A 115,343-nucleotide genomic window follows, 5' to 3' on the forward strand; every position below is an offset into this window, starting at 1 on the left:
ATCGACCCGATGACCTACATCGCCAAAGGCGCCGGCGCCGGCCTCTCCAAGATCGGCGACATCACCAAGGGCCTCAAAGGCATCGGCAACATCGACATCCCCACGCTCCCCGATGGCTCCGTGCAGTTGCCCGACGGGCGCCTCCTGGAGCCCAACGGCAATCTGGTCGCGCCGAACGGCGTGGTCGAGACGACCCCGATCCCGCAGGACATGGTCCCGCACACGTCGGGCCTTCCGTCGTCCTGGCAGATACAGCAGCCGGTGGCCCCCGGAGTCCACACGGCCGGGGGCTTCCCCGACCTGGCACCCCCCACGGCCGGGGGCTTCGACTCCGTCCCGGGCGGAGCGCCCGGCCACACACCGAGCGGGTCGTTCGGCCCCGCCCCGGCCGCCTTCGACACCGCAAGCCACGTGCCCGGAGGAACGCCCGGCCACACACCGAGCGGAACCTTCGGCCCCGCCCCGGCCGCCTTCGACACCGCAAGCCACGTACCCGGCGGCCACGTACCCAACGGAACCTTCGGCCCCGCCCCGGCCGCCTTCGACGCCGCAAGCCACGTGCCCGGAGGAACCCCTAACGGAACCTTCGGCCCCGCTCCAGCCGCATTCGACACCGCAAGCCACGTACCCGGAGGAACGCCCGGCCACACACCGAGCGGAACCTTCGGCCCCGCCCCAGCCGCCTTCGACGCCGCAAGCCACGTACCCGGCGGCCACATACCCAACGGAACCTTCGGCCCCGCTCCAGCCGCCTTCGACCAGGCAGGCCACGTACCCGGACATGTCCCGGGCGGCGTCGGTGGTCATGTTCCCGCCGATCACTTCCCGACCGGCGCGGGGCACGACGTGCCGCCCGGGGGCCAGTACGGTCCCGGCCACGACGTGCCCGGCAGCGGCACGCACCCGGCGGACGCCCCGCACGCCCCGGGCCACGACGTACCGGGCGGGCACGCGGACGACGCGGCCGCGTACGGCGACGACGCGGCGCACGCCGGTGACCACGGCGGGCACGCGGCCCCGCACGGCGCCGCCGGTGACGCCCTGCACGGCGTCGACGACGCGTCGACGGCCGGTCACGGGACGGGCGGGCCGGATCTCGGCGGCGCCGGTGACGGCTTCAAGTACACCCCGCACGTCTCCGCGGACGACTTCGATGACCTCTCGACCGCCGAGAAGCACAGGGTCGCCGCAGCCGAACTGACCGACGGCACCGTTCCGTTCGCCGACAACCAGGCCGCGATCGCGTACGGGCGGGAGTACTGGAACGACTATGTGGACAACCTGGACCCGTCCGCGAAGCAAGCCCTTCGGGACTACACAGGTGAGACGTTCCCCTCCTACCACGACATGAACGGCTATCTGCGAGAAAGCGGGGGCTACGGGCCCAGCCCCGAGGTGCTGCACGACATCGCCGAGATGGACAGGGTCATGTCGACCCGTGCCGTGCCGGACGACATCATGGTCGTCCGGGGTACCGGCCTCGGTCACCTCAAGCTGGACTCGCCGTTCGACATGCTGGGCGAGACGTACCCGGACAAGGGGTACACCTCGACTTCCCTCGGCAACCATCCGGTGTCCAGCTTCAAGGACAAGGAAGCGATCCTGCACCTCCGGGTGCCGAAGGGGACGCCTGCCCTGTGGTTGGAGAAGGTCAGCAAGTTCGACGTGTCGGAGCGGGAGCTGCTCCTGGCCCGCGGCTCCGAGTTCAAGGTGACCCGTGTCTTTATGGAGAATGGCCAGGTCCAGGTCTACGGGGAAATCCTGCCGTCACACAAGGGAGCGGTGCACTGATGAGCGACGAAGAGCGGCTCAATCCGCGACTGAACGAGGATCTGCTGTTCAACAAGGCGCCTGGCGGACCACCGCGCTACAACCGCCTCTCGGACAAGCCTGTCCAGTACCTGACGGTGGCGAGCAGGGACGGTGAGGTGATCGGTTACGTATGGGCGAACGACGAGGACGACGCCGCCGGATGGCTGGTCCGCAAGGCGGGGGGTGACGAGGCGTTCAACAAGGGCTCCAGGTGGGCCAGGAAGCTCCATGACGCAAAGGCCCGCGGAATCACGCCGACCGCCGCTCTGGCAGAGATGGTCCAGGAATCCGACACCGCCAAGAGCAGCCATGTGGTGCCTGGTTCCCTCACCGAAGCGCCGAACGTCGAGGTGGTCAGGAGCCTGGCCGACGCGGGCTGAGACCTCGACTCGCACGGCAGGAGCGGACCATGGCGTACCGACCCGATGCACCGCGTTACCGCAACCGGACCGGGAGGCCGGTCCTCCATCTCACCGTCGCCGACACCCACGGCGAGGCGCTGGGCTACCTGTGGGCCAACGACGAGGACGACGCGGCCGGGTGGTGCCTGCGGCCCGCGGGTGATGCGGCCGGGTTCAGCGAAGGGCTCGCGTGGTCCGCGGAGCTCGACGGGGCCAAGGCTCGCGGGCTCGTGCCCACAGCAGCGCTTGCCGAGTTGGCGAGCGGTGGCGACCCGCGACGCCTCAGTCACATCGTGCCGGGTTCGTCGGCCACGGCTTCCTCGCTCACCGCGCTCGACGCACTGGCCCATGTCGTGACCGAGGCCGACGACCGGCGTCTGCTCGCCCGACTCGACCGCGAGAACACCGACGCATGGCGCCGGCTGCGGGAGGGGCTCGCCGCTCTCACGGACGAGGACCGTGACGTCCGGTGGTCCAAAGGCGGGAGGCAGCCGGACGGCACCTGGAGGATGAGTTATCCGCTCCACAGCGAGCGGCTCGAACGCGTGGTGCAGGCGCTGTCCGCTGTCGGTGCGGTGACCCCCGCATACCTCTGGCAGGACAACTCGCCTCCCGTTGTGCCGCTCGTCGGCCGGATGAGCCCGGCGGATGCGGTGCGCGCGGCCACGGCCGTCGTGCGCGGGGAGCGGTTCTCCGACGGGACGATCGCGCGGGCGGCCGGGGAAGGACTCATCGACGCCGTGGCCGAGTCGCTGTGTTCGTGGTACGAGACCGGGAACGGCGACATCTGTGACGCCCCCTGAAGAATGCGGCACCGCAGCGGCTGTTCCCGTTCACTATCCGCCTGTGTTCACTCCACGGTCCGGGCTGTACTGGCCGCTCGCCCATGCCTTATGTTGCAGGAGTTAATCAGGGGGATTCCCGTACGGTGCATGTCGGCTGAGCGACCATGACCCGACGTGACGTACGACCGAGACAACGGACGACGAGACGAATGGCACGGGATTACGACAGCCAGCTTCTGGAGTCGGTGGCCGTACGCCGGCGCAGGATGCGGGACGCGCTGCTGTTCGGCGCGCAGCGGGCGCGGCGCACGACGGACGAGCGGCTCGGGAAGGTGTTCGCAGGGATCGCCATCGCGGCCGTGTTGTGTGCGGGTTGTATCGGATGGTCCTTTATCCAGAACATGCTGGAGAAACAGAAGGCCGAGCAGCAGAAGCAGCAACAGCAGGAGCAGCAGTACGAGCAGCCGGCGAAATCGGCACAACCGGAGAAAAGCGGAGAGTCTACGAAGAATCCGTAGTGGCTCACCAACTCCGGCTAATTCAGGAAAAGTTCCCCGCAAAGGGGATGGAGAAGGCGCTAGTAGCATGGGCACGCCAAACTGCCCGACTCCTCAAACGTCGCGATGATAGGTTCCCGTAAAGTGGTGAGCACAGCAACGACTTCCCGAGCGCAGCTCAGCCGGGTGACGCTGGTCGGTGAGCGACGCCGGGCCGATATCGTCCTGCCGTCCGATACGCCTATCGGGCAACTGCTGCCGGACATTCTGCAGTTGCTGGACGACCGGGCAGCCGCCCGTCCGATGACACGGCAGTTGATCACGTCGGACGGCTCCGCGCTGCCGCACGACAGCACACTCTCCTCGGTCGGGATCGAGGACGGCGCCGTGCTCCGGCTCGTCCGGACCCACTCCGCGCCGCCCGCCCCCGTGGTGCACGACGTCACCGATCTGGTGGCCGACGACCTCGATCTGCAGGCCTGGCGCTGGCGCCCCGCCGCGCGGCGGGCCAGTGCGGGTGTGGCGTCGGTGGCCTTCGCGGTGGTCGCCGCGGTGCTGGCCCGTCACGAGTTCGCCCTCGAAGGCCTGACCGGTGCCCTCGTGGCCGTCACGCTCGTCCTGCTGGCGGCCGGTGCGCTCATCGCCAGGATCGGGCAGGGCAACCGGGGCCTGGCGACGGCGCTCCTGCTCGCCTCCGGCAGCCTCGGCATCGTCACCGCGTGGACTGCCGCGGATGCCTACGCCTGGTCGGGGAGTCTGCGGCTGGCCGGCGTCGCGGGCGCGCTCGTCCTGATGCTGGCGCTTCTCGGCTACTTCTCGCCGCTCGGCCGGGGCGGGCTCATCGGTGCGGTGGCGACCACCGCGATCCTCCTGGTCTGGGAGGCCGTTGCCGCCGTCCAGGACGATCTGGCCAGGCTCGGCGCGGTCATGGCCGTCTTCTCGGTGGTGCTGCTCGGTCTGCTTCCCCGGCTCGCGCTGGCGGCGTCCGGTCTCACCGCGCTCGACGACCGCCGCTCGGGCGGCGTCTCCGTCAGCCGTCACCAGGTGGGCAACGCTCTGGCGGCCACCCACCGCGGTCTGGCTCTCGCGACGGTGGTCACCGCGGTCTCCGCGGCGGCGGGCGGCTGGCTGCTCACCCTGGCCGACAAGCCGTCCGTGTGGACCGTGGCGCTCCCTTCGCTCGTCGCCCTCGTGCTGCTCTCCCGGGCCCGGGCCTTCCCTCTCGTCGCCGAGGTCGTGGCGCTGTTCTCCGCCGCCGCGGTCCTGGTCGTGCGCCTCGTCGTGCTGTGGATGCAGCACGCCGGGGGTGCCGGGCCGCTCGCCCTGCTGTGCGTGGCCGCGGTGCTGCCGCTGCTGCTCCTCGCGGTGCAGCCGCCGGAGCACGTGCAGGTCCGGCTGCGACGCATGGCCGATCTGGTCGAATCCATCGGCGTGGTGGGGCTCTTCCCGCTCGCCGTCGGTGTGTTCGGCGTGTACGGACAGCTGCTCAACAAGTTCTGAGTCGACACGCAGGTGCTCCGGGCGGGGCAGCAGGGCGAAAGAGAAGGGCAGACATGCCGAACGAAGAGAACTGGCAGGGCGACGTGCTGCGCGCCATGAGGGGCGGTGCCCCCCAGGAGAACGCGCAGGGCCCTGACGGGCAGGCGTACGGTGCCCCCGCGCAGGGGCAGGGCGGTCAGCCGTACGCCGCTCCCGCGCCGCCCCCCGGCGTTCCCCCGCAAGGCGCCCCCGCGTACGAGACTCCCCCACAGCAGGTCGGCCAGCAGGAACAGCAGGCAGCCCAGTACGCCGCCTACCAGGAACAGCAACAGGCGGCTCAGTACGCCGCCTACCAGGAACAGCAGCAGGCAGCTCAATACGCAGCGGCCCCCCAGGAACAGCAGCAGGCAGCCCAGTACACCGCCTACCAGGAACAGCAGCAGGCGGCTCAGTACGCAGCAGCTCCCCAGGAACAGCAGCAGGCAGCCCAGTACACCGCCCCGCAGGACCAGTACGCGGCCCAGTACACCGCCCCGCAGGAGCAGCAGCCGGCGGCTGCCCACCCCGGCGGGCAGCCGCAGCAGGCCCGGGCCCGGGCCGCGTACGCCCCGGGTACCCGCCCGCACCGCACGCCCGACTCCCGGCCCGTGGTGGACCAGGGGCTGTCCGGGGTGGGGCGCAAGGCGCGGCGTGGTGAGCCGTTCGCCGCGCGGGTCGCGCGCGCCCTGCGCGTGAGCGTGTCCTCGTCGGCCGCGCGCGAGGTGGCCAGGACCACCGCCACCGCCGAGACGCTTCAGCAGCCCGTGACGACCGGTCGGCAGATCGCCGTCACCTCCATCCGGGGCGGTGCCGGCAAGTCGACCGTCGCCGCGCTGCTCGGCACCACGTACGCGCACTACCGGCAGGACCCGGTGCTCTTCGTCGAGGCCGATCCGGCGCTCGGTTCGCTGCCGTTGCGGCTCGGCGCGGAATCACTGCGCTGGACCACCGGCGACCTGGCGGGCATCATCGAGCCGCAGATGTCGCTGCTGGACGTCACCGGCTATCTCGTCCAGCTCCCGGGCAACGCCTGGTTGCTGCCCGGCAGTCAGGGCCAGATCGGCGCGATGCTGGACAGCAGGTCGTACGAGCGGGTCATGGTGTCGCTGCGCCGCTACTTCGGCGTCACCGTCGTCGACTGCGAGACGCTGCCCGCGGAGGTCGCGCGGGTCGCGTTGTCCGCCGCCCAGGCCCGCGTGCTGGCCGCTCCCGCCACGTTGGAGGGCGTCACCAGTACGTACGCGGTGCTGCAGTGGATGCAGTCGCTGCCCCGTCAGGTGATCGCCGGCACGATCGTCGTGCTCAGCGAGCTCGTGCCGCACCCGGGACTCGACCTCGGCGAGGCCGTCGAGAAGCTCAAGGCCACCGGAGCGGGCGTTCAGGTCCTGCCGTACGACCGGCATCTGGCGGCCGGTGGCGCGATCCGCACCGAACTCCTGGCACACGCGACCAGGGAGACCGCCACCCGTCTCGCCGCCGACGTGTTCCGGCTCTCCCAGCAGTACCACTGATCACCGACCGCCGAACCGCCAGTACCGCGCACCACTGACCAGCCGCACCACCGACCACCGCCCAGCAGCACCGCGCACCACCGATCAGCAGCAGCACCACCTGGCGGCTGATCAGCGGTACCGCTGATCTCCGATGCCGAGCCCGACCCCGAGTGACGGACGACGATGAGTACCCGACTGATCCACCGCCCGGCCAGGACCACCCGGCCGCCGGCCGCCTCCGAGGCGCGCACCATCGAGGCCCCGCCGAACCTGCCCGAGGGCAAGTCGGGCAACATCGCGATGTCGCTGTTGCCCGTCGCCGGTGTGATGTCGTCCGTCGTGATGATGACGGTCGTGCGCAACAGTCAGTTCGCCGGGCTCGGCGCGATCATCCTCGTCGTCACCGTCATCGGCTCCGTCGCGCTGGTCTTCTCGCAGCGCGGCAAGGCCCAGCGCACCCGCCGCACCCAGCGTGAGGCGTATCTCGCCTATCTGGAGGACCTGCGCGAGGAGCTCTCCGTCGAGGAGCGCAGGCGGGGCGAGCGGGCCGATGTCCTCAACCCGCCGCCGCACGCCCTGTACGACATCGTGCGCGACCCGGCCAGGCTGTGGGAGCGCCGACGGCTCGACGGCGACTTCCTGCGGGTGCGTGTCGGCACGGGTGAGATGCCGGTACGCGATCTGAAGGTGGCCCAGCAGGGCTCGTCGGTCCTCTCGCCGCCCGACCTCTTCATGCTCAACGAGGCTTCGGCGCTGATGGACCGCTTCCGTACCGGTACCGAACTGCCGCTCACCGTCCCGCTCGACCGGGTCGGCAACGTCAGCGTCATCGGTCCCCGCGAGGACTGCCTGCGGGTGGCGCGTGCCCTGCTCGTCCAGACCGCGGCCACGCACGCTCCCGACGACGTGGCGATGGCACTCGCCGTGCCCGGTGACCGGCTGGCCGACTGGGAATGGGCCAAGTGGATGCCGCATCTGCTCGACCCGGAGCAGTTCGACGGACCGGTGGCCGCGCGCCGGATCGCCGCCTCCGCGCCCCAGCTCGCCCGCCAGATCGGCGCCGAGCTGCGCCGCCGCGCCTCGTACGCGGCCGAGGTGCGGCGCGGGCTGTCCGGCAAGGACGCGCTGTCCATGACGTCCCGGCTGCTCGTCGTCACCGACGGGCACGGCGAGGACGCCGTCGACCTGCCGCGCCCCGACGACGCGGTCGGCCTGCGCGAGATGGGTGTCAGCGTGCTGCACCTGCTCGAACACCGGGTCCAGGAGCCGGGGCACGTCAGCGTACGGATCACCGTCGACGGTGACGGTGTGCTGATCGAGGACCTGCGGGAGCAGGAGCCGATCAGCGCCCACGGCACGGTGGACGAGGTCGGTATCCCGTTCGCCGAGGGCCTGGCCCGGATGCTGGCGCCGATGCGGCTGTCCGCCGAATCGCTCGTGGACGCCCCGCTGTCCGGGCCCGTCGACTTCGCCGACCTGCTCGGCATCGAGGACGTGGCGCGGCTCGACCTGTCGCACCTGTGGGCGCCGCGCGGCGAACGCGCGTTCCTGCGTGTGCCGATCGGTGTCAGTGACTCCCACCAGCCGGTGCTCCTCGACCTGAAGGAGTCCTCGGAGCTGGGTATGGGCCCGCACGGGCTGTGTGTCGGTGCGACCGGTTCCGGTAAGTCGGAGCTGCTGCGGACCCTGGTCCTCGCCCTGGTGGCCACGCACCCGCCGGAGGACCTCGCCCTGGTTCTCGTCGACTACAAGGGCGGTGCGACCTTCGCCCCGTTCGCGGAGCTGCCGCATGTGGCCGGTGTCATCACCAACCTGGAGAACCAGGCCGGTCTCGTCGAGCGTGTCCACGCCTCGCTCGCCGGTGAGGTCAAGCGCCGCCAGCAGGTCCTGAAGGACGCGGGCAATGTCGCCGACATCGGTGACTACGCGGCGCTGCGGGCGGAGCGGCGGCCCGATCTGGATCCGCTGCCGCATCTGTTCGTCGTCATCGACGAGTTCGGTGAACTCCTCACCGCGAAGCCGGACTTCATCGATCTGTTCCTGTCCATCGGCCGCATCGGCCGCTCCATCGGTGTGCACCTGCTGCTGTCCAGCCAGCGCATCGAGGGCGGCAAGCTCAAGGGTCTGGACACCTATCTCTCGTACCGGCTCGGTCTGCGTACCTTCTCCGCCGACGAGTCCCGTACGGTCCTGGACACCACGGACGCCTTCCATCTGCCGCCGCTGCCCGGGTTCGGCTATCTCAAGGTCGACACCAGTCACTACGAGCGGTTCAAAGCGAGCTATGTCTCGGGCGGGTACCGGGGTCCGGTGGAGCGGACGCAGGAGGAGGACACCGGTCCGCTCGCCCTTGAGTACGAGGCCTTCAACACCCTGGCCGAACCGGAGAGCAGGGGCGAGGAGCCGAAGTCGCGGCGGCGGGAGACCGGGCCGACGGAGATGGGTGTCATCGTCGACCAGTTGCGCAGCGCGGCCGGTCCGGTGCGCCGGATCTGGCTGCCTCCGCTGCCGGGCGCCATCGCGCTGGACAAGGTCGCGGGTCCGCTGGACGTCGGTCCGCGCGGCATGCAGCTGGCCAAGCGGAAGGGGCCGCTCCAGGTGCCGCTCGGTCTGCTGGACGACCCGACCAAGCAGTGGCAGGGCCAGTGGTATCTGGACCTGACGGTGGCGGGCGGCCACGCCGCGATCATCGGTGGTCCGCAGTCCGGCAAGACCACGCTCCTGCGCACGCTGGCCCTCGCCCTGTCGCTGACGCACACGCCGCAGGAGGTCGGCGTGTACGGCCTCGACCTGGTCGGTGGCGGTCTCCAGGCCGTGTCGGGCCTGCCGCACGTCGGCGGAGTGGCCGGCCGTGCCGACCGGGAGCGCGCGGGGCGCACCGTCGAGGAGGTACGGGGCATGCTCGCGATCCGTGAGGAGCTGTTCCGCGAGCACAGCATCGACTCCGTGGAGCAGTTGCGTTCCCTGCACGCGGCGGGCCGGCTGCCGCAATTGGCCTCGGCCGAGATCGTGCTGATCATCGACGGCTTCGGCGCGCTGCGCGACGACTTCGACGAGCTGGACGACGCCGTCGTCGACATCCTCAAGCGCGGTGGCGGCTACGGCATCCACGTCGTCGCGGGCATGCTCCGCTGGAACGACGTGCGCATCGCCACCCAGTCGAACTTCGGCACCCGTGTCGAGCTGCGGCTGAACGATCCCAGCGAGTCCAGCGTCGACCGGAAGCTCGCCCAGACCCTGTCGCCGGACGAGCCGGGCCGCATCCTCACCGACAGCAAGCTCTTCGCGCAGGTGGCGCTGCCGCGTACGGACGGGCTGGCCGATGTCACGGACCTGGGTGCCGTCCTGGAGCACACCGCCCGTACCGTCCGCGCCACCTGGAGCGGCGAGGTCGCCCAGCCGGTGCGGATCCTGCCGCACATCCTGGAGCCGCGTCTGCTGCCCGGCCCGGTCGCCGAGCCGCAGCGGGTGCCGATCGGCCTGGACCAGACGGCACTCGCGCCCGCGATGCTCGACCTGTTCCGCCACGACCAGCATCTGCTGATCATGGGTGACAGCGAGTGCGGCAAGACGAACCTGCTGAAGACGGTCGCCGGTGGCCTCATCGAGCGCTACGGCGAGGACGAGCTGGTCTTCGCCGTCATGGACCCGCGGCGCGGTCTGCGCGGTGCCATCCCCGAGGAGTTCCGGGGCGGTTACGCGTACAACCCCAAGATGTGCGCCGGTCTCGCCGCGGGCATCGCCACCGAGCTGGAGAAGCGGCTGCCCGACGACCGGACGGACACCGAGGACCTGGAGCCCGGCAGCTGGGGCAGCGGTCCGCGGATCGTGATCCTCGTCGACGACTACGACGTGCTGACCACCGCGGGACAGTCGCCGCTCGACCCGTTCCTGCCGTACATCCCGTCCGCGGTGGACATCGGGCTCCACTTCGTCCTGACGCGCCGCGTCGCGGGCGCCTCGCGCGGTATGTACGACCCGCTGGTGCTGGGTCTGCGCGAGTCGGGTGCCTCGGCGCTCCTCATGGCGGGCGACCGCAGCGAGGGGCAGCTCTTCCCCGGTGTGTACGCCTCGCAGCAGCCGGCGGGCCGAGGGGTGTTCATCCGCAGGGGCCAGCCCAACCGCCTGATCCAGACCGTGTACACCGCCGGGTGACGCCCCGGGGAGCCGCCCCGTACCCGCGTGGCGCGCCCCGGAGCACATCCGCACCCCGGACGAAGAAGGAACGGCCGACCACATGACCAAGGACGTCATCGCCCTCACCACACGCATGCCCGACCCGTTGACCGTGCTCGCGGGGCTGCTCGCGGGCGGTCCCGACAAGCTGGTCGGGGCGACGGGCGAGGATGCCGTCGTGCAGCTCTGCGACGAGCAGGGCCGGCCGCTCGTCTCCGTCGAGGCGCCGCTGCTGGTACAGGTCGCGGGCGAGGCCGAGCGGCTGCTCGGGGCCACCGCGCCACCGGTTCCGTTCTGGTGGACGGAGGCCCGCGCCACCACCGGGGTCGAGGAGGCCGAACTGCTCGCGGGCACCTTCGCGGCGCGGCTGGCCACGCTGGCCGGGGGTTCCGCGTGGCCGCCGGAGGCGGCGCGTTCCCTCGCCGTGGTGAAGACCGAGGGGGTGAGTGTCGCGCCCACGCCGGCGGCGGCGCAGCCCGCTGTCGACGCCCTCACCGACAAGGTCGCCGTCGTCATCCAGGACCGGCCGGTGGTCGCCATGACGGCCTGGCTCTCGGACGCGTTCCGGGCAGCCGCCAACGCCGAGCTGGGGCTCCAGATCGTCACCTCGCCGGGGGCCACGCTCTCCCCCGCCGTGCGCAACAGTCTGAGCGGCTGGCCGTCCCGCTGGGTGGTCCAGGACGAGAAGGACGGCTACTACGACGGCCTGTCAGGCGCCGTGCTGCGGTGGCAGAACGGTCTGTTCGCCCCGGTCGCGGCCACCGCCCCGGTCCCCGGAGACCCGCGCACGCCGGTGGCCGCCTCCTACAAGGAGGTCGCGAACACCGGCGAGCGTCAGCTGGCCCTCTCGTTCCGCACCGTGCACCCGGCGGACGACCGGCTGGTGCTCGGCGGGGCCCTGGAGTCGGTGTGGACCGAGCTGACCGGTGCGGAACCGGCCGGCTGGGGCACCGCGGAGCCCGCCAGTCTTCCCTGGTCGCTGCGGCGGCTGACCGATGTCGCCTTCGAGCGGGCGCCCGAGCCGACCTGGATCGTGGTGGTCGGCAACCCGGACCGGCCGGGTCTGGCGACGGTCCGCATCAGCCGGACGAAGGCGGGCGTGGAGGAGGACGTCACGCTGGCCTTCGGCTACGGCCCGGACGAGGAGCCGCCGCTGGACGCTCTGCCCCGGGTCGCCGAGGTGCTCGCCACGCGCCATCACCTCCAGTCGATGCTCGTCCAGCTCCGCAAGGCCCGGCGCGACCTGGCCGTTCCGCCGCGCTTCGAGGGGCCCGGCGTCCCGCTGGCCTTCGTGCTCGGCGCGGAGGAGGTCCGCGAGATGCCCGGCGACCGTGCCCGGCGCACCCCCCTGTCCGAACCGCCGGTCCAGCTGGGCCCGAAGACGCGTCCGGCGCTGTACTACCCGCTGCCCGGCGACCCGTCGGACCTGTCGGGGTGGCAGGACTTCGAACGACTGATGCGGCATCTGAAGGGCGCCTGAGCGAGGGCCGCTCCGAACCGTCGGCAGCGGACGGACCCCGCCCGGGTTCCCTCGGGCGGGGCGCTGGATTCGGCCTGAATGCGACGAGCCGCGCGGGTGCCCGCGCCGTCGCCACCGTGCCGAGCCGAGAGGTCATCAACCGCTCACAGACGTTCACTCGTCACCGGTGATCACACAATTTCAGTCACGCACGCCTTCCCTCGCCCGCCCACAGGGGGTTGACTGTGGGTCACGCATGGTGATGTCGCCGTCCTGAGTCGAGGGCGTGTGCCACGCCGGGGCCCGCGGGCCCGGTACCGATGCCCCGGCCCCCGGCAGAGGAGTGTGAGCGGGAATGACCAGCCCCTCTCGCATGGTCACCCTCTGGCCACGACTGGGCGGGCGCGGGCGACTCACCCCCGATGCGTACTGGCACCGACGTGTGCATTCGATCAGATCCCCGTTCGTATCGTTCATCCGCATCGTCTCGACGAGGGGCACCAATGAGCCAGATCGCGCTGCCGGAGTTTCATATGCCGTTCCAGAGCGCGGGATGCAATCCCGGGATCGAGGAGACCAGAAAGGCCGCTTGGGAATGGGCCGATTCCCATGGTCTCGCCCTCACCCCGACGGCCCGGAAGAAGATGATCCGGACCAGGCCCGAACTCTGGATATCCCTGATATTCCCGACTGCTCCGCAGCATCATCTCGATCTCTTCTGCCAGTGGCTCTTCTGGGCCTTCCTCGTCGACGACGAGTTCGACGACGGCCCCGCAGGCCGCGACCCCCGGATGTGCGAGGCGGCGATCGACCGGTTGGTGGCCGTACTCGACGGCGAACAGCCGCGCGGCGCGATGGAGCACGCGCTCACCGCCCTGCGGGACCGGACCTACCACGACCGCTCGCCGCGCTGGATCCGGCAGTTCCGGCGCGACACGGTCTCCTGGCTGTGGACGTACTACGCCGAGGCCGTGGAGCGAGCCGCCGGGCAGGTGCCGACCAGGAACGAATTCGTGAAGCACCGGCGGGATTCGGTGGCCATGCAGCCCTTCCTGGATCTGCATGAGATCATCGCCGGAATCGACCTTCCGGAATCGTCCCGGAGCCTTCCCGCATATATCGCCCTGCGCAATGCGGTCACCGATCACTCGGGGCTCTGCAACGACATCTGCTCCTTCGAGAAGGAAGCGAAGCTCGGGTACGAGCACAATGCGGTACTCCTCATTCAGCGCGATCTCGGACTCACCCTCCAGGAAGCCGTCGACGAGGCCGGGGCGCAGCTCGCGGAGATAGCGGAACGGGTGCGCCGCGCGGAGAAGGAACTGATCGACCAAATCGAGGCGGCCGGCATCCACGGCCACACCCGGGCCGCGCTGGAACGGTGCGTGCAGGACTACCGCGGGCTGGTCCGGGCCGACTTCGACTACCACGCCCGCGCGGAGCGCTACACCCGTCCCGATCTGGTGGAGATCGACGAACGGGATTCACTGTCGCAGTACTTCGCCGCCTGAACAGCGGACGGAGCACGGAACCCCGCCTCTCATTCAGCCCGAACGGCCGACGGAGCACGGCACCCCGCGGCTCATTCGGCCCGAACGGCCGACGGAGCACGGCACCCCGCCCCTCGCTCAGCCCGAACGGCCGTCCCCGGCCGCCGGTTCGCCGTCGGTGTCCCTCAGCGGCAGCGCCCTGAGGGCCAGTGCCCACCCCAGCCGGGCCTCGCCCGACTCGGCGCTGCGGCCGGTGAGTTCGGCGATCCGGCCGATCCGGTTCAGGACGGTGTTGCGGTGACAGTAGAGCTGCTCGGCGGCGCGCGCCGCCGAGCAGCCGTTGTCGAGCCAGACCCGGAGGGTGCTGAGGAGCGCGTCTGCTTCGGCGGACGCGTCCAGGACGGCGCCCAGTTGCGTGGCGACGATACGCTCGGCGATCTCCGGCCGGCCGACGAGGAGGACCTCCGCCAGCCGGTCGTCGAACGCCGCCACCTCGCCGCTTCCGGCGGGGAGCGTGCGCAGGGCCTGCTCGGCCAGCCGCAGGGCCCGGCCCGCCCGGGCGAGCCGGTCGAACTCCGGTGACACGCCCGCGGTGGCGCCGGTGCGGTCGCGCAGCAGGTCGAGCAGCACGCCGGACTCCCCCGCCGCCAGCCGCACGATTCCCGCGTACCGGCCCGATCTCGGCCGCCAGAAGGACCAGATCCCGTGGTCGTCGAGGACGGGCGCCGGGTTGGGCGGTGCCGCCGGGTCCTGGGCGGCGGCGACGACGACATACCGGTCCACGACCGGTACACCGAGCGCGGCGGATGCCGCCGCGGCGACCGCCGGATCGTCCCCGCGCCCGTCGAGGAGCGCCTCGAAGAGAGCGACGCGGCGCGTGTCCTGGCGCCCCTGCATCTCCACCTGGGTCAGCCGGTACGACTCCGCCATCACGAGCGAGTAGCGGTCGATGGTCTCCCACACCGCGCCCGCCATGTCGAGCTCGCTGTCCCGGTCGCCCGCGACCGCGCCCACGAGGCCCTGTCCCCGCCCGGCCCCGCCCGCCCGTGCCGCCCGCAGGTGCTCCGCCATCACCTGCCACATCACCCGGCCGCCGCGCCGGTAGGCCTGGAGCACGGTGTCCAGCGGTACGTTCTGCTCCGCGCGCCGCCGCCCCGTCTCGCGCGCCGCGTACTCGAAGTCGCCCCTGCTGGACGGCAGTCCGCCGAAGTCCTCCAGTGCCCGCAGCAGGTTGTCGCGGCAGATCTCCCACAGATCCTCCCGGCTGACGGGCGCGCCCGAGGCATACGTGCCGCTGTGGGCGTGGATGTCGGCGACGACCCGCCGCGTCAGGTCGTCGATCCCCGGCAGCAGGGCGACGGCCAGGGCGCGGCGCAGCTCGCCGTCGGCACCACTGCCGCTGCCGCTTCCCCCGCCTCCACTGCCGCTGCCGCTGCCGGGATCGTCGGTGCGAGGGGGCCGGGCTCCGGGATTGTCCGCCATGCCGGAAGGTTAACGCCGCCCCTCCTGTTGGGCGGATGCCTTGCCGTGCACCCCCGTGAGGGGCCGCTGCCCAGGTGGCCGACGCACATGGTGGGCGTCTGCACATTGCCCGGCGACGGGGCGGCGGCTGATTCTGAGCAGCAGCAGCCGTGTAAACGCCATGTTTCCTGGAGCGTGTCATGTTTCTCAGCGTCGCCTCTGTCCTCGGTGAATCCGCCCGTACGTGCCCCGACCGGGTCGCCGTGGTCGACTCGGGCACCCGGATCACCTACCGGGAGCTGTGGTCCCGCGCGCTGAGCTGTGCGGGCGCGCTGCGGGCGTCCGGGGTGCGGCCGGGGGACCGGGTGGCGGTGCTGCTGCCCAATACGGCGGACTTCCTGTACACGTACTACGGGGCGCTCGCCGCCGGAGCGACGGTCGTGCCCGTGCACGGGCTGCTGGTGGCCGACGAGGTGGCGTACGTCCTGCGGCACAGCGGTTCCGTCACGCTGATCAGCGGGGGGCCGCTGTGGCCGGTGGCGGAGGAAGGGGCGCGTGCGGCGGGGGTACGGGCGCTGCGCGGTGTTCCGGCGGGTGGCGAGCCGCTGCCCGCGCCGGAGCCCGCGGCGCCGGACGCCACCGCGGTGATCCTGTACACGAGCGGCACGACCGGGCGGCCGAAGGGGGCGCTGCTCACCCACCTCAACATCGTGATGAACGCCTCCGTGGTCGCCCACGACCTGCTGGACCTGGACGGCGACGACGTGGTCCTGGGCTGTCTGCCGCTGTTCCACAGCTACGGGCAGACCTGCGCGATGAACGCGACGCTGCGGGCCGGGGCCACGCTCGTCCTCATGCCGCGCTTCAGCGGCGCGGGCGCCCTGGAGCTGCTGGCCGCCGAGGGCGTGAGCGTCTTCATGGGCGTACCGACGATGTATCACGCGCTCGTCGAGGCGGCGAAGGACGTCGCGGCGCGGGACACCACGGAGCGGGACACCACGGAGCGGGACACCGCGGAGCGTCGTCCCACCCTCCGCGCGGCCGTCTCGGGCGGCGCCGCGCTCCCCGTCGCCGTGCTCGAACGCTTCGAGGAGACCTTCGCGACGCAGGTCCTGGAGGGTTACGGACTGACCGAGACCTCCCCCGTCGCCACCTTCAACCAGCCGCGGCTCGGCCGGCGCCCCGGCACGGTCGGCCACCCGGTGTGGGGCGTGGAGATCGCGGTCGCGGACGCGGCGGTCGAGGACGCCGTGGTGCGGCTGCCGGACGGGGAGGTCGGCGAGGTCGTGGTGCGCGGCCACAACATCTTCGCGGGGTACCTCGACGACCCGGAGGCGACCGCCGCCGCGGTGGTCGACGGCTGGTTCCGCACCGGGGATCTCGGGGTGCGGGACGAGGACGGCTTCCTGAGCATCGTCGACCGGAAGAAGGACCTGGTCATCCGGGGCGGCTTCAACATCTATCCGCGTGAGGTCGAGGAGGTGCTGGTGCGTCATCCGGCGATCTCCGAGGCTGCGGTGATCGGTGTGCCGGACGAGGCGCGCGGCGAGGAGGTCTGCGCGGTCGTCGTGCTGCGCGCGGACGCGGGTGCGGTGACGGAGGAGGACGTGATCGCCTGGTCCCGGGACCGGCTCGGGCGGCACAAGTACCCGCGGATCGTGCGGTTCACCGAGACGCTGCCGCTCGGCCCGACCGGCAAGGTCCTCAAGCGGGCGCTGACGGCCTCCTCCTGATCCATCGAGCCGCGACGCACGAAGACCGGAGCCACGTCCGCCATGACCGCCCCCGCACGCCCGCTCGCCGCCGTCGCCACCGAAGACGGTCCCTCCGGCCGGCGCCTGCCCCTCACCGAGAAGCTCAGCTTCTTCGCGGGCAACCTCGGCAACATCCTGCTGTCCACCACCATCAGCTCGTTCCTGCTGCTCTACCTCACCGATGTCCTGGGACTGGCCGCGGCCGCCGTCGGCACGTTGCTCCTGGTCGTACGGATCGTCGACAGTCTCGTGGACCCGTTCGTCGGGTACACCGTCGATCATCTGCCCGTGACCCGCCGCGGCCGCTTCCGTACGTATCTGCTCATCGGCGGAGTGCTCGGCGGCATCGGCTTCGTCGCGCTCTTCCTCGGCCCGGCGCTGCTGCCGGCGCCGCTGGCCGTCGCATGGGCCGTCTACCTGTTCTGGGGCTTCGCCTTCCCGGCCATGGACATCCCGCTCAACTCCCTGCTTCCGGCCATGACGTCGGATCGGACGGAGCGCGGGACGCTCGCCTCCGTCAAGGGGTTCACCTACCTCCTGGGCAGCATGCTCGTCGTCGCCGCGGCCCTGCCGGCCGTCGGCCTGTTCGACTCGGAACGCACCGGCTGGCTGGTCTGCGCGACGGTTCTCGCCGTCGTGTCCGTGGCGCTGACGGCGACTGCCGCACTCGGCGTACGGGAGCGGGTGCGGCCCACCCGCGCCGACCGCTACGGGGTCCGCGACCTGCTGCGGATCTTCACCGGGGGCCGGTCGGTGGCCGTGCTGCTTACGGCGAAGGTGGCGACCTCGGCGGCCGGCGCGGCGACGCTCGCCGGCCTGCCCTTCTACTTCCTCTACAACGTGGGCGACAAGGGGCTGGTGTCCGTGGCCGCCCTGGTGATGACGGTCCCGATGGCCGGGGGAAGTGTCGTCGCGCCCGTGCTGGCACGCCGTCTCGGCGGGAAGTCCGTCTATCTGGGCGCGCTGGCCGTCGCCGCGTGCGGCAACGGGGTGCTGCTGCTCGTCCCGTACGACAGGGTGCCGGCGATCATGGCCTGTCTGGCCGTCGCGGGGCTCGGCACGGGGGCCGCGGTCACACTCAACTACGTGCTGCTCGCCGAGCTGACCGACCACGTCGAATGGCGCCACGGCCATCGTGCCGAGGGTGCGCTGGCCTCCCTGGCCTCGTTCGCCGCCAAGGCGGGTGGCGGGCTCGGCGGCGCCGCCACCGCGTACTGCCTGGGCCTGTTCGGCTATGTGGCGCACGCCGACCAGTCGGAACGGGCGATGGACGGAATCCGCTACGCCCAGGCCGGGGTGCCGCTGGCGCTCACCGTGCTCGGCGGGCTGGTGTTCCTGACCTATCCGATCACCCGCCGCGTCTCGGCACGGATCACGGAGGACCTGACCGCCCGCCGGTCGGCCTCCCCCGCACAGCAAGAGGACTGACGATGAGTGAGCACACCTGGGGCGCCTGGCGCGGACAGTGGATCTGGGGCGGGGAGAGCGGCGTCACCCCGCCGGGGCCGGATTCGATGCTGGGGGCGCCCGATCCGGAGGTGTACGACCGGCGCGTGCTGCTGCGTCGCGCCTTCGAGCTGACGGACGTCCCCGGTTCGGCACCGTTCCGCATCACGTCGGACTCCCGGCATGTGCTGTACGTGAACGGCACGGAGGTGGCACGCGGACCGGTCCGGCACGGTCCGCGGATGCTCCACTACGACACCGGGGACGCCGCGCCGCTGCTGCGTCCGGGGCGCAACACCGTCGCCGTGCTCGCGCGGTACTACGGGCACGCGGTGCCGTGGTGGGAGCCGTCGCCGTGGACGTATGAGCTCGGTGGGGGTTCGGTGGTCGCCGAGCTGAGGCTCGCCGCCGACCGGTGGATCGTCACGGACGCCTCCTGGACGTACCGTACGGGCGACGCCTGGACGCCGTGCCGCCCGCACTCGCAACTGGTCACCCAGACACCCGAGTTGCTCGACGGGCGTCTCCTCGACCCGGACTGGACCGTGGCGGCCGGCGACGAAGGCGGCGGCTGGCTCCCCGCGCGGGTGCTGTCCACCCGTGCCGTGGTGGGTCCGAAGACCGGTACCCGGCCGGATTCGGAGCCCTTCGGGGCCCTGCTCCCCCGCCCGGTCCCCCAGCTCGCCGAGACCGTGCGGGACGCCGTGTCCACGCGGACGGCGCCGCTCCGCCGGGAGATCCCGGGCGATCCCCGCCACGCCCTCGTCGCGGCCGTCACCGAGGCCGCGACCGGCACGACCGCCACCTCGCCGGACACCCGGTACGACCTCGACGCGGGCCCGGTGCTCCTGGTCGTCGACTTCGGCCGGATCGTCGCCGGTCATCTGCGCCTCACGGCCGAGGCGGCGCCCGGCACCGAGATCTGCGGCGCCCTCGCCGAACTCCCCACGCACGCGGCCCTCGACGCCGCCAACACCTTCCGGTACACGACACGCGGCCACGACGACGTCTTCGAGACGGGCGATCCGGCCGGCGGACGGTACGCCCTGCTCACCGTGCGGGGCACCGGGAGCGTGCGGCTCGGGCCGGTCCAGGTGCGCGAGCGGCTGCGGCCCCGCCCGGAAGGACCGTACTTCGACTGCGACGACCCGGAGCTGAACGAGATCCACCGGGTGGGGCTGCGCACGGTCGACCTCACCGCACAGGACGCCTATCTCGACTGCCCCACCCGTGAACAGCGCGCCTGGACCGGCGACTCGGTCGTCCACCAGTCGGTCGACCTGGTCACCAACCCGGACTGGAGCCTGGCCCGCTGGCATCCCCAGTTGGCCGCGCAGCCCCGGCCGGACGGCATGCTGCGGATGGTGGCCGCCGGCGACTTCGCCCGCGATCCGATCCCCACGATTCCCGACTGGGCGCTGCACTGGGTGCGGTCCGTGCACCAGCTGTACCGCTGCACCGGTGACCGCGAGCTGGTGGCCGGGCTGATGTCGGCCGCGGAGCCGGTGCTGCGCTGGTTCCTGCCGTTCTGGCGCCCGGACGGTCTGCTGCACGAGGTGCCCGGCTGGGTGCTGATCGACTGGTCGCCCGTACAGGTGACGGGCGCCTGCGCGGCGCTGAACGCGCTGTGGGCGCGGGCGCTCCTCGATTTCGCGGAGATGGCCGAGTGGCTCGGGGACCTGGGCCGGGCGCGCTGGGCACGCGCGCTGCACCAGGGGGTGGCGGCCGGCTTCGAGGTGTTCTGGGACGAGGCGCGGGGCGCCTACCGCGACCATCTGCACGACGGGCGCCTCGGTACGTCGGTCAGCGAGCACACCCACGCGGCGGCCGTCTGCGCGGATCTGGTGCCGCCCGGACGGAGGTCCGTCGTACGGGAGCTGCTGCTGGACCGGGCGTCGATGTTCACCCGGTCGCCGATGGGCCACCGGGGCAGCGACACCGGTGGCCCCACCGCCTCGGCGCCCGTGACGGACCGGGACGGGCCCGACTGGGACACCGAGCGGCTCGTCGTGGGGGCGCAGCCGTTCTTCCGCTACGTCGTGCACGACGCGCTGGCCCTGCTGGGCGCCGCCGACCGGATCGAGGGGCTGTGCCGCGACTGGACGGCGCTGCTGAGGACCGGCGGTTCCGCGTTCCGTGAGTGCTGGGAGGGCGGTTCGTACTGCCACGGATGGTCGGCCACGCCCAGCCGTGATCTGCTGGTGTACACGCTCGGCGTGACCCCGGCCGAGCCCGGCTACACCCGGGTGCGTGTCGCCCCGCGGCTCGGCACGCTGTCCGGTGCGCGGGGCGCGGTGCCGACTCCACAGGGTCTCGTCCGGGTCGACGCGACCGGGCAACGGGTACATATCGAGTCACCGGTGCCGGTGGAGGTGCTGCACCCGGACGGCTCGCTCACCCGCCATCCGTCCGGCTCGTCCACCGTCGCACTCGCCACGACCGCACCGTCAGCACCGCCAGCACCGTCAGCACGAGCACCACAGAAGGGCTGAAGCCACCTCATGACTGCCGCACCCACTCCCATATCCGAAACATCACCGCAGGTCAGCACAGTCCACGGGGTGGTGCGTGGCACGCTGGAACAGGGCGTCGCCGTCTTCCGCGGCATCCCGTACGCGGCCGCACCGGTCGGCGAGCACCGTTTCCGCGCCCCTCAGCCGCCCGAGTCCTGGGAGGGGGTGCGGGACGCGGTGTCGTTCGGGCCGACCGCGCCCAAGCGGCCGTACTCCCCGCCGCTGGACCGGCTGCTGCCCGATCCCGACGTGCCGGGCGACGACTGCCTCAACCTCAATGTGTGGACACCGTTCCCGGCCCGTACCGGGCTGCCCGTCCTCGTCTGGATCCACGGCGGTTCGCTGCTGCACGGCTCGTCGGCGGTGCCGCTGTACGACGGGGCGGCGTTCGCCCGTGACGGTGTGGTCCTCGTGTCGGTCAACTACCGGCTGGGCATCGAGGGGTTCGGGGTGTTCCCGGACGCGCCCGCCAACCGCGGGCTGCTCGACCAGCTCGCGGCGCTGGCCTGGGTGCGGGACAACATCGCGGCGTTCGGCGGCGATCCGGACCGGGTCACGCTGTGCGGCGAGTCGGCGGGTGCCATCAGCATCGGCGCCCTGCTGACCGCCCCGCGCGCCAAGGGCCTGTTCCGGCGCGCGGTGCTGCAGAGCGGCGCGCCGACCGCGCTGCCGCTGGACGCCGCCGCCCGCCGTACGACGGAGCTGGTCGCCAAGCGGCTGGGGGTCGCCGCGACGGCCGGGGCGCTGGCCGGGGTGGACCCGGAACGGCTCCTGACGGCGCAGACCGAGGTGACGTCCGGCGGCTCACCGCTGACCGGCGGGAACTCGTTCCAGATCGTGGTGGACGGCGACCTGGTGCCCCGCGATCCGCTCGAAGCGCTGCTGGACGGCGCCGCGGACGACGTCGATCTGCTGATGGGCGCGAACAGTGAGGAGTACCGGCTCTGGTTCGTGCCGAGCGGTCTGACGGAGGGGCTGTCCGCGACGAAACTGCGGCTGGCGCTGCTGAAGTTCAGGGTGCCCGGCGCCACCGCGCGCACCTATCGCGCGAACCGGCCCGGTGCCACACCGGGTGAGCTGCTCGGCGCGCTGGCCACCGATCTGCTGCTGCGCGTCCCGTTGAACCGGATGGCCGACGCCCGGTCCGGCGCCCCGGGAAGCACCCACCTCTACGAGTTCGGCTGGCCGTCGCCCGTGCTGAGGCTGGGCGCCTGTCACGCGCTGGAGATCGGCTTCGTCTTCGACACGCTGGACCGGCCCGACGCGGTGGCACTGGCAGGCGAGGACGCCCCGCAGGAGCTGGCCGACGCGATGCACACGGCGTGGGTACGGTTCGCCGCCTCCGGCGATCCCGGCTGGCCCGCCTGGGACACGACCCGCCCGGTGATGGGTTTCGGCCCCGGAGCGCCCGCCGTGGTGCGCGCCCCGCGTGACGAGGAGCTGCGCGGCTGGGCGCCGTACCGGAGGAAGTGACGGGGGCCCTGACTGCGGCGCGGCTTTCGGCCCCCGACCCGCAGGCCGAGGGCCGGGGATCCAGGAGCCGGGGCCGGGGATCCCAGAGGCCGGGGGCCGGGGGGTCTCCCGGCCGTCAGCCCTTGTTCTGCGCCGCCCAGAACTCCTCGAACGTGAGGAGCCCGTCGCCGTTGGCGTCGTGCGCGTTGATGACGGCCTGGGCCACCGGCTCGGTGACGTAGGGGTCACCGAGCTGAGCCATCACGCTCTTGTACTCGACGGCCGATATCAGCCCGTCGCCGTTCAGATCGAACCGCTTGAATGCCGTGCGCGCCGACTCGATGTCCGCCATGGTTCCGCCCCTTCGTCATGCCTGACCAGTACCTGACCAGTGCCTGACCCGTGTTCGATTGACGGGGGTCAGATTAACGGGCGCGGCGGATGGCGGTCCCGGCGGCCGGTGGTCCGTCCACGGACGGCTGTCTGCCGCCCGGGATCGCGCCTCCTGCTCCGGTCCGTGTCCGGCGACGGGCCGTCAGCGGAAGACGCCGGTGTGCCCCAGCGAGTAGCGGCCCGGCTGCGGGTAGACCGCGAGTCCGTGCGGGCCGCTGCCCACCGGGATCCGGGCGAGCTGTCTGCCGTCGGCCGTGTCGATCGCGTACACCTCGGAGTCGTAACGACCGCTCAGCCAGAGGGTCCTGCCGTCCGCCGAGACGCCGCCCATGTCGGGGCTGCCGCCGCCGGGCAGACGCCACTTCTTCACCGGCTTGCGCTGTGCGAAGTCGAAGACGGAGATGGTGCCCTCACCCCGGTTGGAGATGTACATCTCCTTGGAGTCGCGGCTGACGTAGAGGCCGTGGGCGCCCTTGCCGGTGGGCATCAGCTTCGGAGTGGTGAACTTCTTCCCGTCCAGCACCCACACCCCGTTCGCGACCATGTCCGCGATGTAGAACGTGGAGCCGTCGGGTGACAGTTTCACGTCCTGCGGCATCGCGCCCTTGAACGGGAGCTTCTGCCGGCCGACGACCTTCATCCGCGCCGTGTCGACCTTGAGGAGTTCGCCGGAGAACTCGCAGGAGACGATGAAGTACCGGCCGTCCGTGGTGAAGTCGGCGTGGTTGACGCCCGAGCAGTCGACCGGGACGGTCTTGGCCGTCTTCATGGTGTGGGCGTCGCGGAAGACCAGTTCGCGGTCCATCGAGGCCATGACCACGGCGTACTTGCCGTCGGGAGTGAAGTAGAGGTTGTACGGGTCGGAGACGGGCACGGCGCGGCCCACCCGGCCGGTGGCGGGGTCGATGGGCGTGAGGCTGTCACCGAGGTCGTTGTTGACCCAGAGGGTCTTCAGGTCCCAGGACGGGACGACGTGCTGCGGCTGGCGCCCGACCTTGATGGTCTTGATGACCTTGTACGTCGCGGGGTCGATCACCGACACCGTGTCGGAGTTGGTGTTGGGGACGTAGATCCGGGACGGGAAGTCCTTGACGACCGGGGAGAGCTTTCCGGGCCGGTCGGCCGCGTACACGTCCTTGGCGTCGAGCACCGGCGGCATGCCGGGCAGCCCCGGCGGAGCGGGAGGTGTGGGCCGGCTCGCCCGGGCGAGCGGCGCGGCGGCCTCACTGCCGACGGGTTCGGCGCTTCCCTTCCCGGTGGGGGCGGTGCAGCCGGTGAGCACGGCCAGGAGGATGCCCCCGAGCAGGGCCGCGGTGTGTTCGGTGGAGGGACGCATCAGCTCAGCAGCTCCGTGGTCGTCACCGCGCGCAGTCGGCGGCGGTCGATTTCGGTGAGGAGGACGGGCAGGGCGGCGACCGTGTCGGCGTAGCCGAAGTGCAGGCTCACCACCGATCCGTCGCGGATCTCCCCGGCCACCTTGCGGGTCACGGCCGCGGCTCCGGGCGAGGTGAAGTCGAGGGAGTCCACGTCGTAGGAGAGGACGTGCGGATAGCCCGCCCGGGCGGCGAGCCGCTGGACGAGCGGGGTGGCGTACCGGGTGCGCGAGGGGCGGAACCAGGTGCCGATGGAGCCGGTGAGCCGGCGCAGCCGCTGGGCGCAGCCGGTGATCTCCGCGTACGCCGCGGCCTCGTCCATCGAGGAGATGTCGGCGTGGCGCTGGGTGTGGTTGCCGAGGTCGTGACCCCCGTCGAGGATGCGGCGGGCCATCTCCGGGTGTTCGTCGAGCCAGCTGCCGACGGCGAGGACGGTGATCCGGGCGTGGGCCCGTTCGGCCTCGGCGAGCACGGTCCGGGCGATGGCGGGGTCGCCCTGGCCGTGGAAGGTGAGGGCGACGCGGGCCCGGTCGCGGGGGCCGTGCTCGATCTGGACCGGCTGCCCGGGGAATCGGCGCGGGGCCGGTGCGGGGTGTGGTGCGGCGGTCCGGGTGGTCCCGGAAACGGGGTTCTTCGGACTCCCCGCGGTCGGGGCGGTCCTGGCCGCGCCACCGGGGGCGGCGCCGCGATCCGTGCATCCGGCGGTGAGTGCGCCGGTGAAAGCCGCCCCCGCTCCCGCGCGCAAGGCGCTGCGGCGGCGCACCGGTGGGTCGGAAGCGTTCATGTGCAGAGACAGTACGGGCGGAATGCGTAAAAAATACTTACGCGGGACGCCTGTGCCGTGGATGAATCATTCAGCGATTCCCATAAATATTCATGGTTTTCCAGGCAAGTGACTCATAACACCTGTGATTCACAAGCGATACATCACAATTTGACGCCAAATGCCCTTTTTGCACCTTTGGCGACGACGTCGCCCGTCTGCCATAGTCGGTGTCACGACCTCACCGACCCGAGCGAGGTCGTCACAAGCGGCCGTGAACACACCCCCACTTCACGGCCCCCACACAGCAGCCCCCGAAGCACCCCACCAGGGCAGACCGGGGGCTTCTGTGTGTACGAACCCGAGCCCGGGCCCGGACCCGCCGGGGGCCCTCATGCGTACGGACCCGGACCCGCCGGAGGTCAGCGGTCGGAGATCCGCATCTCGAACCAGGTGGTCTTGCCGCGGGGCAGCAGATCCACCCCCCAGCGGTCGGAGAGCTTGTCGACGAGGAAGAGCCCGCGCCCGCTGATGTCCATCTCCTGGACCGGCATCAGGCACGGCAGTCCGCGCGAGGGGTCGCGCACCTCGATCCTGATCCAGCCGCGACGGCGCAGCATCCGTAACCCGAAGACTCGTGCGCCGGTGTGCCGCACCGCGTTGCCGACGAGTTCCGAGACGAGCAGCACGGCGTACTCGGCGGTCTGCGGGGAGAGCGCCCAATGACGCAGCACCACGCACGAGGTGAGCCTCCGGGCGGTGCCGGCGGACTCCGGACGGGACGGCAGCCGGACTTCACCCTCCGCCGGGTTTCCGAACAACTCCAGCGCTTTGAACGCCTGTTCGTCCTCGACGGCCGGAACCCAGCGCGCCGCCGTCGCACCGCTGTGCGGTCGCGGCTGTTCCACACCTTCCATGCCCGCCATGCACACCATCATGGCCGCCCGGCAGGCCCTCCGGGACCGTTCCGACGGAATACACACACCGGAATGGCTCATTCCGCAGAGGTCGGTAGGCATATGCCAGTGGCAGAATGCCCTTCGCCCTACCCCATCTGACCTGCACAGATAGCGCGCTCAAGTGGGATTGAGGCCCTCATCGGGCCGCTGGACCTTAAGGTTCTCTTAAGGTCCAGCTAATCCGCCCGCACGGATGAACACGCGTCAGCCTGTGCCCAACTGGCTTTCGGTCAGAGGAATTTGGCCTTGCCCGGCCCCTCCTCCACGAAGCTGCGCATTCCGCGCTCCCGGTCCTCCGTGGCGAACAGACCCGCGAACCAGTTCCGCTCGATCGTGAGCCCGGTGTCGATGTCCGTCTCCAGACCGGCGTCGATGGATTCCTTGGCGGCGCGCAGCGCGAGAGCGGGCCCCTCCGCCAGCTGGGCGGCCCAGGCGTGCGCCTGCTCGTACACCTCGGCGGCGGGCACCACGCGGTCCACCAGACCGAGCGCCAGCGCTTCCTCCGCCTTCACATGACGGCCCGTGAAGATCAGGTCCTTGGCGCGGGAGGGGCCGATCAGCCGGGCGAGGCGCTGGGTGCCGCCCGCTCCGGGGATCACTCCCAGCAGGATCTCGGGCTGGCCCAGCCTGGCGTTGTCGGCGGCGATCCGGAAGTCGGCGCAGAGCGCCAGCTCGCAGCCGCCGCCCAGCGCGTAGCCGGTGACCGCGGCGACGACGGGCTTGGGGATCCGCGCCACCGCGGTGAAGGATTGCTGGAGCGCCGTGGACCGTACGACCATCGCCGCGTGATCCATCGCCCGCATCTCCTTGATGTCCGCGCCCGCCGCGAACACCTTCTCGCCGCCGTAGAGGACCACGGCACGCACGTCGTCGCGCCGGGCGGCCTCCTCGGCGAGTTCGCGCAGCCGGTCCTGGGTGCCGGCGTCCAGGGCGTTCATGGGCGGACGGTCCAGTCGGATCGTGCCGACACCGTCACTTGCTTCGAGGGTTACGGTCATGGGAGGCAGGTTAACCGGCGCTAACGACGGCGGACCCGGTGCCGTTGGTCACAGCACCGGGCCCGCCCGTTCTCCGCAGTCGTACGCCAGGAGCTACGCGATCCACTCCGACCAGGACATGTTCCAGCCGTTGAGGCCGTTGTCCGGCTGGATCGTCTTGTCCTTGGAGTTCTGCACGACCACGACGTCGCCGATGAGCGAGTTGTCGAAGAGCCAGGCCGCCTGGGTCTCCTTGCTCCAGGCACCGCGCACGTCCTGGAGACCGACGCAGCCGTGGCTGGTGTTGGTCGTGCCGAAGATGCTGGAGGCACCCCAGTAGTTGCCGTGGATGAAGGTGCCCGAGGTGGACAGACGCATCGCGTGCGGCACGTCCTTGATGTCGTACTCGCCACCGAAACCGACGGTGTCACCGTTCATCCGGGTCACCTTGAGCTTCTCGCTGATGACCATCTGACCGTTGTACGTGGTGGTCGCCGGGGCGCCCGCCGAGATCGGGATGTCCCTGATCTGCCGGCCGTCGCGGACGACCTTCATCCGGTGCGTACTCGCGTCGACGGTGCTGACCTGCCTGCGGCCGATCGTGAAGGAGATCGTCTTGGCCTGCTTGCCGTAGACGCCGGGACGGCCCTCGACGCCGTCGAGGTTGAGCTTCACGGTCACCTTGGTACCGGCGGCCCAGTACTCCTCGGGCCGGAAGTCGAGGCGGTCGTTGCCGAACCAGTGCCCCTCGATCGGTACGGACGGTTCGGCCGTCACCTTGATGGCGTTCTCGACCGCCGCCGGGTCGGTGATGCCCCGGGTGAAGTGGATCGAGACGGGCATGCCGACGCCGACCGTGGAGCCGTCCTCCGGGGTGTACTGCCCGATGAAGGTGTTCTGCGGAACCAGCGTCGTGAAGCTGGTGTCCTTCGCCGACTCACGGCCCTTCGTGTCCTCGGCGATCGCGTGGACCCGGTACTTGGTCGCCGCGGCCAGGTGGTGGTCCGGCGCCCAGCTCGCACCGTCCGCCGCGATCTTCCCCTCGACCTCGGCGCCCTTGGGGTCCGAGACCTTCACCGTGGTCAGCTTCCCCTGCTCCGCGGAGATCTTCAGCGCACCACTGGTCGCGACGGAGTCCGCCCCGTCCTTCGGCGCGACGGTCACCACGGCCTGCGAGGCGCTGGTGTCGTCGACCTTCGCGCCCCCCTTGCCCGCGCTGCCGGCGTCGTCTCCCCCACCGCACGCCGTCACCAGCAGCAGCGCGCCCAGCACCAGGGCCGGCAGTCCGGCGGCCCTCCGTCCGCGTCGCCCACTGCTCGCCCCGGCCGATCTCCCCGGTATCGGCTGCCCGTTCAATGTCTTCGTCTCCCCTCACACGGCCCGGCCCCGCCAAGGCCCTGGGAACCCGCAGGTCCCTCCCCCACGCGCGGCATATGCGCGCTCATCGAAAGATAATCACACCGACCGTGAGGCAATGACCTCACGGATGTCACCGTTCCGTCCCAAGTTCCTCCGGTACTCACCCGGCTGACGCGGCACCAGCGTGAGGCCGCCGACGGCCGGTCGGGCGAAACGTGAGCGCGAGCCCGCGCGTGGGCAGAACAAAGGGGGAGAACCAGGGAGAGCCACACTCGGGGAGCGGCGGCCGGGACGCCGCGCGCTCCCCTTCGGTGCCGGTCCCCACGAGCCGCGGGAGGCGAGCAGGTGTCGAGCGCAGCCGAGCAGGCAGCAGTGGCGGAGACGGACACGCCGGTCGCGCCCCGGACCGTGCCGACGCGGCCGCCCGGCGTGTGGCCCGGTGCCCCGATGCCGCTCGGGGCCCGCTTCCGGGTGGGCCCGGACGGGGTCGCGGGCACCAATTTCGCGCTCTGGGCGGGCGGCGCGGAAGCCGTCGAGCTCTGTCTCTTCGACGAGGACGGCAGCGAGACGCGCCTCGCGCTGACCGAGCTGACCCATGAGATCTGGCACGGCTTCGTACCGGGCGTACGGCCGGGCCGACGGTACGGCTACCGGGTGCACGGCCGCTGGGATCCCTGGACCGGTGCCCGCTGGAACGCGGCGAAGCTGCTCCTCGATCCGTACGCGCGGGCCGTGGACGGCTCGTTCACCCTCCCGGCCGAGGTGTACGGGCATGTGAGGGACTGGCCGCACCAACAGGTCGCCGACACCGTGCGCGACGAACGGGACTCCGCACCGTACGTGCCCAAGGGGGTCGTGGTCCACGACGACGACACCTGGGCGGAGGACCGCCGGCCCAAGACTCCGTGGGCGGACTCCGTCATCTACGAACTGCATGTGCGCGGCTTCACCGCACTGCACCCCGGCATCCCCGAGAAGCTGCGGGGCACGTACGCCGGTCTCGCCCATCCGGCGGCCATCGGGCACCTGCTGCGGCTCGGCGTCACCGCGGTGGAACTGCTGCCGGTGCATCAGTTCGCCCATGAGGACCATCTGCTCCGGCGCGGCCTGCACAACTACTGGGGGTACAACTCCATCGGCTACTTCGCCCCGCACGCCGGCTACTCGGCGAGCGGGACCGCGGGCGGGCAGGTCGGCGAGTTCAAGCGGATGGTGCGGGCCCTGCACGACGCCGGCATCGAGGTGATCCTCGACGTGGTCTACAACCACACGGCGGAGGCGGGCGAACGGGGCCCGATGCTGTCGCTGCGCGGCATCGACAACCGCGGCTACTACCGCCTCCAGGCGGACGCCCGCAGGTACGCGGACTACACCGGCTGCGGCAACACCCTGCACGTCGTCCAGCCGCACGTCCTGAGGCTGATCACGGACTCGCTGCGCTACTGGGTCACGGAGATGGGTGTGGACGGCTTCCGCTTCGACCTGGCAGCCGCCCTGGCCCGCTCGATGCACGACGTCGACATGCTCTCCCCGTTCCTCGCCGTGATCGCCCAGGACCCGGTGCTGCGCCGGGTGAAGCTGATCGCGGAACCGTGGGACGTCGGCAACGGCGGCTACCAGGTGGGCGCCTTCCCGCCGCTGTGGACCGAGTGGAACGACCGCTACCGGGACGCCGTCCGGGACTTCTGGCGCGGTGCCCTCCCCGACGTACGGGATCTCGGCTACCGGCTGACCGGGTCGAGCGACCTGTACGCATGGGGCGGCCGGCGCCCGTACGCCTCGGTCAACTTCGTCACCGCGCACGACGGCTTCACCCTGCGGGACCTGGTCAGCTACGAGCAGAAGCACAACGAGGCCAACGGCGAGGGCAACCAGGACGGCACATCGGACAACCGGGCCTGGAACTGCGGCGCGGAGGGTGAGAGCGACGACCCCGGCGTCAACGCGCTGCGCCGCCGTCAGCTGCGCAACCTGCTCACCACACTGCTGCTGTCGACAGGTGTGCCGATGCTGGTCGCCGGGGACGAGATGGGCCGTACGCAGGGCGGCAACAACAACGCGTACTGCCAGGACAACGAGGTCAGCTGGCTGGACTGGTCCCTGCTCGACCGGCCCGAGTGGCAGGCGCTGACCGCGTTGACCTCCCGTGTGCTCACCCTGCGCCACACCCACCCGGTGCTGCGCCGCCGAGCCTTCTTCTCCGGTCGGGCGCAGGCGGCGGACGGGCTGCGGGATCTGGCGTGGTTCACCCGGCACGGCGCGGAGATGACGGAGGAGGACTGGTACGCACCCGCGGCGACGGTCGCGCTCTATCTCTCCGGGCGCGACATCCCCGGCCGGGACGCGCGCGGCGAGCAGGTCACGGACGACAGCTTTCTGGCGATCCTCCACGCGGACCACCGGGCCTGCGACTTCCGGCTCCCCGGGCCGCCGTGGGCGCGGAGTTACGAACTGGTCCTGGACACCTCGCGGGAGGACCAGGCCGCGGCACCCGGCGATGTCCACCGGGGCGGCGGGATGCTGACCGTGCCGGCCAGATCGGTGCTGCTGCTCCGGGTCGGGGAGTGAGACCCGGCCGGTGCGCGCCGACGCGTCCGCGCCGGGGTCCGCGCGTCAGCCGAGGATGCCGCGGTCGTAGCCGATCGCGACGGCGGCGGCACGGTCCTTGGCGCCCAGTTTCGCGAAGACATGCGTGAGGTGGGTCTTCACCGTGGCCTCGCTGATGAACAGCTCGGCGGCTATCGCCCGGTTCGACGTGCCCTTCGCGACGCGTTCGAGCACCTCGCGCTCCCGGGCCGACAGCGCGTCGTTGCCCGGGGCCGCCGGGGTGCGCACCCGTGAGACGAGGCGGGAGGCGACGGCGGGCGAGAGCACGGTGCGGCCGTCGGCGGCGGCGCGGACCGCGGTGAAGAGTTCGTCGCGCGGCGCGTCCTTGAGCAGATAGCCGGTCGCGCCGGCCTCGATCGCGGGAAGGGTGTCGGAGTCGGTGTCGTACGTGGTCAGGACGAGCACCTTGGACCGGGCGCCCCGGCCGGTCAGTTCGGCGATGGCGGCGACGCCTCCGCCGCCCGGCATCCGCAGGTCCATCAGGACGACGTCGGGGTCGAGCCGGGTCACGAGGTCGACGCCCTCCACCCCGTTCGACGCCTCGCCGAGGACCCGGAAGCCGGGGGACGAATCGAACATGCCGCGCAGACCGTCCCGTACGACGGGGTGGTCGTCGACGACGACGAGTGTGATGACGCGTGCGGAGTCCTCAGCCATGGCAGGACAACCGTACTGGTGATCAGCCGTGCGGGACCAGGGGTACCCGTGCGGGACCAGGGGTACCCGTGCGCCCGCACGGGTCATCAGCCGTGCGGGACCAGGGGTACCCGTGCGCTGACGGCCGTTCCGCGCCCCGGCTCCGTCTCCACCTCGACGGTGCCCGCGACGCGTTCGGCGCGGGCCCGCATGCCGCCGAGCCCGAAACCGCCCCGGCCGTCGTACGGCGGCAGGGCGGCCGGGTCGAAGCCGCAGCCGTCGTCCCGTACGTCCAGGACGAGTTCGTCGCCCATGAAGGACAGGGTGACCCCGGCCCGCGAGGCCCCGGCGTGGCGGCCGGCGTTGGCGAGGGCCTCCTCGGCGATACGGAGCAGGGTGGCGGCGATCTCGTCGTGCACCGGCTCGGTCGTACCGGTGACGGTGAACTCGGCCCGGACGCCGTGGCGTTCCGCCCAACCGCCGACCGTCTTCTTCAGCGCGCCCGTCAGGTCGTCGTGCTCCAGTGCGGCGGGGACCAGGTCGTGCACCGAGCGGCGCGCCTCCCCCAGGCTGTGCCGGGCGAGCGCGGCGGCGCGGTCGAGGTGTTGCCGGGCCAGCTCCGGATCGGACTCCGCGACCGAGGTCACCACCTGGAGCTGGGCGATGATGCCGGCCAGGCCCTGCGCGAGCGTGTCGTGGATCTCGGCGGCGAGCCGGCGCCGCTCGTCCGCGACGCCCGCCTCCCGTGCCTGGACGAGGAGTTGGGCGTGCAGCCCGGCGTTCTCCGCCAGTGCCTGTTCGAGGCGGGCGTTGGCGGACTCCAGTGCGGTGATGGTGTCGACCTGGGTGCGTGCGTGTTCGGCCTCGCGGTCGCCGATCTGGGCGAAGACCATGGTGAGCGCCGCGTGCACGGCGAACAGGATGGCGAAGGCGACCCAGTTCAGGAGGGTGACCGGCGGAAGTCCGCTGCCGGACTGCGATGCGGCCATGATGACGGCGACGGTCAGCAGCCCGGCGCGCACCGCCCGTGGCGGAAGCAGCCGGGCGGCGTCGAAGTAGCCGAGCACCGCGAACATGGAGAAGAACGGGTTGCACCAGGTCAGCCCGAAGGCGAGTGACGTGCGGGCGACGAAGTAGAACCGTGCCACCCGCGACCGCGGGGCAACCCTCCGTTCGGTCCGCCCCCACCAGACCTGGAGGACCAGCGCCACCACGACCAGCACCGCGGCGACGTGGACGTCCCGGCGGGACATGATGAGACCGGCGCTCACCGCCGAGGCAGCGGTACCGAGGCCGAGCAGGCCGTACGGCCCGTAACGGAAGAACCGTTTCCACCACTGCGCGATCGTCGTCTCGGCGCTCGCACCCGCCTCCGCCATGTCCCCCGCCCTCCTGGATCGCGTATCGCCCGGAACCGGTCACTCCCACCGGAACAGGCGCGTCGCGGCCACCGTCACCACGGCCGCCCACAGCGCTGTCACTCCCAACTCGACCCAGCCGGGCCAGCCGCCGGACGCCGCCCGGTCCAGGGCCTGGGAGGCCGCACCGAACGGGGTGCACCCGACGATGCTCCGGAGGGTGTCGGGCATGGTCTGCACCGGGATCCACACCCCGGCGGTGAACATCATCACAAGATAGACGACCGAGCCGATGGCGGCGGATGCCTTGGTGGTCCGGGAGAGCGCGCAGAGCAGCGCGCCGAGGGACAGCACACTCGCCGTCGCCAGCAGGAGTGCCAGGACGTAGCCGAAGGGCTGTCCCGGCAGCGCGACGCCGAACGCGATCCGGCCGACGGCGATCACCAGTGCGGCGGAGCCGAGGGCCGCGGCGCCGTGCAGCGCGATCTGCGAGGTGAGCAGGGCGGACGGCCGTACCGGGGTGGTCGACATGCGGCGCAGGATGCCGCGCTCGCGGTAGCCCGTGAGGACGGGCGGCATGGCCTGGAGACCGGACATGATCATGGCGAGCAGCACCGACACGGGTACGTACAGGTCGATCACGCGGCGGCCGTCGAGCGCGTCGTCCGGCTCGCGGAAGTGCGGGATCAGGCCGAGGACCGCCAGCAGCGCCGGGGGGAAGACGATGATCCAGAACAGGCTGCCGGGTTCGCGGAGGAAGAGCCGCGTCTCGGCCCTGAGCACCGCCGCCGGGGGGCGGGTCGCAGCCGGTGCCCCGACCGGGTTCGCCGTGGTCATCTCAGGCCGCCGTTTCTGTGAGGTCGAGGAAGGCGTCGTCCAGCGTCGCCTCGGTGATGCGGAGCTGGTGTGCGGTGATGCGCTGGCCGGCCAGCAGGGAGATGACCGCGTCGACGGTCTCGTCGGTGCCGTTGATGACGATCCGGTCGGCCTTCCGTTCGACGGAGGCCACGCCGGGCAGCACGCCCAGGTCGGTGTCGTCGAGCGGGCGGGACGGCGTGAAGGAGATGACCGTGGTACTGCCCGCCCTGCTGACCAGGCCGGACGGGGTGTCAAGGGCGACGACCCTGCCCTTGTCGATGACGGCGACGCGGTCGCAGAGCCGGTCGGCCTCTTCCATGAAGTGGGTGACCAGAAGGACCGTCACGCCGCTGTCGCGCACGTCCTCGATCAGCTGCCAGGTGTCCCGGCGGGCCCGCGGGTCCAGCCCCGTGGTCAGCTCGTCGAGGACCACGACCCTCGGGTTGCCGACCAGGGCGAGCGCGATGGACAGGCGCTGCTTCTGACCGCCGGACAGCCGGGCGAACCGGGTGCCGTACACGGTGTGCAGGCCGAGCCGTTCGGCCAGTGCGCGCCAGTCGGCGGGCTCCGGGTAGAAGGCGCTGTACAGCTCCAGGGCCTCGGCCACGGTGAGTTTGGGCTGGAGCTCGCTCGCCTGGAGCTGGGCACCGAGCAGCCGGGTCACCCGGTCGTGGTCGGCGACGGGGTCGAGGCCGGCGACGCGGACCGTACCGGCGTCGGGGATCCGGAGCCCCTCGACGCACTCGACGGTGGTGGTCTTGCCCGCCCCGTTGGGTCCGAGAATTCCGAAGATCTCCCCCTCGTCGACGGCGAAACTCACCCCGTCGACCACGGGGCGCCCGGCGTACGCCTTGCGGATCCCGTTCACTTCGATGATTGCCATGCCCACGAGCATCGTGTCGCGGGGGCCGTCGCACCATCGTCCATCGCGCTCGAAGCGGCATCAGCCGATCGGTTGATACGGGGTACGACCTCCGGTCGCCGCGGGGCCCGGTCCGGGCGGGGCTCCGCCGGACGGCCGGAAAACCACATGAGCGATGTCAGGGGTGAACCGTAGGCTCGCCTGTGATGCCCGAAGAACATGCAGAGCCCCGAGACCGGTCCGCCGTACGCTCCCTGCTGCGGTTGTGGCCCTATGTGAAGCCGGTGCGCGAGCGCCTGTTCGGCGCCGCTCTGGTCGCGATCGCCGCTTCCTGCATCGGCTTGGTGATCCCCCTCGTACTGAAGTGGATCGTCGACGGACCGGTCGCGGACCGCGATCCGGGCGGTGTCTGGCTCGGTGCGCTGTACCTGCTGTTGCTGGGCGTCGCCGAGGCCGTGCTCTTCGGGGTACGGCGGTGGCTGGTGGCCCGGCCGCTGGCGGGGGTCGAGGCGGCGATGCGGGCCGATCTGTACCGGCATCTGCAAAGGCTGCCGGTGGCGTTCCATGACCGCTGGCCCTCGGGGCAGTTGCTTTCGCGCGGTACGACGGACCTGATGCTGATCCGCATGTTCCTGGCGTTTCCGCTGACCTTCCTGCTGGTCAACGGCACGACGGTGCTGATCGGTTTCCTCATTCTGCTGACGCAGCAGTGGACGCTGGGGCTGGTGCTGCTCGTGCCGGTGGTGCCGCTGATGATCGTCTGCTCGGTCTTCGAGACGAAGTACTCGGTCGTGGCGCGCACGGCGCAGGACCAGGTCGGGGATCTGACGACGGTCGTCGAGGAGAGCGTGCTCGGCATCCGCATCATCAAGGGCTTCGGCCGGCACCGCAGCCAGGCCCTCGCGTTCCGTGGTCTCACGCAGCGGCTTCGTACGACGGAGCTGGGCAAGGCCCGGCTCCTCGGCAGCATCTGGGCCGTCATCACCACCATTCCCGAACTGGCCATCGGCGCGGCGCTGGTCCTCGGTGCGGTTCAGGTCGCCGACGGCGGGCTCTCGGCCGGCACCCTGGTCGCCTTCCTCTCCACGGCGCTCGCGCTGCGGTGGCCCGTCGAGTCGATCGGCTTCCTGCTGGCGATGAGCCAGGAGTCGGCGACGGCGACCGAGCGGTTCTTCGAAGTGATGGACGTAGCCGAGGAGGACGACGCGGCCGATGCCGAAGGTCCCGCGCCGAAGGAGACGTCGAGCCGCGGCGACATGGTCTTCGAGGGCGTGGAGTTCCGCTACCCCGACGCGGGGGCCGGTTCCGTGCCCGTGCTCTCCCGGATCGATCTGCACGTCCGCGCCGGTGAGACGCTTGCCCTGGTCGGGGCCACCGGTTGCGGGAAGACGACGCTCACCGCGCTCGTGCCGCGGCTGCACGAGGCCACCGCAGGGCGGATCCTGCTGGACGGCCGGGACATCGCCACCATGCCCCGGCAGGAGCTGCGCGAGCTGGTGTCCGTGGCCTTCGAGGAGCCGACGCTCTTCTCGGCGAGCGTCGGGGAGAACGTGCTGATGGGCGCCGAGGGCGCCGGGGAGGACGCGCTGCACAGGGCGCTCTCGGTCGCGCAGGCCGACTTCGTGTACGAGCTGCCCGACGGCGTCGACACCCAGGTCGGCGAGCAGGGGCTCAGTCTCTCCGGCGGCCAGCGGCAACGCCTCGCGCTGGCTCGCGCCGTGGTCGGCCGCCCCCGCTTCCTGGTGCTCGACGATCCGCTCTCCGCCCTGGATGTGCACACGGAGGCGTTGGTGGAGGCCGCCCTGCGGCGGGTGCTGGAGGAGACGACGGCGATCGTGGTCGCGCACCGCCCGTCCACCGTGATGCTCGCGGACCGGGTGGCGCTGCTCTCACAGGGCCGGATCACCGCTGTCGGCACCCATCAGGAACTGCTGCGCGGCAGCGCGGAGTACGCCTGGCTGATGTCGGGCGCCGGAAGCACGCCGGAGGGAGCCCTGGCCGAGGACGCCTTCCCCGACATGTCCGGCGAGGACCGCCCCGTGCCGGACGCCCCCGCCGAGAAGGGCCTCATCCGATGACCAGTCCGACGACGACCGGGCCCGCCCAGCGGGGCGAGGCGCACGGGAAGCCCGCGGAGGGTTCCCCCGCCGACCCTGCCGGGGACCGGTTCGACCGCGACGATCTGCCCACGCCCCGTGGTGCGACCCGCGCCCTGCTGGGGTCGCTGCTCCGCCCGCACCGGGGCCGGCTGGTGGTCGCCGCGCTGCTGCTGCTGATCCAGCAGGTGGCGGTGCAGGCGGGCCCGCTGCTCGTCGCGTACGCCATCGACAGCGGTGTGCCCGCCTTCCGGGACGAGGAGTACGGCCCGCTGATCGCGGTGGCTGTCGGGTACGCGCTGTGCTCGGCCACCGCGGGCGCCATGCAGTACGCGTTCATCCGGGCCTCCGCCCGGATCAACCAGGACGTGCTGCTCGATCTGCGCGGGCGGATCTTCCGGCACGCGCAGGCGTTGAGCGTGGACTTCCACGAGCGCTACACGTCGGGCCGGCTGATCTCCCGTTCCACCACGGACGTGGAGTCGCTGCGGGAGCTGCTCAGCGAGGGGCTCCAGGAGCTGATCGGCATCGTCCTGTCCTTCATCTCCATCTCGCTGGTGCTGCTCTGGCTGGACTTCGGTCTCGGCGCGGTGGCGGTGCTGTCCTTCGTACCGCTGTATCTGCTGGTACGGCTCTACCGGCGGCGGGCCGGCGCGCTCTACGCGGCGCGGTCGACGGCGATCGCGACGATCATCGTGAAGTTCGCCGAGTCGATGAACGGCATCCGTCCCGTCCAGGCCTTCCGCCGCGAGCGCATCAACGACGGGCACTTCGACGAGCTCAACAGGGCGCACCGGTGGGCGAACGGCGGCGCGTTGCTGGAGATGGCGCGGTATGTCGTCGGTTCCCGGCTGGTCGCGAACACGGCGGTCGCCGGGATCGTGCTGTGGGGTGCGTACCGGGTGGCGTCGGGCACGCTGGCGCTCGGGGTGCTGGCCGCGGCCGTGCTGTACCTGCGCCGGCTGTACGACCCGATCGACCGGCTCGGCATGTTCCTCAACTCCTACGAGTCGGCCGCGGCCTCACTGGAGAAGATCGCCGGTCTGCTCGCCCAGACCCCGTCCGTCCCCGAGACGTCCGATCCGCGCGCGCTTCCCGCTCTCACGGGCGAGCACCCGGGCCGTGAGGTCGTCTTCGACTCGGTGCGGTTCGCCTACCGGACGGGCGGCGAGGTGCTGCCCCGCTTCGATCTGACGGTCCCGGCCGGTCAGACCGTGGCCGTGGTCGGTTCGACGGGGGCGGGCAAGTCGACGCTCGCCAAGCTGCTGGCCCGTTTCTACGACCCGACCGAGGGCCGGGTGCTGCTGGACGGGACCGATCTGCGGGATCTGGCCCTGCCGGAGCTGCGCAAGGGTGTGGTGATGGTGACCCAGGAGGCGTTCCTGTTCTCCGGGACGGTCGCCGAGAACATCGCGATCGGCAGCCCGGACGCCACCCGCGAGGAGATCGAGGAGGCCGCCAAGGCCATCGGCGCACACGATTTCATCGCCGGGCTGCCCGAGGGATACGACACGGACGTGCGCAAGAGGGGCGGCCGGATCTCGGCCGGGCAGCGCCAGTTGGTCGCGTTCGCCCGCGCTCTGCTGGCGAATCCGGCGGTGCTGATCCTCGACGAGGCGACGAGTTCCCTGGACATCCCGGGCGAGCGGGCGGTGCAGCGCGCCATGGACACGGTGCTGCACGGCCGCACCGCGGTCGTGATCGCCCACCGCCTGTCGACGGTGGAGATCGCGGACCGGGTCCTGGTGATGGAGCACGGTCGCGTCGTGGAGGACGGCGCCCCGTCCGAACTCATCGACGGCGCGGGCCGCTTCGCCGGGCTCCACCGGGCGTGGCGGGAGAGCCTGGCCTGACGGGGAGGGCACGGACACGGACCAGGGCGTCGAGTCGATGGCCGCGTCGGCCGCGCCCGCCCCTCGCCCGCGCCACTGGGCGCGCGTGATCGGGCCGGATCTGGTCTGCTGGTGCGGGGGGCCGTGCACCCGTATCCCGGAGAGATCCAGATGAGCCTCTTTCGCGCCGCGCAGGTCGCCACCGCCGGTGGTTCGTTCGAGATCGTCGAGCGCGACGTGCCGCAGCCCGGCCCCGGCCACGTACGGGTGGCGGTGGACGCCTGCGGGGTCTGTCACAGTGACGCCCTGTTCGTCGAGGGCGCGCTGCCGGGCGTTCGGTTCCCGGTGGTTCCCGGGCATGAGATCGCCGGGCGGATCGAGGTGCTCGGAGAGGGAACGGACAACGCCTGGCAGGTGGGCGACCGTGTGGCAGTGGGGTGGTTCGGCGGCAGTTGCGGCCACTGCACGCCCTGCCGGCAGGGCGACTTCGTGGTGTGCCCGAACCTGAAGGTCCCCGGATGGGCGTACGACGGAGGCTATGCCGAGACGGTGATCGCGCCGGTGGACGCCCTGGCCCGGATCCCCGATGCCCTGGCGGCGACCGATGCGGCGCCCATGGCCTGCGCGGGAGTGACCACGTTCAACGGGCTGCGGCGCAGCTCCGCCCGGCCGGGTGACCTGGTCGCCGTGCTCGGCATCGGCGGCCTCGGCCACCTGGGGGTGCAGTACGCGGCCGCGATGGGCTTCGAGACCGTGGCCATCGCGCGCGGAGCCGCCAAGGCCGAGTTCGCCGAGAAGCTCGGCGCCCACCACTACGTCGACAGCACGGCGGACACCTCCGTGGCGGACGCGTTGCAGTCCCTGGGCGGCGCCCGGGTCGTCCTGGCCACCGCCGCCAACGCCGCTGCGATCACGGCGACCGTGGAGGGGCTCGCTCCCCGGGGTGAGCTGGTGGTCATCGGCGCGACCGCCGAGCCTCTGGGGATCAGCCCGAACCAGCTGCTGATGAGCGGCAAGGTCGTCCGGGGCCACCCGTCGGGCACCGCCCAGGACGTGCAGGACACCCTGGCGTTCAGCGCCCTGCACGGGATCCGCCCGATGACCGAGACCGTGCCGCTGGACGAAGCCGACGCGGCGTACCGGAAGATGATGTCCGGTGCCGCCCGCTTCCGGATGGTGCTCACCACCCGCTGACGCGCCCGGCCTCGCACCTCACACCTCGCACGCCTCGTACGCCCTGCACACCTCGCACACCTCGCACACCTCGCATGCCCCGCACACCGCGCGCTCCGCGCACCCCGCCGTGGTGCACTTCCCGCCGTCCTCGTGCGGCCCTGCGCGGCAACGGAGTTGACGGGGTGTGCGCCCGTTTCGTGTGCACTGGTACGGTGCGTCGGCGCGGGCGGGACCGCCCTGTCCGGGAACCCGGACGGACCCCGTCGCCGGATCGTCTCCGGTGAACCCGCCCCCGCCGCGGACGCTGCCGCACGCCCCTCCCCCCTCCTCGCCCACGTCCAGGGACTGACCACGGCGAGCCGACGCGGCAGTACGGCGGCGAGCTGGCGCGGCCGTGCGGGCGCGACGGAACACGGGGCAGTCGGGCACGGAGTGCATGGGCGAGATTGAGCCACAGTTCAATGCCATCTCGGCCAGCGGTGACACCCCCTTCCCGCACCCGGTGTTCGAACACCGCGCGATCCAGTGCGGCCCGGACTCGCTTCCGAATTCGGGCCGTGCCGTACGCCGGACAACAGCGCGGCAATGATCGGCGAAACGTCCGCTTAACGAACATGACCTTTCCAGCAACGGACGAGTTCCGGCCAACTTGTTGACGCGGTCCTGACAGGAACCGCTCTCGGCTGCCAATCTTCACCCCGTTCTGCGCACTTCTCGTTCTCCCCCGGCGACTCCCTGCCGCCGGCACCCCCCTCGCAGAAGGAGTCCGCGTGAGATCCACGTCCCGTCGTCGTGCCACCGCGACCGGCGCCCTGATAGCCGCCGCAGCCCTCCTCGCCGTCGGAGTCCAGACCGGGACGGCCGCCGCCGCTCCCGACAGCGCCACCGCGGCGGCCACGGGTGCCCGCCAGGGCGCCCTGGCCAAGCAGCTCACCCCGTCCCAGCGCGCCGAGCTGATCCGCGAGGCCGACGCGACCACGGCGGCCACGGCCAAGGAGATCGGTCTCGGCTCGCAGGAGAAGCTCGTCGTCAAGGACGTCGTCCAGGACAACGACGGCACCACGCACACGCGTTACGAGCGCACCTTCGCCGGACTTCCGGTACTCGGTGGCGACCTGGTCGTCCAGGAGTCCAAGGCCGGCTCGACCGAGAGCGTCACCAAGGCGTCCCAGGTCAGCAGCAACCAGCTGAAGGCCGTGGCCACGAAGGCCGACGTCGCGCCGGCCGCCGCCGAGAAGCAGGCGCTCGGCCTCGCCAAGGCCGACGGCTCCAAGAGCACCGAGGCCGACCAGGCGCCGCGCAAGGTGGTCTGGATGGCGCAGGGCACGCCGCAGCTCGCGTACGAGACCGTCGTCGGCGGGCTCCAGGAGGACGGCACCCCGAACGAGCTGCACGTCATCACCGACGCCTCGACCGGTGCGAAGCTGTACGAGTGGCAGGGCATCGAGAACGGCACCGGGAACACCGAGTACAGCGGCCAGGTCACCCTCGGCACCTCGGGGTCGTACACGCTGACCGACGCGGGTCGCGGCGGCCACAAGACCTACAACCTGAACCACGGCACGTCCGGCACCGGGACGCTGTTCACCAACACCACCGACGTCTGGGGCAACGGCAGCCCGTCGAACGCCGAGACCGCCGCCGCGGACGCCCACTACGGTGCGGCCGAGACGTGGGACTACTACAAGAACGTGCACGGCCGCACCGGCATCAAGGGCGACGGCGTCGGCGCGTACTCCCGTGTCCACTACGGCAACAACTACGTCAACGCGTTCTGGAGCGACAGCTGCTTCTGCATGACGTACGGCGACGGCAGCGGGAACGCCAGCCCGCTGACCGCCCTCGACGTGGCCGCGCACGAGATGACGCACGGCGTCACCTCGAACACCGCCGGCCTGATCTACAGCGGTGAGTCCGGTGGCCTCAACGAGGCGACCAGCGACATCTTCGCCACCGCGGTCGAGTTCTACGCCAACAACGCCACCGACAAGGGCGACTACCTCATCGGTGAGAAGATCGACATCAACGGCGACGGCACCCCGCTGCGCTACCAGGACAAGCCGAGCAAGGACGGCGCGTCCAAGGACGCGTGGTACTCGGGCATCGGCAACGTCGACGTCCACTACTCCTCGGGCCCGGCGAACCACTTCTTCTACCTGCTCGCCGAGGGCAGCGGCGCGAAGACCATCAACGGCGTCAACTACGACTCGCCGACCTCCGACGGTCTGCCGGTGACCGGCATCGGCATCGACAAGGCCGCCCAGATCTGGTTCAAGGCGCTCACCACCAAGTTCACCTCCACCACGAACTACGCGTCGGCCCGTACCGGCACCCTCGCCGTGGCCGGTGAGCTGTACGGCACCAGCAGCGCCGAGTACAAGTCCGTCGCGGACGCCTGGGCCGGCATCAACGTCGGCACGCGCCCCGGTGGCGGCACCGACCCCGAGCCGGGCGACGGCACGGTCTTCGAGAACAGCACCGCGGCCGCCATCCCGGACGCCGGTTCGGCCATCACCAGCTCGGTCAGCGTCACCGGCATCACGGGCAACGCGCCCAGCGCCCTCAAGGTCGGTGTGGACATCACCCACACCTGGCGCGGTGACCTGGTCATCGACCTCGTCGCCCCGGACGGCACGTCCTACCGGCTGAAGAGCTCCTCGATCTCCGACTCGGCGGACAACGTCCAGGAGACCTACACGGTCAACGCCTCGTCCGAGGTGGCCAACGGCACCTGGAAGCTGAAGGTCCAGGACGTCTACTCGGGTGACACCGGCACCCTCAACAGCTTCAAGCTGACCTTCTGAACCCTCTGAACCACGGTTCGGACCCGGTCGCACAGAGCCGCCCGGGAGGAGCACCCGCTCCTCCCGGGCGGTTTTCCGTCCGCTCCGGGCGCCCGTCAGTTGGGGTTGTTCGCGTGGGTCAGGGTCTCCCAGGCGACGAACAGGTTGTTGGACCCGGCGGGCCGCTGCTGCTCGGTGAGGGCCTGGGTGTTGGTCATGGCGATGCCCATACGGTTGTGCAGCGCGTTGAATCCGACCTCGGTGACCGGGCCGAGGCTGTCCTTCAGACTTCCGCCGCACAGCGACGCCGGGACGGCGGCGCCGAGCTGGTACGTGGCGTGCAGCCCCAGTGCGTGACGCAGGCGCTCGGCGATCTCGGGGTAGAGGTCCTGGCCCTGGATCCGGCCGGTCTCGGCGATGTGGGAGATGGCGGAGAGCCCGTATCCGGTGTGGGTGAGGTCGCGGCAGGTCTCCTGGGAGAGACCGTCCATGAAGGTCGACTGCCCCTGCCAGTACGTGATGATCTTGTCGCGGGTGTCGAGTCCGCTGCCCGGCGCGGTCTTCGGCAGCGCTCCGTCGGAGGTCAGGTAGATGTACGCGGGAACACGGCCCCGGAACGTGGCGACGGCCTTGTCGTAGGAGGTGCGGTCCTCCAGGAAGACCGCGATGCCGATCGCGGCCTCGGTCATGCTCAGCTCCCAGTTCCCGTTGCTGTGGGAGCCGTTGATGACCTTCGGAAGGTAGACGTCGCGCAGCATGGTCGCGAAGCGGCCGGAGTTCGGCCAACTGCCGTACGTGTACTTCATGATCTCGGCGGCGCGCGGCCAGGAGGAACCGGCCCAGCCGGTCTGCAGCGGGGCGTTGCTGTTGGTGTGGTCCTGGATCACGGCCGACCAGGCGTCCATGATCTCGATGGCCTTGGTGGCGTAGCGGCTGTCCTGGCTGATGTACCAGGCCAGTGAGAGCGTGTACGCGGCGATCGCGTCCTCGCGTTCGTCGGTGCAACCGTAGTTGGGGTTGGAGTACGAGCCGCACTCGACGACGGCGCGCGGCTTGGCGGTGCGGGTGAGCGACGCGTACCTGCTGGCCAGCATCTGGTCGTACGCGCTCTTCCAGGGCTGCGCGCCGGCCTGCACCTTGGCTCGCACGAAGTCGAGTTGGGGGCGGCTGACGAGGACACCGGGGTGGGTGAAGGCCGCGGGGGCGGCGGCCACGGCGGGCTTCGTCGCCGGGCGGTCATCGGTGGGGGCGGCCGAGACCGGGGCCGTCAGGAGCACGGTGATCAGTGAGGCGAGGACGGTGACGAGACCGATGCCCCGCCCTGTGGTTCCGGTGCGCATGTGGGGTGCCTTCCGGTACAGGGGTGGTCCAGCAACTCGCCCGACTGTCACGGTAGTTCATGGGTGTGAACATCGAATCGAGTCGTGAACGCTGCAATGAGTGAGGAACCTAAAGGCATCCCATGGGCGCGTCAAGGCGCCGGGTTCGGATGACGAAGGAGCCCGGCACCGCACAGGTGCCGGGCTCCGCGGGACGACGGGTCAGCGCATCAGCGGGCCCGCGCCGTCTCCCACCGACACCGCGGGCAGGGACACCAGGCCGAGTTCCGCGCCGGTCGCCAGCAGCGGATGGGCGGGAAGCACCCGCACCGTGTAGCCGTACGGACCGGTGCGGTCCAGGGTGAGCGGTCCCTCGTAGAGCCAGCGGCCCTCCAGGTCCTGCCCCCCGGCGGGCTTCAGCGGGAAGACCTGGGCGTCCGAGATCCCGTCGGCCGCGTCCACCCGGCCGGCCACCGCCTGCACCTCCACGTCCTCCGGCTCCAGCACCCCGAGGGCGATCCTGACCCGCAGGAGCAGCGTCGACCCCAGCTCCGCCGGGCCGCCCGCCGAACCGGTCGCCACGGCCTCCACATGGTCGACGGCCACGCGCGGCCAGCCCGCCCGGACCCTGGCCTTCCAGTCGGCGAGCCGCCGGGCCGCGCCGGGGTCCATCGCGCGCTGGGCGAGCGCGGCGGGCGCGTAGAGCCGCTCCACGTACTCGGACACCATCCGTCCCGCCAGAACCTTGGGTCCGAGGGTGCTCAGTGTGCGGCGGACCATCTCGATCCAGCGTTCCGGAAGCCCTTCGTCGCCCCGGTCGTAGAAGCGCGGCGCGATCCTGTCCTCGATCAGTTCGTAGAGGGCGCCCGCCTCCAGGTCGTCGCGGCGGTCCTCGTCCACGGCCAGTCCGTCGGCTGTCGGGATCGCCCATCCGAAGTCCGGCTCGAACCACTCGTCCCACCAGCCGTCCAGGACCGAGAGGTTGAGGCAGCCGTTGAGCGCGGCCTTCATGCCGCTCGTACCACAGGCCTCCAGGGGACGCAGCGGGTTGTTGAGCCAGACGTCGCAGCCCGGGTAGAGCTTCTGCGCCATGGCCATGCCGTAGTCCGGCAGGAAGACGATGCGGTGGCGCACCCGGGGGTCGTCGGAGAACCGCACCAGCTCCCGCACCAGCCGCTTTCCGCTGTCGTCGGCAGGGTGGGCCTTGCCGGCGACGACGATCTGGATCGGGCGGGTCGGGTGGAGCAGCAGTTCCCTCAGCCGGTCGCGGTCGCGCAGCATCAGCGTCAGCCGCTTGTACGAGGGCACCCGCCGGGCGAAGCCGATCGTCAGCACGTCCGGGTCCAGCACGCCGTCGATCCAGCCGAGTTCGGCCGCTTCCGCGCCGCGGGTGCGCCAGGAGGCGTGGAGCCGCTCGCGCACCTCGGTGACGAGTTGTCCGCGCAGGGCCCGCCGCAGGTCCCAGAGTTCCCGGTCCGGGACGTCGACGGCGGAGTCCCAGCGTCCGGGGGCGGCGCCGTACCGGTTGCGCAGCCGGAGGATCTCGGGCGCGACCCAGGTGGGTGCGTGAACCCCGTTGGTCACCGAGGTGATCGGCACCTCCGCGGCGTCGAAGCCCGGCCACAGCCCGGCGAACATCTCACGGCTGACCGCCCCGTGGAGGGTGGAGACGCCGTTGGCCCGCTGGGCGAGGCGCAGCCCCATCACCGCCATGTTGAAGACCTCGGGCTCGCCACCGGGGTAGGTCTCCATGCCCAGTTGCAGAACGCGTTCGACGCCCACACCCGGGAGTTCTCCGTCGTCCCCGAAGTGCCGGGCGACGAGTTCGCGGTCGAACCGGTCGATCCCGGCGGGCACCGGTGTGTGGGTGGTGAAGACCGTGCCCGCCCGTACGGACTCCACGGCCGAGTCGAAGTCGAGCCCGGCGCCAGATAGTTCACGGATACGTTCGAGTCCGAGGAAGCCGGCGTGCCCCTCGTTGGTGTGGAAGACCTCCGGTTCCGGATGGCCGGTGAGGCGGCAGTACGTCCGTACGGCCCGTACGCCGCCGATACCGAGAAGCATCTCCTGGAGCAGCCGGTGCTCACTGCCGCCGCCGTACAGCCGGTCGGTCACCTCGCGTTCGCCCGGCGCGTTCTCCTCCACGTCGGAGTCGAGCATCAGCAGCGGGACGCGTCCCACCTGGGCCTGCCAGATGTGGGCGTGCAGGGAGCGCCCGCCGGGCAGGGCGAGCACCACCCGGCTCGGGGTGCCGTCGGGCTCGCGGACCAGGGTGAGCGGCAGCTCGTTCGGATCGAGCACGGGGTAGTGCTCCTGCTGCCAGCCGTCGCGGGACAGGCTCTGGCGGAAGTAGCCGTGCCGGTAGAGCAGGCCCACCGCGACGAGAGGGACGCCCAGATCGCTCGCCGCCTTGAGATGGTCGCCGGCGAGGATGCCGAGCCCGCCGGAGTACTGGGGCAGGGCGGCCGTCACCCCGAACTCGGGCGAGAAGTAGGCGATGGCGGCCGGCAGCTCCGCTCCCTGGGCCGGCCGCTCCTGGTACCACCTGGGGCCGTGCAGGTACGCGCGGAGGTCTGCGGACACCTCGGCCAGCCGGTGCAGGAACTGCTCGTCCCGCGCCAGCTCGGCGAGTCGCCCGGCGGATACGGCACCGAGCAGCCGCACGGGGTCGCCCTCCGCCTCCGGCCGGACCTCCGGGTCGACGGACCGGAAGAGCTCACGGGTCTCGGCATGCCAGGACCAGCGCAGGTTGCGGGCGAGGTCGCTGAGCGGTTGAAGGGGATCGGGGAGAACGGGACGCACGGTGAACCGACGAATGGCCTTCACGTGTTCCACCTTTACAGGGGGCGCGCCGATCCGAGGGGACGCACCACGGGTGCGCGCCGCTCCGTCACCCTCGGCGTCGGGGCGAGCCGTACGGCCGCGGGCACGACGTGCGGACGGCCGGCGCCCGCCGGCCCGCCGCCGTCTCCGGACGGCTGACACCGCCGGCCCGCCGCCGTCTCCGGACGGCTGACACCGCCGGCCCACCGCCGTCTCCGGACGGCTGACACCGCCGGCCCACCGCTGTCTCACCCGTGTCCGGGGCCCCGGAAAGGTTGTCCAGGCACTCGTGCCCCATGGGTAATGACCGATTCCCTTCCCTCGTTCGGCCTTGTGGCACTTCACCTCAGGGGGAAAGCTGCCCAGTGGCGTCCGGAGGGCTCCGGCGGGCCCCGTGAAGGCGGGGTGGTGCTCGGCGCATTCAGGCCGTCACACATACGCCCGAGTAGTTAACACACCACCGGATTGGCCCCCCGAGAAACATGGGAAGGCTTCTCCGGTACCCATCCCGAGCGCCTTCCGGGATCACACTGAGGCCGCCCGAATGCAGCACGCATGCGAGGCGCCTGCGGACCGGTGTTCAGCCGGTTTACCTCCGCGCAACACATCCGCGCCCCGGCAATTCGAGTGCCATTCGAGTGAATGCGGACAGGAGCGGCCATGCCCACACCCCATCAGCCGTCAACGAAGCAGTTAGAAAGGACGGACCCCATCGGTCGCGGTGCGCGTATTTCGCCCTCCGTCACCGAAGCGCGCCCCGTTCAGCCCGAGCTCCCGTCCCCAGGTGATTCCATGATCGGTCGCATTCCCGTCCTCGACGTCCGTCCCCTCGTCGACTGCGGCAGAAGGCCCGCCAAAGCCGTTGCCGGAGAGACCTTCCAGGTCACCGCGACCGTGTTCCGGGAGGGCCACGACGCCGTGGCCGCCAATGTGGTCCTGCTGGATCCGAGCGGGCGCGTCGGCCCCTGGACGCCGATGCGCGAGCTCGCGCCCGGCACCGACCGCTGGGGCGCCGACGTCACCCCGGTCTCCGAGGGCCGCTGGACGTATACGGTCGAGGCCTGGAGCGATCCGGTCACCACCTGGCGGCAGCACGCCCGGATCAAGATCCCGGCGGGGATCGACACCGCGCTCGTCCTGGCGGAGGGCGCCGAGCTGTACGAGCGGGCCGCCGCGGGCGTGCCCAAGCGGGACGGGCGCGAGGCGGTGCTGGACGCGGCCGACGCCCTGCGCGACGCCTCCCGCCCGGCCGCCGCCCGGCTCGCCGGGGCCCTCACCCCCGAGGCACACGACGCGCTCACCCGTCATCCGCTGCGTGAACTCGTCACCGCGTCCCGCCCGCTGCCCCTGGTGGTCGAGCGCCGACGGGCCCTGTTCGGCTCCTGGTACGAGCTGTTCCCCCGCTCGGAGGGCGCCAGGACCGAACCGGCCCGGGCGAGGAGGAAGGGCGGGGCGGGCACAGCGGCGCAGCGGCCGGCGAGGATCGTCAGCGGCACCTTCCGTACGGCGGCGGAGCGGCTTCCCGCGGTCGCCGCCATGGGGTTCGACGTCGTCTACCTCCCGCCCGTCCACCCCATCGGAACCACTCACCGCAAGGGCCCCGACAACGCGCTGTCCGCCTCTCCCCACGACGTGGGCGTGCCCTGGGCGATCGGCTCGCCGGAGGGCGGCCACGACGCCGTCCATCCGGATCTGGGCACCCTGGACGACTTCGACCACTTCGTCAGGACGGCCCGCACCCTGCGCATGGAGATCGCGCTGGATTTCGCGCTCCAGTGTTCTCCCGACCATCCCTGGGTCGAGAAGCACCCCGAGTGGTTCCACCATCGCGCCGACGGCACCATCGCCTATGCGGAGAATCCGCCGAAGAAATACCAGGACATCTATCCGATCGCCTTCGACAAGGATCTGCGTGGCCTGGTCGCGGAGACGTTGCGCATTCTGCGTTTCTGGATGGATCACGGGGTCCGGATCTTCCGTGTCGACAATCCGCACACCAAGCCGGTGATCTTCTGGGAGAAGGTGATCGCGGAAATCAACCGGACCGATCCGGATGTGATCTTCCTGGCGGAAGCATTCACCCGGCCCGCGATGATGAAGACGCTGGCCGCCATCGGATTCCAGCAGTCGTACACGTATTTCACGTGGCGCAACACCCGTCAGGAAATCACCGAGTACGTCACGGAGTTGTCGGGGGAAACCGCCTCCTACATGCGGCCCAACTTCTTCGTGAACACCCCGGACATCCTGCCGGGCCATCTCCAGGACGGGGGACGGCCGGCCTTCGAGGCGCGGGCCGTTCTGGCCGCGACGCTCTCCCCGTCCTGGGGCGTCTACGCGGGCTACGAGCTGTGCGAGAACACCCCGCTCCGGCCCGGCAGCGAGGAATACCTCAGCTCGGAGAAGTACCAGATCCGGCTCAGGGACTGGGAATCGGCGGAGCGCGAGGGCCGTTCGCTGGCTCCGCTCATCACCTCGCTCAACCGCGTCAGGCGCCGCAACGCGGCGTTGCAGCAGTTGCGTGATGTGCACTTCCACTCCGCCGACAACGACGCGTTGATCGCGTACAGCAAGCGTTCAGGTTCGAACATCGTTCTGGTGGTCGTCAACCTGGACCCGCACCACACCCAGGAGGCAACGGTCTCGTTGGACATGCCGCGACTCGGCCTCGACTGGCACGAGAGCGCGCCGGTGCGCGACGAGCTCACCGGCGACACCTATCACTGGGGCAGGACCTTCTATGTGCGCCTAGAGCCGGGCGTCACGCCCGCGCACATCGTGGTCCTGCGACCGTCCCCGCCGACCGGAGGGTCACCCACACCATGATCGTCAATGAGCCTGTCCACGACACGTTCGAGGACACCCCGGCCAAGGACCGCGATCCCGACTGGTTCAAGCGTGCTGTCTTCTACGAGGTCCTCGTCCGGTCCTTCCAGGACTCCAACGGCGACGGCATCGGCGACCTCAAGGGCATCACCGCCAAGCTGGACTATCTGCAGTGGCTGGGCGTCGACTGCCTCTGGCTGCCGCCGTTCTTCAAGTCGCCGCTGCGCGACGGCGGCTACGACGTCTCCGACTACACGGCCGTGCTGCCGGAGTTCGGTGATCTGGCCGACTTCGTGGAGTTCGTCGACGCCGCGCACCAGCGCGGGATGCGCGTGATCATCGACTTCGTCATGAACCACACGAGCGATCAGCACGACTGGTTCCAGCAGTCCCGCACCGACCCGGAAGGGCCGTACGGCGACTACTACGTATGGGCCGACGACGACAAGCAGTTCCCGGACGCCCGGATCATCTTCGTCGACACGGAGACGTCCAACTGGACCTTCGACCCGGTGCGCAAGCAGTACTACTGGCACCGGTTCTTCTCCCACCAGCCCGATCTCAACTACGAGAACCCGGCGGTGCAGGAGGAGATCATCTCCGCGCTGCGCTTCTGGCTGGACCTCGGGATCGACGGATTCCGTGTGGACGCCGTGCCGTATCTCTACCAGCGGGAGGGCACCAACTGCGAAAACCTCCCGGAGACGCACGACTTCCTCAAGCGTGTCCGCAAGGAGATCGACGCGCACTACCCGGACACCGTGCTGCTCGCCGAGGCCAACCAGTGGCCGGAGGACGTCGTCGACTACTTCGGCGAGTTCCAGGCCGGCGGCGACGAGTGCCACATGGCGTTCCACTTCCCCGTCATGCCGCGGATCTTCATGGCCGTGCGGCGCGAGAGCCGCTACCCGGTCTCCGAGGTCCTGGCGAAGACGCCGGCGATCCCGAAGAACTGCCAGTGGGGCATCTTCCTGCGCAACCACGACGAGCTCACCCTCGAAATGGTCACGGACGAAGAGCGCGACTACATGTACGCGGAGTACGCCAAGGATCCGCGGATGCGGGCCAACATCGGTATCCGTCGGCGTCTGGCCCCGCTGCTGGACAACGACCGCAACCAGATCGAGCTGTTCACGGCGCTGCTGCTGTCGCTGCCCGGCTCCCCGATCCTCTACTACGGGGACGAGATCGGGATGGGCGACAACATCTGGCTGGGCGACCGGGACGCCGTACGCACCCCGATGCAGTGGACGCCCGACCGCAACGCCGGTTTCTCCTCCAGCGATCCCGGGCGGCTCTACCTCCCCACGATCATGGATCCGGTCTACGGCTACCAAGTCACCAATGTCGAGGCGTCGATGGCGTCTCCGTCGTCACTGCTGCACTGGACGCGGCGGATGATCGAGATCCGTAAGCAGAATCCCGCCTTCGGTCTCGGCTCGTTCAACGAACTGCCGTCGTCCAACCCCGCCGTGCTCGCCTTCACCCGGGAGCACGGCGACGATCTCGTGCTGTGCGTGCACAACTTCTCGCGGTTCGCACAGCCGACGGAGCTGGATCTGCAGTCGTTCAACGGGCGTCATCCGGTGGAGCTGATCGGTGGGGTGCGCTTCCCCGCCATCGGTCAGTGGCCCTATCTGCTGACGCTCGCGGGACACGGGTTCTACTGGTTCCGGCTGCGGAAGGACCTTCCACCGAGCTGACCCGGCGTCACTTCGCACCATCCCACCGCGGGGCGGTATCCGCCGCCCCGCACGGGGCACGCCACCCCGCGTCGAGCGTTTCCGGGACCTTCCGGTCCCCTCCGGTGTTCGATCCCTTCGAGTCGAGTCCGTACGGACCATCCTGACCCGACACGTCCCGCACAGCCGGACAGCAATTGCCGCAATCCGGGACACTCTTCGCATCCTGTGGTGTGCCCGGGGAAAGGACGCGATGCCATGTCGGAGGCTGCATCCACTCGGGTCGCCCTGGCTGACAGCACAGCCCTGCTCCCGTCTCTCGCCCCCCTGCTGCACGAATGGCTGCCCCGGCAGCGGTGGTTCGCCGGCAAGGGGCGGCCGATCACCGCGTTCTCGCTGGTGTCGGCGACCGAGATACTGCCGGTGGACACCGATTCCGTCGGGGCCCGGACCGGGATCGGACTGCTCCATCTGCTCGTCCGGGTCCACCAGCCCTCCATGCCCGCGCAGTCGCCGGACGACTGCTACCAACTGCTGCTCGGCGTGCGGTCCGCGCTGCCGCCACGGCTCGCGTCCGCGCTCATCGGCCGTGTGTCCAGAGGTCCGCTCACCGGCCGCACCGTCTACGAGGGGCTGCACGACCCGCGCCTGGCCGAGATCCTGCTGGAGAGGTTCCGCACCCCGGGCACCCTCGGTGCCCTGCGCTTCGACCGGGGCGGTGCCCCCATCGCCGCGGGGCCGGCCCCGCGCGTGCTCGACACCGAGCAGTCCAACACCTCACTCGTCTACGGCGACGCCTACATCCTCAAGATCTTCCGCCGGATCTTCCCGGGCACCAACCCCGATCTGGAACTGCCGCTCGCCCTCGCGCGCGAGGGGTGCGGACGGGTACCCGCCCCCGTCGCCTGGTTCGAGGCCACCACCCCGCAGCCGCTCACCCTCGGCGTCCTCCAGCCGTTCCTGCGGGACGCGGAGGACGGCTGGCAGCTCGCCCTGCGCGCCCTCGCCACCGGCCGCGACTTCACCGTCGAGGCCCACGCGCTCGGCAGCGCCACCGCCGAGGTCCACACCGCCCTCGCCACCGCGCTGCCGACACCCGCCCTGCGCGGCCCCCAGACCGAACACCTCGCCGCCGGGATGGTGCGGCGACTGGAAGCCGCCGCACAGGCGGTCCCGGCGCTCGTGCCGTACGTCCCCGGGCTGCGCACCGCGTTCGACGCGGTGGCCGCCCTGGGGCACCGGGGCCGCGACTGGGCGGCCCAGCGGATCCACGGCGACCTCCATCTCGGCCAGACGCTGCGCGCCGCCGACGGCTTCTGGTCGCTGATCGACTTCGAGGGAGAACCGGCCAGACCCCTGCCCGAGCGCCGCCGGCCCCAGCCACCGGTGCGCGACATCGCCGCCATGCTCCGCTCCTTCGACTACGCGGCCCGCACCCACCGGCCGTGGAACGCCGAGTGGGCGTCGCACTGCCGGGCCGCCTACTGCGAGGGATACGCCAGGGCCTCGGGGGTCGACCCGCGCAGCGAACCGGAGCTGCTGCGCGCCCACGAGACCGACAAAGCGGTGTACGAGGTGCTGTACGAGGCACAGCACCGGCCCGACTGGCTTCCGGTCCCGATGGCGGCCATCCACCGCCTGGCCGCCGCCGACGACTGACGGCCGCGCACCCGCACCGGCGCACCCGCACCGCCGCCCTTTCCCGTCCGGCCCGGTCCCGCTCCTCTTCGCAGCTCAGCCCCGCCCGCCCCTGTTCCGCACCGCCGACCCCCTCCGAGGAGGCTGTCCCCGTGACCGCCCGCAAGCCGTCCCGCACCAAGCCCGCCGCCACCGAGATCCCCCACGTCCCGCTGCTGACAGCCGACGGGACTCCGTCCCCCGCGACCCCGGCCGGCGCGTCCGCCCCGGCGGGGGCGACCGCCGCTCCCGCCCCGGAACCGGCCGCCCCCGCAGCACCGGCCCGCCCGGCGGAAGCGACCGCCCCGCCCACGGCGGAACCGGCCGGCCCGGCGGGGCGCAGGAAGCCCGCGGACACGCGGGCCGCGCCGCCGCGCCCTCGGGGGGACTCCGGCGGCCAGGGGGTACAGCCGGCGCGTCGGCTCGACGACGGCGACCGGGCCCGGCTGCTCCACGGCGAGCACCACGCCCCGCACGACCTGCTCGGTGCCCATCTCGACCGCGGCGGGGTGACCTTCCGCGTGCTGCGCCCGTACGCGCGGTCCGTGACCGTGCTCGCCAAGGGGCTGCGGGTGCGGCTGCACGACGACGGCGACGGCCTCTTCTCCGCACGGCTGCCGATGCCCTCCATTCCCGAGTACCACCTCCTGGTCGCCTACGCGGACGACGAGATCGAGGTGCACGATCCGTACCGCTTCCTCCCGGCGCTCGGCGAACTCGATCTGCATCTGATCGGCGAGGGCCGCCACGAGGAACTGTGGACCGCCCTCGGCGCGCACCCCATGGAGCACCAGGGCGTCGCGGGCACCCGGTTCACCGTCTGGGCTCCCGACGCCCGGGGGGTGCGGGTCACCGGGGACTTCAACTACTGGGACGGCAGCGGATTCCCGATGCGTTCGCTCGGCTCCAGTGGGGTGTGGGAGCTGTTCGTGCCCGCGATCGGGGAAGGCACGCTCTACAAATTCGACATCTGCCGCCCGGACGGTTCGCACACCACGCGCGCCGACCCGATGGCCCGCCGCACCGAGGTCCCGCCCGCCACGGCCTCGATCGTGACGGCCCCGCACCACGAGTGGCGGGACCAGGAGTGGATGGCGCACCGCGGGGACGTGCCGGTGCACCAGGCGCCGTTCTCCGTGTACGAGGTGCATCTTCCGTCCTGGCGGCCAGGTCTGACGTATCGTCAGCTAGCTGCGCAACTTCCCGCGTACGTGAAGGACCTGGGGTTCACGCACGTGGAGATGATGCCCGTCTCCGAGCATCCCTTCGGCGGCTCGTGGGGCTACCAGGTCACCGGCTTCTACGCCCCGACGTCCCGTCTGGGCACGCCGGACGACTTCCGTTTCCTCGTCGACGCGCTGCACCGGGCCGGTATCGGCGTCCTCGTCGACTGGGTGCCCGCGCACTTCCCGCGCGACGACTGGGCACTCGCGGAGTTCGACGGCCGCCCGCTGTACGAACACGCGGACCCGTCACGGGCGGCGCACCCGGACTGGGGCACGCTGGAATTCGACTACGGGCGCAAGGAAGTGCGCAACTTCCTTGTCGCCAACGCCACTTACTGGTGCGAGGAGTTCCACGTCGACGGACTGCGGGTCGACGCCGTCGCCTCGATGCTCTACCTCGACTACTCGCGCGAGGACGGTCAGTGGTCGCCGAACGAGCGCGGCGGCCGGGAGAACCTGGACGCGGTCTCCTTCCTCCAGGAGATGAACGCCACCGTCTACCGGCGCAATCCGGGCGTCGTCACCATCGCCGAGGAGTCCACCGCCTGGAACGGCGTCACCCGTGCCACCGACCAGGTCGGCCCCGACGGTTTCGGCGGGCTCGGCTTCGGCCTGAAGTGGAACATGGGCTGGATGCACGACTCCCTCCAGTACATGGCGAAGGAGCCGGTGCACCGCAAGTACCACCACAACGAGATGACCTTCTCGATGGTGTACGCGTACAGCGAGAACTACGTCCTGCCGATCTCGCACGACGAGGTGGTGCACGGGAAGCAGGCACTGGTCAGCAAGATGCCCGGCGACTGGTGGCAGCGGCGCGCGAACCACCGGGCGTACCTCGGCTTCATGTGGGCCCACCCGGGCAAGCAACTCCTCTTCATGGGTCAGGAGTTCGCCCAGGGAGCGGAGTGGTCGGAGGGCCACGGACCCGACTGGTGGCTGCTCGACCCCTCGTACGAGGCGGAGAGCGACCACCGGGGCGTACGCACCCTGGTCGGCGACCTGAACGCGGTGTACGCCGCCACGCCCGCGCTCTGGCAGCGCGACACCGACCCGGCGGGCTTCGACTGGGTGGACGGCGGAGCCGCCGAGGACAACACCTTCGCCTTCCTGCGCTACGACGCGCACGGCTCGCCGCTGCTCGCCGTCAGCAACTTCTCGCCGGTGGTGCGGCACGGCTACCGGATCGGCGTCCCGGACGTCCTCGGCGACCAGGTCGCGTGGGCGGAGGTCCTCAACACGGACGCCGCGCGGTACGGCGGCAGCGACGTGCGCCACCCCGGGCCGCTGAAGCCCGAGCCGACGCCCGCGCACGGCCGGCCCGGCAGCATCCTGCTGACGCTGCCGCCGCTGGCGACGGTCTGGCTGAAGCCGGTGTGAGCCCCGGCACGGGGCGCACGGCGCGAAGCGCCCGCGCGCCCCGTGCCGGGTCGTCATGGCTCACGTCCACGGACACCGAGCGATCTTCACCCGTGTACCGCATCGCCTTACGGCGTCACCAGCTCGCTCTCCAGCTCCTGGAGCAGCCGGCGCTTCGGGCGGGCGCCCACCATCGACCTGACCGGTTCGCCGGAGCGGAACACCATCAGGGTCGGCGTCGCCAGCACCGCGTACCGGCTCGTGATCTCCGGGTTGGTGTCGACGTCGAGCTGCACGATCTTGATGCGCCCGGCCTCCTCGGCCGCGATCGCGCTCAGTACCGGGGCGAGCTGGCGGCACGGGCCGCACCAGTCGGCGGTGAATTGGACCAGCACGGGGAGACCGGCCGCCAGCACCTCCTTGTCGAAGGTGGCGTCGGTGACCTCGGCCACGCCTTCTGCCGTAGGGATCATCTGTCATCCTCCCAGTTCACAACGTGGTTCCGGACCGCCGGGAAGCTCTGCCCCGGCCTCCAGCTCGGCCCTGGCGAGCTGCGCGCCCACCTGGGCCCGGACCGCCTGGAGCTGCTCGACGAGCGCGTCCAGTTCGCCGAGCTTGCGGCGGTAGACGGCGAGCGATGCGGGGCAGCTGTCACCGGCCGGGTGGCCGGCGCGCAGGCACTCGACGAACGGCCGGGTCTCCTCCAGCTCGAAACCGAAGTCCTGAAGGGTCCGGATCTGCTGGACGAGAAGCAGATCGCCCTCGTCGTACGCGCGGTACCCGTTGCCGTTCCGCCGGGCGGCCAGCAGTCCGCGTGACTCGTAGTAGCGCAGAGTCCGTGTGGTCGTCCCGGCCCGTTCGGCCAGCTCCCCGATTCGCATGTCCTCGACGGTAGACCTTCACGCGGACGTCAAGGCAAGCACGAAGGGCTGTCGGGGAACTCCCGACAGCCCTTCCGTTGCGCTGGGCGCTGGGTGAAGGACTATGCCTTCGTCACGGCGGGTTCCTGGTCGCCGTCGCGCGGCGTGGGCACGTCCGTGCCGTCGCCGTGCCCGGCGTCCTGGTTGAGCATCTTCTCGTTCCACGGGAGCGCGCCGGAAAGGACCTGGTCCACCCGCTCCTTGTCGATCTCCTTCGTCCAGGTGCCGACCAGGACCGTGGCCACCGCGTTGCCGGCGAAGTTCGTCAGGGCGCGGGCCTCGCTCATGAAGCGGTCGATGCCGACGATCAGTCCGACGCCGTCGACGAGTCCGGGGCGGTGCGACTGGAGGCCGCCCGCGAGGGTGGCGAGACCCGCGCCGGTGACCCCGGCCGCGCCCTTCGAGGCCACGATCATGAAGAGCAGCAGCGAGATCTGCTCACCCGCGCTCAGCGGGTCGCCCATCGCGTTGGCGATGAACAGCGAGGACATCGTGAGGTAGATCGCGGTGCCGTCGAGGTTGAAGGAGTAGCCGGTCGGCACGGTGATGCCGACGACGGGCCGGCTGACCCCGAGGTGCTCCATCTTGGCGATGAGCCGCGGCAGCGCGGACTCCGACGACGAGGTGGAGAGGATCAGCAGGAATTCGCGGCCCAGGTACTTCAGCAGAGCCAGCAGATTGACCCCGGCGACCAGCCGCAGAATGGTGCCGAGCACCACGAACACGAAGATCGCGCAGGTGAGGTAGAAGCCGACCATGATGATCGCGAGGGACTTCAGGGCGTCGACGCCGGTCTCCCCGACCACCGCGGCCATCGCGCCGAACGCGCCGACCGGCGCCGCCCACATGATCATGGCGAGGATGCGGAAGACGAGGCGCTGGATGTGGCCGATACCGCGCAGCACCGGTTCGCCCGCCGTGCCCATGGCCTGGAGCGCGAAGCCCGCGAGCAGGGCGATGAGCAGGGTCTGCAGCACCTCCCCCTCGGTGAAGGCGGAGACGATCGTCGTCGGGATGATGCCGAGCAGGAAGTCCGCGGTGGACTCGCTGGCACCCGCCGCCTGCTTCTCACCCGCCGCGCGCACCGCTTCGGTGAGGTGGAGGCCCTGGCCCGGCTCCAGGATGTTGCCGACGAGCAGTCCGATGGCGAGCGCGACGGTCGACATCACCAGGAAGTAGCCGAGGGCGAGGCCGCCGACCGCCCCGACCTTGGCGGCCTTGCGCACCGATCCGACGCCCAGCACGATCGTGCAGAAGATGATGGGCGAGATCATCATCTTGATGAGGTTCACGAAGCCGGTGCCGATCGGCTTGAGCTCGACGGCGAAGTCCGGGGCCGCGAAGCCCACGGCGATGCCGAGGCCCACGGCCGCGATCACGGCCAGATACAGATAGTGCGTACGGTCCCGCTTGGCGGCTGCCACTCCCACGGGGTTCTCCTCGGCTCGTCCGGGTCGCTCCCCCGTCCCAGGGGGGCATGGACCTGTCCGGTGGATCAGGGCCCTGGCGAATATCCCGCTCCCTGTGACGGCGGTCACGGTTACGTGCATTTCGTTCATACGTTTTCGGCCAGGCAGACTGGTGCCATGCGTCTCCCCCGCCCCCGCAGCCTGGCCGGCCAGCTCTTCGCCATGCAGGTGGTCCTGGTGGCGGCCGTGGTGGCGGGGTGCGCGTTCTTCGCCTACGTCTCGGGCAGCGGCCAGGCGAGGAGGACAGCGGCCCGGCAGGTCACCGCGGCGGCGCTGGCGATCGCCGACTCGCCGTCCGTGCGGGAGGCGATCCGTACTCCGGACCCGTCCGCCGGGTTGCAGCCGTACGCGGAGAAGGTCCGCAAGGACACCGGGATCGCGTTCGTCACGATCATGTCCCCGGACGGGATCCGCTGGACACACCCGCACACCGACCGGATCGGCGAGACGTTCCTCGGGCACACCGAGCGGGCGCTGCGCGGTGAGACGTTCACGGAGACGTACACCGGCACGCTCGGCCCCTCGATCCGGGTCGTCACCCCCGTCCGGGACGGCGGCAAAATCACCGGGCTGGTCAGCGCCGGCATCACGGTCGAACTGGTCTCCTCGCAGGTGCGGGCGCAACTCGGGGCGCTGGGGCTGGCGGCGGGCGGGGCGCTGGCACTCGGCGGCATCGGCACGTATGTGATCAACGCACGGCTCCGGCGGCACACCCACGGCATGAACGCCGCCGAGCTGAGCCGGATGCACGACTACCACCAGGCCACGCTGCACGCGGTGCGCGAGGGGCTGCTGATGCTCGACGGGCGGCGCAGGATCGCGCTGATCAACGACGCGGGCCGGGAGTTGCTCGGCCTCGGACCGGACGCGGTCGGGCGCCAGGTCGCCGAGCTCGATCTGCCCGCGCCGCTGACCGGCGCGCTGCTCGCCTCCGAGGAGCGGGTCGACGAACTGCATCTGACGCCGGACCGGGTGATCGTGGTCAACACCCGTCCGGTGGTGGGCGGGGAGCGGCACGGTACGGTCGTGACCCTGCGCGACCACACCGAACTCCAGGCGCTTTCCGGCGAGTTGGACTCCGAGCGGGGGTTCACCCAGGCGTTGCGCTCGCAGGCGCACGAGGCGGCGAACCGGCTGCACACGGTCGTCTCGCTGATCGAACTGGGCCGGGCCGACGAGGCGGTGGGTTTCGCCACCGCCGAACTGGAGCTGGCCCAGGCCCTCACCGACCGGGTGGTGGGCGCCGTCGCCGAACCCGTGCTGGCGGCGCTGCTGCTCGGCAAGGCGGCGCAGGCCAACGAACGGGGGGTGGAGCTGGTGCTCGCCGACGACAGCCTGATCGACGACGGCGCGCTGCCCGCGACGCTGCCGTCACGGGACCTGGTCACGATCCTCGGCAATCTGATCGACAACGCGGTGGACGCGGCGTCGGAGGCGGCGACGGGTATGCCCGGCGCCCCTGCCGTGCCCGCCCAGCGCGGCGCGGCGCCCGGCCAGGGCGTCCGCGCCAGGGTCACCGTCACCGCGCTCGCCGGGGAGGGCGAACTGCTGCTGCGGATCGCCGACACCGGCGCCGGGATCGCCCCGGACGACGCCGCCGAGGTGTTCGACCGCGGCTGGACGACGCACGGCGCGGGCCGGGGTATCGGGCTGGCCCTCGTGCGGCAGGCGGTGCGCCGCAACGGCGGGACGGTGGCACTGGACCGCGGCGCGGACGGCGGTGCCGAGTTCACGGTGCGGCTGCCGCTGGCCCCCGGCGACCGCGCGGCGCACACCACGAAGGAGGTCACCGCGTGATCCAGGTGCTGGTCGTCGAGGACGATCCCGTCGCCGCGGACGCCCATCGGCTGTACGTGAGCCGCGTGCCCGGATTCACGGTGGCCGCGGTCGCGCACTCGCGCGCGGAGGCGGTGCGGGCGCTGGACCGCATGCCGGTCGATCTGCTGCTCCTGGATCTCTATCTGCCCGACGGACACGGCCTGCACCTGCTGCGCTCGCTGCGGGCGGCCGGGCACGCGGCGGATGTCATCGCGGTGACGTCGGCACGGGATCTCGCGGTGGTCCGGGAGGGGGTCTCGCTCGGTGTCGTCCAGTACGTACTGAAGCCGTTCACCTTCGCCACGCTGCGCGACCGGCTCGTCCGCTACGCCGAGTTCCGCGCGGCCGCCGGTGAGGCGAGCGGTCAGGACGAGGTGGACCGGGCGCTCGGCGCCCTGCGCGCACCGCAGCCGACACGGCTGCCGAAAGGGCTGAGCGGCCCGACCCTGGAGGCCGTGACCCGGGTCCTGCGAGCAGCCCCGGACGGGGTGACCGCGGGCGCGGCAGGGGTGGAGCTGGGCATCTCGCGGATCACCGCGCGCCGTTATCTGGAACATCTGGTGACGGTGGGACGCGCGGCGCGAAGCCCGCTGTACGGTCAGGTCGGTCGCCCGGAGCTGCACTACCGTTGGGTGGCCCAGACGCACTGACCCGTACGGCGGGTCACGGCCGACCGGCAGCGGACCGTGTCGTCCGCCGTGTCGTCCGCCGTGTCCTCCGTCCTGTCCTCCTAGGACGTTCCTACGAGCCGTGATATCGGCGGAACACACCGTAGTCAGACCACGTCTTGACTTCTACGGTGGGGCCGTGGACCCCTCGCCGCCCTTCAACGCCCCCGCCGCGCGCCGGCTCCGCGAGGCCCTGGGAATGCTGCCGGGCCATGTCGCGTACGGCCTCGGGGCCCAGTACGGGCTCCGGGTCGGCACGGATACGGTGATCGCCTGGGAGCGCGGGCTCGCCGTGCCGGGCGAGTACGAACTCATCGCGCTGGCAGGGGTGTTGTGGTGCTCGCCGGGCGAGCTGCTCACCGCCGCGCGCTCCCTGCGGGAGCACCGGACGGCCCGGGAGCTGCCCGCCGAGGAGTTGGCGCGTCTGCTGGGGCTGACCGCCTCCGCGTACCGGCGGATGGAGGAGGCGGGGCGCTGGCGCGGCAACGAACGCCAGTCCGCGGTGCTCAGCGAGGTGCTGGGACTGACGGCCGCCGGGTTCGTGACGGTCTGCGGACGCGACGAGGAGCTGGCGGAGCTGTTGCGCGATGCGGTGACGACGCGCTGGCAGGCCCATGTCCGGTCGGTGGCGAAGCTGGTGCCGCTGGAGCGCGGATTCCTCCAGGACGTGATGGAACAGTTGCACGCCGACTACCGGACGCTGACGGTGTCGACGCCGAGCCGGAGCGGTACGGGCCAGGAGCGGGGCGGCACGGCGGGCGATCCGGAGCGGGAGTTCCTGGCGGAGATCCTGCCGCGGTTCTGGCGGACGGCGGGGGTGGAGGGGACGAGCACCTGAGCCGTGCTGCACCACCTCGGTGCCGCGCTTGTCGCTGCCCGCCTCGGCGCCCACGCACAGGTGGGTGTGGGCGGGGCGGATCCGGTAGCCCTCGACGGGGTTGCCCCGGGGCTCGATCCAGCACGCCTCCGCGGGCCCGCGGCTGCCGCACTCCTGATCGCGAGTTCCTTGCGTACGCCGAGCCAGTCGTCGACCTCCGTGGGCCCACAGCCGCAGGCCCGCAGGAAGGCGGCGAGGAGTTCTTCGCGCGGGACCGTCGCACGCCCCAGCAGGTTGGCGATCGTGGACCTCGGCAGGACGTCCCCGACGGCGTCCGCCCGCTGACTCAGTTCGCGAAACGTCAGACCGGACGCCTCCTTGAGCACTCTCAGCAGGGCCACGAACTCGGCCGGGCCGTGTGCCTCACGAGGATCCGGAGCCCCGTCCTCGACCACCATGTGCTGTGTCCCTCCCCCGGGATCCGCGCCCGGAGAGGGTTGGGACATGTCCGGGACAGGCGTAAGCCTTGTTGATCCGGGCCGCCGGCTCAAGAGTGGATTCCGGCACCGCGGCACGTCCGGTCCTGACCTCCCGGGACGGCCCTGACGCCCGGGGGAACGGCGAACGGCCCTGACCGTCCACGGGGGGGGACAGTCAGGGCCGTCTGCTGCTGGGTGCGGCGCTGCCTGGCGCGTCCGGGGTCAGAAGACCGACTCGGCCTCGTCCATCCGGTCCGCCGGAACCGTCTTGAGCCGGGTGATGGCGTCGGCGAGCGGAACCATCTGGATGGCGTTGCCGCGCAAGGCCGTCATCTGGCCGAAGTCGCCCCGGTGCGCCGCCTCCACCGCGTGCCAGCCGAAGCGGGTGGCGAGCACCCGGTCGTACGCGGTCGGCGTGCCGCCGCGCTGCACATGGCCGAGAATGACCGGCCGGGCCTCCTTGCCGAGCCGGGCCTCCAGCTCGATGGCCAGCCGGTTGCCGATGCCCTGGAAGCGCTCGTGGCCGTACTGGTCGATCTCGCCCTTGGCGTACGGCATGGAGCCCTCGGCCGGATGCGCGCCCTCGGCGACGCAGATGACCGCGAACTTCTTGCCGCGTGCGAAGCGCTCCTCGACCATCTTGACCAGGTCCTCGACGCGGAAGCGGCGCTCGGGAAGGCAGATGCCGTGCGCGCCGCCCGCCATTCCGGACTCCAGCGCGATCCAGCCGGCGTGGCGGCCCATCACCTCGACGACCATGACCCTCTGGTGTGATTCGGCCGTGGTCTTGAGACGGTCTATGGCGTCGGTGGCGACGCCCACGGCGGTGTCGAAGCCGAAGGTGCGGTCGGTGGCGGAGATGTCGTTGTCGATGGTCTTGGGGACACCGACGACGGGCATTCCGGCGTCCGACAGCATGCGCGCGGCCGTGAGGGTGCCTTCGCCGCCGATGGGGATGAGTGCGTCCATCCCGTAACGACGGCTCAGCTCGGCGCAGTTCTCGGCGGCCTCGCGCAGCCGGTCGCGCTCCAGGCGGGCCGAGCCGAGGATGGTGCCGCCGTGGGCCAGGATGCCGCTGACCGCGTTGAGATCGAGGGGGCGGAAGTGACCGTCGAGGAGCCCCTTGAACCCGTCCTCGAAGCCGATGACCTCATCGCCGTGACCCACGACGGCACGGTGCACGACCGACCGGATCACTGCGTTCAGCCCTGGGCAGTCGCCGCCTGCGGTGAGAACTCCGATGCGCATCGTGCTGGTCTCCTGCTCGCTAGTGCCGTGCGTTTCGGGGGCGACTACAGAATCTCCCCGTAATCTCCCCGTACCGTGAGCCAACACGATTGTCCCACGTCGGGTCCAAGCCTTGCGCTCCCGGCCGCTCCCGGCCGCTCCCCGGGGGTGCCCGCACGGGTGCCCCGGCCGGGCGCGGCCGTGGTTCCGGCGGTGCTCCGGCCGGACGGAGGAGGCTCCTGGGAACGTCCTGAAGGGTCCTTCGCCCGGCGGGCGGCGTCTCGGCCCCCGCAGGTATCGTCAACTTGGCATTACGTCCCAAACCGCAAATATGGACGGGAGAGCACGCGTGACGCGCAGCGTGTACGTGACCGGGGTCGACCGGGGAGACGGCCGCCAGGTCGTCGACCTGGGAGTCATGGAGCTTCTGACGCGTCAGGTGGACAGGGTCGGCGTGTTCCGGCCGCTCGTCCACGACGGACCCGACCGGCTGTTCGAGCTGCTGCGGGCCCGCTACCGGCTCCCCCAGGACCCCGAGTCGGCCTACGGCCTCGACTACCACGAGGCGTCCGCCCTCCAGGCGGAGCGGGGTACGGACGAGCTGGTCTCGCTGCTCGTCGAACGCTTCCACCAGGTCACCCAGAAGTACGAGGTGGTGCTGGTGCTCGGCACCGACTTCGCCGCCACCCAGCTGCCGGACGAGCTGGCGCTCAACGCGCGTCTCGCCAACGAGTTCGGCGCCTCGGTCATCGCGGTGGTCGGCGGCAAGGGCCAGCCCGCGGAGTCCGTGCGGTCCGAGACCCACAACGCCTACCGGGCGTACTCGGGCCTGGGCTGCGACGTCGTCGCGATGATCGTGAACCGGGTGGCGGCCGAGGACCGGGATGTCCTCGCGGAGCGGCTGGCGGCGAGGCTGCCCGTCCCCTGTTCCGTCCTGCCGGACGACGCGGCGCTCTCCGCTCCGACCATCGCCCAGATCACCGCGGCGCTCGGCGGCACGGTACTGCTCGGCGACGACTCCGGTCTGGCCAGGGACGCGCTGGACTTCGTCTTCGGCGGTGCGACGCTGCCGAACATGCTGAAGGCGCTGACGCCGGGCTGCCTGGTGGTGACCCCCGGGGACCGGGCGGATCTGGTGGTCGGCTCGCTGGCCGCGCACAGCGCGGGAACCCCGCCCATCGCGGGAGTGCTGCTGACCCTGGACGAACGCCCCGGCGAGGAGATACTCAGGCTGGCCGCGCGGCTGGCACCCGGCACCCCGGTCGTCTCCGTGGCCGGCGGCTCCTTCCCCACCGCGGGGGAACTCTTCGCGCTGGAGGGCAAGTTGAACGCGGCGACGCCGCGCAAGGCGGAGACCGCCCTGGGCCTCTTCGAGCGCCACGTGGACACCGGCGCCCTGCTGGAGAGGATCTCGGTGGCCCGCAGCGGCCGCGTCACCCCGATGATGTTCGAGCACGAGCTGCTGGAGCAGGCCCGCGCCGACCGGCGCCGGGTCGTCCTGCCGGAGGGCACCGAGGAACGCGTGCTGCGCGCCGCCGATGTGCTGATGCGCCGCGACGTCTGCGACCTCACCCTCCTCGGCGACCCCGGCGTCATCCGCAAGAAGGCCGCGGACCTGGGCATCGACCTCGCCGATACGCAGCTGATCGAACCGCAGACCTCCGAGCTGCGCCAGGGTTTCGCCGAACGGTACGCCGAGCTGCGCGCGCACCGCGGGGTCACGGTGGAGCTGGCGTACGACGTCGTCGCGGACGTCAACTACTTCGGCACCCTGATGGTCCAGGAGGGGCTCGCGGACGGCATGGTCTCCGGGGCCGTGCACTCCACCGCGGCGACGATCCGCCCCGCGTTCGAGATCATCAAGACGAAGGGGTCCGCGCCGAGCGCGCCGGACGGGGCTGCGGGTGCCGGGGAGACGAAGCCGGACACCTCGATCGTCTCCTCCGTCTTCTTCATGTGCCTCGCCGACAAGGTCCTGGTGTACGGCGACTGCGCGGTCAACCCCGACCCGGACGCGGAACAGCTCGCGGACATCGCGGTGCAGTCGGCCGCCACCGCCGCCCGTTTCGGCGTGGAGCCGCGGATCGCGATGCTGTCGTACTCGACGGGGACCTCGGGATCGGGCGCCGATGTCGACAAGGTGCGCGAGGCGACGGCCCGGGTGCGCCGGAGCCGGCCCGATCTCCGGATCGAGGGTCCGATCCAGTACGACGCCGCGGTGGAACCGAGCGTCGCGGCGACGAAGCTGCCCGGCTCCGAGGTGGCGGGACAGGCGACGGTGCTGATCTTCCCGGACCTGAACACCGGCAACAACACCTACAAGGCCGTGCAGCGCTCGGCGGGCGCCGTGGCCGTCGGCCCGGTGCTCCAGGGACTGCGCAAGCCCGTCAACGATCTGTCCCGGGGCGCGCTCGTCCAGGACATCGTCAATACCGTGGCCATCACGGCGATCCAGGCCCAGGCCCAGGACGAGACCCAGGCCCAGGGCGAGACCCAGGCCCAGGAGCGAACCGTATGACCACTCCGACCGCGGAAGGCTCTTCCCCCATGGCCGCGCAGCGCGTCCTCGTGCTCAACTCCGGCTCCTCGTCGGTGAAGTACCAGCTCCTGGACATGAGCGACCACTCCCGGCTCGCGGCCGGGCTGGTCGAGCGGATCGGCGAGGAGACCTCCCGGCTGGTGCACACCCCGCTGGTCGGCGGTGGCGCCGAGCCGCGTGAGCGCATCGGCCCGATCGCCGACCACCGGGCCGCGCTGAAGGCGGCGGCGGCGGAACTGGCGGCCGACGGTCTCGGCCTGGACTCCCCCGCGCTGGCGGCGATCGGCCACCGGGTGGTGCACGGCGGGCTGCGGTTCACCGAGCCCGTGGTGATCGACGACGAGGTGCTGGAGGAGATCGAGCGCCTGGTCCCGGTGGCCCCGCTGCACAATCCGGCGAACATCACCGGCATCCGTACCGCGCAGGCCCTGCGTCCCGACCTTCCGCAGGTGGCGGTCTTCGACACGGCGTTCCACGCGACGATGCCGGAGTACGCGGCGCGGTACGCGATCGACACGGAGATCGCCGACGCGCACCGCATCCGGCGCTACGGCTTCCACGGCACCTCGCACGCGTACGTCTCCCGCAAGGCCGCCGCGCTGCTCGGCCGTACCCCCGCGGAGGTCAATGTCATCGTGCTGCACCTGGGCAACGGCGCCTCGGCGTCGGCGGTGGCGGGCGGCCGGTGCGTGGAGACCTCGATGGGGCTGACCCCGCTGGAGGGGCTGGTGATGGGCACGCGTTCGGGCGACATCGATCCGGCCGTGACCTTCCACCTCAAGCGGGTCGCGGGGATGTCGGCGGAAGAGATCGACACACTCCTGAACAAGAGGAGCGGTCTGGTCGGGCTCTGCGGCGACAACGACATGCGGGAGATCCGGCGCCGGATCGACGAGGGCGACGAGCGTGCGGCGCTGGCGTTCGACATCTACGTGCACCGGCTGAAGAAGTACATCGGCGCCTATTCGGCGGTCCTCGGGCGAGTGGATGCCGTGGTGTTCACGGCGGGGGTCGGGGAGAACTCCGCGCCCGTACGGGAGGCTGCGATCGCCGGGCTGGAGGAGATGGGCCTCGTGGTGGACGCGGATCTGAACGCCGCGCGGTCGAGCGCGCCGCGGCTGATCTCGCCGGACTACGCACGGGTCGCGGTCGCCGTGGTGCCGACGGACGAGGAGCTGGAGATCGCCGTCCAGACCTTCGCGCTCGTCGGAGAGGCCCACAACTGAGCACCCCCGCGCCCCTTTGTACTTTCCACCAGCCGGAATATTCCGCAGCGAAACAAACCGATAGGATCCGCCTCATGCGCCGTTCCAAAATCGTCTGCACACTCGGTCCCGCCGTCGACTCCCATGAGCAGCTCGTCGCTCTGATCGAGGCCGGCATGAGCGTGGCCCGCTTCAACTTCAGTCACGGCAGCCACGAGGAGCACCAGGGTCGTTACGACCGGGTCCGCAAGGCCGCCGCCGAGACCGGTCGAGCGGTCGGTGTGCTCGCCGACCTCCAGGGCCCGAAGATCCGCCTGGCGAAGTTCGCCGAGGGCCCCGTCGAGCTGGTCCGCGGGGACGAGTTCACCATCACCGCGGAGGACGTCCCCGGCGACAAGTCGATCTGCGGCACGACCTACAAGGGCCTGCCCGGCGACGTCACCAAGGGCGACCCGATCCTGATCAACGACGGCAACGTCGAGCTGAAGGTCGTCGCGGTCGAGGGCCCCCGGGTGAAGACGATCGTCATCGAGGGCGGTGTCATCTCCGACCACAAGGGCATCAACCTGCCCGGTGCGGCGGTCAACGTCCCGGCACTGTCCGAGAAGGACGTCGAGGACCTGCGGTTCGCCCTGCGGATGGGCTGCGACCTGGTGGCGCTCTCCTTCGTACGGGACGCCGACGACGTCAAGGACGTCCACAAGGTGATGGACGAGGAGGGCCGCCGGGTTCCCGTCATCGCCAAGGTCGAGAAGCCGCAGGCCGTCGAGCACATGGAGGGCGTCGTCATGGCGTTCGACGGTGTGATGGTGGCCCGTGGCGACCTGGCCGTCGAGTACCCCCTGGAGAAGGTCCCGATGGTGCAGAAGCGCCTCGTGGAGCTCTGCCGGCGGAACGCCAAGCCGGTGATCGTGGCGACCCAGATGATGGAGTCGATGATCACCAACTCGCGGCCGACCCGCGCCGAGGCGTCCGACGTCGCCAACGCGATCCTGGACGGCGCGGACGCGGTCATGCTGTCGGCCGAGTCCAGCGTGGGCGCGTATCCGATCGAGACGGTCAAGACGATGTCGAAGATCGTCGTCGCGGCCGAGCAGGAGCTGCTGTCCAAGGGCCTCCAGCCGCTGGTGCCGGGCAAGAAGCCCCGCACCCAGGGTGGTTCGGTGGCCCGTGCCGCCTGCGAGATCGCGGACTTCCTGAACGGCAAGGCACTGGTCGCCTTCACCAAGTCCGGTGACACCGCCCGACGCCTCTCCCGCTACCGGGCCGCGCAGCCCATCCTGGCGTTCACGACGGACGAGTCCACCCGCAACCAGCTCGCCCTGAGCTGGGGCGTCGAGGCCCACGTCGTGCCGCACGTGGACAACACGGACGCGATGGTCGATCTGGTCGACGGGGAGCTGACGAAGCTGGACCGCTACAACGAGGGCGACACGATGGTCATCACGGCCGGCTCGCCCCCCGGCATCCCGGGCACGACGAACATGGTGCGGGTGCACCACGTCGGCGGCGGGGCGCGCGACTGACACGGGCGCTCTGCGCGACAGCACCATGGGCCGCACTCCTTGACGGAGTGCGGCCCATGGTCTGTGCGGCTCCCGAACGGGTCCAGTGCTGCGGCGGCGAAGGTTCACCGGCTCGCGGTGTCCGGCACGGCGCCGGTGCCGCCTGTTGCGGCGCCGGCTGTTGCCGCGGGTGAAGCAGGCGCTAGCTGTTACCGCCGGTGAAGTAGTTGTGCAGCCCCGGCACCTTGAGCGAGCCGCCGAACTGCCCTGCCTGGGTCACCTTGACCTTGGTGAAGAAGGCGAAGGGGACGTTCAGCGGCGGCGGCGTCTCGGGGCTGAACGTGACCGGGATGAGGCCGAAGAGGTTCCCCTTCAGCTCCTGGGTGTACATCGTCACCGTGCCGTTGCGGATGGTGGACGTGGAGCCCTCGCGCGCCTGGACATGGCCGGTGGTGCCGTTCGGGCCCACCGTCAACTGGTGGAGGTCCTTGATGTCGATGGAGTCCGCGGTGAACTTCAGCACCTTCTTGACGGTGCCGTCCTGCGTCTTCACCTCGACGATGCCCTTGTAGTCCAGCCCGTTGAGGGTGAGCAGGGAGCTGTCCAGGATCCACGGGTCGGTCGGAAGCAGCGGGACGCCCGTCTCCAGGTCGGCCGCGGCCAGTGCCTCGGGGTCGGCGGTCGGACACGGGAAGCGCTCCTTGGCGCCGTCCGGGATGTCCTCGTCCTTCTTGGCGTCGAGCCCCTTGACGCTGTCGTCGAGCTCCTTGACCGTCGTGCCCGCCTTGTCCGCGGCGTCGCGGATGGCGGCGGCCGTCGTGTCGGCCGTCTCCTTCACGGCGTCCGTGGCCCCGGGCTTGCTCGTGGCGTCGGACGTGGGCTCCGGGGACGCGGTGCTCTCGCTCGGGGACGGGCTCGCCGTCTCCTTGTCCGGTCCGCCGAAGAGGTCCTTGAGCGCGTCGCCGATGCCCAGCGGGTCGAGCGGGTTCGTCGACTTCGTGGGGGTGGGCGAGGCGCTCGGCGAGGCGGCGGGTGCGACCGCGGACTTCTCCTCCGGCTTCGCCGCGTCACTCACCGACGGGGTCGCCGAGGGCTTCGGGACCGACGCGTCGCCGTTGTCACCGGAACCGGTGGCGGACGGGGACGGGGACGGGGAGGGCGACGTGGACTGCGAGGCGGACGGGGAGGGCGACTCGCTCGGCTCGTCGGAACGCGTCACGCAGGGGCCGGGGGCGAAGGGAATGTCCGTGGTGTCGTCGGCGAGCGCGAGCTTGGGGGTGAGCCCCATGCCCACGAGGACGGCCGTCGGCATCGCGGCCAGCGCGAACGCCTTGCCCGCGGGTATGTGCAGCTTCGTCAGCAACGATTTCCTGGGGGCCGCGTGGCGCGGTCCGCTTCTCGCCCGGAGGTTCTCCCCGGTCGAGTCCAGCTGCGACTCGTCACCCCGCACGATGCCTCCCGCCGTCGACCTCAACTGTCGTGTCGTACTGCTCCGGCTGCTGATGGGGCACCGCCGCCGTGCTGTGGAACTCGGGTTCGGGCTCCCGCGTCCCGGGGCCGTCGTCCACGGACGTCCGGCCTTCCGCGCCGGCGTCCACCTCGTCGGGCAACGGCTCGCCCGGGGCCCAGGAGACGGAGAGCGCTCCACCGAGCATCGAGAGCAGGAAGCCGATCAGGAACCCGCCGATGTTGGCGACCGGTATGGAGATCAGCGCCAGCAGGATCGCGGCGACGCCGGCGAACACTCTGACGATGTGGTGGAACCACATGGTGAGGCCCAGCGTGACCAGCAGGACCCCGATGATCAGCGACCCCGCACCGGCGGTCGTGGACATCGCCAGCGTGACGTTGCCGAGATGCATGTTGGCGTACGGGAAGTACGAGATGGGTAGACCACCCACCATGGTGAACAGGCCCGCCCAGAACGGCCGGTTACCCCGCCAGGTGCGGAATCCCCGCCGGAAGGCGCGGAGGTAGTGCTCGTTCTGCCCTGTGGACTCGGGGCTCATGGAAAACAGCTCCCTGGAACCGGTACTGCTGTGAGAGAAGAAAAGGTGGGCGGCCGGAGACCCGCGGGGCGCTCCGGCCACCCGGGCGGGTGCTAGTAGCACTCCTTGACACCGCTGTGCAGCCGCAGGCTCAGGTTGCTGAGCCGGAAGGTGCCCGCGGTGGTCGCCCACGCCTCCTGCTTCACGTTGGTCAGCGTGGCCTTCTTGGAGCGCTGCGCGAAGCCGTTCGGGTTGACGGCCTTCTCGGTGCCGGACTGGATGCCGGGGTCACCGACGGAGCCGGCCGCCACACCGATGTCGATGTTCTCGAAGTACGCGTCGGCGTCGAGCTCGGCGATGTCCAGGTACAGATTGGTCGCCTTGACCGGCTTCTTCGGGTCCGTACCCGCCTTCAGCTGAAGGGTGACGTTGCCGAGGCCGAACGGAAGGTTCGGAGTGACCACCGACTGGCACATGTTGGTGATCTTGGCGTCACTGAAGCCGGAGACGGCCACGGCGTGCGCCGCGTCCTCACCCTTCAGGTCCTTGCCGGTCGCAACGCTGCCGTACTGGACGAAGTTGTGACCGACGAGCTTGTCCGCGCGCACCTTGAAGCTCTGGCCGGACACGCTGAAGGACGCCGCGAGGGCACCCTGCGCGAGACCGACACCCACCGCGGCGGTCGCCACGACGCTCGGCACCATCACCAGAGCGAAACGCTTCCATCTGGTGCCGCCACGAACCTGGGAACTCATATTTTTCCTCCTTCTCGGACGTACATCTCCGGTCCGGGCAGGGCCCGTCCTGGGATGGGAGAAGTGCTACGTCCTCGGAAAGGAGAGCGCCCGCGTACGGAGGCAGGAACCGCGTCCGAATCACCGGCGATCACCCCCGAGCGACAACCACTGGCCACGCACACGCGCAACCTGTTCGGACAGGCCCTGCCGGACGGCAGGAACCCCCCTGTCCGGAGTCGGCGCCACTGCCGCCGGCCCACTCGGTGGGGACCCAACAGGGCCGCCGCACCGACTGGCGGCCGGGCTGGCGTTATTGGACCGAGCCCGGCCGATCGTGGTGCATTCCCGGCCGCCGCACAAGGGGGTTCGTTACTCGCTAGTAACGGCCCGATAACCGATGAGCGACCGGGCGGCATCACCCGGCCACACAGGGTGGCGCCGAACGGAAGGACGAAAGGGGGGATCGATTCCCTTATACGGACAGATCCCCAGGGGTGATTTACTGCGAGTAACAGACCGTGCCTTTATCAAGATTTGGTAAAGCAGAGCCGTCCCTTAGCGCCCGCACGCGAAAACGGCCGTGGCATCCAGGGGATGCCACGGCCGCGTTGTCACATCAGAACAAGACCCGCGCCAGCGCCGCGCGCGCGGCGGCGACCCGCGGATCGTCCGGGCCGATCACCTCGAACAGTTCCAGCAGGCGCACGCGCGCCGCTTCCCGTTCGCCTCCGGCCGTGCGGCGCACCGTCTCGACGAGCCGCCCGAACGCGTCCTCGACATGACCACCGACCAGATCCAGATCGGCCGCCGCCACCTGCGCCGCGGCGTCCGCCGGACGCTCCGCGGCGTCCTTGCGGACCTGTTGCGGATCCATGTCCGTGACCCGGGCGAGCAGTTCGGCCTGGGCGAGACCGAGCTTGGCCTCCGTGTTGGCGGGATCCTCGGACAGGACGGTGCTGTACGCCCGGACGGCACCGGCGAAGTCATTGGCGTCCAGCGCCTGTACGGCCGCTTCGAGCAGGGCGTCGTACGGTCCGGCGGGCGCCTCGACAGGCGCCTCGGGGGCGGCCGCGTCCTGGTCGACCGCGATTCCGGTGAGCCCGAACCGCTCCTCGCCCACCTGGATCAACTGGTCCAGCGTCTGCCGGATCTGGGCCTCGGGGGCCGCGCCCTGGAAGAGCGGAAGGGCCTGCCCGGCCACGACGGCGAAGACCGCCGGGATGCCCTGGATACCGAACTGCTGCATCAGCATCTGGTTGGCGTCGACATCGACCTTGGCGAGCACGAAGCGGCCGTTGTACTCATGGGCCAGGCGCTCCAGGAGCGGACCCAGTTGCTTGCACGGTTCGCACCACTCGGCCCAGAAGTCGATGACGACGGGGACTTCGGCGGAGCGTTGCAGGACATCGCTCTCGAAGCCCGCCTCATCGACATCGATCACCAGGACGGACGGCGGCACGGCGCCACCACCCCCCTGCCGGGCGGCCTCGGCGCGGGCCTGCTCCGCCTTCGCTCTGGCCTCGCCGGCCGCCTTCACCGCGGCGAGGTCGACGACGCCGCTCATGGACATGTTCCTAGGCTGCATGCGTACATCCTCCCCCCTTGGCGAGCCGATACGGAAAGCGATCCGGGAACCGCACCCGTCCGCGGTCCCCGCCGGCGTGCGGGAATACGGACGGACGCGGCCCGAGGGCCCCTGAAAGACCCGTTTCGGCACCGGATCCCCACCCGGTGCCTGTGGCTGTCGTTCGCTCGTGGCGTCACGACGGAGTGACCGCCGTCTTTACGCTACGACCCGTAGCGTAACTTCCCCGCACCCCCCGCGCACCGGCGCGTTCGGTGATCTGTCTCACGGCCGCAGGGACCGGTCGGTTCACCCTACTGGCCGGTATGGTCACGGCATGCTGAGCCACAGCCACCCCAAACCCCCGCGAACGGGGCGCCCTCGCAGCGTCGCGGCCGACGAAGCGATTCTGGAGGCGACCCGGGCCTCCCTGGTCGACCTCGGCTGGTCGAAGCTCACGATGGGTGATGTGGCGACGCGGGCCGGGGTCGCCAAGACGACCCTGTACCGGCGGTGGGCGGGCAAGAACGAGCTGGTCGTGGACGCCGTCGCGGTCCTCTTCGACGAGCTGGAACTGCCGGACCTGGGCAGCCTGTCGGCCGATGTGCAGGCGGTGGTCCTGCAGTTCGCGGCGCTGCTGGAGCGGCCGGAGACCCGGACGGCGCTGATGGCCGTGGTCGCGGAGTCGACCCGCGACGAGGCGCTGCGGGCCCGGATCCGCGACTCGATCGTCGACCGGCAGAAGCGGTTGGTGCTCCAGGGCCGTCGACGGGCCCAGGAACGTGGGGAGTTGCCCGTCGAGCAGGACGAGGCCGCGGCGGGGACGACCGCCGATCTGATCTTCGATGTGATCGCCGGCGCCGTGGTGCACCGGGCCCTGGTGAGCGCCGAGCCCGTCGACGAGGACTGGGCCAGGCGCTTCACCGAGCTGCTGCTCGCGGGGCTGGGAGCGGCGGCCTCCCCCTGAGAGCCTGTCGGGTGGCCTCCGGTCGAAGGTCACCCGGCAGGCTCTGAGGGCGGTCAGAAGCCGGGCGGTTCCGTGTACGTGCCCCACTCGTCGCGCAGGACGCCGCAGATCTCGCCGAGCGTGGCCTCGGCCCGGACCGCGTCGAGCATCGGCGCGATCATGTTGGAGCCGTCGCGGGCGGCGGCCAGCATCGCGTCCAGCGCCGACGTGACCCGGGCGTCGTCGCGGGCGTCCTTGCGGCTGCCGAGCACGCGGACCTGCTCACGCTCGACCTCGTGGCTGACCCGCAGGATCTCCAGGTCTCCGGTGACCGAGCCGTGGTGGACGTTGACACCGACGACGCGCTTGTCGCCCTTCTCCAGCGACTGCTGGTACTGGAAGGCGGACTCGGCGATCTCGCCGGTGAACCAGCCGTCCTCGATGCCGCGCAGGATGCCGGACGTGATGGGCCCGATGGGGTGCTGCCCGTCCGGGTGGGCGCGGATGCCGCGCTCCTTGATCCGGTCGAAGATCTTCTCCGCGTCGGCCTCGATCCGGTCGGTGAGCTGCTCGACGTACCAGGAGCCGCCCAGCGGGTCGGCCACATTGGCGACGCCGGTCTCCTCCATCAGCACCTGCTGGGTGCGCAGTGCGATCTCGGCGGCCTGTTCGGAGGGGAGCGCCAGGGTCTCGTCGAGGGCGTTGGTGTGCAGCGAGTTGGTACCGCCGAGGACCGCGGAAAGTGCCTCGACCGCGGTCCGTACGACGTTGTTGTACGGCTGCTGGGCGGTCAGCGAGACACCGGCCGTCTGGGTGTGGAAGCGGAGCCACTGCGCCTTGTCGGTCCTGGCGCCGTACGTCTCCTTCATCCAGCGGGCCCAGATCCTGCGGGCGGCGCGGAACTTGGCGATCTCCTCGAAGAAGTCGAGGTGCGCGTCGAAGAAGAAGGAGAGACCGGGCGCGAAGGTGTCGACGTCCAGCCCGCGGGAGAGGCCGAGCTCCACGTAACCGAAGCCGTCGGCGAGGGTGTACGCGAGCTCCTGCGCGGCCGTCGCCCCGGCCTCGCGGATGTGGTAGCCGGAGACGGAGAGCGGCTTGTAGGCGGGGATGTCGCGGGCGCAGTGCTCCATCAGGTCGCCGATGAGGCGCAGATGCGGCTCGGGCTGGAAGAGCCACTCCTTCTGCGCGATGTACTCCTTGAAGATGTCGGTCTGGAGCGTGCCGTTGAGCACGCCCGGGTCGATGCCCTGGCGCTCGGCGGCGACCAGGTACATGCAGAAGACGGGGACGGCGGGTCCGCTGATTGTCATGGACGTCGTGACGTCGCCGAGCGGGATGTCCTGGAAGAGGACCTCCATGTCGGCGGCCGAGTCGATGGCCACGCCGCAGTGTCCGACCTCGCCGAGCGAGCGGGGGTCGTCGGAGTCGCGGCCCATCAGCGTCGGCATGTCGAAGGCGACGCTGAGCCCGCCGCCGCCGGCGGCGAGGATCATCTTGTAGCGCTCGTTGGTCTGCTCGGCGTTGCCGAAGCCCGCGAACTGGCGGATGGTCCAGGTCCGGCCGCGGTAGCCGGTCGGGTGGAGCCCTCGCGTGAAGGGGTACTCACCGGGCCAGCCGATCCGCTCGAATCCCTCGTACGTGTCCCCGGGACGGGGGCCGTAGACGGGGTCCACCGGGTCTCCGGAGAGGGTGGTGAAGTCCGCGTCACGCTTGCGGGCCTTGTCGTAGCGGGCCTGCCAGCGGCGGCGGCCTTCTTCGATCGCGTCAGCGTCCATATCTTCGAATTTACTAGGACGTCCTAGTAAATGTCGATGGCAAACCGCCCGGTGCTTCGCACGGGGCGGTTCGGAGCGTGCGCCGCGCGGCGGGCTCGGCCCGCCCGGCTCAGGCCTGGACGGTGACGGGCGAACCGCCCGCGACCAGCGGCTCGACCTCGCGGACGACCTTGCGCTCGACGAAGAACGCGGCCGTCGGGATGGTGCCGGAGATCAGCACCCACAGCAGCTTGCCCACCGGCCACTTCGCCTTGGAGCCGAGGTCGAAGGCGAAGACGAGGTAGATGATGTAGAGCACACCGTGGATCTGGGAGACGACGAGCGTCAGCCCCTCACCGGTGTCGAAGCCGTACTTGAAGATCATGCACACGCACAGGATCAACAACATGACGGCGGTGACATAGGCCATCACCCGGTAGCGGGTCAGCACGCTTCGTTTCATGGGGACGAGCGTAACCGCCCGAAAAATCCCCGCATGCACGGGGAGCGGGTCACACCTCCGGCGCCGCGTGCCCGAAGGGCCGGGCCGTCCCCGCGCGCACACGGTCCCGTGCGCCGGTCAGGCGTCGGGCCGGGCCCCGCCTCAGCCCGCGTCCTCGAAATCCCCCGCCGCCACCCGCAGGGGCCTGAGCATGGCGAAGATCTCAGCGCACTCCTCGGCGTCGTACACCCCGAGACCGAATTCCATGCCGACCAGGTCCCTGGTCGCCGCCTCGACGACCTCGCGGCCCTTCTCCGTGATGGAAGCGAGGGTTCCGCGGCCGTCGTTCGGGTTGGGGCGCTTGGCGACCAGACCGGAGCGCACCAGCCGGTCCACGGTGTTCGTGACGGAGGTGGGGTGGACCATGAGCCGCTCGCCGATCTTGGACATCGGCAGCTCACCGGCCTTGGAGAAGGTGAGCAGCACCAGCGCCTCGTAGCGCGCGAAGGTCAGCCCGTACGGTTTGACGACCGCGTCGACCTCGGCCAGCAGGATCTGCTGCGCACGCATGATCGAGGTGATCGCCCCCATCGAGGGCACCGGTCCCCAGCGCTGCTGCCAGAGTTCGTCGGCGCGGGCGATGGGGTCGAAGGGGAGACTGAGCGGCTTGGACACGCCGTCGACCTTACCCACTGGTCATATGCCGGTCAGCCCCGTCTCGAACTTCGGTCCGGATGCGCTCGGCGGCTGCGGTTCTCCTGACTTCCAGGACGAGCAGCAGCACGCAGAGGGTGCCGACCGCGCCCGCTGCGGCGATCACCTGATGTACGGGGAGGAATTCGGCGGCGAGACCGGCAAGCGCCATGCCGACGCCCTGGAGCGTCATCAGGCCGGCCGTGAGCAGGGTCATCGCCCGGCCGCGCAGGGCCTCGGGTACGGCGGCGACGAGCCACTGGTCGAGGCCGATGACGTAGGCCGAGCCGGCGCCGGCCAGCGCCAGCGCCGCCACGGTCACGGCCATGCCGGGGCGGAACCCGTACACCACCAGCGGGAGCAGCCCCACGGCGGCGGCCGGCAGCACGATCAGGGCGCGCAGCCGGGCGGTCAGCGCGGTGCCCACGTACAGCTCGGCGGCGATCTGTCCGACCGGCATCGCGCACATCAGCAGTCCCAGCGCGACCGGTCCCACACCGATCTCGTCCGCGTACGGCGCGGCCAGCGCCTCCGGCGCGACGACGAACATCGGCGGGAGCCAGAACAGCAGCATCAGTCCGCGGATCCTGCGGTCGGCGAGGACGGTACGGGCTCCGGAGAGCGACTCCCTGAGCAGGGTGCCTCCGCCACCCCCGCCGGACCTGGCCGGCCGGTCGCGGGTGCCGAAGCGGAGCAGGGCCGCCGAGCAGAGGAAGGTCACCGCGGTGACGGTGATCGCCCCGCGCGGGGACAGCGCGGCGAGCAGCACTCCGCCCACGCCGAAACCGGCGAGCAGCGCGCTCTGCGAGACGATCCGGAGCAGCGAGCGGCCGAGTACGAAGAGATCGCCCTCGCCCAGGATGTCGGTGAGCGCGGCCATCCTGGTCCCGGTGAAGACGGGTGACACGGCGGCGATCACGCAGCGCAGCGCGAGCAGTCCGCCGACCGGGGTGCCCGGCAGCACCATCACGATGACGCACCCCGCGCAGATCAGATCGCAGGTGACCAGGACGCGGCGGGCGGGATAGCGGTCGGCGACCCCGGCGAAGAGGGTGCCTCCGACGAGGTACGGGAGGAGGCCGAGCGCGAAGGTGAGGGCGCTGAGCAGGGGCGAGCCGGTGAGGCCGTAGACGAGGACGGTGAGGGCGAGTTCGCTGACGACGACGCCGAGCAGGGAGAGCAGATGGGCGAGGAAGACCGCCCGGAACTCCCGTACGGCGAAGACGGGACCGTAGCCGCGGGGGGTGGGCGGGGCCGACGCCTCCGTCGCGTCGCGAGGGAGGTCGGAGGGGTGTTCGGTGTCGGTCGGCATGAACGCAGCCTGCGGGGCCGCGGCGGTTCTCCGTAGACTTTCGGCTCACGCCGAAACTTCAGGAGCGGGGACCGCGCATGCCGTTCCATCTGCATCTCGACGAGGGCGACCTGCTGCGCTGCCGGTTCGCGCTGTCACCGCTCGGGGAGACCCAGTCGGCCGTGCGCGTGCTGGCCGAGCCCGAACGGCACGGCTATCACCTGCCGTGGCTCCGTCTGATCCGGGACGCGGCCGCCGGGCTCGACCTGCGGCCGCTGTGGCTGCTCATGGCGCGGCACGGCCACAGCCCGGACTTCATCAGCCCCCCGCCACCCGGTCCGGTCACCACGTTCGAGGAGGAGATCGCGCGGGTGCGGTCCGTCGATCCCGCACTCGCCCGCCAGGACCTCACGCTGTCACTCGCGGGCCGGCCGGAGGTGCTGCACTCCCCCGCCGGGCAGGCGATGCTGGCCGATCCCGCCCGTACCGTGCAGGAGCTGGCCGATCTGCTGGAGCAGACCTGGCGGGTGCTGATGGAGCCGCACTGGCCACGGCTGCGCGCCCTGCTGGAGGCGGACATCGCGTACCACTCGCGGCGGCTCGCCGCGGTCGGCTTCGAGCGGCTGCTGGGGGAACTGAGTCCGCAGCTGACCTGGTCGGGGTCGACGGTCTCCATCGTCGGGATGCGCGGCCGGCACACCCGGGTGCTCGGCGGTCAGGGGCTCGTCCTGATCCCCAGTGTCTTCTGCTGGCCGGACGCGGTCAGCGGCTTCGAACCGCCGTGGCAGCCGGCCATCGTCTATCCGGCGCGCGGGATCGGCGGGCTGTGGACGGAGCCCGCCGACCGCACCCCGCAGGTGCTCGCGCGGCTGCTCGGCCGGGGGCGGGCCGACGTCCTGTGCGCGCTCGACGAACCGGCCGGTCCGAGCGCGCTGGCGCACCGGCTGGGCCTCGCGGTCTCGTCGGTGTCGGAGCACCTGTCGGTGCTGCGCGCGGCGGGTCTGCTCACCTCGCGCCGGTACGGGCACCAGATGCTGTACGAGCGGACGCCGCTCGGGATCGCCCTGGCCGTACCGGAGCGTGGGCCGCAGAGGTGACGGAAGCGGCACGAGCCCCCGGCCGGTGCGGCCGGGGGCTCGTTGCCATGGAGGGACGGGGCGTCAGTCCTTCTCGGCGAGATACCGCTCGACCGTCTCGACCTTGGAGGTCAGGCCGTCGGTGACACCGGGCCGGATGTCGGCCTTCAGCACGAGGGAGACGCGTCCGGCGCGGGCCTCGACGGCGGCGACGGCCCGCTTGACGACGTCCATGACCTCGTCCCACTCACCCTCGACGGAGGTGAACATGGCGTCCGTACGGTTGGGCAGGCCGGACTCGCGGACGACCCGGACGGCGTCGGCGACGTACTCGCCGACGTCCTCACCGACGCCCAGCGGACTGACCGAGAACGCGACGATCATGCGCTGACCACGCCTTCGCGGCGGGCGCGGGCGGCGATGACGCCGTCGGCCTCGTAGCGCTTGAGCACCTTGTCGCCGTAGAGCCCGCCGAACGGCAGCACCGAGAGCAGGAAGAAGAACGCGATGCGCTTGAGCGGCCACTTGGTCTTGGCCCAGACGTCGAGCAGCAGGACGGCGTAGATCACGAAGAGCACGCCGTGGAGGATGCCGAGCGGCATCATCAGGAAGTCGATGTCGGAGACCCGGCTGAGGACCGAGCCGAAGATGATCAGCGCCGGGAAGGAGAGCGCCTCGGGAATCGAGATGAGGCGCAGCCGGTGCAGGGCGGTGGCGGTCTTGATGTCCACGGGGGCACCTTCGCTGGGAGGAACGTGACGGCTTGTGAATACGGGCACAAGCGGACCCATTGTGGCATCGGCGCGGGCGGCGCCCGGTGCCGGGGCCGTATGTGTCCGGTCACACGCCGGCTCCCCGACCCGCCGGGGTACGGCCGCCGGCTCCGTCGGACTCCGCCGTCGCCGTGCGCCGTCGCCGTGCGCCTTCGCAGTCGCCGCCGTGCGAGATATGTCCCGATCCCGTCCGGGTCGTGTACCGGACGCGTATCAGGGCCGGTTCGGGGTGCCGGTTCCTCCCGGGGGCCCTGTCCCGGGGAGGAACCGGCCGCTACCGTCACTCCGTGGCAATGTTCCGACTCCAAGGCAGCCGAACGCTCGCCGTCGATCTGGCCGGTGACGCCGTCAAGGCGAAGAACGGCTCGATGGTCGCGTACGACGGCCGGATGACCTTCAAGAAGCTGACCGGCGGCGGCGACGGCCTGCGCGGCATGGTGACCCGCCGGCTGACCGGCGAGCAGATGACCGTGATGGAGGTGACCGGGCAGGGCACCTGCTACTTCGCCGACCGCGCGAGCGAGATCAGTCTCGTCTCGCTGCACGGCGACAAGCTCTACGTGGAGGCGAGCAATCTGCTCTGCACCGACGCGGCGCTGCGCACCGGCACCACCTTCACGGGTCTGCGCGGCGGGGCGTCGGGCAACGGCCTGTTCACCACCACCGTCGAGGGCACGGGCCAGGTGGCGATCATGTCGGACGGTTCGGCCGTGGCGCTGCGGGTCTCGGCCTCGTACCCGCTGTTCGTCGATCCCGGTGCCTACATCGCGCATCAGGGCAGCCTGCGGCAGCATCTCCAGTCCGGGGTGAACTTCCGGACGCTGATGGGTGAGGGCTCCGGCGAGTCCTTCCAGATCCGGTTCGAGGGCGAAGGCGTCGTCTACGTCCAGCCGAGCGAGCGGAACACCATCGGGGGCGATGTCTGATGCCGTTCCGCGAGATCAACTCGAAGATGGTCGAGGCGACGGTGGTACCCGGCCAGAAGATGTACAGCCAGCGCGGCGCGATGCTCGCCTACCGCGGCGAGGTGTCGTTCACGCCGAACATCCAGGGCGGCCAGGGCGGCATGATGTCGATGATCGGCCGCCGGATGGCGGGCGAGGCGACCCCGCTGATGACGGTGGAGGGCAGCGGCACGGTGATGTTCGGGCACGGCGGCCACCACATCCAGGTGATCGAACTGTCCGGCGACACCCTGTACGTGGAGGCCGACCGGCTGCTGGCCTTCGACGGGGCGCTGACCCAGGGCACGATGTTCATGGGGTCGCAGGGCGGGGTCATGGGCATGGTCCGCGGCCAGGTGACCGGGCAGGGGCTCTTCACCACCACCCTCAAGGGTCATGGCTCGGTCGCGGTGATGGCACACGGAGGGGTGATCGAGCTGCCGATCGCCCCGGGCCGCGCGGTGCACGTGGACCCACAGGCGTACGTCGCGCACCACGGCGACGTACGCAACAAGCTCTCCACCGCGCTCGGCTGGCGGGACATGGTGGGGCGCGGCTCCGGCGAGGCGTTCCAGCTGGAGCTGAGCGGCAGCGGCGCGGTGTACGTCCAGGCGTCGGAGGAGAAGCTGTGAGCACACCCGTGGTCTTCGACCCGATGACGCTGCCGTCGGACGACAACGTCAACGCGTACACCTTCTGCGTGGAGCTCAAGGGGAGCCAGTGGTTCCTGCAGAAGGGCAAGATGATCGCCTACTACGGGCGGATCGAGTTCGACGGCATCGGCCACGGCCGCTTCGAGCGGTTGATGCGTACGAGCTTCCACTCGCCGCTGCACGCGAGCGACTGGGTGGTGGCCGAGGGCAGCGGCAAGATGCTCCTCGCCGACCGGGCCTTCGACGTCAACTCGTACGACCTGGACGACGGGAATCTGACGATCCGGTCCGGCAATCTCCTCGCCTACCAGCCGACCCTCGCGCTCAAGCAGTCGATCGTGCCGGGCTTTCTGACCCTGATCGGTACGGGGAAGTTCGTGGCCGCGTCCAACGGCCCGGTGGTCTTCATGGAGCCGCCGCTGCGGGTCGATCCGCAGGCCCTGGTGGGCTGGGCGGACTGCCCCTCGCCGTGCCACCACTACGACCACGGGTACATGACGGGCGTGCTGGGCGGCCTCAGATCGCTGACCGGGATCGGCGGGACATCGGGTGAGGAGCACCAGTTCGAGTTCGTCGGGGCGGGCACGGTGCTGCTCCAGTCGACCGAGGCCCTGATGCCCGAGCAGCCGACGGGGGCGACGCCGGCGCAGGCCGGGGTGCCGGGCGGCGGTGCGGGTCAACCCGGATCCTCGCCCCGTCTGCCCGGTCAGCTCGGCGGCCTCCAGCGCCGCTTCGGTTGGTGAACGGTAGTCTGCGGAGTGTGACGTCACACACGTCCGCACCCCGCGCCCGGACCCGCCTCCGAGCGGGTGCCGGGCGTCACATCCTCATTTCGTCCGTCTTTCAACTTCTTAGGTAGAATCCATACATGGAGACCGAGACGGCCACTCGCTGGCTGAATGACGCGGAGCAGTGCGCCTGGCGCACCCACCTGGACGTCAACAAGCTGCTGATGCACCAGTTGGAGAAGGACCTCCAGCCGTTCGGCCTGACCAACAACGACTACGAGATCCTGGTCAATCTCTCGGAGTCGGACGACCAGCGCATGCGGATGAGCGATCTCGCCGCCGCCACGCTCCAGTCCAAGAGCAGGCTCTCGCACCAGATCACCCGCATGGAGAGCGCGGGCCTGGTCCGCCGGGAGCACTGCGAGTCCGACCGGCGCGGACTGTTCGCGGTCCTCACCGAGGACGGCGCGGAGATGATGCGGAAGGTGGCCCCGCACCACGTGGCGTCGGTACGCAAACACTTCATGGACCTGTTGACGCCGGAGGCACTGGCGAACCTGGACGCGGCGCTGGCGCCGATCGCGGATCATCTGCGGGGGCGCCGCGGCAAGGTGTGACCTGCGGGACGTCGCGGCGCCGGGGACGACCACGACGACGGTTGAGGGGCCGGTCCTCCGTCAGGGCGCGAAGCCGGACAGGACCGTCCCGTCCGGGAAGCCCAGAAACAGGACGTCACCCTGCGCGACGAGCGAGACATCCGCCGGATCGAACGGATGGTCCCGGGCCTCGGGCCATCCGGTCATCGGATCGCCTGCCGCGTCCGCCTCGCCGACGGCGGCCAGGTCGAGGACGTCCACTCCCGCCTCGCCCACCACGAAGACCTTGTCACCGACCACCGCCGTGCCGCCCATGGTCTGCATGTCCTCGCCGCCGTCGTACGACGCCCAGTACTGCCGCCCGTCGGCCAGTGCGAACGCGTACGTCTGCGTCCGGCTGCTCACCACCACCTTGCCGTCCCGGGAGAACGACGGCCGGTAGGCGATGTCCACGCCGGCGGCGATGGTCCGGCGGTTCTGCGGGGCCGTCACCTCGACGACGGTCAGACCGTCCGAGCCCGGGCAGAGGAGCAGCTTCCCCGTCAGCACCGGTGTGCGGCAGGCGATGTCACGGGCACCGATGCTTCCCAGCCGGGCGCCGTCCGCGCCCTTGAGGACGGTGATGCCGTCGCCGACCGCGACGAGCCGGCCGTCGGCGAAGGCCAGTTCGGCGTCGGCGGCCGGATCGCTCCACGGTTCATCCCACTTGAGGGCGTGCCCGCCGGTGAGTTCACGGGCGAGGACCCGGGCGGCCCCCGTGCCGGTGTTCTTCGTGGCGTAGTGGAGGACCCCGCCGGACTCGACGGAGTCGGCCACCCGGACGCCGTCGGGCAGCGGCTCCCGCCACTGCTCCGCCCCGTCCGCCAGGCCGAGGGCCACCAGGAAGCCGTCCTGGAACGCGCAGACGGTGGTGCCGATGACGGCGGCCACCGAGGCCGGGCCGGAGGCCGCCTCTCCCGGAGGGGTCTGCCAGCGCTGTTTGCCGTTCGCCGCGTCCAGCACGGTGATGCGTCGCGGGCCACCGCAGACCAGGGACGCGTCCGCGAGCACGCAGTCCACCGGGCCGTCCGCGATCGTGGTCCGCCAGGCGTTCCAGCCGTCGGGTCTGGTGGAGAGGTCCGCCGCGACGGCCCCGAAGTCGCCGGTGTGGCCGCTGTCAGCGCCGGGAATGACGACGGCCCCGGCCGCGTTCCGGGCAGCGGCCGAGGCGGAAGCGCTCGGTTGCGCCGTGCCGCCGCCCTTTCCTCCGGCGTCGCCGTCGGCCGTGCCGTTCCCCTTGAGGAGCCCCGGCAGCAGCACCGCCGGCACCACGCCGACCACGGCAGCCGCCGCCAAGCCGATCCACAGTCGCCTGCGACGCCGCCCGCGCCGAGCCTGGCCCGTATCCCGTACGGGCCGATCCGACGGGGCGAGTTCTCCCGCAGCGGACCCAGCATGCGCCACTCCCCCCGTCGGTACGCACGAGACGCCGGACCCCCGATGTGCGCATCCGGCCGCAATCCGGCCACGGACACGCCGTCGATCGCAGTGCCCATCAGCACCGCGGCCGACCGGAACAGCGCGCCCACGGGGGCGAACTGACGCCTCATCAGCAATCAGGGACGGGGCGCGGGGCCCGGCGGTTCCGCACGGCCCCGGAAGCATCGGTGCGCACGGACCTCCGGGACGGGTCCGGGAGCGGCGGGTGCGCCGACGCGCCCGGTCGGGTCCGGGAGCGGCCCGCACGCCGTTCCCTGACCCGTCCGGTCGCGCCGGGTTCAGGCCCCGGTGAGTCCTGCCACGAGCTCGTCCGCCGCCGCGTACGGGTCGAGGCTCCCCGCCACGATGCGTTCGGCGAGCGCGCCGATGTGACGGTCGCCGTGCAGATCGCCGATGCGCTCACGCAGCCGTGTGACGGCGATCGTCTCCACCTCGTGGGCCGCGCGGGCCGTACGCCGCTCGGCGAGCACGCCGTGCTCCTCCATCCAGGCCCGGTGCTTCTCCAGCGCCTCGACGACCTCGTCGATGCCCTCGCCCCGGGCGGCGACCGTCTTCACGATCGGTGGCCGCCAGTCGCCGGGACCGCGGGACTCGCCGAGGCCGAGCATGTGGTTGAGCTCGCGCGCGGTGGCGTCCGCGCCGTCCCGGTCGGCCTTGTTGACGACGTACACGTCGCCGATCTCCAGGATTCCGGCCTTCGCCGCCTGGATGCCGTCGCCCATGCCGGGCGCCAGCAGGACGACGGAGGTGTCGGCCTGCGAGGCGATCTCCACCTCGGACTGGCCGACGCCGACCGTCTCCACCAGGATCACGTCGCAGCCCGCCGCGTCCAGCACCCGGATCGCCTGCGGTGCCGACCAGGCGAGGCCGCCCAGGTGCCCGCGCGTGGCCATGGAGCGGATGTAGACGCCCGGGTCGGAGGCGTGCTCCGACATCCGGACCCGGTCGCCGAGGAGCGCGCCGCCGGAGAACGGCGAGGACGGGTCGACGGCCAGGACGCCGACCCGCTTGCCCGCCCGCCGGTACGCCGAGACCAGGGCCGATGTGGAGGTCGACTTGCCGACACCGGGCGAACCGGTCAGGCCGACGACGTACGCCGTCCCCGTGAGCGGCGCCAGGGCCGCCATCACCTCGCGCAGTTGCGGCGACGCCCCCTCCACCAGGGAGATGAGCCGGGCCACGGCCCGCGGCCGGCCCGCACGGGCCTGCTCGACCAGGGTGGGGACATCCACCATCACCGCTCCGTTCACTCGCTGCGTGCTCTGCGTGTATGACGTACCGCCCGGCCGGGCCGTTCCTACGCGGGAACGCGGATGATCAGCGCGTCGCCCTGACCGCCGCCGCCGCACAGCGCCGCCGCGCCGGTGCCGCCGCCGCGCCGCTTGAGCTCCAGGGCCAGATGCAGCACCACACGGGCGCCGGACATGCCGATCGGGTGACCCAGCGCGATGGCGCCGCCGTTGACGTTCACCTTGTCCGAGGTGACGCCGAGGTCCTTCATCGACTGGACGGCGACCGCCGCGAACGCCTCGTTGATCTCGATGAGGTCGAGGTCCGCGACCTCCAGGCCGGCCTTCTTCAGGGCGTGCCTGATGGCGTTGGACGGCTGCGACTGGAGCGAGTTGTCCGGGCCCGCCACATTCCCGTGGGCGCCGATCTCGGCGATCCACTCAAGGCCCAGCTCCTCGGCCTTGGCCCTGCTCATGACCACGACCGCGGCGGCGCCGTCGGAGATCTGCGAGGAGGTGCCCGCGGTGATCGTGCCGTCCTTGGTGAAGGCCGGGCGCAGCCTGCCGAGGAGTTCCGCGGTCGTCTCCGGGCGGATGCCCTCGTCCTGGGAGAAGAGGACCGGGTCGCCCTTGCGCTGCGGGATCTCGACCGGGGTGATCTCCGCCTCGAAGACGCCGTTCTTCTGGGCCGCGGCGGCGCGCTGGTGGGAGAGGGCGCCGATCTCGTCCTGGTCGGCACGGCTCAGCCCGAGGCGGGTGTTGTGCTTCTCGGTGGACTCGCCCATCGGGATGTTCTCGTAGGCGTCGGTGAGACCGTCGTACGCCATCGAGTCGAGCATCTCGATCGCGCCGTACTTGTAGCCCTCGCGGGACTTCGGGAGCAGGTGCGGGGCGTTCGTCATGGACTCCTGGCCACCGGCGACGACGACATCGAACTCACCCGCGCGGATCAGCTGGTCGGCGAGCGCGATCGCGTCGAGACCGGACAGGCACACCTTGTTGACGGTCAGGGCGGGAACGTTCATCGGGATGCCCGCCTTGACCGCGGCCTGGCGGGCCGGGATCTGGCCCGCACCGGCCTGGAGCACCTGGCCCATGATCACGTACTCGACCTGGTCGCCGCCGATACCGGCCCGGTCGAGCGCGGCCTTGATGGCGATGCCGCCCAGGTCGGCCCCGGAGAAGCTCTTCAGCGAGCCGAGGAGGCGGCCCATGGGCGTCCGCGCGCCCGCGACGATCACTGAGGTGGTACCGGTCGTTCCTGACATGAGGCGCAGCCCCTTGGGAATAGGAGTGAACGAGGGTTTACCTGAATGTACTGAGCGGTACCACGCCCGTCATCCGGCAGCGAGTGTGATGGCGCGCACGTTGCGTAACCATCGGTGGAGCGCTGCACTGGTGTGCATGCTGACGAGAATCGACCACATCGGAATCGCCTGTTTCGATCTCGACGAGACCGTCGAGTTCTACCGCTCGACCTACGGGTTCGAGGTGTTCCACTCCGAGATCAACGAGGAGCAGGGCGTACGGGAGGCCATGCTCAAGATCAACGATACGTCCGACGGGGGTGCTTCGTACCTCCAGCTCCTGGAGCCGATCCGGGAGGACTCGGCCGTGGGCAAGTGGCTGGCGAAGAACGGCGAGGGTGTCCACCACATCGCGTTCGGCACCGCGGACGTCGACACCGACGCGGCGGACATCCGGGAGAAGGGGGTCAGGGTGCTGTACGACGAGCCCAGGACCGGGTCGATGGGGTCGCGGATCACCTTCCTGCACCCCAAGGACTGCCACGGCGTTCTCACCGAACTGGTCACGTCCGCAGCGGAGCACTGACCTCCGGATACCTGGCCCGGTAGAGTGGGCTGTTCCGGGCCGGGGCCGGGTCGGGGCCGCGCCGCGTCCCCAGCCGTTGATCTGTCACCATTCCCCGGGGGACCGTTCGCCGGCGAACGGTACTCGTTGGAGAGTTGCGACCAGGGGACGGATGGGACCGCGCAGTGCGGGGCTACGAACGCCAGGAGAGCCACCGAGCTGAAGACGACCATCTCTCGCGGTTCGAAGCCGAGATGGACCGGCTGAAGACCGACCGGGAGAAGGCCGTCCAGCACGCCGAGGACCTCGGCTACCAGGTCGAGGTCTTGCGCGCCAAGCTGCACGAGGCTCGGCGCAATCTCGCGAGCCGTCCGGCCTACGACAGCGCCGGCATCGGCTATCAGGCCGAGCAGCTGCTGCGTAACGCCCAGATCCAGGCCGAGCAGCTGCGGACCGACGCCGAGCGGGAGCTCCGTGACGCCCGTGCGCAGACGCAGCGGATCCTGCAGGAGCACGCCGAGCACCAGGCGCGCCTCCAGGCCGAGCTGCACAACGAGGCCGTGCAGCGGCGCCAGCAGCTCGACCAGGAGCTGGCCGAGCGCCGCCAGACCGTCGAGTCCCACGTCAACGAGAACGTCGCCTGGGCCGAGCAGCTCAGGGCCAGGACGGAATCCCAGGCCCGCCGGCTGATGGAGGAGTCCAGGGCCGAGGCCGAGCAGTCCCTGACGGCCGCGCGCACCGAGGCGGGCCGGCTCGCGGAGGAGACCCGGCAGCGGCTCGGCTCGGAGGCCGAGTCGGCACGCACCGAGGCCGAGGCGATCCTGCTGCGCGCCCGCAAGGACGCCGAGCGGCTGCTGACCGCCGCCTCCGCCCAGGCGCAGGAGGCCACCAGCCACGCCGAGCGGCTGCGTACGTCCACGACGGCCGAGACCGAGCAGACCCGGCACCAGACCGCCGAGCTGAACCGCACCGCCGAGCAGCGCATGCAGGAGGCCGAGACCCAGCTGCGCGAAGCCCGGCTGGCGGCCGAGAAGGTCACCGCCGAGGCGAAGGAAGCCGCCGTCAAGCGGCTGGCCGCGGCCGAGTCGCAGAACGAGCAGCGCACGCGCACGGCCAAGTCGGAGATCGCCCGGCTGGTCGGCGAGGCCACCAAGGACGCCGAGTCGCTCAAGGCCGACGCCGAGCAGGCGCTCGCCGATGCCCGCGCCGAGGCGGACCGGCTGAAGTCCGAGGCGGCCGAGAAGGCCCGCTCGGCAGCCGCCGAGGATGCCGCAGCGCAGCTCGCCAAGGCCGCCAGGGCCGCCGAGGAGGTGCTGACCAAGGCGTCCGAGGACGCGCAGTCCACCACCCGGGCGGCGGGCGAGGAGGCCGACCGGATCCGTCGGGAGGCGGAGTCCGAGGCGGACCGGCTGCGCGGCGAGGCCGCCGAGCAGGCCGATCAGCTCAAGGGCGCGGCCAAGGACGACACCAAGGAGTACCGGGCCAAGACGGTCGAGCTGCAGGAGGAGGCGCGCAGGCTGCGCGGCGAGGCCGAGCAGTTGCGCTCCGAGGCGGTCGCGGAGGGCGAGCGGATTCGCGGCGAGGCCCGCCGCGAGGCCGTCCAGCAGATCGAGGAGGGCGCGAAGACCGCCGAGGAGCTGCTGTCGAAGGCCACGGCGGACGCGGAGGAGCTGCGTGCCACCGCGGGCTCGGAGAGCGAGCGGGTCCGTTCGGAGGCTTCCGAGCGCGCCGGCGTGCTGCGCAAGCAGGCCGACGAGGCCCTGGAGCGTGCCCGGGCCGAGGCCGAGCAGCTGCGCACCGAGTCCGAGGAGCAGGCCCGGTCCACCACCACCGCGGCCGAACAGGCGGCGGCGGAGCTGCGCGAGGAGACCGAGCGCGCGGTCGCGGCCCGGAAGGCCGGCGCGGCCGACGAGCTGACCCGGCTGCACACCGAGGCCGAGACCAGGGTCACCACGGCCGAGCAGGAGCTCACGGACGCGCGCGCCGAGGCGGAGCGCATCCGGCGCGAGACGAACGAGGAGTCCGAGCGGCTGCGCGCGGAGGCCGCCGAGCGGCTGCGGTCGCTTCAGGCGCAGGCGGAGACCGAGGCGGAGCGGCTGCGTGACGAGGCCGCGGCGGATGCCGCGCAGTCGCGTGCGGAGGGCGAGTCCACCGCCGTACGGCTGCGCGGCGAGGCCGCCGCCGAGGCGGAGCGGCTGAAGTCCGAGGCGCAGGAGAGCGCCGACCGGGTGCGTGCCGAGGCCGGCGCCGCCGCCGAACGGGTGGGCGCGGAGGCCGCCGAGGCGCTGGCCGCCGCGCAGGAGGAGGCGAACCGGCGCCGCCGGGCGGCGGAGGAGACCCTCGACGCGGCGCGCACCGAGGCGAACCAGGAGCGTGAGCGGGCGCGCGAGCAGAGCGAGGAGCTTCTCGCCGCCGCCCGCAAGCGGGTCGAGGAGGCGCAGGCCGAGGCGCAGCGCCTGGCCGAGGAGGCGGACAGCCGGGCGACCGAGCTGGTGGCCGCGGCCGAGCAGACCGCCCAGCAGGTGCGGGATTCGGTCAGCGGGCTGCAGGAGCAGGCCGAGGCGGAGATCGCCGGGCTGCGTTCCACCGCCGAACACGCCGCGGAGCGGACGAAGTCCGAGGCGCAGGAGGAGGCGGACCGGGTCCGCGCCGACGCGTACGCGGAGCGGGAGCGGGCGAGCGAGGACGCGAGCCGGCTCCGCCGGGAGGCGCAGGAGGAGGCCGAGGCCGCGAAGGCGATGGCCGAACGGACCGTCTCCGACGCGATCACCGAGTCGGAGCGGCTGCACGCGGACGCCGCGGAGTACAGCCAGCGGATGCGTACGGAGGCCTCCGACACGCTGGCCTCGGCCGAGCAGGACGCGGCACGCAGCCGGGCCGAGGCCCGCGAGGACGCCAACCGGATGCGTTCCGACGCGGCGACCCAGGCCGACCGGCTGGTGGGCGAGGCGACGAGCGAGTCCGAGCGGATCCGTACGGAGTCGACGCAGCGGGCGACCGCGCTGGTCGACGAGGCGACGCAGCGGGCGGCCCGGGTCACCGGCGAGGCCGCGGACGAGGCGGAGCGGCTGCGCGCGGAGGCCGCCGCCACCGTCGGCTCGGCGCAGGAGCACGCGGTGCGCACCCACGAGGAGGCGGAGCGGGTGCGCGCCGAGGCGGAGGCGGCGTCCGAACAGATGCGCGCGGATGCGCGTCAGGAGGCGGACCGCCTGCTCGACGAGGCGCGGGAGGCAGCGGCGAAGCGCCGTGCCGACGCCGCCGAGCAGGCGGACCAACTCATCGGCAAGGCCCGGGAGGAGGCGCTGCGCGCCGCCACCGAGGCCGAGGAGCAGGCCGACACGATGGTGGGCGTGGCCCGCAAGGAGGCCGTACGAATCACCTCGGCGGCCACCGTCGAGGGCAACTCCCTGGTGGAGCGCGCCCGTACGGACGCGGACGAGCTGCTGGTCGGCGCGCGTCGGGACGCCACGGCCATCCGGGAGCGTGCCGAGGAGCTGAGGGCCCGGATCGAGAGCGAGATCGAGGAGCTGCACGACCGGGCCCGGCGGGAGACGTCCGAGCAGATGAAGACGGCGGGCGAGCGCGTCGACAACCTGATGAAGGCGGCGACCGAGCAGCGCGACGAGGCGGCGGCCAAGGCCAAGGAGCTGGTGGCCGAGGCCGATTCGGAGGCGAGCAAGGTCCGGATCGCGGCGGTGAAGCGGGCCGAGGCACTGCTGAAGGAGGCCGAGCAGAAGAAGGCCGCGCTGGTCCGCGAGGCCGAGAAGCTGCGGGCCGACGCCGAGGCCGAGGCGAAGCGTACGGTCGACGACGGCAAACGCGAACTCGATCTGCTGGTACGCCGGCGCGAGGACATCAACACCGAGATCTCCCGCGTGCAGGACGTACTGGAGGCACTGGAGTCATTCGAGACGCCGACGGGCGGCGGCAAGGGCGCGGGCGGCTCCACAGGGGGCGTCAAAGCCGCGGCCTCGGCCGGCACTCGATCGGGTGGCAAGTCGTCCGAGGGGTAGTCGCCCCGTCATCTCCGTGCTCCGTCAAGGACGTTCAACTCTCCGGGTGGCAAGGGTTACGGTGGGTCAGCCACTCAAAAGGGGTGTCATTCTCCAGATCAACACAGCATCCGCTCGATGACACGCCGCCCAGGCCCCTAGGATTCCCCCTAACACCTCACCGGTCTCATTCGACAGGAACCTCATGAGCGACCCTTCCTCCCCCTTCGGCTTCGAGCTCGTGCGACGTGGATACGACCGCGGTCAGGTGGATGACCGCATTACCAAGCTCGTCGCCGACCGTGATAGTGCTCTCACCCGCATCACGTCTCTGGAAAAGCGCATCGAGGAGCTGCACCTCGAAACGCAGAACGCCCAGGCGCAGGTGAACGACGCGGAGCCGTCGTACGCCGGTCTCGGCGCCCGTGTGGAGAAGATTCTCCGCCTCGCCGAGGAGGAGGCGAAGGACCTGCGCGAGGAGGCCCGTCGCGCCGCCGAGCAGCACCGCGAGCTCGCCGAGTCGGCCGCCCAGCAGGTGCGCAACGACGCCGAGTCATTCGCCGCCGAACGCAAGACGAAGGCCGAGGACGAGGGCGTTCGCATCGTCGAGAAGGCCAAGGGTGAGGCTTCCTCGCTCCGTGCGGATGCCCAGAAGGACGCCTCGCAGAAGCGCGAGGAGGCGGACGCCCTCTTCGAGGAGACCCGCGCCAAGGCCGCCCAGGCCGCCGCGGACTTCGAGACCAACCTGGCCAAGCGCCGCGACCAGTCGGAGCGTGACCTCGCGTCCCGTCAGGCCAAGGCGGAGAAGCGTCTCGCGGAGATCGAGCACCGCGCCGAGCAGCTGCGGCTGGAGGCCGAGAAGCTGCGTACCGACGCCGAGCGCCGGGCCCGCCAGACGGTGGAGACCGCGCAGCGCCAGTCCGAGGACATCGTGGCCGACGCGAACGCGAAGGCCGACCGGATCCGCAGCGAGTCGGAGCGCGAGCTGGCGGCGCTCACCAACCGCCGCGACTCGATCAACGCTCAGCTGACCAACGTCCGCGAGATGCTGGCGACGCTGACGGGTGCCGCCGTCGCCGCCGCCGGCTCCCCCGCCGACGACGAGCCGGTCACCCGCGGCGTTCCGGCTCAGCAGACCCGCTGACCCCGCAATACCGCAGTCGTACCTCTCACGCGCCCGGTTCCGCCTTTTGTGGTGGCGCCGGGCGCGTGGCCGTTCTAGCGTGAACGCATGATCGAGCTTGAGGGCCTCACCAAGCGCTTTGGCAACAAGGTTGCCGTCGACCGGCTTTCCTTCCGGGTCAGACCCGGAATGGTGACGGGCTTTCTGGGGCCCAACGGGGCAGGCAAGTCCACGACGATGCGGATGATGCTCGATCTCGACAACCCGACCGGCGGCTCGGTGCGCATCGACGGCAAGCACTACCGCGACCTGGAAGAACCCCTCAAGTACATCGGGGCGCTGCTGGACGCGAAGTCGATGCACGGCGGGCGCAGCGCGTACAACAATCTGCTCTGTCTCGCGCAGAGCAACCGCATCCCGGAGAGCCGGGTCGCGGAGGTGCTGGACACCGTCGGCCTGACTGCGGTGGCGAAGAAGAAGTCGAAGGGCTTCTCCCTGGGCATGGGGCAGCGGCTCGGCATCGCGGCGGCCCTGCTCGGCGACCCGCAGGTGCTGCTCTTCGACGAGCCGGTCAACGGCCTCGACCCCGAGGGCATCCACTGGATCCGCAATCTGATGAAGGCGCTCGCCGCGGAAGGCCGGACGATCTTCGTCTCCTCGCACCTGATGAGCGAGATGGCACTCACCGCGGACCATCTGATCGTGATCGGCCAGGGCCGCCTGCTCGCCGACACCTCGATGGCGGACTTCATCCACCAGAACTCCCGCAGTTACGTTCGGCTGCGCTCGCCGCAGCAGGAGCGACTGCGCGATGTGCTGCACGAGGAGGGCCTGATCGTGGTCGAGACCGGCGGCGGCACGCTGGAGATCGACGGTGCCACCACCGAGGCGCTGGGCGAGCTCGCCGCCCGGCATCAGATCGTGCTGCACGAGCTGAGTGCCCAGCGGGCCTCCCTGGAGGAAGCGTTCATGCAGATGACGGCGGACTCCGTGGAGTACCACGCGCACTCGGAACTCGGTGCGGCACCGACGCCGACAGGTCCGCAGTGGGGCGATCAGTGGGACCGGCGGACCGCCGCCGGCACGGCCGGGAACGGCACACAAGGCGTACCCGGAGCCGGGAACGGCACACAAGGCGTACCCGGGGCCGGGAGCAGTGCTCCTGAGGCACCCGGCACCTCCAGTACTTCCGGCACCGGCAAGGGGGCGTGACGACGATGGCATCGGTACCCGCGGTCCTGACCTCCGAGTGGACCAAGATCCGTACGGTCTCGTCGACCGTCTGGACCCTGATCTGCGCGTTCGCCGTCACCGTCGCGATGAGCGCGGCGCTCTGTGCCCTGATGAACGCCCAGTTCGACGACCTCCCCGCACCGGAGAGAGCCACCTTCGACCCGACTCTCATCAGCTTCTCCGGCATGGTCCTCGGCCAACTGGCCATGGTCGTCTTCGGTGTGCTGGTGGTCGGTACGGAATACAGCTCGGGCATGATCCGGACCTCGCTGGCGGCCGTGCCCCAACGCGGCTCGTTCCTGTTCAGCAAGATCGCGGTGGCGGGTCTGCTGGCCCTGCTGGTCGGCCTCACCACCAGCTTCGTCTCGTTCTTCCTCGGACAGTCCCTCCTCGGCGACCACCACACGGACATCGGCGCCGAGAATGTCCTGCGCGCGGTCGTGGGCGGCGGCATCTACATGGGCCTGATCGGGATCTTCTCCATGGGCGTGGCCACGATGCTGCGCAGTTCCATGCTGTCGCTCGGCATCCTGATGCCGTTCTTCTTCCTGGTCTCCCAGATCCTGTCGGCGGTCCCGGGCGCGAAGAAGGTCGCCCGCTACTTCCCCGACCAGGCCGGATCCAAGATCATGCAGGTGGTTCCCGACGCGTTGAACAGCAGCCCGGCTCCGTACGGGCCGTGGGGCGGGCTCGGCATCCTGGTCGCGTGGGTGGCGGCGGCACTCGTCGGCGGCTACCTCGTACTGAAGAAGCGGGACGCCTGACCGAACTGGGCACGGCGACCGAACAGGCTGCGCCGGACCGGCTGGGAACGCCTGACCGGATACAGGACACGCCTGACCGGATGCGGGACGTGTGGCCGGGGAGAGGCACGTGTGACGGGTGGGCGACACATCGCGCTCTCTCCCCCCGACCAGGCCGGAATCATCGCTTCCGCCCGCCCGGAAGGCGAGGCGCCGTCGTCACGACTTGGCTGGAACCGTCAAGCCCTGGATATCCTCCTAACTCTTACGGGGGCGTACGGCCGCACGGCCTGGGCCCCGACGACCGACGAAGTCGATGGGGCTGGAGCATGATCGAGGCAGTCGGCCTGACCAAGCGCTATGGCGCGAAGACGGCCGTGTACAACCTTTCCTTCCAGGTGCGGCCGGGGGCCGTCACCGGGTTCCTCGGTCCCAACGGGTCGGGCAAGTCCACCACCATGCGCATGATGCTGGGCCTGGACAGGCCGACCTCCGGCCATGTCACGATCGGTGGTCACCCCTACCGCAGCCTGCCGAACGCTCCGCGGCAGGTGGGCGCGTTGCTGGACGCGAAGGCGGTGCACGGCGGGCGCAGCGCACGCAACCACCTCCTCTCGCTCGCCCAGCTCGCCGGCATCCCGGCCGCCCGGGTCGATGAAGTGCTCGGTGTCGTCGGTCTCCACGAGGTCGCGCGCAAGCGGTCCAAGGGCTTCTCGCTCGGTATGGGCCAGCGGCTCGGCATCGCGGCGGCCCTGCTCGGCGACCCGCAGGTGCTGCTCTTCGACGAGCCGGTCAACGGCCTCGACCCCGAGGGCATCCTCTGGGTCCGCAATCTGATGAGGACGCTGGCGGCGGAGGGGCGTACGGTCTTCGTCTCCAGCCATCTGATGAGCGAGATGGCGCTCACCGCCGACCACCTGATCGTGATCGGCCGCGGGCAGTTGCTCGCCGACATGAGCGTCAAGAACTTCATTTCCGCCAACTCGGCCGACTTCGCGCGCGTGCGGGTCGCGGACGGTGCGCAGGAGCAGCGGGAGAAGCTGACCACCGCCCTCACCGAGGGGGGCGGCCAGGTCATGCCGGAGCAGGACGGAGCCCTGCGGGTCACCGGTCTGCAGCTGCCGAGGATCAGTGATCTGGCGTACGAGTCGGACATCCGGCTGTGGGAGCTCTCGCCGCACCAGGCATCGCTGGAGGAGGCGTACATGCGGATGACGCAGGGCGCCGTGGACTACCGCTCGACGGTGGACCAGAAGGCCGGACTCCAGCAGCCGGTGCCCGCTGGGTACGGACAGCAGCCCGGCTACGGGGCACACCAGCAGCCGGTCCCGGAGATGCCGCAGCAGAACTGGTACGCCCCGCCGCCGCCCGGACAGAACCCGTACGCGGCAGCCCCGGCGGCGCCCGCGGCCCCGGTTCCCGCCGTCCCGGCACCCCCCGCCGCCGCCCCCGCAGACCTGACCAAGCGCGAGACCAGCGAGGACGCCCGATGACCACACCGCCGCCCCCGCAGGCGCCGTACCAGCAGCAGGCCCCGGTTCCGCAGCAGAACTGGCAGGGCGCACCGACCGGGCCCTACACCTCACCGATCCCGCTGCGTCAGGCCACCCTCGGCGACGCGCTCGCCTCCGAATGGACCAAGATCCGTTCGGTGCGCTCCACGATGTGGACGCTCGGCGTCATGGTCGTGCTGCTCATCGGCCTCGGGCTGCTGGTGGCCACGCTCATCAACGTGGCCGACACCGACATCGGCACCGTCCCGGTGCTCAGTTTCGGCTTCTTCGGCGTGCTCCTCGGCTCGATCTGTGTGATCACGCTCGGCGTGATGACCATCGCTTCCGAGTACGGCACCGGAATGATCCGCACGACGCTGACGGCCTGCCCCAGCCGTGGGCGGGTACTGACCGCGAAGGCGGTCGTCTTCTTCCTGCTCACCTTCGTCATCACGACCGTGACGACCGCTGTGGTCGGCGCGTTGCAGACGGCCATCCTCGGCGGCGAGGCATCCACCGGCGGCGAGTGGCTGCGTGCCACGGTCGGTGTCGGCCTGTACGTCGCGACGCTGGGGCTGCTCTCGCTCGCGGTCGGTGCCCTCATCCGGCACTCCGCAGGTGCGATCACGATCATGATCGGTGTCGTGCTGCTGCCGCTCGTGCTGGCCATCTTCATGTTCTCGGAGACGCTCAGCGACCTGCGGGACGCGCTCTTCGAGTACTCGATCCCCAACCAGCTCAGCGTGCTCTACGACACCTCGACCGGCACGTCGGGACCGTCGGGCTGGGATCCGCTGTGGATCATGATCGGCGTCACGGCCGTGGCACTGATCGGCGCCTATGCGGCGCTGGAGAAGCGCGACGTCTGACGGGCCCGCGCCACCGGCGAGCCTGCGTCACCTGCCGCCCGTCGCCCGCCGCCCTCCGCAGCTCAGTGGCGAGGCGCGTTCCTGGACCGCTGCACCTCCGTGGTGCGGCGGTCCTTCGCGTTCCAGCAGGCCTTGTGCCAGTGCCTGCGGTCGTCGATCCCGCCGTACTCGGACCAGGCCACCAGATGCGGGACGCCGGACGGGATCTCCTGGTCGCAGCCGGGGCAGCGATACCGCTTGCCGGCCGCGCTCGCTCCGCTCACCGGGCGGACCGACCACTCCTCGCCCCGCCACTGCTCGGTGCGCCCGCCGCCGCCGAACCGGGCCCCCGGCTCCGCTGCGCTGTCGTGGGGACTCTCGCCGCCTCGGGGGCGGTTGCGGCGCGGGGACACGTGACACCTCACTGGGCAGGCCGGGCAGTTCCTGTCCAGCGTAGGGCCATGTGGCCCTACGCCGTGTCCCGCACCGCACGGGACAGCACCCCGGACCAGGTGAGTTACCGGAAAATCGCAACAACTTGCCGAGGGACCGTGCCTTTGGCACGTGTCAGACGTTGTTGCCAGTAGGGGAGAGCCGCGTCGGCCGCAAGGAGGCAATTGGCGATGCGTGTGGGAACGTTCGTACTGGCAGCCCAGTTCCCGGGGCAGGGGCCGGGAGAGGCGCTGCATCGCGCGATCCGGTCGACCGAGGTCGCGGAGGAATCCGGACTCGACGCGGTCTGGCTGGCAGAACATCACTTCGTGCCGTACGGGGTCTGCCCGTCCGCCGTCACCCTGGCCGCGCTGCTGCTCGGCCGCACCCGGAGCATCCGGGTGGGCACGGCGGTGAGCGTGCTGCCGACCCAGCATCCGGTCACACTCGGCGAACAGGCCGCGCTGCTCCATCTCACCAGCGGCGGCAGATTCACGCTCGGCGTCGGCCGGGGCGGCCCCTGGGTGGACCTGGAGGTGTTCGGAGGGGGCCTGGCGGCGTACGAGAAGGGCTTCCCCGAGTCGCTGGAGCTGCTGCTCGACTGGCTGGGCAAACCCCGGGTGGCGGGCAGCGGGGAGCGGTACGGCTTCCGCGAGGTGGCGGTGGTCCCCCGGGCCGACGAACTGCTCGGCGCGGACGGCGGCGAGAACCCCGGCGGTCCCGAGGTGGTCGTCGCGTGCACCTCGCCGAAGACGGTGAGGCTCGCCGCCGAGCACGGCCTGCCGATGCTGCTCGGCATGCACTGCGGGGACGAGGAGAAGGCCGAGATGGTCGCCCTGTGGCGCTCCACCGCTCTCGCCGCAGGCCGCTCGCCCGAGAGCGTCCGGGAGGCCGGGCACGTGTCCGCGGGCGTGGCGCAGATCGCCGACCGTGCCGAGGACGCCATGGAGACGCTCGTGAAGGCCATGCCCGGCTGGCTGCGCCAGGGCCTGGCCGCCCATGTGACCGTCGACGGCCGGCACCGCGTGATGCGCGACCCGGTCGCCTATACGGAACTGCTCTGCGGCCTTCATCCGGTGGGCCCGCCCGGGCTCGCGGCCGACCGGCTCGCGGCCACCGCCGAGCGCACAGGTATCACCCGATTCGCGCTCCTGGTGGAGGGTTCGGGAGATCTGACGGCCACGGAGGAGAACGTAGCGCGGCTGGGCACCGACGTCCTGCCGCTGCTCACATAGGCATGCTCAAGAGGTACGGGGGCTGCCGTCCCGGAGCCAGTCGCCTCCCGCGGCCCGGAACGGCAGCAGAAGCGTTTAGCAGTCCCGTAGTTCGGGCGACTGGTTGAGCAACTGGCCCCTCACCGAGGTGAAGCGGGCCAGGCGGTCGTCGACCGAGGCGTCCAGCGGGAACACCGCGACGCGGTGGCAGTTCTGGAATGCGAGACGCACCCCGAAGTGCCGCTGCAGAGCACCGCGTATGGCATCACTCGCGAGCGCGCGCAGCAGCTGACCACGTGCCTGCTCGTCCGGCGGCGGCGTCTGGTTGTCGGCGAACTCTCCGCCGTCCACCTTCAGCTGAGCCACCAGAGAGCTGATCATCTCCCATGCGTAGGGCAGGGAGGTCCGGACGCAGTCGACGAAGTCGGCTTCGTCGACCTCGCCTCGCTCGGCCTGTTCCAACAGCGCCGGTGAGACGTCGAGCGACATGGGTTCTCCTCTCGCGACCCCGACGCCGGGCCGGGGCCTTACGGACTGGGAAGGAGGACGGCGACGCAGCGTGCACGGACGGCGACCTCCTGCTTCCACGGTAAGGGTGCAGTCCTGGCCGCACCAGGAGATTGGGAACACAACCGGCCAATATCGAAGAGGCGCAAAGAGGGGCAAGCCTCTTGGGCACCGATCCGGGCCCGGAGGGCGGCAGAGGGTGAATCGCGTGGAGCACCTGTCGTCGAGTAGCGTTGCCGACCATGCGTCTCGTCATCGCCCGCTGCTCCGTGGACTACGCCGGCCGGCTCACGGCCCACCTGCCCTCCGCTCCCCGTCTGATCCTGGTGAAGGCGGACGGGAGCGTCTCGATCCACGCCGACGACAGGGCGTACAAACCTCTCAACTGGATGTCACCGCCCTGCACGCTCAAGGAGGGCTCCGACGACACCGCGGGTGTCTGGACCGTGGTCAACAAAGCGGGCGAGAAACTGATCATCACGATGGAGGAAATCCTCCATGACACGTCCCATGAGCTGGGCGTCGACCCGGGCCTCATCAAGGACGGTGTCGAAGCGCACCTCCAGGAACTCCTCGCCGACAGGATCGAGACACTCGGCGAGGGCTACACCCTGATCCGCCGTGAGTACTTCACAGCCATCGGCCCGGTCGACATCCTGTGCCGGGACGCCGACGGGCAGACCGTCGCGGTGGAGTTGAAGCGGCGCGGCGACATCGATGGTGTGGAGCAGCTGACCCGCTATCTGGAACTGCTCAACCGCGATCCCCACCTCGCCCCCGTGCGGGGCATCTTCGCCGCGCAGGAGATCAAGCCCCAGGCGCGGGTTCTGGCGACGGACCGCGGCATCGGCTGTGTGGTGCTCGACTACGACGCCCTGCGCGGCATCGAGGACGACAAGCTGCGACTGTTCTGACGCGGCCTCCGTCTTTCTGATACGGATGCCGTGGTTCTGACGCGGCCTCCGTGGTCCTGATACGGCCGCCGTGGTCCTGATACGGCCGCCGCTGTTGTGACGGCCGCCGCTCCGACGCGCCGCGCCTGTGCCGTTCCGTGGGCGTCCGAGGGATCCCGCTCCTCCGACGCCCACGGGGTTTCGCTCAGAGCCTGCCGGATGACCTCACGTCGGAAAGCGGACGTGACATGGGCCGTGCGGTTCCAGGGCGCCGGAAACATGCGTGCCCGGGCGTGACCGCCCGATCAGAGGTCATCCCGAGGTCATCCCACAAGCTCAGGCCGTGGTCGGTTCGCTGTCCGCTCCGGACGCGGAAGAGGAGGGGCCGCTCGCCGAGTCGGAGGTGTTCGGCGAGTCCGGCGGGGTCACCGTCTCCGAGTCCGTCGGGTCGGGAGAGGTCTCCGTCGGGGTCGGGCTCGGGCTGTTCGACTTGGTCGGCGTCGACGACTTCGTCGGGCTGGACGACTTGGTCGGTCTGCCCGACGACGGCTTGCCACTGGACGGTGTGTCCGAGGACGGGGTGCCGGCCGTCCCCGTGGAATCCGTGGACGGTGTGCCGCTCGTGCTCGGCGTGGCACGTCCGCCCGAGGGGCTCGGCGTCACGGTGCTGCTGCTGGACGCCGTGTCGCCGGGCGTCGCACGGTCCGCCGGTTCGTCGGCCGGGAGCTCGTCCCCGCTGTCGTCCTGGGCGGCCGGCTCCTCGCTCGTGACACCCGGATCCCCCTGGGCGTCGCCGTCGCCCGACGGCATCCCCAGGGCTACCACCGTGCCGATCACCCCGACCAGGAGGACGCCCACACCGGCCGCGACCAGATTGCGCCGACGGGCTCCCGTCTTCTTCCCGGGGCGTCCGCCCCGCGCGCCCGGGGAGGCGGCGGCGCCCTGCCGGGATATCACCGCGGTGGCGTCGCCGTACGGCTGTGACAGCGTCTGCGTCACCGCGGCCGTCGGACCGGCGGGCAACGGCGCCGTCTCCTCGTAGCGCGGCTCCGACGCCTCGTCGCCCCCCGGGAAGGGCACGCCGGCCAAAGGGCCACCGGCGCTGTCCACGACCAGCGCGAGCGCGCGCCGCCCGGCCACCGCGCCCGACTTGTCGGCGAGCGCCCCGCGCATGCCTATCGAGGTCTCCAGCTCCGCCCTGGCCCGGTCCGGATTGCCGGTGCAGAGCGCGAGGACGCCCAACTCATGGTGGAAGTAAGCCTCTTCGGCGACCTCTCCGGCGATCCTGGCCGCCTCCTGGCCGATCCGCAGAGCCTTCTCCCAGGCGCCCCAGTGCAGCCCCGCCGCGAAGGCCGGGGCGGCGCTGTGGGCCAGCAGCACGGCGGCGCTCGTCTGCCCCGCCCCGTCGCCGGGGACGAGCTGCGCCATCGCCGCGATGACGGCGTCGGCCTCGGTCGACGCCCGTGCGGGAGTGACGGAGGGGTGCCCGGACCACCAGGCGTAGTGCTGGGCCGCCGTCCGGGCGCGGTCGCTGCTGTCCTGGCCGTACCCGGCGGCCTCCAGCTGGGTGAGGACCCCGGCGGCCAGCCGGTAGCGGGAACCGGCCGGGGAGAGGAGCCCGCAGCCCGCCAGTTCGCCGAGCGCGGCGTCGGCGTGGGTGTCCCCCACCAGCGCCGGCAGATGCGCCTGGTGGGGCACCTCGCCGCCGAGCGCGACCGCGAAGCGCAGGGTGTCGCGGGCGGCCGCGCTGAGCCGTGAGGCGAGCAGCGCGGCAGGCGCGGCGCCCTCACCGAGGCTCGGCAGCGGCACATGGACGCCGTCGATGTCCTCGTCGTGCCCGAAGGGTGCGGCGACGGACCGGGCGTCGGGAAGGCCGCCGTACGCCTCGGGATCGGTGCGCAGCATGTCGCGCTGGAGCAGCAGGGCGCCCGCCTGGACGAAGCGCAGCGGCAGCCCCTCCGACTCGAACCAGAGGTCTCCCGCCCAGTTCGCCTCCTCGTCGGTGAGCGGGCGCTCGACGACCCGCTCCAGCAGTTCGGCCGAGGAGCCGCGGCCGAGGCCCGCGAGGAAGACCTCTTCGAGGTACGCGTCCGGGCTGGGAGCGGCGACATCGGGAGTGGTCGCGAACAGGAAGGCGCACTCCGGGGTGGCGTCGAGCAGCTCGTCCAGGGCGGCTCCGCCGAACTCCAGGTCGTCGAGTACGACGACGGCGCCGATGCTCCGGACCCTTTCGAGGAGACCGGCGCGGTCGGGCCGGTACAGCCGTGGGTCGTGTACGGCCTCGAAGAGCCCGTACAGCAGGTCAGTAGCGGTTCTCTTGTGGCCGCTGAGCCGGACGACTCCGTCCGGGGCGAGGTCCGCGCAGTCGGCGGCGACGGCGTTCAGCAGGGTCGTACGGCCGGAACCGGCCGGTCCGGTGAGCCGCACCGAGCGGCCGCGGGCCAGCAGGCGGGCCAGCCGCTCGCGCTCTTCCGCACGCTCCAGGAGGGGCAGCTGAGGGGCCGGCGGGCCGGGCGGCACGGGCGGCGCGGTGGCACGTTCACGATCGGCGCGCTCGGCCGCGGTGCGCCTGACCGGCGGGTCGGGGTGCTCCCCCGGCGGGCGCAGTTCGACCTCACTGCCGTCGACCGGATTGACGGTGAGGAGGTAGTCGCCCGATATGAGCCGCACGACGCGCGCCTGTTGCGGCATGAGCGGACCGAAGTCCGGAGCGATGAGGCCCCCCCTGCCCGCACGGGGCTGATCGCTCGGGGACGGATCGCGGGGCGACCGCCGTCGGTCGCTTCCCGCGCCGAAGCCGTCGTTGTCCAGGCCGTACTCTTCCGGCTCTGTCGGGTCCATCGCCCATGCCCCCAGACGCGTCGCGCACGATTGCTTTGCCCCTCCCGGCCTCGCACGCCCCGCTGTCGCTCCCGGTCCGGTGCCCGCCTGGTGGGTTCGTCAATCGGCGGACGGCCCGAACCCTAGACCGTCGCACAGTGTGCGCGCACAGTCGGGGGGCCGAGTCGTCCGAAGCGCGCGTTCTCATCCGGATTGTGCACCTTCGGCCGGTCGCACGGCCGGGCTGTCCGCCCGGGCCGGTGAGGATCTATACGCGGGGCAGGGAGTCCGCTGCGATTCCGCCCTCAATGGCCAGGATGCGGTGCAGCCTCGTCGCCACGAGCAGGCGCTGCATCTGCGGCGGCACGCCGCGGAGCACCAGCCGCCGTCCGGCCCGGCCGGCCCGGCGGTGCGCGCCCATGATGACGCCGAGCCCGGTGGCGTCCCAGGAGTCCAGCTCGGTCAGATCGAGCACCAGGTCACCGGCCCCGTCGTCGAGGGCCGAGTGCAGGGCCGTTCGGGCGTCCGCCGCGCTTCGGACGTCGAGGCGGCCCCCGACGACCAGTTCGGCGTGGTCGCCCCTGATGTGCATATGCGCTCCCCGGAATCGCTCCGTAGCAAGGTTCGTCTGTCTGTTCTGTCTCTGCCACAACTGACTGCGGCAGAGACAGGGAGGTTGCCGTCTGTAAGCGAACCGATACCGAATTCACTCCCCGGAGTGACTCAGACCCGGCGAGAACCCCCCTGTGGATCCACCGATTCCAAAGACTCCCCCCGGACCACCGGGCCCGACCGACGGCAGTCCAGGCAACCGGAAGACCGAAAACGATCAGTACGTGTAGAAGCCCTGCCCGCTCTTGCGTCCGATGTCACCTGCATCCACCATCCGGCGCATCAGCTCCGGCGCGGCGAACTTCTCGTCCTGGGACTCGGTGTAGATGTTGCTCGTGGCGTGCAGCAGGATGTCGACGCCGGTCAGGTCCGCCGTGGCCAGGGGCCCCATGGCGTGGCCGAATCCCAGCTTGCAGGCGATGTCGATGTCCTCGGCCGAGGCGACGCCCGACTCGTACAGCTTGGCGGCCTCGACGACGAGCGCCGAGATCAGCCGGGTGGTGACGAAGCCGGCCACGTCACGGTTGACGACGATGCAGGTCTTGCCGACGGACTCGGCGAACTCCCGTGCGGTGGCGAGGGTTTCGTCGCTGGTCTTGTAGCCGCGTACGAGTTCGCAGAGCTGCATCATCGGGACCGGCGAGAAGAAGTGGACACCCACGACGCGCTCGGGGCGCTCCGTCACGGCCGCGATCTTCGTGATCGGGATCGCGGAGGTGTTGGAGGCGAGAACGGCGTCGTCCCGGACGATCTTGTCGAGGGCCCGGAAGATCTCGTGCTTGACCTCAAGCTTCTCGAAGACGGCCTCGACGACGACATCCGCGTCGCCGACCGCGTCGAGGTCGGTGGTGGTGGTGATGCGTCCGAGCGCGGCTTCGGCGTCGGCCGCCGCCAGCTTCCCCTTGGAGACGAACTTGTCGTAGGAGGCCCTGATGCCGTCACGACCACGGGCCAGGGCCTCGTCGGTGACATCACGCAGCACGACGTCCCAGCCCGCCTGGGCGGACACCTGCGCGATACCGGATCCCATGAGTCCGGCCCCGATGACGGCGAGCTTCCTGGCCACGTCTGCACCCCTTGGTCTGAGTCCGCCCCTGCAGCTGGTCCCTGCACGGCCTAACGGTTGTTCACATACTCTCCGGCGGACATTAGTACCCGTGAGGGACTCTGGGGCCGTGAAGAGATGCGCGTCACGTCTCACATGACGGACATCACACCGGGGTGCGTCATCGGGCGGCGCGCCGGGCGCAGTTGAGGCCCCTCCCGCGCCGAGGAGGCCCCGTCACGCCGAGCCACCGGTCACATCGGGGCTCCCGCCGCGGAGATCCCCGGTCGCGTCGAGCTCGCCCGCCGAGAAGGCCCCCGGTCACGTCGAGCTCTCCCGCCGAGAAGGCCCCCGGTCACGTCGGACGGGACCGCCTAGGCTGGTCCCATGGTCAATCTGACACGTATCTACACCCGCACCGGTGATCAGGGCACCACCGCCCTCGGCGACATGAGCCGGACCGCCAAGACCGATCTGCGGATCGCCGCGTACGCCGACACCAATGAGGCCAACGCCGTCATCGGTACGGCGATCGCGCTCGGGCAGCTCTCCGAGGACGTCGTCAAGGTCCTCGTCCGCGTGCAGAACGACCTGTTCGACGTGGGCGCGGACCTGTCGACCCCCGTCGTCGAGAGCCCGAAGTACCCGCCGCTGCGGGTCGAGCAGAGTTACGTCGACAAGCTGGAGGCGGACTGCGACCGCTTCCTGGAGCCGTTGGAGAAGCTGCGCAGCTTCATCCTCCCGGGCGGTACGCCGGGGGCGACGCTGCTGCACCAGGCGTGCACGGTGGTCCGACGTGCGGAGCGGTCCACGTGGGCGGCGCTGGAGGTGCACGGCGAGGTGATGAACGCGCTGACGGCGACGTACCTCAATCGCCTCTCCGACCTGCTGTTCATCCTCGCGCGGACGGCGAACAAGGAGGTCGGCGACGTGCTGTGGGTGCCCGGCGGCGAGCGGTAGCCGTACCGCCCTTCCCCGGCCGCCGGACGTTCCCCGTCGTCGGGCGGGCCCGGCCGCCGGAGCGCCCGGGGGCTCGGCCGGAGCGTCCGGGAGCTCAGCCGGAGCCGTCCGGGGGCTCAGCGCGCCGCGCGCTCCTTCTTCGGGAACAGCGTGTAGCTCCCGGCGATGACCACGTTGATCCCGATCACCAGCAGCATCCTCGCCTGCCACGCCTGCAACGAGGTCACCTCGCCGTCCCCGCCCACGTACCAGACGGCTGCCTGCAGCAGCACCAGCGCCGTCGCGGCCGCGACCGTCCACCGCGCGGCGACCCGCCACTCGTGCGCCGCGCGCGCCCTGCCGTACTTCGGCGGCTTCACCGGCGGCGGGCCGCCGGCGTAGCGGTGGGCGAACCGGGCGTCGACCCAGCGGATCGTGGAGGGGCCGAGCCCCACCGTGAAGCCGATGTAGACCGCGGCGAGGCCGTGCTTCCAGTCCGGCTCGGCCCCGTTCTTCAGGTCGACGGCCGTCACCACCAGCAGGACGGCCTCCAGCAGCGGCTCGCACAGCAGCACCGCCGCACCCAGCCGCGGCTTCCCCGCCGGATACCGCAGGACGAGCCCCGCCGCCAGCAGCAGCCAGAAGCCGACTTCGCAGAGCACGATCAGCGTGACGATCACCGCTCTTCTCCTTCCGCTCCCCTCCAGTCTTCCGGCCGCGGCGACCGGGGGCGTCGTCGGCGGTGACGAACTGCGGCTGCATCCTTCGATGTACTCCCGCATCACCGACGACGCGGAGGTCCGGAGGGCTGTCGTTGTGTTGGATGGGAGGGTGCTTCCCCGCCCCCACCGCCACGACATCCTCATCGCCGCCCTCGGCCTCCTCGGCGGCGCGCTCCTGTGGGTGTTCGGGCTGCATGCGCAGGCCGACCGGGTCCTCGTGGCCCCATGGGTCTGCCTGCTGCCGCTCGCCGTCGTCTCCGCACTCGAACTGTTCCGCAGGACCGCCCCGCAGACGGCGCTGGTCGTCGGCACGCTCGCCCTGGTCGCCGACCAGTTCACGGTCGGGAACCTCGGGACCGTCCTCATGTTCACCGACCTCATGTACGCGGCCGTGCTGTACGGGACACCGGCCGCCGCCCGCCGCATCCCGGTGACCACCTTCCTGATCACCGTCGCGGTCACGCTCGGGTTCCTGGCGTGGTTCCGCAATCCCCAGGCGCTCCTCATCGGCGTCATCACCGGGGTGGTCTCGTTCCTGCCCGCCATCACCGGGGTCAGCGTCCGCAACCACCGCGACGCCGCGGAGACCGCCCGGCTGCGGGCCGATCAGACCGCGCTGCTGGCCGAGATGGACCGCGTCCAGGCGGTGACCGCCGAGCGCACCCGGATGGCCCGCGAACTGCACGACATGGTGGCGAACCATCTCTCGGCGATCGCCATCCACTCCACGGCCGCCCTCTCCATCGACGACCCGGCCACCTCGCGCGACGCGCTCGGCGTGATCCGGGAGAACAGCGTCGACGGACTCGCCGAGATGCGGCGGCTGATCGGTCTGTTGCGCACCGGGGACACGGAGGGGGGACCGAGCGCCGCGCCGACGCTCGCCTCGCTGGACGCACTGGTCGAGCAGACCCGCACGAGCGCCGCGTCCAGCGGGCTGAGCTGCGTCTTCGAGGACGGCCGGGACGAGCAGGATCCTCTGCCGGCACCGGTCGAACTGGCCGCCTACCGGATCGTCCAGGAGTCCCTGACGAACGCGCTCAAGCATGCGGCGCCCGGCCCGGTCGTGGTGCGGCTCGGGCGCGTGGGGCAGGCGCTCACGGTGGAGGTCAGCAGCGTGTTCGGAGAGCGCCCCGGGCCGCGCGCACCCGGGGCGGGGGCCGGCCTCGCCGGTATGCGGGAGCGGGTGGCCCTGTTGGGAGGGGCGATCGAGGCGGGGCCGGTGAGCCCCGGAAGTGCGCCGCCGGTCTGGCGCGTACGGGCCGAACTGCCCGTTGACGAAAGGGGCTTGAGGACATGACGATCCGAGTCGTGGTCGCCGAGGACCAGTCGGCCGTGCGTGCGGGGCTGGTGCTCATTCTGCGCAGCGCGCCGGACATCGAGGTCGTCGGCGAGGCCGGGGACGGCGAGGAGGCGGTGCGCCTGGCCCGTGAACTGCGGCCGGATCTGGTGCTGATGGACGTGTCGATGCCCCGGCTCGACGGGGTGTCGGCGACCCGGCAGGTGGTGGCCGAGCGCCTCGCGGACGTACTGGTGCTGACGACGTTCGATCTGGACGAGTACGTCTTCGGGGCGCTGCGGGCGGGGGCCGCGGGCTTCCTGCTGAAGAACACGGAGGCGCGCGATCTGCTCGAAGCGGTGCGCACCGTGGCGCGCGGCGAGGGGCTGATCGCCCCCGCCGTGACACGCCGTCTGATCGCGGAGTTCGCCGGGGCCGCCCCCGTACGGCAGGGAACCGCACCCGACCCGGTGGTGCTCGACGCGCTCACCCGGCGGGAGCGGGAGGTGCTGGGCTGTCTCGGTGCCGGGCTGTCGAACGCCGAGATAGCGGCACGCCTCTCGATGGCCGAGGGGACGGTGAAGACGCACGTCAGCAGGTTGCTGGGCAAGCTGGAACTGCGCAGCCGGGCCCAGGCAGCGGTGCTGGCACGGGAGTTGGGCGTCTGAGGTTTAACACCGCTCTTTGGTCTGGACCTCTTGACGATTGGTCCAGACCTTCCTAATCTCACCGAGCACACTGCGGTGAGCACGCCATGACAAGGCGCGCTCAGGGCGGCGCAGGGTTTGCAGTCCACGGACCACCCCCGTTTGTCCGGACCTCACCCGAGGAGCACCGTTGAGCACTGAAACCCCCCTACGCCGGACCCGATTCAGACTCGGGGCCGGCAGAGCCACCAGATCCCGAGCGGTCGCGGGCCTCACCGCGCTGCTCCTTCCGCTCGCCGCGATGGTCGGCCTGGCCTCCCCCGCCGAGGCGGCCACCTCGGCCACCGCCACGTACGTCAAGAAGTCCGACTGGGGCACCGGCTTCGAGGGCCAGTGGACGGTGAAGAACACCGGCACCACCGCCCTCTCCTCCTGGACCATCGAGTGGGACTTCCCCTCGGGCACCGCGGTCACCTCCGCCTGGGACGCCACCGTCACCAGCTCCGGCACCCACTGGACCGCGAAGAACGTCGGCTGGAACGGTGCGGTCGCACCGGGCGCCAGCGTCTCCTTCGGCTTCAACGGCAGCGGCGCCGGCGCCCCCACCGGCTGCAAGCTGAACGGCGCCTCGTGCGACGGCGGCAGCGTCCCCGGCGACAACGCCCCCTCGGCGCCCGGCACCCCGACCGCGAGCGCCGTCACCGACACCTCGGCCAAGCTGAGCTGGACCGCGGCGACCGACGACAACGGCATCAAGAACTACGACGTCCTGCGCGACGGCGCCGTCGTCTCCACGGTCACCGGTACGACGTACACCGACACCGGCCTCACCGCGGGCACCGACTACTCGTACACCGTGCAGGCCCGTGACACCGCCGACCAGACCGGTCCGGTCAGCGGCGCGGTCAAGGTCCACACCACCGGTGGTGGCGGCGGCAACCCCGACCCCGGCACCGGCGGCAAGGTCAACCTCGGTTACTTCACCGACTGGGGCGTCTACGGCCGGAACTACCACGTCAAGAACCTGGACACCTCGGGTTCGGCCGCGAAGATCACGCACATCAACTACGCCTTCGGCAACGTGACCGGCGGCAAGTGCGCGATCGGTGACGCCTACGCCGACTACGACATGGCATACACCGCCGACAAGTCCGTCGACGGCGTCGCCGACACCTGGGACCAGCCGCTGCGCGGCAGCTTCAACCAGCTGCGCAAGCTCAAGGCCAAGTACCCGAACATCAAGGTCCTGTGGTCCTTCGGCGGCTGGACCTGGTCCGGCGGCTTCGGCGAGGCCGCGAAGAACCCGGCCGCGTTCGCCCAGTCCTGCTACGACCTGGTCGAGGACCCCCGCTGGGCCGATGTCTTCGACGGCATCGACATCGACTGGGAGTACCCCAACGCCTGCGGTCTGACCTGCGACACCAGCGGCCCGGCCGCGCTGAAGGGCATCACCTCCGCGCTGCGCACGAAGTTCGGCAGCAACAACCTGGTGACGGCCGCCATCACCGCCGACGCCTCCACCGGTGGCAAGATCGACGCCACGGACTACGCGGGCGCCGCCCAGTCCCTGGACTGGTACAACGTGATGACGTACGACTTCTTCGGCGCCTGGGACGCGAAGGGCCCGACCGCCCCGCACTCCCCCCTCACCTCCTACAGCGGCATCCCGCAGGCCGGCTTCAACTCCGCCGACGCCATCGCCAAGCTCAAGGCCCAGGGCGTCCCCGCCTCGAAGCTGCTGCTCGGCATCGGCTTCTACGGCCGCGGCTGGACCGGTGTCACCCAGGACGCACCCGGCGGCACCGCCACCGGCGCGGCCCCCGGCACCTACGAGGCCGGCATCGAGGACTACAAGGTCCTCAAGACGAGCTGCCCGGCCACCGGCACGATCGCCGGTACGGCCTACGCGCACTGCGGCACCAACTGGTGGAGCTACGACACCCCGGCCACCATCGCGTCCAAGATGACCTGGGCGAAGGGTCAGGGCCTGGGAGGCGCGTTCTTCTGGGAGTTCAGCGGCGACACGACCAACGGTGAACTCGTCAGCGCGATCAACAGCGGTCTGAAGTAGCACTCACCGCTCACCGCACCACCCCGGAAAGCCACCGGGGAGACAGGTCCGCCCCCTGTCTCCCCGGTTTTTCGTCGTTCCCACGCGGACACTCGGATCCATGGTGTTCCGCGCGGACGCTCGGCCCGTGGTCGTTCCCACGCGGACGCTCGGTCTCACGTCGTTCCCACGCGGACGCCCAGTCCCACGTCGTTCCCACGCGGACGCCCAGTCCCACGTCGTTCCCACGCGGACGCTCGGTCCACGTCCTACGGTCCGGTCACCCGGCACCCGTCACGCCACGTTGACCCGCTGGCCGGGCGGAGCCGCCTCCAGCCAGGCGAGGAACCCGGTCAGCGCGTCCTCGCTCATGGCCAGCTCCAGGCGGACCCCACGATGAAGACAACCGAGCACCACGGCGTCGGACAGGAGCGCCAGCTCCTCCTCGCCCTCGGGCAGCCGACGGGCGACGACCTCGATCGCGGAACGCTCCAGGAGCCGACGCGGCCGAAGAGAGTACGAGAAGACCCGGAACCAGTCGATCTGGTCGCCGCTGTACCGCGCGACCCCGTACACCCAGCCCTTGCCCGAGAGATCGGGCTCCTCCGGCACATCCCAGCGCAGACTGCAGTCAAAGGTCCCACCGGAGCGCTGGATCAGCCGCCGGCGCAGACCGAAGACGAAGAGACCAATCGCGACCAGTGCGACGACCAGCCCGCCCACCCACAGCGCGAGGAACATCTCCACCGACCTCCTCGCGTCGTCGAGTAACGGATACCGCCATCACTACACCTGCACCTGCACCTGCATCGCCGCAGCCGCGACACGGTCTGGAGAGGTCTCCAGCTCGGGCCGCGGCTGAGGGTAAAGCTACGTTGTCGCGGAGCGCTAGCGCACCGCCACCGCGCGCAGTCGCACTTCGGCGCGCCGCTCGGAAGCGGCGTCCGTGTCCGACTTCGCACGCTCCAGCGCACGCTCGGCGCGCTGGACATCGATCTCGTCCGCCAGCTCCGCGATCTCCGCGAGCAGCGAGAGCTTGTCGTCAGCGAACGAGATGAAACCGCCGTGCACAGCGGCGATCACGGTCGCGCCGTCGCTCGTACGGATCGTCACCGGGCCCGATTCCAGCACACCCAGAAGCGGCTGGTGACCGGGCATGACGCCGATGTCGCCGGACGTGGTGCGCGCGACGACCAGGGTGGCCTCGCCGGACCAGACACTGCGGTCCGCGGCGACCAGCTCGACGTGCAGCTCAGCAGCCAAGGGTGGCTCCTCGGGTCACCACCCGGCCGTTCAAGCCGGGTGTTGGGTCAATTCTAAGGGGCGTGGTGAGGGGGGCGGGACGCACCCACCCCCCTCGGTGAGCCATGGGCTCAGGAGACGCCGAGCTCCTTGGCGTTGGCCTTGAGGTCCTCGATGCCACCGCACATGAAGAACGCCTGCTCGGGGAAGTGGTCGTACTCCCCGTCACAGATCGAGTTGAACGCGGCGATCGACTCGTCGAGCGGAACGTCCGAACCGTCCACGCCGGTGAACTGCTTGGCGACGTGGGTGTTCTGCGACAGGAAGCGCTCGACACGACGGGCACGGTGGACAACGAGCTTGTCCTCCTCGCCCAGCTCGTCGATACCGAGGATCGCGATGATGTCCTGGAGGTCCTTGTACTTCTGGAGGATCCCCTTGACACGCATGGCCGCCGCGTAGTGGTCCGCCGCGATGTAGCGCGGGTCCAGGATCCGGGACGTGGAGTCGAGCGGGTCCACGGCCGGGTAGATGCCCTTCTCGGAGATCGGACGGGAGAGAACCGTCGTCGCGTCGAGGTGGGCGAAGGTGGTGGCCGGGGCCGGGTCGGTCAGGTCGTCCGCGGGGACGTAGATCGCCTGCATCGAGGTGATCGAGTGTCCACGGGTCGAGGTGATGCGCTCCTGCAGCAGACCCATCTCGTCGGCCAGGTTCGGCTGGTAACCCACTGCGGACGGCATGCGGCCGAGCAGCGTGGAGACCTCGGAGCCGGCCTGGGTGTACCGGAAGATGTTGTCGATGAAGAAGAGCACGTCCTGCTTCTGCACATCGCGGAAGTACTCCGCCATGGTCAGACCGGCCAGCGCGACGCGAAGACGCGTGCCCGGCGGCTCGTCCATCTGACCGAAGACAAGGGCGGTCTTGTCGATGACGCCCGACTCGGCCATTTCCTCGATGAGGTCGTTGCCCTCACGGGTACGCTCACCGACGCCCGCGAACACCGACACACCGTCGTGGTTGTTGGCGACGCGGTAGATCATTTCCTGGATCAGAACGGTCTTGCCGACACCGGCACCACCGAACAGACCGATCTTTCCACCCTTGACGTACGGGGTGAGAAGGTCGATGACCTTGACGCCGGTCTCGAACATCTCGGTCTTGGACTCGAGCTGGTCGAAGCTGGGCGCCTTGCGGTGGATCGGCCAGCGCTCGGTGACCTCGGCCTCGGCCTCGGGCTTGTTCAGGATCTCACCGAGGGTGTTGAACACCTTGCCCTTGGTGATCTCGCCGACCGGCACCGTGATGCCGGCGCCCGTGTCGGTCACCGGGGCCTGGCGGACCAGACCGTCGGTGGGCTGCATCGAGATCGCACGGACCACACCGTCGCCGAGGTGCTGGGCGACCTCAAGGGTCAGCGTCTTGAGCTTGCCCTCCTCGGCCGGGTCGGCGACCTCGACGGTCAGGGCGTTGTAGATGTCCGGCATCGCGTCGACGGGGAACTCCACGTCGACGACCGGGCCGATGACCCGGGCGACGCGGCCCGTGGCAACGGCCGTCTCAACTGTGGTCGTCATTACTTGTCACTCCCCGCGGTCGCGTCGGCCAGCGCACTGGCACCACCGACGATCTCGCTGATTTCCTGGGTGATTTCGGCCTGGCGGGCCGCGTTGGCAAGCCGGGAGAGGCTCTTGATGAGCTCACCGGCGTTGTCGGTGGCCGACTTCATCGCGCGGCGGCGGGCAGCGTGCTCGGAAGCAGCCGACTGCAGCAGCGCGTTGTAGATCCGGCTTTCGACGTACCGCGGAAGCAGGGCGTCGAGGACGTCCTCCGCCGACGGCTCGAAGTCGAACAACGGCAGGATCTCGCCCTTGCCGTCCTCGTCCTTCGCAGCGCCGAGGCTGAGCGGCAGCATCCGGCCGTCCACCGGGTTCTGCGTCATCATCGACACGAACTCCGTGAAGACGATGTGGAGCTCGTCCACGCCGCCCTCGGCGGTGTCCTTGGTGACCGCTTCGATCAGCGGGGCCGCGGCCCGCTTCGCATCCGCGTACGTGGGGCTGTCGGTGAAGCCCGTCCACGAATCCTCGATCTTGCGCTCGCGGAATCCGTAGTAGGCGACGCCCTTGCGGCCGATCACATACGTGTCGACCTCCTTGCCCTCACCGCGCAGCCGCTCGGTCAGTCGCTCCGCGGCCTTGATGGCGTTGGAGGAGTAACCGCCGGCCAGGCCGCGGTCGCTCGTGATGAGCAGGATCGCGGCCCGTGCCGGAACGTCGGCCTCGGTGGTCAGCGGGTGCTTGGTGGTGGAGCCGGTCGCCACCGCGGTCACCGCGCGGGTGAGCTCGGTCGCGTACGGCGTCGACGCCGCCACCTGGCGCTGCGCCTTGACGATGCGCGAAGCGGCGATCATCTCCATCGCCTTGGTGATCTTCTTGGTGGCGGTGACGGAGCGGATGCGGCGCTTGTAAACGCGAAGCTGAGCGCCCATCGATCAGCCCTCGCCCAGGAGCTTGCCGTCCGAGGTCTCGAACTGCTGCTTGAAGGCGGCGATCGCGTCGGCGATCGACTGCAGCGTGTCGTCGGACATCTTGCCGCCCTCGGCGATGCTGGTCAGGAGGTCCTTGCGCTCGCGGCGCAGGTACTCCAGCAGCTCGCTCTCGAAGCGGCGGATGTCCTCGACCGGGACGTCGTCCATCTTGCCGGTGGTACCGGCCCAGACGGAGATGACCTGCTCCTCGACGGGCATCGGCTGGTACTGGCCCTGCTTCAGCAGCTCGACCATGCGCTTACCGCGCTCCAGCGACGACTTCGAGGCCGCGTCCAGGTCGGAACCGAAGGCGGCGAACGCCTCCAGCTCGCGGTACTGGGCGAGGTCCACACGGAGACGGCCGGAGACCTGCTTCATGGCCTTGTGCTGGGCGGAGCCACCGACGCGGGAGACCGAGATACCGACGTTCAGGGCCGGACGCTGGCCGGCGTTGAACAGGTCGGACTCCAGGAAGCACTGGCCGTCGGTGATGGAGATGACGTTGGTCGGGATGAACGCCGACACGTCGTTCGCCTTGGTCTCGACGATCGGGAGGCCCGTCATCGAACCGGCACCCATCTCGTCGGAGAGCTTGGCGCAGCGCTCCAGCAGACGCGAGTGGAGGTAGAAGACGTCGCCCGGGTAGGCCTCGCGGCCCGGCGGACGGCGCAGCAGAAGCGACACGGCGCGGTAGGCGTCGGCCTGCTTCGAGAGGTCGTCGAAGATGATCAGGACGTGCTTGCCGGCGTACATCCAGTGCTGGCCGATGGCCGAACCGGTGTACGGCGCCAGGTACTTGAAGCCGGCCGGGTCGGACGCCGGGGCGGCGACGATGGTCGTGTACTCCAGCGCACCGGCCTCTTCGAGGGCACCGCGCACGGAGGCGATGGTGGAGCCCTTCTGACCGATGGCGACGTAGATGCAGCGCACCTGCTTGTTCACGTCGCCCGAGCGCCAGTTGTCGCGCTGGTTGATGATCGTGTCGACGGCCAGAGCGGTCTTGCCGGTCTGACGGTCACCAATGATCAGCTGACGCTGGCCGCGGCCGATCGGCACCATGGCGTCGACGGCCTTGTAGCCGGTCTGCATCGGCTCGTGCACCGACTTACGGACCATGACGCCAGGGGCCTGCAGCTCGAGGGCGCGGCGGCTTTCGGTCGCGATCTCGCCGAGACCGTCGATCGGGTTGCCGAGCGGGTCGACGACGCGGCCGAGGTAGCCCTCGCCGACGCCGACGGAGAGCACCTCACCGGTGCGCTGCACCGGCTGGCCCTCTTCGATGCCGCTGAACTCGCCGAGGACGATGGCACCGATCTCGCGCTCCTCAAGGTTGAGGGCGAGACCGAGGGTGCCGTCCTCGAACTTCAGCAGCTCGTTCGCCATGGCCGAGGGAAGACCCTCGACCTTCGCGATGCCGTCGCCGGCAACGCTGACCGTACCGACCTCCTCGCGCGAGGCCGCGTCCGGCTTGTACGACTGGACAAAGTTCTCCAGCGCATCCCGGATCTCCTCCGGCCGGATCGTGAGCTCCGCCATCTGGGTTCCCTGCTCTCCTTGTTGGGCCCGAAGTTTCTTAAGGGGGTCTGGGGGCCGACCCCCAGGAATCTTCTGCAATTTCTGCACGGCCCAACCGGGCCGCTGGTGTTGCTCTGTTCTGTTGCTGCGCTGCGCTCGTCAGCCGGCCATGCGGCGGCTCGCCTCGTCGAGGCGCTCCACGATGGTGCCGTTGATGACCTCGTCACCGACCCGCACCGCGATCCCGCCGAGGACCGTGGGGTCCACATCGAGATTCAGGTGCATCGGCCGACCGTAGATCTTCGCCAGTGCGGCACCGAGGCGCTGCTTCTGCCGATCGCTCAACGGCACTGCCGAGGTGACGACGGCGACCATGCGGTCCCGGCGCTCCGCGGCAAGCTTGGAGAGGGACTCCAGTCCCGCTTCCAGGCTACGTCCACGCGGCTGGGTGACAAGCCGCACGACGACGCGCTCGGTGGTCGGCCGCGCCTTGCCGCCGAGCAGGCTGCGCAGCAGCTGGCTCTTGGCGGCGGTCGACGCGGACCGGCTGGTGAGCGCGGAGCGCAGCTCCTTGTCGGAGGCGACGATCCGGCCGAACCGGAACAGCTCGTCCTCGACGTCGTCGAGGTCTCCGCCGCGCTGGGCGGCGGTGAGGTCGGCGATGTTCGCCAGTTCCTCGACCGAGTCGACCAGGTCGCGCGACTGCGACCAGCGGGAGCGGACCATGCCGGAGATCAGGTCGACGGTCTCGCCGCCCACCTGACCGCGCAGCAGCCGTCCGGCCAGCTCGGCCTTGGCCTCGCCGGCCTGCGACGGGTCGGTCAGGACCCGCCGCAGCGATACCTCGCGCTGGAGCAGCGCCGTGACGGCGGCCAGCTCCTCGGCGAGCTTCGCCGCGTCGACCGACGTGCTGT

General features: G+C 70.9%; 89 protein-coding genes and 1 pseudogene (1 of these 90 running past the window's edge). 47 read left to right on the plus strand and 43 right to left on the minus strand.

The window, feature by feature from the left end; translation table 11 throughout:
- From ACFVUT_RS05730 to ACFVUT_RS05770, 9 genes are all read left to right on the plus strand, one after another.
- On the plus strand, positions 1-1,791 hold a 1,791-nt coding region (locus ACFVUT_RS05730; protein ID WP_389644782.1), incomplete at its 5' end, for an ADP-ribosyltransferase.
- A complete protein-coding gene (locus tag ACFVUT_RS05735; RefSeq protein WP_389644778.1) occupies positions 1,791-2,192 on the plus strand; it encodes a hypothetical protein in 402 nt (133 codons plus the stop codon). The genes ACFVUT_RS05730 and ACFVUT_RS05735, both read left to right, overlap by 1 nt.
- A gap of 29 nt (positions 2,193-2,221) precedes the next feature.
- On the plus strand, positions 2,222-3,016 hold the full coding sequence (locus ACFVUT_RS05740; RefSeq protein ID WP_389644775.1) for a DUF6508 domain-containing protein: 795 nt from the start codon (positions 2,222-2,224) through the stop codon (positions 3,014-3,016).
- A 191-nt stretch (positions 3,017-3,207) separates the two neighbouring features.
- Positions 3,208-3,516 (plus strand): hypothetical protein, encoded by a 309-nt coding sequence (locus ACFVUT_RS05745; RefSeq protein ID WP_389644772.1) that lies wholly within the window; start codon positions 3,208-3,210, stop codon positions 3,514-3,516.
- A 105-nt stretch (positions 3,517-3,621) separates the two neighbouring features.
- Entirely contained in the window at positions 3,622-4,995 is a 1,374-nt protein-coding gene (gene eccD / locus ACFVUT_RS05750; RefSeq protein WP_389644769.1) for a type VII secretion integral membrane protein EccD, read from the plus strand.
- Positions 4,996-5,048: 53 nt separating this feature from the next.
- Complete coding sequence (locus tag ACFVUT_RS05755) at positions 5,049-6,524, plus strand: MinD/ParA family protein (RefSeq protein WP_389644766.1); 1,476 nt, start codon at positions 5,049-5,051, stop codon at positions 6,522-6,524.
- A 165-nt stretch (positions 6,525-6,689) separates the two neighbouring features.
- On the plus strand, positions 6,690-10,661 hold the full coding sequence (gene eccCa / locus ACFVUT_RS05760; protein WP_389644763.1) for a type VII secretion protein EccCa: 3,972 nt from the start codon (positions 6,690-6,692) through the stop codon (positions 10,659-10,661).
- 82 nt (positions 10,662-10,743) lie between these two features.
- Positions 10,744-12,162, plus strand: coding sequence for a DUF6177 family protein (locus ACFVUT_RS05765; RefSeq protein WP_389644760.1), 1,419 nt, complete (start codon positions 10,744-10,746; stop codon positions 12,160-12,162).
- Between the two features lie 482 nt (positions 12,163-12,644).
- Positions 12,645-13,652: a terpene synthase family protein gene (locus ACFVUT_RS05770; RefSeq protein ID WP_389644757.1), complete on the plus strand. Its 1,008-nt coding sequence runs from the start codon at positions 12,645-12,647 to the stop codon at positions 13,650-13,652.
- Between the two features lie 117 nt (positions 13,653-13,769).
- Here ACFVUT_RS05770 and ACFVUT_RS05775 read toward each other — a convergent pair whose 3' ends face one another.
- Positions 13,770-15,113 (minus strand): PucR family transcriptional regulator, encoded by a 1,344-nt coding sequence (locus ACFVUT_RS05775; RefSeq protein ID WP_389644754.1) that lies wholly within the window; start codon positions 15,111-15,113, stop codon positions 13,770-13,772.
- A gap of 179 nt (positions 15,114-15,292) precedes the next feature.
- Here ACFVUT_RS05775 and ACFVUT_RS05780 point away from each other — a divergent pair, with 179 nt between their 5' ends.
- The 4 genes from ACFVUT_RS05780 to ACFVUT_RS05795 are packed head-to-tail and all read left to right on the plus strand — an operon-like array spanning position 15,293 to position 22,278.
- Positions 15,293-16,825: a long-chain fatty acid--CoA ligase gene (locus ACFVUT_RS05780; protein WP_389644751.1), complete on the plus strand. Its 1,533-nt coding sequence runs from the start codon at positions 15,293-15,295 to the stop codon at positions 16,823-16,825.
- Positions 16,826-16,867: 42 nt separating this feature from the next.
- Positions 16,868-18,274 carry an MFS transporter gene (locus ACFVUT_RS05785; protein ID WP_389644749.1) on the plus strand — a complete coding sequence of 469 codons (1,407 nt, stop codon included), beginning with the start codon at positions 16,868-16,870 and terminating at the stop codon, positions 18,272-18,274.
- Positions 18,275-18,276: 2 nt separating this feature from the next.
- Positions 18,277-20,784, plus strand: a complete 2,508-nt coding sequence (locus tag ACFVUT_RS05790) for a hypothetical protein (protein ID WP_389644746.1) — start codon at positions 18,277-18,279, stop codon at positions 20,782-20,784.
- 9 nt (positions 20,785-20,793) lie between these two features.
- Positions 20,794-22,278 carry a carboxylesterase/lipase family protein gene (locus ACFVUT_RS05795; RefSeq protein WP_389644742.1) on the plus strand — a complete coding sequence of 495 codons (1,485 nt, stop codon included), beginning with the start codon at positions 20,794-20,796 and terminating at the stop codon, positions 22,276-22,278.
- Positions 22,279-22,393: 115 nt separating this feature from the next.
- Here ACFVUT_RS05795 and ACFVUT_RS05800 read toward each other — a convergent pair whose 3' ends face one another.
- The 6 genes from ACFVUT_RS05800 to ACFVUT_RS05825 all read right to left on the minus strand — a co-directional run bounded on the left by ACFVUT_RS05800 (position 22,394) and on the right by ACFVUT_RS05825 (position 28,078).
- On the minus strand, positions 22,394-22,609 hold the full coding sequence (locus ACFVUT_RS05800) for an EF-hand domain-containing protein (protein WP_389644740.1): 216 nt from the start codon (positions 22,607-22,609) through the stop codon (positions 22,394-22,396).
- A gap of 183 nt (positions 22,610-22,792) precedes the next feature.
- Complete coding sequence (locus tag ACFVUT_RS05805) at positions 22,793-23,986, minus strand: hypothetical protein (protein ID WP_389644737.1); 1,194 nt, start codon at positions 23,984-23,986, stop codon at positions 22,793-22,795.
- Positions 23,986-24,807, minus strand: a complete 822-nt coding sequence (locus ACFVUT_RS05810; RefSeq protein WP_389644735.1) for a polysaccharide deacetylase family protein — start codon at positions 24,805-24,807, stop codon at positions 23,986-23,988. The genes ACFVUT_RS05805 and ACFVUT_RS05810 overlap by 1 nt, the downstream gene beginning before the upstream one ends.
- A 401-nt stretch (positions 24,808-25,208) precedes the next feature.
- A complete protein-coding gene (locus ACFVUT_RS05815; RefSeq protein ID WP_389644732.1) occupies positions 25,209-25,724 on the minus strand; it encodes an ATP-binding protein in 516 nt (171 codons plus the stop codon).
- 251 nt (positions 25,725-25,975) lie between these two features.
- Complete coding sequence (locus tag ACFVUT_RS05820) at positions 25,976-26,743, minus strand: enoyl-CoA hydratase/isomerase family protein (RefSeq protein ID WP_389644729.1); 768 nt, start codon at positions 26,741-26,743, stop codon at positions 25,976-25,978.
- Between the two features lie 93 nt (positions 26,744-26,836).
- Positions 26,837-28,078, minus strand: coding sequence for an Ig-like domain-containing protein (locus ACFVUT_RS05825; protein ID WP_389644726.1), 1,242 nt, complete (start codon positions 28,076-28,078; stop codon positions 26,837-26,839).
- A gap of 348 nt (positions 28,079-28,426) precedes the next feature.
- Here ACFVUT_RS05825 and glgX point away from each other — a divergent pair, with 348 nt between their 5' ends.
- A complete protein-coding gene (glgX, locus tag ACFVUT_RS05830; protein ID WP_389644722.1) occupies positions 28,427-30,649 on the plus strand; it encodes a glycogen debranching protein GlgX in 2,223 nt (740 codons plus the stop codon).
- Between the two features lie 45 nt (positions 30,650-30,694).
- On the opposite strand, the gene ACFVUT_RS05835 is transcribed toward glgX, so the two are convergent.
- The 4 genes from ACFVUT_RS05835 to ACFVUT_RS05850 form a co-directional block, all read right to left on the minus strand.
- The gene (locus ACFVUT_RS05835; protein WP_389644720.1) at positions 30,695-31,345 is read right to left on the minus strand and encodes a response regulator; all 651 of its coding nucleotides are present in this window, start codon (positions 31,343-31,345) and stop codon (positions 30,695-30,697) included.
- Between the two features lie 86 nt (positions 31,346-31,431).
- On the minus strand, positions 31,432-32,703 hold the full coding sequence (locus tag ACFVUT_RS05840) for a sensor histidine kinase (protein ID WP_389644717.1): 1,272 nt from the start codon (positions 32,701-32,703) through the stop codon (positions 31,432-31,434).
- A gap of 39 nt (positions 32,704-32,742) precedes the next feature.
- The gene (locus ACFVUT_RS05845) at positions 32,743-33,519 is read right to left on the minus strand and encodes an ABC transporter permease (RefSeq protein WP_389644714.1); all 777 of its coding nucleotides are present in this window, start codon (positions 33,517-33,519) and stop codon (positions 32,743-32,745) included.
- A gap of 1 nt (position 33,520) precedes the next feature.
- Positions 33,521-34,423: an ABC transporter ATP-binding protein gene (locus ACFVUT_RS05850; RefSeq protein ID WP_389644711.1), complete on the minus strand. Its 903-nt coding sequence runs from the start codon at positions 34,421-34,423 to the stop codon at positions 33,521-33,523.
- A gap of 185 nt (positions 34,424-34,608) precedes the next feature.
- On the opposite strand from ACFVUT_RS05850, the gene ACFVUT_RS05855 reads away from it, so the two are divergent.
- The 4 genes from ACFVUT_RS05855 (at position 34,609) to ACFVUT_RS05870 (ending at position 42,310) form a co-directional block, all read left to right on the plus strand.
- Positions 34,609-36,480, plus strand: a complete 1,872-nt coding sequence (locus ACFVUT_RS05855) for an ABC transporter ATP-binding protein (RefSeq protein ID WP_389644708.1) — start codon at positions 34,609-34,611, stop codon at positions 36,478-36,480.
- On the plus strand, positions 36,477-38,351 hold the full coding sequence (locus ACFVUT_RS05860; protein WP_389644706.1) for an ABC transporter ATP-binding protein: 1,875 nt from the start codon (positions 36,477-36,479) through the stop codon (positions 38,349-38,351). Before ACFVUT_RS05855 ends, ACFVUT_RS05860 begins: the two co-directional genes overlap by 4 nt.
- A gap of 150 nt (positions 38,352-38,501) precedes the next feature.
- Entirely contained in the window at positions 38,502-39,524 is a 1,023-nt protein-coding gene (locus ACFVUT_RS05865) for an alcohol dehydrogenase (RefSeq protein WP_389644703.1), read from the plus strand.
- Positions 39,525-40,276: 752 nt separating this feature from the next.
- Entirely contained in the window at positions 40,277-42,310 is a 2,034-nt protein-coding gene (locus tag ACFVUT_RS05870) for a M4 family metallopeptidase (RefSeq protein ID WP_389644700.1), read from the plus strand.
- A gap of 95 nt (positions 42,311-42,405) precedes the next feature.
- Here ACFVUT_RS05870 and ACFVUT_RS05875 read toward each other — a convergent pair whose 3' ends face one another.
- Positions 42,406-43,629, minus strand: coding sequence for an alginate lyase family protein (locus tag ACFVUT_RS05875; RefSeq protein ID WP_389644697.1), 1,224 nt, complete (start codon positions 43,627-43,629; stop codon positions 42,406-42,408).
- 201 nt (positions 43,630-43,830) lie between these two features.
- Positions 43,831-46,434, minus strand: a complete 2,604-nt coding sequence (glgP, locus tag ACFVUT_RS05880; RefSeq protein ID WP_389644694.1) for an alpha-glucan family phosphorylase — start codon at positions 46,432-46,434, stop codon at positions 43,831-43,833.
- A gap of 789 nt (positions 46,435-47,223) precedes the next feature.
- Between glgP and ACFVUT_RS05885 the strand changes: the two genes are divergently transcribed.
- The 4 genes from ACFVUT_RS05885 (at position 47,224) to glgB (ending at position 55,222) form a co-directional block, all read left to right on the plus strand.
- A complete protein-coding gene (locus ACFVUT_RS05885; protein ID WP_389644691.1) occupies positions 47,224-49,257 on the plus strand; it encodes an alpha-1,4-glucan--maltose-1-phosphate maltosyltransferase in 2,034 nt (677 codons plus the stop codon).
- Positions 49,254-50,960, plus strand: a complete 1,707-nt coding sequence (gene treS / locus ACFVUT_RS05890) for a maltose alpha-D-glucosyltransferase (RefSeq protein WP_389644688.1) — start codon at positions 49,254-49,256, stop codon at positions 50,958-50,960. The genes ACFVUT_RS05885 and treS overlap by 4 nt, the downstream gene beginning before the upstream one ends.
- Positions 50,961-51,197: 237 nt before the next feature.
- Entirely contained in the window at positions 51,198-52,598 is a 1,401-nt protein-coding gene (locus ACFVUT_RS05895) for a maltokinase (RefSeq protein ID WP_389644686.1), read from the plus strand.
- A 131-nt stretch (positions 52,599-52,729) separates the two neighbouring features.
- The gene (glgB, locus tag ACFVUT_RS05900) at positions 52,730-55,222 is read left to right on the plus strand and encodes a 1,4-alpha-glucan branching enzyme (RefSeq protein ID WP_389644683.1); all 2,493 of its coding nucleotides are present in this window, start codon (positions 52,730-52,732) and stop codon (positions 55,220-55,222) included.
- A gap of 107 nt (positions 55,223-55,329) precedes the next feature.
- On the opposite strand, the gene trxA is transcribed toward glgB, so the two are convergent.
- The 3 genes from trxA to ACFVUT_RS05915 all read right to left on the minus strand — a co-directional run bounded on the left by trxA (position 55,330) and on the right by ACFVUT_RS05915 (position 57,551).
- A complete protein-coding gene (gene trxA, locus ACFVUT_RS05905; RefSeq protein WP_389644680.1) occupies positions 55,330-55,674 on the minus strand; it encodes a thioredoxin in 345 nt (114 codons plus the stop codon).
- A 3-nt stretch (positions 55,675-55,677) separates the two neighbouring features.
- Positions 55,678-56,082: a MerR family transcriptional regulator gene (locus tag ACFVUT_RS05910; protein ID WP_389644676.1), complete on the minus strand. Its 405-nt coding sequence runs from the start codon at positions 56,080-56,082 to the stop codon at positions 55,678-55,680.
- A 101-nt stretch (positions 56,083-56,183) separates the two neighbouring features.
- Positions 56,184-57,551, minus strand: a complete 1,368-nt coding sequence (locus tag ACFVUT_RS05915) for a cation:dicarboxylate symporter family transporter (RefSeq protein WP_389644674.1) — start codon at positions 57,549-57,551, stop codon at positions 56,184-56,186.
- A 156-nt stretch (positions 57,552-57,707) separates the two neighbouring features.
- On the opposite strand from ACFVUT_RS05915, the gene ACFVUT_RS05920 reads away from it, so the two are divergent.
- From ACFVUT_RS05920 to ACFVUT_RS05930, 3 genes are all read left to right on the plus strand, one after another.
- Positions 57,708-59,387 (plus strand): ATP-binding protein, encoded by a 1,680-nt coding sequence (locus tag ACFVUT_RS05920; protein ID WP_389644671.1) that lies wholly within the window; start codon positions 57,708-57,710, stop codon positions 59,385-59,387.
- Positions 59,384-60,058 (plus strand): response regulator, encoded by a 675-nt coding sequence (locus ACFVUT_RS05925; RefSeq protein WP_389644668.1) that lies wholly within the window; start codon positions 59,384-59,386, stop codon positions 60,056-60,058. Before ACFVUT_RS05920 ends, ACFVUT_RS05925 begins: the two co-directional genes overlap by 4 nt.
- 217 nt (positions 60,059-60,275) lie before the next feature.
- Positions 60,276-60,914 carry a helix-turn-helix domain-containing protein gene (locus tag ACFVUT_RS05930; RefSeq protein ID WP_389644858.1) on the plus strand — a complete coding sequence of 213 codons (639 nt, stop codon included), beginning with the start codon at positions 60,276-60,278 and terminating at the stop codon, positions 60,912-60,914.
- 194 nt (positions 60,915-61,108) lie between these two features.
- On the opposite strand, the pseudogene ACFVUT_RS05935 reads toward ACFVUT_RS05930, so the two are convergent.
- A pseudogene (locus ACFVUT_RS05935) lies at positions 61,109-61,399 on the minus strand (helix-turn-helix domain-containing protein); the annotation flags it as partial.
- Between the two features lie 195 nt (positions 61,400-61,594).
- Positions 61,595-62,620 carry an ATP-dependent 6-phosphofructokinase gene (locus ACFVUT_RS05940; protein ID WP_389644665.1) on the minus strand — a complete coding sequence of 342 codons (1,026 nt, stop codon included), beginning with the start codon at positions 62,618-62,620 and terminating at the stop codon, positions 61,595-61,597.
- Between the two features lie 328 nt (positions 62,621-62,948).
- On the opposite strand from ACFVUT_RS05940, the gene pta reads away from it, so the two are divergent.
- From pta to pyk, 3 genes are all read left to right on the plus strand, one after another.
- The gene (gene pta, locus ACFVUT_RS05945) at positions 62,949-65,117 is read left to right on the plus strand and encodes a phosphate acetyltransferase (protein WP_389644662.1); all 2,169 of its coding nucleotides are present in this window, start codon (positions 62,949-62,951) and stop codon (positions 65,115-65,117) included.
- Positions 65,114-66,364 (plus strand): acetate kinase, encoded by a 1,251-nt coding sequence (locus ACFVUT_RS05950; protein ID WP_389644658.1) that lies wholly within the window; start codon positions 65,114-65,116, stop codon positions 66,362-66,364. Before pta ends, ACFVUT_RS05950 begins: the two co-directional genes overlap by 4 nt.
- A 74-nt stretch (positions 66,365-66,438) precedes the next feature.
- Positions 66,439-67,869: a pyruvate kinase gene (gene pyk / locus ACFVUT_RS05955; RefSeq protein WP_389644655.1), complete on the plus strand. Its 1,431-nt coding sequence runs from the start codon at positions 66,439-66,441 to the stop codon at positions 67,867-67,869.
- 181 nt (positions 67,870-68,050) lie between these two features.
- On the opposite strand, the gene ACFVUT_RS05960 is transcribed toward pyk, so the two are convergent.
- The 4 genes from ACFVUT_RS05960 to ACFVUT_RS05975 all read right to left on the minus strand — a co-directional run bounded on the left by ACFVUT_RS05960 (position 68,051) and on the right by ACFVUT_RS05975 (position 72,158).
- Complete coding sequence (locus tag ACFVUT_RS05960) at positions 68,051-69,298, minus strand: hypothetical protein (protein ID WP_389644652.1); 1,248 nt, start codon at positions 69,296-69,298, stop codon at positions 68,051-68,053.
- The gene (locus ACFVUT_RS05965) at positions 69,288-69,857 is read right to left on the minus strand and encodes a DUF6114 domain-containing protein (protein WP_389644649.1); all 570 of its coding nucleotides are present in this window, start codon (positions 69,855-69,857) and stop codon (positions 69,288-69,290) included. Before ACFVUT_RS05965 ends, ACFVUT_RS05960 begins: the two co-directional genes overlap by 11 nt.
- Positions 69,858-69,949: 92 nt before the next feature.
- A complete protein-coding gene (locus ACFVUT_RS05970; RefSeq protein WP_389644645.1) occupies positions 69,950-70,591 on the minus strand; it encodes a DUF6230 family protein in 642 nt (213 codons plus the stop codon).
- A 598-nt stretch (positions 70,592-71,189) separates the two neighbouring features.
- Positions 71,190-72,158, minus strand: a complete 969-nt coding sequence (locus ACFVUT_RS05975) for a tetratricopeptide repeat protein (protein WP_389644642.1) — start codon at positions 72,156-72,158, stop codon at positions 71,190-71,192.
- Positions 72,159-72,474: 316 nt separating this feature from the next.
- Here ACFVUT_RS05975 and ACFVUT_RS05980 point away from each other — a divergent pair, with 316 nt between their 5' ends.
- Positions 72,475-73,104: a TetR/AcrR family transcriptional regulator gene (locus ACFVUT_RS05980; protein ID WP_389644639.1), complete on the plus strand. Its 630-nt coding sequence runs from the start codon at positions 72,475-72,477 to the stop codon at positions 73,102-73,104.
- A gap of 53 nt (positions 73,105-73,157) precedes the next feature.
- Here the strand turns inward: ACFVUT_RS05980 and ACFVUT_RS05985 are convergent, their stop codons facing one another.
- The 4 genes from ACFVUT_RS05985 to ACFVUT_RS06000 all read right to left on the minus strand — a co-directional run bounded on the left by ACFVUT_RS05985 (position 73,158) and on the right by ACFVUT_RS06000 (position 77,284).
- Complete coding sequence (locus ACFVUT_RS05985) at positions 73,158-74,858, minus strand: methylmalonyl-CoA mutase (protein WP_389644636.1); 1,701 nt, start codon at positions 74,856-74,858, stop codon at positions 73,158-73,160.
- A 109-nt stretch (positions 74,859-74,967) separates the two neighbouring features.
- The gene (locus ACFVUT_RS05990; RefSeq protein WP_389644633.1) at positions 74,968-75,300 is read right to left on the minus strand and encodes a DUF3817 domain-containing protein; all 333 of its coding nucleotides are present in this window, start codon (positions 75,298-75,300) and stop codon (positions 74,968-74,970) included.
- Positions 75,301-75,441: 141 nt separating this feature from the next.
- Positions 75,442-75,954 carry a MarR family winged helix-turn-helix transcriptional regulator gene (locus ACFVUT_RS05995; protein ID WP_389644630.1) on the minus strand — a complete coding sequence of 171 codons (513 nt, stop codon included), beginning with the start codon at positions 75,952-75,954 and terminating at the stop codon, positions 75,442-75,444.
- Positions 75,955-75,964: 10 nt separating this feature from the next.
- Positions 75,965-77,284: an MFS transporter gene (locus ACFVUT_RS06000; RefSeq protein ID WP_389644627.1), complete on the minus strand. Its 1,320-nt coding sequence runs from the start codon at positions 77,282-77,284 to the stop codon at positions 75,965-75,967.
- Positions 77,285-77,361: 77 nt separating this feature from the next.
- Here ACFVUT_RS06000 and ACFVUT_RS06005 point away from each other — a divergent pair, with 77 nt between their 5' ends.
- A complete protein-coding gene (locus ACFVUT_RS06005; RefSeq protein WP_389644624.1) occupies positions 77,362-78,360 on the plus strand; it encodes a DUF5937 family protein in 999 nt (332 codons plus the stop codon).
- 63 nt (positions 78,361-78,423) lie between these two features.
- Here the strand turns inward: ACFVUT_RS06005 and ACFVUT_RS06010 are convergent, their stop codons facing one another.
- On the minus strand, positions 78,424-78,723 hold the full coding sequence (locus ACFVUT_RS06010) for an MTH1187 family thiamine-binding protein (protein WP_389644621.1): 300 nt from the start codon (positions 78,721-78,723) through the stop codon (positions 78,424-78,426).
- Positions 78,720-79,070 (minus strand): DUF3817 domain-containing protein, encoded by a 351-nt coding sequence (locus tag ACFVUT_RS06015; RefSeq protein ID WP_389644618.1) that lies wholly within the window; start codon positions 79,068-79,070, stop codon positions 78,720-78,722. Before ACFVUT_RS06015 ends, ACFVUT_RS06010 begins: the two co-directional genes overlap by 4 nt.
- Before the next feature lie 335 nt (positions 79,071-79,405).
- On the opposite strand from ACFVUT_RS06015, the gene ACFVUT_RS06020 reads away from it, so the two are divergent.
- The 4 genes from ACFVUT_RS06020 (at position 79,406) to ACFVUT_RS06035 (ending at position 82,054) form a co-directional block, all read left to right on the plus strand.
- Positions 79,406-80,038, plus strand: a complete 633-nt coding sequence (locus ACFVUT_RS06020) for an AIM24 family protein (RefSeq protein ID WP_389644855.1) — start codon at positions 79,406-79,408, stop codon at positions 80,036-80,038.
- Positions 80,038-80,688: an AIM24 family protein gene (locus ACFVUT_RS06025; protein WP_389644615.1), complete on the plus strand. Its 651-nt coding sequence runs from the start codon at positions 80,038-80,040 to the stop codon at positions 80,686-80,688. The genes ACFVUT_RS06020 and ACFVUT_RS06025 overlap by 1 nt, the downstream gene beginning before the upstream one ends.
- Positions 80,685-81,452, plus strand: a complete 768-nt coding sequence (locus ACFVUT_RS06030; protein WP_389644612.1) for an AIM24 family protein — start codon at positions 80,685-80,687, stop codon at positions 81,450-81,452. The genes ACFVUT_RS06025 and ACFVUT_RS06030 overlap by 4 nt, the downstream gene beginning before the upstream one ends.
- A gap of 125 nt (positions 81,453-81,577) precedes the next feature.
- Positions 81,578-82,054, plus strand: coding sequence for a MarR family winged helix-turn-helix transcriptional regulator (locus ACFVUT_RS06035; protein ID WP_389644609.1), 477 nt, complete (start codon positions 81,578-81,580; stop codon positions 82,052-82,054).
- Between the two features lie 60 nt (positions 82,055-82,114).
- Here ACFVUT_RS06035 and ACFVUT_RS06040 read toward each other — a convergent pair whose 3' ends face one another.
- The 3 genes from ACFVUT_RS06040 to ACFVUT_RS06050 form a co-directional block, all read right to left on the minus strand.
- Entirely contained in the window at positions 82,115-83,368 is a 1,254-nt protein-coding gene (locus tag ACFVUT_RS06040; protein WP_389644606.1) for a PQQ-binding-like beta-propeller repeat protein, read from the minus strand.
- 422 nt (positions 83,369-83,790) lie between these two features.
- Positions 83,791-84,747, minus strand: coding sequence for a methylmalonyl Co-A mutase-associated GTPase MeaB (gene meaB / locus ACFVUT_RS06045; protein ID WP_389644603.1), 957 nt, complete (start codon positions 84,745-84,747; stop codon positions 83,791-83,793).
- Between the two features lie 62 nt (positions 84,748-84,809).
- Complete coding sequence (locus ACFVUT_RS06050; RefSeq protein WP_389644600.1) at positions 84,810-86,009, minus strand: acetyl-CoA C-acetyltransferase; 1,200 nt, start codon at positions 86,007-86,009, stop codon at positions 84,810-84,812.
- Between the two features lie 136 nt (positions 86,010-86,145).
- Between ACFVUT_RS06050 and mce the strand changes: the two genes are divergently transcribed.
- The 7 genes from mce to ACFVUT_RS06085 all read left to right on the plus strand — a co-directional run bounded on the left by mce (position 86,146) and on the right by ACFVUT_RS06085 (position 96,006).
- Positions 86,146-86,574, plus strand: a complete 429-nt coding sequence (gene mce, locus ACFVUT_RS06055; RefSeq protein WP_389644597.1) for a methylmalonyl-CoA epimerase — start codon at positions 86,146-86,148, stop codon at positions 86,572-86,574.
- A gap of 164 nt (positions 86,575-86,738) precedes the next feature.
- Positions 86,739-90,566: a polarized growth protein Scy gene (gene scy, locus ACFVUT_RS06060; RefSeq protein ID WP_389644594.1), complete on the plus strand. Its 3,828-nt coding sequence runs from the start codon at positions 86,739-86,741 to the stop codon at positions 90,564-90,566.
- 184 nt (positions 90,567-90,750) lie between these two features.
- The gene (locus ACFVUT_RS06065) at positions 90,751-91,689 is read left to right on the plus strand and encodes a cellulose-binding protein (protein ID WP_389644590.1); all 939 of its coding nucleotides are present in this window, start codon (positions 90,751-90,753) and stop codon (positions 91,687-91,689) included.
- Positions 91,690-91,776: 87 nt separating this feature from the next.
- On the plus strand, positions 91,777-92,880 hold the full coding sequence (locus tag ACFVUT_RS06070; RefSeq protein WP_389644587.1) for an ABC transporter ATP-binding protein: 1,104 nt from the start codon (positions 91,777-91,779) through the stop codon (positions 92,878-92,880).
- A 5-nt stretch (positions 92,881-92,885) separates the two neighbouring features.
- Positions 92,886-93,665: an ABC transporter permease subunit gene (locus ACFVUT_RS06075; RefSeq protein ID WP_389644584.1), complete on the plus strand. Its 780-nt coding sequence runs from the start codon at positions 92,886-92,888 to the stop codon at positions 93,663-93,665.
- Positions 93,666-93,973: 308 nt separating this feature from the next.
- Positions 93,974-95,137 carry an ABC transporter ATP-binding protein gene (locus ACFVUT_RS06080; protein ID WP_389644581.1) on the plus strand — a complete coding sequence of 388 codons (1,164 nt, stop codon included), beginning with the start codon at positions 93,974-93,976 and terminating at the stop codon, positions 95,135-95,137.
- Complete coding sequence (locus ACFVUT_RS06085) at positions 95,134-96,006, plus strand: ABC transporter permease subunit (protein ID WP_389644578.1); 873 nt, start codon at positions 95,134-95,136, stop codon at positions 96,004-96,006. The genes ACFVUT_RS06080 and ACFVUT_RS06085 overlap by 4 nt, the downstream gene beginning before the upstream one ends.
- A 62-nt stretch (positions 96,007-96,068) precedes the next feature.
- On the opposite strand, the gene ACFVUT_RS06090 is transcribed toward ACFVUT_RS06085, so the two are convergent.
- On the minus strand, positions 96,069-96,398 hold the full coding sequence (locus ACFVUT_RS06090) for an ATP/GTP-binding protein (RefSeq protein ID WP_389644575.1): 330 nt from the start codon (positions 96,396-96,398) through the stop codon (positions 96,069-96,071).
- 210 nt (positions 96,399-96,608) lie between these two features.
- Between ACFVUT_RS06090 and ACFVUT_RS06095 the strand changes: the two genes are divergently transcribed.
- Positions 96,609-97,652 (plus strand): LLM class flavin-dependent oxidoreductase, encoded by a 1,044-nt coding sequence (locus ACFVUT_RS06095; protein WP_389644572.1) that lies wholly within the window; start codon positions 96,609-96,611, stop codon positions 97,650-97,652.
- 75 nt (positions 97,653-97,727) lie between these two features.
- On the opposite strand, the gene ACFVUT_RS06100 is transcribed toward ACFVUT_RS06095, so the two are convergent.
- On the minus strand, positions 97,728-98,120 hold the full coding sequence (locus tag ACFVUT_RS06100; RefSeq protein WP_073745285.1) for an SCO5389 family protein: 393 nt from the start codon (positions 98,118-98,120) through the stop codon (positions 97,728-97,730).
- A 260-nt stretch (positions 98,121-98,380) separates the two neighbouring features.
- Here ACFVUT_RS06100 and nucS point away from each other — a divergent pair, with 260 nt between their 5' ends.
- The gene (gene nucS / locus ACFVUT_RS06105; RefSeq protein WP_389644569.1) at positions 98,381-99,052 is read left to right on the plus strand and encodes an endonuclease NucS; all 672 of its coding nucleotides are present in this window, start codon (positions 98,381-98,383) and stop codon (positions 99,050-99,052) included.
- Positions 99,053-99,367: 315 nt separating this feature from the next.
- Here the strand turns inward: nucS and ACFVUT_RS06110 are convergent, their stop codons facing one another.
- The 3 genes from ACFVUT_RS06110 to ACFVUT_RS06120 all read right to left on the minus strand — a co-directional run bounded on the left by ACFVUT_RS06110 (position 99,368) and on the right by ACFVUT_RS06120 (position 103,529).
- The gene (locus ACFVUT_RS06110) at positions 99,368-101,872 is read right to left on the minus strand and encodes an ATP-binding protein (RefSeq protein ID WP_389644567.1); all 2,505 of its coding nucleotides are present in this window, start codon (positions 101,870-101,872) and stop codon (positions 99,368-99,370) included.
- A 247-nt stretch (positions 101,873-102,119) separates the two neighbouring features.
- Positions 102,120-102,443 (minus strand): STAS domain-containing protein, encoded by a 324-nt coding sequence (locus ACFVUT_RS06115; RefSeq protein WP_362621836.1) that lies wholly within the window; start codon positions 102,441-102,443, stop codon positions 102,120-102,122.
- Positions 102,444-102,680: 237 nt separating this feature from the next.
- Positions 102,681-103,529, minus strand: a complete 849-nt coding sequence (locus ACFVUT_RS06120; RefSeq protein ID WP_389644564.1) for a 3-hydroxyacyl-CoA dehydrogenase family protein — start codon at positions 103,527-103,529, stop codon at positions 102,681-102,683.
- A 366-nt stretch (positions 103,530-103,895) separates the two neighbouring features.
- Between ACFVUT_RS06120 and ACFVUT_RS06125 the strand changes: the two genes are divergently transcribed.
- Positions 103,896-104,468, plus strand: a complete 573-nt coding sequence (locus ACFVUT_RS06125) for a cob(I)yrinic acid a,c-diamide adenosyltransferase (RefSeq protein ID WP_389644561.1) — start codon at positions 103,896-103,898, stop codon at positions 104,466-104,468.
- Positions 104,469-104,584: 116 nt separating this feature from the next.
- Here ACFVUT_RS06125 and ACFVUT_RS06130 read toward each other — a convergent pair whose 3' ends face one another.
- Complete coding sequence (locus tag ACFVUT_RS06130; RefSeq protein WP_389644558.1) at positions 104,585-105,127, minus strand: hypothetical protein; 543 nt, start codon at positions 105,125-105,127, stop codon at positions 104,585-104,587.
- Positions 105,128-105,215: 88 nt separating this feature from the next.
- On the opposite strand from ACFVUT_RS06130, the gene ACFVUT_RS06135 reads away from it, so the two are divergent.
- The 3 genes from ACFVUT_RS06135 to ACFVUT_RS06145 all read left to right on the plus strand — a co-directional run bounded on the left by ACFVUT_RS06135 (position 105,216) and on the right by ACFVUT_RS06145 (position 109,166).
- Complete coding sequence (locus ACFVUT_RS06135; RefSeq protein ID WP_389644852.1) at positions 105,216-106,469, plus strand: sensor histidine kinase; 1,254 nt, start codon at positions 105,216-105,218, stop codon at positions 106,467-106,469.
- Entirely contained in the window at positions 106,466-107,116 is a 651-nt protein-coding gene (locus tag ACFVUT_RS06140; RefSeq protein WP_389644555.1) for a response regulator, read from the plus strand. The genes ACFVUT_RS06135 and ACFVUT_RS06140 overlap by 4 nt, the downstream gene beginning before the upstream one ends.
- A 169-nt stretch (positions 107,117-107,285) precedes the next feature.
- Positions 107,286-109,166: a glycosyl hydrolase family 18 protein gene (locus ACFVUT_RS06145; protein WP_389644552.1), complete on the plus strand. Its 1,881-nt coding sequence runs from the start codon at positions 107,286-107,288 to the stop codon at positions 109,164-109,166.
- Positions 109,167-109,439: 273 nt separating this feature from the next.
- Here ACFVUT_RS06145 and ACFVUT_RS06150 read toward each other — a convergent pair whose 3' ends face one another.
- The 6 genes from ACFVUT_RS06150 to ACFVUT_RS06175 form a co-directional block, all read right to left on the minus strand.
- Positions 109,440-109,886, minus strand: coding sequence for a DUF2550 domain-containing protein (locus ACFVUT_RS06150; RefSeq protein WP_389644849.1), 447 nt, complete (start codon positions 109,884-109,886; stop codon positions 109,440-109,442).
- A 147-nt stretch (positions 109,887-110,033) separates the two neighbouring features.
- A complete protein-coding gene (locus ACFVUT_RS06155) occupies positions 110,034-110,408 on the minus strand; it encodes a F0F1 ATP synthase subunit epsilon (RefSeq protein ID WP_351077758.1) in 375 nt (124 codons plus the stop codon).
- 110 nt (positions 110,409-110,518) lie between these two features.
- Positions 110,519-111,961 carry a F0F1 ATP synthase subunit beta gene (atpD, locus tag ACFVUT_RS06160; RefSeq protein ID WP_389644548.1) on the minus strand — a complete coding sequence of 481 codons (1,443 nt, stop codon included), beginning with the start codon at positions 111,959-111,961 and terminating at the stop codon, positions 110,519-110,521.
- Entirely contained in the window at positions 111,961-112,875 is a 915-nt protein-coding gene (locus ACFVUT_RS06165) for a F0F1 ATP synthase subunit gamma (RefSeq protein ID WP_389644545.1), read from the minus strand. The genes atpD and ACFVUT_RS06165 overlap by 1 nt, the downstream gene beginning before the upstream one ends.
- Before the next feature lie 3 nt (positions 112,876-112,878).
- Entirely contained in the window at positions 112,879-114,450 is a 1,572-nt protein-coding gene (gene atpA / locus ACFVUT_RS06170; RefSeq protein WP_389644543.1) for a F0F1 ATP synthase subunit alpha, read from the minus strand.
- A gap of 138 nt (positions 114,451-114,588) precedes the next feature.
- Positions 114,589-115,343, minus strand: the 3' portion of a protein-coding gene (locus tag ACFVUT_RS06175) for a F0F1 ATP synthase subunit delta (protein WP_389644540.1). 61 nt of this gene lie beyond the right edge of the window; 755 of the gene's 816 nt are visible here — the last part of the coding sequence; its start codon lies off the right edge, out of view — the gene reads right to left on this strand; its stop codon occupies positions 114,589-114,591.

Origin of the sequence: Streptomyces sp. NPDC058051 (genome assembly GCF_042885475.1) — a bacterium.
Lineage (GTDB): Bacteria > Actinomycetota > Actinomycetes > Streptomycetales > Streptomycetaceae > Streptomyces.

What these genes read in the sequence shown, in the direction of transcription:
- ACFVUT_RS05735 (WP_389644778.1), top strand. Translation starts at nt 1,791, where the DNA reads ATGAGCGACGAAGAGCGGCTCAATCCGCGACTGAACGAGGATCTGCTG.
- ACFVUT_RS05740 (WP_389644775.1), top strand. Translation starts at nt 2,222, where the DNA reads ATGGCGTACCGACCCGATGCACCGCGTTACCGCAACCGGACCGGGAGG.
- ACFVUT_RS05745 (WP_389644772.1), top strand. Translation starts at nt 3,208, where the DNA reads ATGGCACGGGATTACGACAGCCAGCTTCTGGAGTCGGTGGCCGTACGC.
- eccD (WP_389644769.1), top strand. Translation starts at nt 3,622, where the DNA reads ATGATAGGTTCCCGTAAAGTGGTGAGCACAGCAACGACTTCCCGAGCG.
- ACFVUT_RS05755 (WP_389644766.1), top strand. Translation starts at nt 5,049, where the DNA reads ATGCCGAACGAAGAGAACTGGCAGGGCGACGTGCTGCGCGCCATGAGG.
- eccCa (WP_389644763.1), top strand. Translation starts at nt 6,690, where the DNA reads ATGAGTACCCGACTGATCCACCGCCCGGCCAGGACCACCCGGCCGCCG.
- ACFVUT_RS05765 (WP_389644760.1), top strand. Translation starts at nt 10,744, where the DNA reads ATGACCAAGGACGTCATCGCCCTCACCACACGCATGCCCGACCCGTTG.
- ACFVUT_RS05770 (WP_389644757.1), top strand. Translation starts at nt 12,645, where the DNA reads ATGAGCCAGATCGCGCTGCCGGAGTTTCATATGCCGTTCCAGAGCGCG.
- ACFVUT_RS05775 (WP_389644754.1), bottom strand. Translation starts at nt 15,113, where the DNA reads ATGGCGGACAATCCCGGAGCCCGGCCCCCTCGCACCGACGATCCCGGC.
- ACFVUT_RS05780 (WP_389644751.1), top strand. Translation starts at nt 15,293, where the DNA reads ATGTTTCTCAGCGTCGCCTCTGTCCTCGGTGAATCCGCCCGTACGTGC.
- ACFVUT_RS05785 (WP_389644749.1), top strand. Translation starts at nt 16,868, where the DNA reads ATGACCGCCCCCGCACGCCCGCTCGCCGCCGTCGCCACCGAAGACGGT.
- ACFVUT_RS05790 (WP_389644746.1), top strand. Translation starts at nt 18,277, where the DNA reads ATGAGTGAGCACACCTGGGGCGCCTGGCGCGGACAGTGGATCTGGGGC.
- ACFVUT_RS05795 (WP_389644742.1), top strand. Translation starts at nt 20,794, where the DNA reads ATGACTGCCGCACCCACTCCCATATCCGAAACATCACCGCAGGTCAGC.
- ACFVUT_RS05800 (WP_389644740.1), bottom strand. Translation starts at nt 22,609, where the DNA reads ATGGCGGACATCGAGTCGGCGCGCACGGCATTCAAGCGGTTCGATCTG.
- ACFVUT_RS05805 (WP_389644737.1), bottom strand. Translation starts at nt 23,986, where the DNA reads ATGCGTCCCTCCACCGAACACACCGCGGCCCTGCTCGGGGGCATCCTC.
- ACFVUT_RS05810 (WP_389644735.1), bottom strand. Translation starts at nt 24,807, where the DNA reads ATGAACGCTTCCGACCCACCGGTGCGCCGCCGCAGCGCCTTGCGCGCG.
- ACFVUT_RS05815 (WP_389644732.1), bottom strand. Translation starts at nt 25,724, where the DNA reads ATGATGGTGTGCATGGCGGGCATGGAAGGTGTGGAACAGCCGCGACCG.
- ACFVUT_RS05820 (WP_389644729.1), bottom strand. Translation starts at nt 26,743, where the DNA reads ATGACCGTAACCCTCGAAGCAAGTGACGGTGTCGGCACGATCCGACTG.
- ACFVUT_RS05835 (WP_389644720.1), bottom strand. Translation starts at nt 31,345, where the DNA reads ATGGCTGAGGACTCCGCACGCGTCATCACACTCGTCGTCGTCGACGAC.
- ACFVUT_RS05840 (WP_389644717.1), bottom strand. Translation starts at nt 32,703, where the DNA reads ATGGCGGAGGCGGGTGCGAGCGCCGAGACGACGATCGCGCAGTGGTGG.
- ACFVUT_RS05845 (WP_389644714.1), bottom strand. Translation starts at nt 33,519, where the DNA reads ATGACCACGGCGAACCCGGTCGGGGCACCGGCTGCGACCCGCCCCCCG.
- ACFVUT_RS05850 (WP_389644711.1), bottom strand. Translation starts at nt 34,423, where the DNA reads ATGGCAATCATCGAAGTGAACGGGATCCGCAAGGCGTACGCCGGGCGC.
- ACFVUT_RS05855 (WP_389644708.1), top strand. Translation starts at nt 34,609, where the DNA reads ATGCCCGAAGAACATGCAGAGCCCCGAGACCGGTCCGCCGTACGCTCC.
- ACFVUT_RS05860 (WP_389644706.1), top strand. Translation starts at nt 36,477, where the DNA reads ATGACCAGTCCGACGACGACCGGGCCCGCCCAGCGGGGCGAGGCGCAC.
- ACFVUT_RS05865 (WP_389644703.1), top strand. Translation starts at nt 38,502, where the DNA reads ATGAGCCTCTTTCGCGCCGCGCAGGTCGCCACCGCCGGTGGTTCGTTC.
- ACFVUT_RS05875 (WP_389644697.1), bottom strand. Translation starts at nt 43,629, where the DNA reads ATGCGCACCGGAACCACAGGGCGGGGCATCGGTCTCGTCACCGTCCTC.
- ACFVUT_RS05885 (WP_389644691.1), top strand. Translation starts at nt 47,224, where the DNA reads ATGATCGGTCGCATTCCCGTCCTCGACGTCCGTCCCCTCGTCGACTGC.
- treS (WP_389644688.1), top strand. Translation starts at nt 49,254, where the DNA reads ATGATCGTCAATGAGCCTGTCCACGACACGTTCGAGGACACCCCGGCC.
- ACFVUT_RS05895 (WP_389644686.1), top strand. Translation starts at nt 51,198, where the DNA reads ATGTCGGAGGCTGCATCCACTCGGGTCGCCCTGGCTGACAGCACAGCC.
- trxA (WP_389644680.1), bottom strand. Translation starts at nt 55,674, where the DNA reads ATGATCCCTACGGCAGAAGGCGTGGCCGAGGTCACCGACGCCACCTTC.
- ACFVUT_RS05910 (WP_389644676.1), bottom strand. Translation starts at nt 56,082, where the DNA reads ATGCGAATCGGGGAGCTGGCCGAACGGGCCGGGACGACCACACGGACT.
- ACFVUT_RS05920 (WP_389644671.1), top strand. Translation starts at nt 57,708, where the DNA reads ATGCGTCTCCCCCGCCCCCGCAGCCTGGCCGGCCAGCTCTTCGCCATG.
- ACFVUT_RS05930 (WP_389644858.1), top strand. Translation starts at nt 60,276, where the DNA reads ATGCTGCCGGGCCATGTCGCGTACGGCCTCGGGGCCCAGTACGGGCTC.
- ACFVUT_RS05940 (WP_389644665.1), bottom strand. Translation starts at nt 62,620, where the DNA reads ATGCGCATCGGAGTTCTCACCGCAGGCGGCGACTGCCCAGGGCTGAAC.
- ACFVUT_RS05950 (WP_389644658.1), top strand. Translation starts at nt 65,114, where the DNA reads ATGACCACTCCGACCGCGGAAGGCTCTTCCCCCATGGCCGCGCAGCGC.
- pyk (WP_389644655.1), top strand. Translation starts at nt 66,439, where the DNA reads ATGCGCCGTTCCAAAATCGTCTGCACACTCGGTCCCGCCGTCGACTCC.
- ACFVUT_RS05965 (WP_389644649.1), bottom strand. Translation starts at nt 69,857, where the DNA reads ATGAGCCCCGAGTCCACAGGGCAGAACGAGCACTACCTCCGCGCCTTC.
- ACFVUT_RS05970 (WP_389644645.1), bottom strand. Translation starts at nt 70,591, where the DNA reads ATGAGTTCCCAGGTTCGTGGCGGCACCAGATGGAAGCGTTTCGCTCTG.
- ACFVUT_RS05975 (WP_389644642.1), bottom strand. Translation starts at nt 72,158, where the DNA reads ATGCAGCCTAGGAACATGTCCATGAGCGGCGTCGTCGACCTCGCCGCG.
- ACFVUT_RS05980 (WP_389644639.1), top strand. Translation starts at nt 72,475, where the DNA reads ATGCTGAGCCACAGCCACCCCAAACCCCCGCGAACGGGGCGCCCTCGC.
- ACFVUT_RS05985 (WP_389644636.1), bottom strand. Translation starts at nt 74,858, where the DNA reads ATGGACGCTGACGCGATCGAAGAAGGCCGCCGCCGCTGGCAGGCCCGC.
- ACFVUT_RS05990 (WP_389644633.1), bottom strand. Translation starts at nt 75,300, where the DNA reads ATGAAACGAAGCGTGCTGACCCGCTACCGGGTGATGGCCTATGTCACC.
- ACFVUT_RS06000 (WP_389644627.1), bottom strand. Translation starts at nt 77,284, where the DNA reads ATGCCGACCGACACCGAACACCCCTCCGACCTCCCTCGCGACGCGACG.
- ACFVUT_RS06005 (WP_389644624.1), top strand. Translation starts at nt 77,362, where the DNA reads ATGCCGTTCCATCTGCATCTCGACGAGGGCGACCTGCTGCGCTGCCGG.
- ACFVUT_RS06010 (WP_389644621.1), bottom strand. Translation starts at nt 78,723, where the DNA reads ATGATCGTCGCGTTCTCGGTCAGTCCGCTGGGCGTCGGTGAGGACGTC.
- ACFVUT_RS06020 (WP_389644855.1), top strand. Translation starts at nt 79,406, where the DNA reads ATGTTCCGACTCCAAGGCAGCCGAACGCTCGCCGTCGATCTGGCCGGT.
- ACFVUT_RS06025 (WP_389644615.1), top strand. Translation starts at nt 80,038, where the DNA reads ATGCCGTTCCGCGAGATCAACTCGAAGATGGTCGAGGCGACGGTGGTA.
- ACFVUT_RS06035 (WP_389644609.1), top strand. Translation starts at nt 81,578, where the DNA reads ATGGAGACCGAGACGGCCACTCGCTGGCTGAATGACGCGGAGCAGTGC.
- meaB (WP_389644603.1), bottom strand. Translation starts at nt 84,747, where the DNA reads ATGGTGGATGTCCCCACCCTGGTCGAGCAGGCCCGTGCGGGCCGGCCG.
- ACFVUT_RS06050 (WP_389644600.1), bottom strand. Translation starts at nt 86,009, where the DNA reads ATGTCAGGAACGACCGGTACCACCTCAGTGATCGTCGCGGGCGCGCGG.
- mce (WP_389644597.1), top strand. Translation starts at nt 86,146, where the DNA reads ATGCTGACGAGAATCGACCACATCGGAATCGCCTGTTTCGATCTCGAC.
- ACFVUT_RS06065 (WP_389644590.1), top strand. Translation starts at nt 90,751, where the DNA reads ATGAGCGACCCTTCCTCCCCCTTCGGCTTCGAGCTCGTGCGACGTGGA.
- ACFVUT_RS06070 (WP_389644587.1), top strand. Translation starts at nt 91,777, where the DNA reads ATGATCGAGCTTGAGGGCCTCACCAAGCGCTTTGGCAACAAGGTTGCC.
- ACFVUT_RS06075 (WP_389644584.1), top strand. Translation starts at nt 92,886, where the DNA reads ATGGCATCGGTACCCGCGGTCCTGACCTCCGAGTGGACCAAGATCCGT.
- ACFVUT_RS06080 (WP_389644581.1), top strand. Translation starts at nt 93,974, where the DNA reads ATGATCGAGGCAGTCGGCCTGACCAAGCGCTATGGCGCGAAGACGGCC.
- ACFVUT_RS06085 (WP_389644578.1), top strand. Translation starts at nt 95,134, where the DNA reads ATGACCACACCGCCGCCCCCGCAGGCGCCGTACCAGCAGCAGGCCCCG.
- ACFVUT_RS06095 (WP_389644572.1), top strand. Translation starts at nt 96,609, where the DNA reads ATGCGTGTGGGAACGTTCGTACTGGCAGCCCAGTTCCCGGGGCAGGGG.
- ACFVUT_RS06100 (WP_073745285.1), bottom strand. Translation starts at nt 98,120, where the DNA reads ATGTCGCTCGACGTCTCACCGGCGCTGTTGGAACAGGCCGAGCGAGGC.
- nucS (WP_389644569.1), top strand. Translation starts at nt 98,381, where the DNA reads ATGCGTCTCGTCATCGCCCGCTGCTCCGTGGACTACGCCGGCCGGCTC.
- ACFVUT_RS06110 (WP_389644567.1), bottom strand. Translation starts at nt 101,872, where the DNA reads ATGGACCCGACAGAGCCGGAAGAGTACGGCCTGGACAACGACGGCTTC.
- ACFVUT_RS06115 (WP_362621836.1), bottom strand. Translation starts at nt 102,443, where the DNA reads ATGCACATCAGGGGCGACCACGCCGAACTGGTCGTCGGGGGCCGCCTC.
- ACFVUT_RS06125 (WP_389644561.1), top strand. Translation starts at nt 103,896, where the DNA reads ATGGTCAATCTGACACGTATCTACACCCGCACCGGTGATCAGGGCACC.
- ACFVUT_RS06135 (WP_389644852.1), top strand. Translation starts at nt 105,216, where the DNA reads ATGTACTCCCGCATCACCGACGACGCGGAGGTCCGGAGGGCTGTCGTT.
- ACFVUT_RS06140 (WP_389644555.1), top strand. Translation starts at nt 106,466, where the DNA reads ATGACGATCCGAGTCGTGGTCGCCGAGGACCAGTCGGCCGTGCGTGCG.
- ACFVUT_RS06150 (WP_389644849.1), bottom strand. Translation starts at nt 109,886, where the DNA reads ATGTTCCTCGCGCTGTGGGTGGGCGGGCTGGTCGTCGCACTGGTCGCG.
- atpD (WP_389644548.1), bottom strand. Translation starts at nt 111,961, where the DNA reads ATGACGACCACAGTTGAGACGGCCGTTGCCACGGGCCGCGTCGCCCGG.
- ACFVUT_RS06165 (WP_389644545.1), bottom strand. Translation starts at nt 112,875, where the DNA reads ATGGGCGCTCAGCTTCGCGTTTACAAGCGCCGCATCCGCTCCGTCACC.
- atpA (WP_389644543.1), bottom strand. Translation starts at nt 114,450, where the DNA reads ATGGCGGAGCTCACGATCCGGCCGGAGGAGATCCGGGATGCGCTGGAG.